Here is a 114,656-nt window from a genome sequence, read left to right on the forward strand (position 1 = left end):
TCCCTCGATGTTAGGACAGGGCCATTAACTCGATAAACCGCCCTTCCCGTTACACCAAAATTCTAGAACAATTCATTTTTGAACCGTAGTTCAGGCCAACTTCGCTTGCTGTGAATGCGTGGACCGTTTCAGGGTTTTGAACCTATTTTGCTGTCAACACTTGGGCGCATATCGAGACGCTGTGCTGACCCATACGCGAAGGCCTCAAACTATTTCCTAACGTTTCACTAACGATGCCGAAAGCAGGATGATTCGTGCATTTGGAAGGTGAATGGGACCACGATTTGATAACCGAATACTTTAATCCCAAAGATATTTTAGTAGCAAGTAAGCGCTCGTCGCATATGAGTGCCATTTCTTCAGATGGAACTTTGACTGCGACGTCTGAAAGAGCCGATTTAACCAGTAGCCTTCCAAATGCACCGAATTCAGCGCATGCTGCCAAGATGGCAGGAACTAGTCAGATTGTTGCCAAACTGTTTTTGATCGGGCGGCTGGAGCTTACCGATACCAATGGTAGTGTGTACACACCACGAGGGAAAAAAGCCTGTGCACTGCTCGCACTTCTTGCCCTCGCACCACGCCGCCAGAGAACAAAAGTGTGGCTTCGCGACAAACTTTGGAGCGAAAGCAGCGAACGCAAATCATCAAACAATCTGCGTCAGCTCATCTTTGAACTTCGGCGCGACCTGGGTGGATTCTTTGATGCAATACTGGATGTAGATCGTGACGCCATTTCACTCAAGCGCGGGGCGCTTTGGGTTGATTATTGCGAGGTGGAAGCAAACCCATCGCTGCTGAAAACTTTGCGCATATCGCCCGGAACTGACCTGCTTGAAGGATTGGATGTTCGGGACGAAGAATTCGAATATTGGCTGTTGCTGGAACGGCAAAACTGGCAAGAAAAGTGTGACGCCCTTCTTGAACGCGCGTCAGAGGCACAGGAAACACTACCGGTCCAGACGGGCACAGTCACTCCATCCAACGTCATCGTGCCGACCCCGGAAATACGAATTTCATTTGGGTTGCTGCCAAACATCCAACAGGGATGCAACGAAACCACAGCACATGTCTCAGACTACCTTCTTGAAGGTATTGTGAAGAATTTAAGAGAGCTGCATCCAATAGACGTGTTTGACCTACGTGATACCCTCGGTCACTCCGATGGCATCACTGGCGCGAGCAATTCGGACTATTTCATCCGAATACGCGCGCTTCAAATCCGTAACTCGCTGACACTGACATTTTTCTTGTATTGCGCGTCCAACATGACGCTTGAGTGGAGCCAATCCATTCAGACAACTGAGGACGAGGTTTTGAACTGGGACAGCTACGTTCTGTCTGGCTTCATCACGCAAAATTTGGACCGCATCTCGCGCAGCATAGAAAAAATGCCCTTGCGCAAGGGCGCACCCAATCGCGAGCCCGCTATGGCGGGTTACACTGCGCTCAACATGATGTTTCGCCTCGATGACATGGCATTGGACAACGCAGAGCAGCTCCTGACGCAGGACAGCAGAGGTCCAGGCGAAACGCTGTTTTCTGCTCTACGCGCTTATGCCGCCAGTTTCAAAGTAGGCGAAAACCTTGGCTCCATTACCAGCGACGCGTTTGTTGAGACCGACAAACTCGTACGCGAGGCGCTTGACAACAATCCATTCAATTCAGTCTCGCTTGCCTGTTTGGGACACGCGATCGGATATGTGTTCCACGAGCACAACCTGGCAGGCGACCTTCTGGAGCGCGCTTTGAAATTGAACCAAAATCAAGCTTTCGTCTGGGATCACTACGCATTGAACAAGCTATATTCAGGCGAGTACGAAGCGGCCCACAAGGCGGCGCTGAGGGCAGTCTACCTGGGCAGCTACAGCCCCATCAGCTACAGTTATGACACCACACTCGCCATGACTGCGACCATGCTCGGCAATCATCAACAAGCTATTGTCGCCAGTCAGAACGCCTTGAAAAAACAGCCGAAATTCACCGCTGCCATGCGGTATCTGATGGTTAACCTTGCGAAAACAGGGCAGGAAGACGAAGCCAATGATGTCTATCAGCGCCTGCTCGTGCGAGATCCCGAGTTTTCTGATGCCGAGGTGCAGAAGGCGCGCTTCAGGATTTCTCAAAAAAGCATACAGACCGACCTGATCAATTCGATCAAGCGCTTCACGGACTAGGAGGGCAATTTGGAAATTCACGAAATTCTCGCTCAGAATCGGTTTACCGTCACGCAAACCGGTCTCCGGTTAAATGACACGGATGTCCAAGTGGTCGACAATCCGAATGTGGGTGTATCCGGCGGCAACGCGCTCTCGTTGCTCGCATTGAACCGCAACAGAAACCGCAATCGGAACCGAAATAGAAATCGTAATCGCAACCGAAACAGAAACCGCAACCGCAATCTTGATCCTGTGGCGGGTGGCGGCATGCTGGAGCCCTGGAAAGAAAGGGCAAAGCTTCACGAGCTTTCTGAGCACTGGGTGGATCTCCCGATCCCACTGCCGCCAACAATAGAGCGTTTACGCGTTGAAGCGGTAGACCTTCTGATCAAGCAAGTGTTGCGTCGCACACCTCAAGAAATTCACCGTGAAGAGGAAATTTTTCGCGAAGCAAATATCGAGCTTTCCGGGTATCTGCGTCCTCTCGGCATTGAGGATCACGGCGGGTATGAAGCGACAGGATCCCTGTTTTATCTTATCCTGGCGCTGACGGATGAAATCGGTCTGCGCTACAAGGATCGTTACAGCGTCCTTAGGCCAAATCAGGTTGAGCCGCGCCTTCGCCCCCTGCTGCCAAACCCGCCGCACCAGTCCTATCCGTCAAACCATTCGTTCCAATCCTTTTCAATCGCGTTCATCTTTGCGCGCCTCTTGCCCGAGCACCCCGCGAGCTCGGAGATGTTCAACAGCGCCCGGAGAATCGCAGAAAACCGCGAGTGGGCTGGTTTGCACTACGCGTCGGACACTGATGCTGGTTACCAGTTGGCCCGCATGGTGGCCCCGGTTCTTGAAGAAGTCTGTGAAGAACAGATGCTTGCTGCTCAGGCAGAGTGGTATTGAAGGAAATATAAGAAATGAAAGTCACTGGTCGCGAAGATTACCCACAATATGATGCGCTCTGGCACCTTCAAACCTTGGGCGTGCTCGATAAAAACAACGCACCTCTGGATTGGTCCGCCGAACCGCCTGCAAAACCTACGCGCGTTGCTGTCATAGACACTTCGGTCGCCATCGCGCATCCAAACCTGGCGGGCGTGATCAACAAGGAACTTTCGCTGGACTTTTTCTCAGCACGCCTTGGCTCCTTCCCGTTTCTTCCCAAAGATCAGGAGAAAATCGGCGAGCTCGATCTGAAATGGGACACCGAAATAGCCGAAGGGCTCCCTCTGACCGAAAAACTCTTAGCGGAACTCGTAGACCGGCTGTCGAAGAGCTCCAAGCCGCATTCCAAAGGCATACAACCCTGCACATCTCCAGCGTTTTCGGCACATGGCACCAATGTCGCCGGACTGGTAGGCGCACGGCCCTGCATTGCAGAACAAGTTTTGCCGACAGGAGAGAAGGCACCCCTTGCCTTGCCTTATTCCGGTGTTGATCCGATGTGCGAGATTGTTCAGATCTCAAACAATTTCGATCCCGAGCCAGAGGGGCTGATCATGGCGTTTCTCTACGCCGACCTCATTGACGCCGACGTCGTCCTGTTGCCCCGCAACATTGCCGATCCGCACCGCATCGTACCGGAACTGGGTGACATCAAACTTGGAGACCAGAGCCTTACCGATCTGATCCGCCAAGTCGGGACGCAGGACCATCATACCGAGTTGTGGAGTGAGCTTTCCGCGCTGATCGTAAATGTCTCTCAATCACGTCCGGTGGTGTGCGCCGCAGGAAATGCCAATGAAGAAACTGGAATTTACCCTGCAAATTTGGCATCCGATCACAATGGTATTGTTTCCGTTGGGGCCGTTAACGCCAAAGGCTTTTGCAGCAGTTATTCCGTCAGCCGCAATATTACGGTTATGGCGCCCAGCAATGACGCCGAGATATTCGACGCGGCGGAAGTACGCCTCGACGAAAAGAACGCATACTATGACCCGACTGGCGTGCCCGACAGCAACTCAAACTGCAAGTATTCCAGCTTCGACGTCATCAGCACCGACGTGCCAGGGCTTTCAGGTTACTCCGGCAGCGTCTTTTTAAACGAAACCGTCGATGGGGCGCTGCTGGACTATGGGTCCTACTTCAGTCGCTTTGGCGGCACATCTGCTGCATCCGCCTTGGTAGCGGGCTTTTTATCTTTAGGTCGCTCAACCGGTGCCTACGAGGCCAATTCGGGTTTGGTCGCCAAGTCATGGCTCTTGGGGAAATGCCATGTGCAAAAAGGCGATGACGAAGAGTTTTGCATGCCTTGTTGGTCAGGGACACCGATTTTCCCTGACGCTTAACCAAGGATATCAGATACGTGTTCGCTCTATGCTGAGCTGTATGAAGACATCTGTGCTATTGGTGATCTTTAGGAACCCATGAGCGTTCAACAGACCGAACTACCAACATCTTGAAGTCGGTCTTCGAGTGGAAGCTCTGAAACGGGGATCGACTCTAAGGTCAAACTTGGTGCGGTCGAGAGGACTCGAACCTCCACGGGTGTTACCCCACAGCGACCTCAACGCTGCGCGTCTACCAATTCCGCCACGACCGCACATCGTGATTGGTGCGCGACGCTATAACAACGCCGCTGCACCTTGTGAAGGGCCTTTGCGCCAGAAAATGGCGCAAGGGCAGATTTGCGTTAGTCGGAGATACTGAATGTCGGCAGGGTTGAGACAGATTGCACGTTATCATCCCCTTCGCCGGTCAGGTTCTGGGTCTTTTCGTCCACGCCATTGGCTTGGTAAACCGCTTTGCGAATAAGCCCCGTGCGACCCGCATCGCCGGGTACGAAAATTGGCTTACCACTGACCTCAACCGCCGAGATGCCGGTCTCATACCAGCTTACGGCCAGATCGGGGCGTTTGGCGGTGCCAAAGCCTTCGTTCAGGTGATGGCCCAGAAGCTCAGCGTAGCCACGGTCTCCCAGCGCTGTCAGAAGCAACGCTGACCCTGCGGCCACGTCCATCGCGTCGGTACGATAGCCCACCGAAAGACAGATGCGCGCTGTGCCCGAGAGCTGCGCGGGGTCCATGCCAGTGTCCAGAATGAACTTGCTCACATCCGACAGAACTGCCTCCTGCGGTTGCAGCGACAGCGCGGTGAGCTGTTTCTTCATCGCAGGACCAAAGGCTGCGCATTGCTGTTCCAAAGATGCCTGATTGAGGCCTTCAACCCGTGTCGCCAATTCCTCGCCATCGGCAATTGCATAGGTCCGCGCGAGACAAAACTGTTCGCTGAGCGCAAAGCTGGCGTCGGTCATGCTTGCTTGCGTAACGTAGCCACCGTTGGAATTGGTCACGAGGCTGACCCGGCTGCAATGTGAGGCCAGTGACGGGCCAGAGGCCGCTTCACCAAAAAGATTTGGCAGGGATGAGCCACTGTCTTCTGTCGCAGCCAGGCTGGTTTCGGGTTCGGGGGTGATGGTGCCACTGTTATCGGTGGCCGCCACCGTGCCGTTGACAGATCCACCCAGAGCTTCATCCCGATAAGCATAAAGCAGACCGCGTGTACCTTGGCCGCGCTGCGCGATCAGTTGCGTCGTGGCCGCACCTCCCGATTGCGCCCGGTAGTAGGATCCCACCAGGAAATCGCGCTCATACAGTGCCAGCCGCCCGGTGATGGGATAGCTCATATGCGCCTGATACTGTGAAATGGCGTTTCGGGTATTGCGCCCGCGCACCCCATCGGGCGTGCCGGCCGGAAATCCAAAGTAGTTCAGCGCCACCTGCTCTTCGCGCGTGGCCACACGGGCCGCGCTGTTGTAGCTGGACGGCGCGCGTTTGGTCACCACGTTGCGCTGCTGCTGACGCTGGCGTTCGCGGTTTTTGATCCCCTCATTGACGATCACACCGCCAACAACGCCGCCGACAACACCGCCCACAAGCCCATCTGCAAAATCGGCTGCGGATTGCGTGGCGGGTGTGACCCCCACCGCTCCAGCGATACAAATGATAGCAACACGCTTTGAAAACATCCCCGGTCTCCTTTAATAGACAACTCTAAATTGCTGTAAGCCTAGCACAGTTCCTGCCGCTGAAACGAAAGAATCCCGCATTGCTCCTGCCCGATCCGCCGCAATCCGCTCAAAAAACCGTGCAATGGCACGTCTCAGAGGGGCATATCGGGTATCGTGAGGCCGAAGCGGCCATGGAGGCACGTGCGGCGCGAGATCGCCGAAGGGACCGCGCCTGAGGCTATTTGGCTGCTGGAGCACCCGCCGCTCTACACCGCCGGAACATCGGCCAAAGCACCTGATCTGACCGATCCCGACAGGTTTGAGGTTTTTGAGACCAAACGCGGCGGGCAATACACCTATCACGGCCCTGGTCAGCGCGTGGTCTACGTGATGCTGGATGTAGGCAAGCGCGGCCGGGATGTACGTGCTTTTGTGCAGCAACTGGAACATTGGGTGATCGCAACGCTCGATCAATTCAACGTCACGGGCGAAATTCGCGAGGGCCGTGTTGGTGTGTGGGTGATGAGGGATGACAAGCCGCTCACCTCACTCGGGACAAAGCCGGAAGACAAGATCGCCGCCATAGGCATCCGCTTGCGCAAATGGGTGAGTTTTCATGGCATTTCAATCAATGTCGAACCGGATTTGAGCCATTTTGACGGCATCGTGCCTTGCGGGATTTCAGAGCATGGGGTCACGAGCCTCGTTGACCTGGGATTGCCTGTGACACTGGCGGATGTAGATGTCGCTTTGCGCGCAACATTCCCGAGGGCATTTCCAGACCCGACGCTGGACTAGGGGTATTTGAGACAAGAAAGAAGCGTCAAACCCCCAAATGCTTCTTTCTTGTCAAAAATACCCATGGCGTCCGAGTAGCATTTAGAGTGTGTCGCGACAAACCTGACTCACAGATGATCGCGAACCGCAGCGCGACACCCAATCGTTGCACGCGTTTCGCCTTTCGCGGATGTCTCAGGTTGAAGGCGAAGCGCTTTAGAAATCAGAATGGGATATCATCTGCGCCTGAAACAAACCGCGCCACAACGTTTTTCACACCGGCCTTTTCAAAAGCGATTTCAAGTTTGTCGCCCTCGATTCCAGTGATCGTGCCGTATCCGAATTTCTGGTGAAAGACGCGCTCCCCCATGGTGTGGGCGCTGATGGCTTGCGCGTCGATGACGACGTTGCGGCTTTCTATTGGCTGGCTGAGCGGACGTTCCGCCGCCCGCGCCTGAAGCCGTTTCCAACCTGGAGAATTGTAGACATTGGCCTCCGCAGCGCGGTCTTCGATGTTTGAGCCAAAATCAGCACCCCCCATGCCTGCCGCGCCATAGCCTCCGCCGTAAAGACCGGGCGGTGTGAGGACATCGACATGCGTCTCAGGCAGTTCATCAATGAAGCGAGAGGGCATCTGGCTTTGCCATTGACCATAGACCATTCGATTGCCCGCGAAGGAAATCGTGCAAACCTCCTCCGCCCGCGTGATGCCCACATAAGCCAGGCGGCGCTCTTCTTCGAGGCCCTTCAGACCGCTTTCATCCATGCTGCGCTGCGAGGGGAAAAGCCCATCTTCCCAACCCGGCAGGAACACGGCGGGAAACTCCAGACCCTTGGCGGCGTGCAGGGTCATAATGCTGACCTTTTCGCCCTGTTCTTCGGAGTCGTTGTCCATGATCAGGCTGACATGTTCGAGGAACCCTTGCAGGTTCTCGAAAGATTCCAAGGCCTTGACCAATTCCTTGAGATTCTCCAACCGGCCGGGTGCTTCAGGCGTTTTGTCGTTCTGCCACATCTCGGTATAGCCGGAGTCATCGAGGATCATTTCTGCCAATTCGATATGGCTTAGGTTCCGATCGCCCACCAAACGGCCCCACCGGCGCAGACCTTCAATCAGCTTGGTCAGTTCGGTCGCGCCCTTGCCGCCGATCCCCTTCTCATCGAGCAGGATCGCCGCGCCTTCGAGCAGTGAAACACCATTCTGTCGCGCGCAAACCTGAATTTTCTGCTGCGCCTTGTCGCCCAAGCCCCGTTTGGGCGTGTTCACAATCCGCTCGAAGGCCAGATCATCCGCAGGCGACACCACAAGCCGGAAATATGCCATCGCATCGCGGATCTCCATCCGCTCATAGAACCGCGGCCCACCGATGACGCGATAGGGCAAGCCGATGGTGAGGAACCGGTCCTCGAAGGCGCGCATCTGGTGGCTGGCGCGCACGAGGATGGCCATATCATCGAGGCTGCGCGGTTCCATCCCCCGCGTGCCGCGCTGCATCGCTTCAATCTCGTCTCCGATCCAGCGCGCTTCTTCCTCGCCATCCCAATGGCCGATGAGACGGACTTTCTCGCCTTCCTCGGACTCAGTCCAAAGCTCTTTTCCCAATCGGTCCTTGTTGCCTGCAATCACACCGGACGCCGCAGCAAGGATATGCGGGGTTGAACGATAATTCTGCTCCAGCCGCACCACATGTGCGCCCGGAAAATCCTTTTCAAACCGCAGGATATTGCCCACCTCTGCCCCGCGCCAGCCATAGATCGACTGGTCATCATCGCCCACGCAGCAGATGTTTTTGTGCCCCCCGCCAAAAGCCGCAGCCACAGATACTGCGCCACGTTGGTGTCCTGATATTCGTCCACGAGGATATAGCGGAACCAGCGGCGGTATTGCGCGAGAACATCGTCATGGGTCTGGAAAATCGTGACCATATGCAACAGCAGGTCGCCGAAATCCACCGCGTTCAGTTCAAGCAAGCGCCTTTGGTATTGGGCGTAGAGCGCCACGCCTTTGCCATCATAAGCGCTGGCCTCAGAGGCGGGCACATTATCCGGAGTCCACGCCCGGTTTTTCCACTGGTCAATGATCCCGGCCAGCTGCCGCGCGGGCCAGCGTTTGTCGTCGATGTTTGCTGCCGCAACCAGTTGTTTGAGAAGCCGCAGCTGGTCATCCGTATCCAGAATGGTGAAGTTCGATTTCAAATGCAGCTCATAACCTGAAGAGTGCGGGGGGACTTCATCAACTTGGGGGCTAGGCACAGGCCCTAAATCATAAGGACCTTGGTCACTCTGGTCGTTTGAGACATAGAGGTTCTGGCCTTCAGAAACGGGTTGCGCGGATTCTCTTTCACCCCAACCAATAAGTTCTGCATGCCGCCGCAAGAGCTTGACGCAGATTGCATGGAAAGTGCCCATCCATCTGATCGGTTCTTTCAATTCAAAAGGTGTTCTCGAGAGACGCCTTTGCATCTCTTTTGCTGCTTTATTTGTGAATGTTACCGCGAGAATTTCGTCCGATCTAGCTCGCCCACATGTGATGAGATGAGCAACTCTTGCCATAAGCGCCTTGGTCTTGCCTGTACCCGCGCCTGCCAACATCAGCACCGGCCCTTCGAGTGTTTCTACGGCCTCACGTTGCGCAGGGTTCAGATCAGCCAAATAGTCATGCCTAGGCTTCGCCATCGCTCGCGCCGAAAGAGGCATCGCCTTAGCTGCCTCGGATTCGTCAAAACTGCTCATGGCGCGACGATAACGCGGGTGAAGAAAAAGTTAAAGTGAATGTTCGCCTTGTGTTCCGTTGAAATATCTCACCCTTTCTCCCGCACCACCGTGCGGCAACACCCCTCCTTCCCCGGTGCCCAGAGTTCCAGGTCAAAGTCGAACCCGGCGGTCTCCAAAGCGGCCTCATCATAGGCCGAGGCACAGTGCAAAAGCGTGCAAATCTCGTCCTCACTGCACCCCGCCTCGACCCAGGATTGTTTGAGCGGACAGGCCATCATCTTGACCTCAAATCCGGTATCGTCCAATCGCCGCAGGTCCGCCGCATAGGCCAGTTTGCAATCCGGCGCGCAGGCCCAGCACGCCGCCATCCTCTTGAAATCACGCGGCGCCAGATGCGACAGGTTTTGTCCCACTTTGCGCCCCACCGCCCCACTCGCGGCACGCATCACTTCAATGGCAGTGGCCTGATCAAAGCGGTCTGACAACTCGCGAAAGACCTCGAGATATATTGTACCGCGATCTTTGATGGCCTGCACCAACAGCGCTTTGGCCTGTTCGTTATTCATGTGATTGCCCTTTCCTTGCTACGCTCTTGGATCCTGAAATCGATCCTCCGGGATGACGGCGACGGGGATCACTTCCACTAGGAACTCCGGGTCGACCAGCCCGGCGCACTGAATCAGAATGCTGACCGGCCCATACGCGGCCTCAAGCCGTTCCGCGCGCACCTTTTGGATGGTCGGGATATCAGCAGGGTCCACGTAGAAGACTGTCAGCGAAACGATGTCGTCCATTCGTCCGCCAACGGCCGAAAGAACGGCCTCGACATTGTCAAAACACTGGTGCGCCTGCGCTTCACAATCCCCCGCACCCACTATGTTTTCGGCACTGTCCCAAGCAGCTTGACCTGTGATGTAGAGTGTGCGGCCCGCAGGCTGCACGACCCCGTGGTGATAGGGCCGTCCGCGCGTGGGCCAGTTTGCAGGCGTGTTAAATCTGATGGTCATATTTGACTCCTTCTTGTCGTTCTTTGCGCCACTAACGGCACAAGGGCTTTTCACCGCAAACGACAAGATCTGCGTGACAGACTTAGAAAATCTAAGCCTTCGACAGGATGCGCCTGTGTTAAACCTGCACAGAATTCAAAGCCGGAGGATCCTGAACATGACCTATCGCTTTCCCTCTTTGAACGGCCTCAAAGCGTTTGAAGCCGCCGCCCGGCATCTGAGTTTCAAGGCTGCCGCTGGGGAGCTTGGCGTCACACCGGGTGCCGTCAGCCAACAGGTCAAACGGCTCGAAGCATCCCTCGGAATTTCGCTCTTTCGGCGTTTGCCTCAGGGGTTGCTTTTGACCCGCGAGGGTGCAGCCTATCTGCCGAGCATCTCAGAGGCGTTTGACACTCTCACAGACGCCACGGAAAAGATCGCACCTGCCCTGAACGGCCGGAAACTGAGCGTTGGCATCTCAAAGACCCTGATCCCGCACATTCCTGCCAACTGGCATCGCCAATCCGACGCGTTGTCGGCTTATGTGCGAGACACATGCGTGTCAGACGATGTAGAGTTGATCTGGTCAAATGCGCTGGACGCTTTGCTGCTCGACTTTCCTACGCAGCATGGGGGGCTGTCTGAACAAACCGTCATGTGCGGCGCACGGTATGGTGGGCAGACGATCTACTTCGTGACACGTCCCGGTCTGGCCAAGTGCCGCCAATCCCGCGCGATGCTCGAAGAGTTGACAGCCTGAACGCCGCAAATGCGTCAGGATGTGTTGCCGATGCCTGTTGCAGGTGCAACGCGGCGTTAACTCATGCTCGTTGAATGCCGGGCACCGACGCAATACCGACGTGATACCGATGCAATACCGACGTGGGAAAGCCTTCAAAATAAGCCCGTTAACCTTAGAATCAGCAAAACGGGCTGTTTTCGCTTTTCGCGCCCGCGTTCCCTTGCTATCGCTCAGCCCATGTCACTCGACGCCCGATACCCCGCCCTCGCAGACCTGCGTGCAAAAGCACGTTGGCGTGTTCCCTATTTTGTCTGGGAATACCTCGACAGCGGCACGGGTGTTGAGGCCACGACCCGGCGCAATCGCTCCAAGCTGGATGAGGTCATGCTGATGCCTTCGATCCTGCATGGTGAGCCAGAGGTATCGACGGGTATGGAGTTTCTCGGCCAAAGCTTTGATTTACCGGTGGGAATTGCGCCTGTTGGCATGTCCGGCCTGATCTGGCCAGGGGCGGAGCAAAAGCTGGCACGTGCCGCGGCCAAGGCCAATATCCCGTACACTTTATCTACTGTGGCCAGCCAGACCCCCGAAGATGTCTCACCGGCATTGGGTGAGCATGCCTGGTTTCAGATGTATCCGCCCCGCGATCCCGAGATCCGCGCCGACATGCTCAAACGCGCCAAATCCGCCGGGTTTTCGACGCTTGTCCTGACCGTAGACGTGCCCGTAGGCAGTCGCCGCGAACGGCAGGTGCGCTCCGGCCTTACGCAGCCCCCCAAGATCACACCGCGCATCCTGTCACAGATCGCGCTCTGTCCGGCCTGGGCCATGGGCATGGCAAGCCGAGGCATGCCGCGGATGCGGTTGATTGACGATTATACGCCTGCAACCAAAGGCTTACCCTCCAACAAACACGCCGGTTACCTACTGCGCACCTCCCCCAACTGGGACTATCTGCGCTGGCTGCGCGAGAACTGGGAAGGGCCACTTTTGGTCAAAGGCGTGCTGGATCCAGCCGAAGTGCCCAAACTTGAGGCCGAAGGGATTGATGCTATCTGGATCTCAAACCATGCCGGGCGTCAATTTGATGCAGCACCAGCAACGGTCGAGATGCTGCCCGCGATTAGAATGGCCACGAAACTGCCCATTGTTCTAGATGGCGGTGTAGAAGGCGGGCTGGATATCCTGCGGGCCCTCGCGCTTGGCGCGGATATGGTGATGATGGGTCGGGCCTGGCACTATGCCCTGGCGGCATTGGATGAAATAGGCCCCGAACACCTCGTCCATATTCTCAAATCCGACCTTGAGGCGAATATGGGTCAACTCGGTATTTCATCACCGCTTGAGGCCCATACACGGCTTCATACATCCGGGTAGTCCCGCTACCCGGCAAGGTGGAAAATACGCTCAGTACGGGCCATACCCAGAAAGCCGGATTGCGCAAACCTTTCACAAATCTTACAAGCTGCGCAAAAGCGCTGCATTGCAGCGTGCTCTGCGTCAAGGCGCAGGCTGCCACAACGTAAAAGACCGAGGGACTGGCCATGGCCGAATTCAACAAAATCCTGATTGCCAACCGGGGCGAGATCGCCATCCGGATCATGCGGGCTGCCAACGAGATGGGCAAGCGCACGGTGGCCGTCTTTGCCGAAGAGGACAAGCTGGGTTTGCACCGGTTCAAAGCGGATGAGGCGTACCGGATTGGCGAGGGCTTAGGGCCTGTGGCGGCGTATCTCTCGATTGATGAGATCATCCGTGTGGCCAAGAAATCCGGGGCCGATGCGATCCACCCGGGCTATGGCCTTTTGTCGGAAAACCCTGAACTGGTGGATGCCTGCGAGGCCAATGGCATCACCTTCATTGGTCCGCGCGCCGCAACGATGCGCGCCCTTGGAGACAAGGCGAGCGCCCGCAAAGTGGCGATTGAAGCCGGTGTGCCGGTGATCCCCGCGACTGAGGTTCTGGGCGATGACATGGACCTTATCCGCAAGCAAGCTGACGAGATTGGCTACCCGATGATGCTCAAGGCCAGCTGGGGTGGCGGCGGACGCGGTATGCGCCCGATCAACAGCCCCGATGAGCTTGAAGAAAAGGTGCGCGAAGGTCGGCGCGAGGCCGAGGCCGCCTTTGGTAATGGCGAGGGGTATCTGGAAAAGATGATCATCCGCGCGCGCCATGTTGAGGTGCAAATCCTCGGCGACACGCATGGCAATATGTATCACCTGTTTGAGCGCGACTGTTCTGTACAGCGGCGCAACCAGAAGGTCGTGGAACGCGCCCCTGCCCCGTATCTCAGCGACGCGCAGCGTGCCGAGATCTGTGAGCTGGGCTACAAAATCTGCAAACACGTCAATTACGAATGCGCGGGCACGGTCGAATTCTTGATGGATATGGACACAGGCCAGTTTTACTTCATCGAAGTGAACCCGCGTGTGCAGGTGGAACATACCGTCACCGAGGAAGTGACCGGCATCGACATCGTCCAGGCGCAGATCAAGATTTCAGAGGGCAAGACACTGGCCGAGGCCACGCGAAAGCAAAGCCAGGACGAGATCAGCCTGAATGGTCATGCGATCCAGACAAGGATTACCACCGAGGATCCGCAGAACAACTTCATCCCCGACTATGGCCGCATCACGGCATTTCGCGAGGCCACGGGCATGGGCATCCGTCTGGATGGCGGCACGGCCTATTCGGGCAGCGTGATCACGCGATACTACGACTCACTCCTGGTGAAAATCACGGCCCATGCGCAAACACCCGAGGGTGCCATTGCAAGGATGGACCGAGCGCTGCGCGAGTTCCGTATTCGCGGGGTGTCGACGAACATTGCCTTTGTGGAAAACCTATTGAAACACCCGACTTTCCTGTCGAATGAGTACACCACCAAGTTCATCGACACGACTCCTGGGCTGTTTGAGTTCGAAGCACGGCGTGACCGGGGCACCAAGGTTCTCACCTACATTGCCGATATCACAGTTAACGGGCACCCCGAAGTCGAAGGCCGCCCACTGCCGCGCCCTGATCTCGCTCTGCCGCGTGCGCCGAAACCAGCCAATCCCGAGATTGCAGACGGCGCCAAGCAAATCCTGGAACGCGATGGCGCACAGGCCGTGGCCGACTGGATGGCGGCGCAAAAGCAGCTTTTGATCACCGATACGACCATGCGCGACAGCCACCAGTCGCTTTTGGCTACGCGCATGCGCTCGATTGATATGATCGAGGCCGCCCCCAACTATGCCCATGATTTGCCACAGCTTTTCTCGATGGAATGCTGGGGCGGCGCGACCTTTGACGTCGCCTACCGCTTTCTCGGTGAATGTCCGTGGCAACGGCTGCGCGATCTGCGCAAGGCCATGCCCAACCTGCTCACGCAGATGCTTTTGCGTGGCTCCAATGGCGTAGGCTACACCAACTACCCGGACAATGTCGTCAAAGCTTTTGTCGAGCGCGCTGCCGATGTCGGCGTCGACATCTTCCGCGTTTTTGATCCGCTCAACTGGTCGGAAAACATGCGCGTATCGATGGATGCCGTGCTAGACTCAGGGAAAATCCTTGAAGCGGCTATTTGTTATACCGGGGATATTCTTGATCCGAACCGGTCGAAATATGACCTGAAATACTACCTCGACATGGCCAAAGAGCTGAAGGCGGCAGGCACGCATATTTTGTGTCTCAAAGACATGGGCGGTTTGATGAAACCGGCCACGGCGTCGATCCTTTTCAAGGCGTTGAAGGAAGAGGTGGGCCTGCCCATCCACTTCCACACACACGACACCGCGGGCACCGCGATTGCCACCATCATGGCCGCCTCTGAGGCCGGTGTTGATGCCGTGGATTGCGCAATGGACACGCTTTCGGGCAACACCTCTCAGGCTACGCTTGGATCGGTGGTCGAGGCCCTGCGCCATACCGACCGGGACACCGGGCTTGATGTGGGCGCGATCCGGCAAATTTCGAACTACTGGGAGTCGGTGCGCGACCACTACGCGGCGTTCGAGTCCGGCATGCAGTCGCCCGCCTCTGAGGTTTACCTGCACGAGATGCCGGGCGGTCAGTTTACCAATCTGAAAGCACAAGCGCGTTCCATGGGTCTTGAGGATCGCTGGCACGACATTGCGCGCACCTATGCCGAGGTGAACCATATGTTCGGCGATGTGATCAAAGTCACCCCGATTGCCAAAACGGTGGGTGATTTGGCGCTGATGATGGTGACACAAGGCCTCACTTGCGAGGACGTGCTGAACCCCGAGACCGAGGTCAGTTTCCCCGATAGTGTGATCACCTTGATGAAGGGTTATGTGGGGCAGGCACATGGTGGCTTCCCCGAGGCTATCGTCAAAAAGGTGCTCAAGGGTGAGGAGCCCATCACAGTGCGCCCCGGAACCTTGCTTGAGCCTGCGGATCTCAAAGCCGAGAAAGCCGGGGTTGAGGAAAAACTGGGCGTGAGCATCGATGAGGAAGACCTGATGGGATATATGATGTATCCCAAAGTCTTCACCGATTACATGGAGCGCCATGTCGAATATGGCCCCGTGCGGACCTTGCCTACAAAAACCTTCTTCTATGGCATGGAAACCAACGAAGAGATCACCGCCGAGATTGATCCGGGCAAAACGCTGGAAATCCGGCTTGTGGCGGTGGGCGAGACCCGGGAAGACGGCCAGGCACGTGTCTTCTTTGAGTTGAATGGCCAGCCGCGCACCATCCGCGTGCCGGATCGTCGGGTGAAAGCCACTGTTGAGGCACGGCCAAAGGCCGAAGTGGGCAATGCCAATCATCTTGGCGCTCCGATGCCGGGGGTTGTGGCGACAGTGGGGATCAATCCGGGCCAATCGGTCAGCACAGGCGACCTGCTTCTGACCATCGAGGCAATGAAAATGGAAACAGGCTTGCATGCCGAACGCGATGCCGTGGTCAAGGCCGTGCACGTGCAGGCAGGCAGTCAGATTGATGCCAAGGATTTGCTGATCGAATTTGAATGACGCGTCATAATCCGGCCCAAATGGCTTGGTATCCGCCCGGTCCAAATTATTGAGTACAATAAGAAAGGGTCATGATGACACGTTTTCTCGCCAGCATCGCATGCGCGGTGTTTCTTCCGCTTACGGCTTTGGCCGGAGATGATGTTATTCAATTCGGCCAGCAAGACCCCGAGATGCAGTCCGCCATCGCCGAAGCGCGCACATCCTTGCCGCAGTTTCTGGCAAATACCCAAGGCGCGGACGGGCAATCCATAGAGGGCGCTGGCCTGAAGGTGGAATTCAACGCCGAGAGCGAGCAATCCGAAGTGATCTGGATCGTGCCCTTCGCGCCGCGCGGGGACGGGTTCGTTGGGATTCTGGCAAATGAGCCCACAAGCATGCCCGGTCAGCATGCTGGCGACATGGTGGAATTCTCTGAGGCGCAGATCGCGGATTGGACGTATAGCGCAGATGGCAAACTCTTTGGCAACTATACCACCCGTGTGATGCTGCCGCATCTGGATGACGCCACCAAAACACAGCTCTCGCAAATCCTGTCGGAAAATCCGGTACCTGAAGGCTGGTAAGCCTTCAAAACCATCTTCCAAAGCCGCGCGAATCCTTCCAAGGTTCGCGTGGTTTTTCTTTGCTGGGTGCGTCCATGAAAAAGCTCTTGGTTTTTACCGATATTCACATCGTGCCGCAGGGTGAAACGATTATCGGACTCGATCCTCTGGAACGCTTTGCGCAAGGGCTGCAGCATGCGCTTAGCAACCACCCGGATGCGGAGCGTATCGTGATCACCGGAGATTTAACGCATCATGGCACTCAGGAAGAATACATGCGATTGCATAATGCTCTTTCCGACTGCCCTCTCCCGGTCAGCCTGACATTGGGCAACCATGACAGGCGCAGTGCTTTTCTTGATGTTTTTCAGGATGTTCCCATAACGGACACAGGGTTTGTGCAAGAGAGTTTTGATCTCGATGAGACACGACTGATCCTTCTGGATACCTTGGACGAGGACGCCGCCAATCTGCATGGCGGGCTGCTTTGCAAACAAAGGCTTGACTGGATGGATCAAGCGATTGCCAGTGCCGACGGTCGTCGTGTGATCCTGGGGCTGCACCATCCTCCCGTTCTGACGGGATTTCCCGGCATGGACAGTATCGGGCTGGCCAACCGGTCTGAGCTGGCCGCGCGCCTGGCACAGCATGACGCCGTTGTGCAAATCCTGGCCGGGCATATTCACCGCACGATCCAGGGAAACCTCGCCGTCAATGAGACCCGCAACATCCCGGTTTTTATGTTCAAAAGCACCTGTCACCAAATGCCAATGCACCTTACGACTGACGATCATCATATCTCGGTAGATGAACCAGGGGCCTACGGTATTGTGCTCAACTCTGAGGACGGGATCTTGGTGCACACCGAGGATTTCACTCTTTAGGTCTGGCCGAACGTCAAACAGCAGGCTTGCCATACGGTTAAATCCTCGGAATGATGGGTTCACCATCGCAATGGGTCATATGGGAGGATGACACATGTGCCGTATGTTCGCCGGGCAAGACCCGGAACGATATGAGCTCGAAACCCGTAGTATGCGCCTGAATGGGCAAAGCACCAGCATCCGGTTGGAAAAATCATTCTGGCGTATTCTGGATGAAATCGCTGCAAATGAAGACGTAACCACGCCCGCTTTCGTGTCGAAACTGCATGGCGAAGTGCTTGAATTACATGGGGAACCCAAGAATTTCACATCCCTGCTGCGCTGCACGTGCCTGGTGTGGCAAGACGCACAAAACGCGCCTAAAACGGATCAGATTGCAGCCGAGTAGGGTGCGACCTAGTCTTTGCGCCGTGTAGTAACGGTTTACTACCTCGCCACACGCGCAGCTTGCTAGGCTACTTCGAACAGCACACAGTTCGGAGGAGCCCATGGCCAAAGCCATTCACAGCATGATCCGTGTTCTCGACGAGGCGCGGTCACTGGAATTCTACAAAAAAGCATTCAATCTGGACGTGGCCGACCGGCTGGATTTCACAAACTTCACGCTGGTTTACCTCAGCAATTCTGAATCCGAATTCGAATTGGAACTCACCGTCAACAAGGATCAAACCGAGCCTTATGAGCTTGGCACAGGCTACGGTCACTTCGCGGTTTCCGTGGACAATGTTGAAAAAGAACACGCCCGTTTTGTCAAAGCCGGGCTCGAGCCACGCAAAGTGGTGGAGTTTGCCCCAGACGGAGAACTGGTGGGCAAGTTTTTCTTCGTAGCAGACCCTGACGGCTACGAGATCGAGGTTCTCGAACGCGCGGGGCGTTTCAAATAACCCAATCGCAAATGGTCCGGCGCGGCGTGACCCGGGCTTTTTGCCACCAATCAAAAAACACGCAGACTTAGGGAGGACATTACGTTGAGTACCCAAACAAAATCGCTCAGAACGCTGACCCGGCGCGAGCTTCTGAAAGGCACCACCGCCTTGGGAGCATTCGTGTTGGGCGCAAGCTATATCGCGGGGGCCGATGGGGCCTGGGCCGCGGAGCTTGAAGCACTCAAGCCTGAAAGCTTTGCGACCTTGGTGCAAATGGCGCGCGACATCTACCCGCATGACCGCGTGGCCGATGAATTCTACGTGGCGGCCGTCAAAGGTTATGACACGGCCGACAACGCCGAAGGGATTAAGGCCGGGATTGCCGCGCTGAACGCATCCGCCAACGAAATGAAAGGCGCGGATTACGCCGCCGTGGGCTGGGAACGCGACCGCGTGGATGTGCTGCGCTCGATGGAGGATGACCCCTTCTTCCAGCGCATCAGAGGCGGGCTCGTGACCGGGCTTTACAATCAAAAAGCGGTTTGGCCGATCTTTGGGTATGAGGGCGAAAGCTTCTCCAAGGGCGGCTACATCAACCGTGGTTTTGATGACATTTCGTGGATCGGCTGAGGGAGGACTAACCAATGAGTGCACCATTTGAACTCAGCGACGACAGCGTTGTCGTCATCATCGGCACCGGCGCAGGCGGCGGTGTTCTGGCCAATGAACTGGCGCAAAAGGGCGTTTCGGTTGTGGCCTTGGAAGCCGGCGGACGGCATTTGCCCGAGGATTTCATCAATGATGAATGGGACAGCTTTGGCCAACTGGCCTGGCTTGACCCGCGCACCACATCGGGCGACTGGCGCGTGGCCAAGGACTTTTCGGGCCTTCCGGCCTGGATCGTGAAATCTGTAGGTGGCACCACCCAGCACTGGGCGGGCGCATCCCTGCGCTTTCAGGAGCATGAGTGGAAAGCCAAAACCACCTACGGTGATGTTGAGGGCGCAAGCCTTCTGGATTGGCCGATTGATGCGGCTGAGATGGACCCTTGGTACACCAAGGCCGAAGATAAGCTGCATGTCACCCGCACAGGTGATCGCCCCGGTCTTCCTGGCAACAACAACTTCAAAGTCTTTGAAGCAGGAGCCAAGGCGCTTGGATACAAGGATGTGCATACCGGCCGGATGGCCATTTCATCGGCTGAAAACACAGATCGGCAGATGTGCCAGCAAACCGGCTTTTGCTTTCAGGGCTGCAAGTGGGGAGCTAAATGGTCCGCGGGCTACCATGACATCGAGCAGGGCGAGGCGACTGGCAACCTCGAAGTGCGCCCGCAATCCCATGTGGCACGGATTTTGCACGATGACAGCGGCAAGGTCACCGGCGTGGAGTATTTCGACGCGGACGGCAATCTGCAGATGCAAAAGGCGCGGATTGTCTGTGTCGCGGGCAACTCTTTTGAAAGCCCACGTCTGTTGCTGAATTCCGCGTCCAACATGTTCCCCAATGGTTTGGCCAACAGCTCTGATCAGGTGGGCCGCAACTACATGCGCCACATGACGGGATCGGTCTATGCGGTCTTTGACAAGCCGGTGAAGTTCTGGCGTGGCACGACCATGGCCGGGATCATCACGGACGAGTCGCGTCATGACCCAAGCCGTGGGTTCGTAGGTGGATATGAGCTTGAAACGCTCGCGCTTGGCCTGCCCTTCATGGCCGCATTCCTGGATCCGGGGGCATGGGGACGTGAGTTCACCTCAGCGCTCGATGAGTATGAGAACATGGCCGGGATGTGGATTGTGGGCGAAGATATGCCGCAGGCGAGCAACCGTGTCACGCTCAACGATGAGGTGAAAGATCAGTACGGCCTGCCCGCGCCGAATGTGCATTTCGATGATCACCCCAATGACATCGCCATGCGCAATCACGCTTATAAACAAGGCGCTGCGGTCTATGACGCGGTGGGGGCCACACGGACGTTCCCAACGCCGCCCTACCCCAGCACGCACAACCTCGGAACCAACCGCATGTCGGAAAATCCTGAGGATGGCGTGTGCAACAAATGGGGTCAAACCCATGATATTGCGAACCTTTTCATCTCCGACGGGTCGCAATTCACCACCGGTGCGGCGGAAAATCCGACCCTCACCATCGTGGCGCTCGCTATCCGGCAGGCAGATCGCATTGCCTCAGAGATGTCTGCTGGCAACCTCTGATTGAAAAACACCCTCGGCGCGGATTTCCGCCGCCGGGGGAATTTCGCTCGGTTTTTGTTGCGAGACCCCCTGAAACGCCATACGATTCGGGTATTAGCTGCCGAGAATGCACTGATACAGGAGACGTGACGTGACAGGTTATACCGAGCACGACCACGAAGACCGCACACCACCGAGTTTCAAGCGTCGCATGATGTTTGTGGGTGTTCTTTTGCTGAGTTCCACTCTGATCTACGCAGAATTGGTTCTGCGCTTTAGCCAGTAATCGCGCGTCGCGGTCGAGCAGACCCGAAACATCCGGCAAAAAAGTGCCACAGCACTGCGGTTTTCCCTTGCAGCGCGGGATGAGACTTTATATCTCCCACCTCACCCACGGACGCGGGCGTAGCTCAGGGGTAGAGCATTACCTTGCCAAGGTAAGGGTCGTGAGTTCGAATCTCATCGCCCGCTCCAATAAAACCAATCGAAATTTATGTTTTATTGGAGCGTCCAGGTGCTGAGCATTACGGTGTTTCGGCACCTTGCAGCAACACCACATCCCTGAAATTGCTGCTTTTTGCCCTCTTGGCGACACTCTTTGCCGCGCCTATAAGCACCCGGTATTCATAGTGGAATGTGCCCATGCGACAGGCCAAGATCACCCGTAAGACGGCGGAAACCGATATCTCGGTCGAGATCAATCTCGACGGGACCGGGGCGTATGACAACGCCACGGGCGTTGGGTTTTTTGACCATATGCTGGATCAACTGGCCCGCCATTCGCTTGTCGATATGACGGTGCGGTGTGACGGCGATTTGCACATTGATGATCATCACACGGTCGAGGATGTGGGCATTGCGCTTGGCCAGGCTCTCACTGAGGCCGTGGGCGACAAAAAAGGCATCCGGCGCTATGGGTCCTGTCTTTTGCCGATGGATGACGCGCTTGTGCGTGCAGCGTTGGATCTGTCCGGGCGGCCCTATCTGGTTTGGAACGTGGAGCTTCCCACACCCAAAATCGGCACGTTTGACTGCGAGTTGGTGCGGGAGTTTTTCCAAGCATTCAGCACCCATGGCGGCCTGACGCTGCATGTGGACCGGTTACACGGCATCAACAGCCACCACATCGCCGAAGCCGCGTTCAAGGCCGTCGCGCGCAGCCTGCGTGATGCTCTGGAGGTCGATCCACGCAAGGCCGATGCGATACCGTCGACCAAGGGCATGTTGTAGGGGCCATGACCACCGTTATCGTCGACTACGAGTCCGGCAACCTGCACTCGGCAGAAAAGGCGTTTCAACGCATGGCATCCGATGTTGGTGCGGGAGATGTTTTCGTCACCTCCGACCCGGATGTCGTGCGTCGGGCTAGCCGTGTGGTCCTGCCCGGAGACGGGGCCTTTCCGGCCTGCCGGAAGGCGCTCTTTGACCATCGTGGCGTGTTTGAGGCCATTGAAGAGGCGGTGATCACCAAGGGCCGCCCCTTCATGGGGATTTGCATTGGCATGCAAATGCTCGCAACCCGCGGGTTGGAATACTCTGAGACCCCCGGTTTTGACTGGATCCGCGGGACAGTTGGTGCGCTCGCCCCGTCTGACCCAAGTATGAAGGTTCCGCATATGGGGTGGAACGATCTTGTGATCAATGCGCCTCACCCGGTGCTCAAGGGCATCTCAACCGGGGATCACGCTTACTTTGTGCATTCCTACCAGTTCCGGGTCGATGACCCGACTATGCGGCTTGCGTATGTGAGCTATGGCGAGGATGTCACGGCCGTCGTGGGCCGCGACAACATCGTCGGCACCCAGTTTCACCCGGAAAAAAGCCAGGCCACTGGCCTGGCGATCATTTCAAACTTCTTGCGATGGGCACCCTGAGAAGCGTGCTTAAAGCCGTCTTACTTGACTTTGCTCCACGTGCCGCCATCCCGGCAGATGCCCAGAACGCATCCAGAGACTTTCAGAGACTTACCTGACAGAGAAAGTCGTGAGTTGTAGGTTTTGCCGCGATCCGGGCTGTAAATCTTACCTTTGTAAGAGCCGCCGCCCTTGCTCACCGTCTCGGAAATGATGTTTCGGCCAATATTGTCGGACGCCATTTCTTTGCCGTTGGCGTCATAGGCTTTGACCAACTTGCCACAGAGTTTCGCGCCACAAGGTGTGACATGGATAAGGCCTGACTCGCCATTGTCGTCCTTTGCTGTGCGCCAGAACCCTTCCAGCGGATCAGCCGCGAAAGCCACACCTGCACTCATCAAAGTGGCCACAGCGGCCAATGTTATCGTTTTCATGGGTCTCTCCTCCCGAATTGATGCGCGCAACCTGAGTGTATTGGGCATTTCGATCAAGTCTGACGCCACGTCGCGTTGCAAATCGGCAGAACACGTGGCACATCGCGGCGAACCTGTTTGAATGGACCAAAGCGAATGATCCTCTACCCCGCGATTGACCTCAAAGACGGCCAGGCCGTGCGCCTTGTCAAAGGCGAGATGGATCAGGCGACAGTGTTCAATGACGACCCCGCAGCCCAAGCCATGGCCTTTGTCGAGGCAGGGTGCGAATGGTTGCATCTGGTTGATCTCAATGGCGCTTTTGCCGGAGAACCGGTTAATGCCGCGCCAGTGGAGGCGATCCTGAAGGCCACGAAGGTGCCTGCGCAGCTGGGCGGCGGTATCCGTGACATGGCCACTATCGAGCGTTGGCTCGACAAGGGGTTGGCGCGGGTGATCCTGGGCACCGTGGCGGTGGAGAACCCCGATCTGGTGCGTGAAGCCGCCAAAACCTTTCCCGGCCATGTGGCCGTAGGCATCGACGCCCGCAATGGTAGGGTCGCCACCAAAGGCTGGGCCGAAGAGACTGATGTGATGGTTGCAGATCTCGCCAAATCCTTTGAGGACGCAGGCGTCGCGGCGATCATCTACACCGACATCAACCGCGATGGTGCGATGCAGGGGCCGAATGTTGAAGCCACCGCCGATTTGGCCCGCGCGGTGTCGGTCCCTGTGATTGCCTCGGGCGGTGTGAGTTCGCTGGACGATCTGATCGCCCTGCGCGACTGCGGCGCAGCGCTGAACGGCGCCATCTCAGGCCGCGCGCTCTATGATGGCGCGATCGACCTGAAAGAGGCGCTGGCTGCTCTCAATAGTTGATTTGCCCCAAGCTTGACCTGAGACATCAGGAGCAAAGACATATGGCCCCGGACCCAATCCGGGGCGCTTGGTTCTTAGTTACCTGCCGCCTTGCCAGTTAGCTTGCCCAAAGCGCCGGTCATTTTCGCGATGTACTCGCCCTCACCTGAAATGCCCTCTAGAGCGCCTAGCATTTTGCCGGGATCTTCGTAGGCGAGCCATGTCTGGCCATCACCATCCTGATACACAAGCACCTTAAGCGGAAGGTAAAGCCCTGCGAGCGCATCATCCTGCATCGCCGGCGTGCCCAGCTTGGGATTGCCAAAGATCAAAAGCTGCGAGTCCGACAGCTCCAAGTCAACCTTGGCCGCTCCGCCTGCGTGATCCACACGAGCAAAGACTGTAGCCCCGGCCCCTTCCACGGCCGCTTGCAACGCATCCATTGTCGCGGCCACATCGCCACTGGCCTGAACTTTTACTATCTCGCTGTCGCCTGCCATCGCCCCTTGCGCCATAAGCGTTATCCCCGCTGCCATTAGAAGTCGTTTCATGTCTTCCCTCTCTTGATCGATACAAGTTGCGCCAACTCTCTGGCAAACCGACGCAAATGCCCATAAACAAGCGCGTGAACCTTGTTACATAAGCGGTGCGATGCTCAAAACCCGGATCATACCTTGTCTCGACGTGGCCGATGGCCGCGTGGTGAAGGGCGTGAATTTTGTCAACCTGCGGGATGCGGGCGACCCGGTGGATGCCGCGCGCGCCTATGATGCGGCTGGTGCGGATGAGTTGTGTTTTCTCGACATCCACGCAACGCATGAAAACCGCGGCGTGATGATGGACGTGGTCACGCGCACAGCAGAACAATGCTATATCCCGCTCACCGTGGGCGGCGGCGTGCGCACCGCTGCGGATGTGCGCAACCTGCTTTTGGCCGGAGCCGACAAGGTGTCTTTCAACTCCGCCGCCGTGGCCAATCCAGATGTTGTGGCCGAGGCCGCAGATCAATTCGGATCGCAATGCATCGTCGTGGCCATCGACGCGAAAACTGTATCCCCCGGAAAATGGGAGATTTTCACCCATGGCGGGCGCAAACCCACGGGCATAGACGCGGTGGCGTTTGCCGAACTGGTGCAAGAAAAGGGCGCGGGAGAGATATTGCTCACGTCAATGGACCGCGACGGCACGCGCGCGGGGTTTAACCTGCCGCTGACAAAGGCCATTTCCGATGCGGTAACCATACCCGTGATTGCATCTGGCGGTGTCGGCACGCTGGATCACCTTGTCGAAGGCGTCACCAAAGGCGGCGCGTCCGCGGTACTGGCCGCCTCGATCTTTCACTTTGGCGATTTCACCATCGCCGAAGCCAAGGCACATATGGCCGCGGCGGGCATCCCGATGAGGTTGGGCGCATGACGCTGGAAGACCTGGAACAGATCATTGCGAAACGCGCCGCCGCCTCACCTGAGGACAGTTGGACCGCCAAACTTCTGGCAAAAGGCCCGGAAAAGGTGGCTGAAAAGTTTGGTGAAGAGGCCATCGAGGCCATTGTCGAGGCTGTGAAAGGTGATCAGGCGCGGCTCACGTCTGAGGCGGCGGATGTTTTGTTTCATCTTCTTGTCATGCTCAAAAGCCGCGATGTTGCGCTTGCCGACGTGATGGCGGAGCTTGCACAGCGCCAATCCCAATCGGGCCTTGCGGAAAAGGCCTCACGATCAAAATGATCCGCCACATCGTGTTTTTCACCGCCAAGAATAAAACCGACCTGCCGCGTATTCGCGAAGGGCTGGAAATCCTGGGTCAGATCGAACATTGCGCGCATTTTGAGGTTGGCACCAATCATCGCATCGACAGTCTCAGCGAGATGGAGGTGGATCTGGTGGTCTATGCGGAGTTTGCCGACAAGGCAGCTCTGGACGCTTACAAAGCCCACCCGCTCTACCAAAAATCCATCGCATTGGTACGTCCCCTGCGCGACATGCGTGTTGCAGCAGACTTCACCTCGGCATGAACATCCACGGGATTCGCTGTTCCCAAAATACTCAGGCGCGATCTGCTGCCATCCCGCTCAAAGCTTGGAAGAAATCACCCCGGTGTTGAACCCGCCCATGCGCAACTCGCCAAAGAGGCGTTGATATTCGATCTTGGGGCAGCGGTTCATTATAACGTCCACGCCGCGCGCCCGGGCTTTTTCCGCTACCTCCTCATGCCAGACACCGATCTGCATCCAGATGGTTTGCAAGGTGGGAAACAGCTCTAACGCCTCATCAACAATCGGCGGCACATGCTCGGACCGGCGAAAGATGTCGACCATGTCCACGTCGCCCTCAATATCCCCCAAGCTGGCCACAACAGTCTGACCAAAGGCTTGCTTGCCGGCATGGCCGGGATTGACCGGGATCACCTCAAACCCTTTGAGCTTGAGATATCGTGCTACGTAAAAACTGGGACGCACCTCATTCATGGACACCCCAACCACTGCGATGCGTTTGGTGCGAGTCAGAATGTCTTTGAGATACCGGTCGGAATACTGTTCGTTCATGAGCGGACCCTAGCGTGTGCCGCCGACAAAAAAAAGCGCCCGGAGAAAACCGGGCGCCAGTCGCGGAACGAGGGACAGTGAAGTGAAGCATCGAAGTTCCATACCGATGCTTCTGAGTACCATGTAGGTATCCGCCTCAGAATAAAAAGAGGTTGTAAAATACGTGTGAACAAAAGGTTAACTGACGGCAAAATTCTGCCCAGCTCAGTCAAAGATATCTTCGACGACGTCCCAAAGCTCTTCGAGCATCCGCTTTGCAATCGGTTTGCGCCGCCGTTTTGGGCGTTTGCGGGCAGGCCAGTCGCGCCATTCACGCCGCTTGTGCTCTGGCACAGGCCTACGACGTGACGTTTGCCTGTCGGGCTTTGCATCGCGCCGCCTTTTTTCCACTTTATCAGAGGGTTGCGGCATAAATTTCATTTCGTGCAAAGGTGCTCCACAAGCCCGACATGTGAGTTCATGCAGCCCTTCGTCGAACACCAATGCGGCACGTGTACCGCAATAGCTGCAGGTTGCAATCTTTGGGGCCATCAAATGTCCTTTGGCGAAACAGGTTGAGATGCATATAGGGCAACAGCCGCAGCATTTGAGACATTGAGAGAGCCAAAAGCGCCCGGAAACGCGATGCGCACCAATTTGTCGCAGCTTTCACGGGTTTTCTGCCGAAGACCCGGCCCTTCAGCCCCAAGGACCAGCGCAACGGGCCTGTCAAAAAGTCCTGAAAGCGCGTTTTCGATTGTCTGATCTGCTTCTCCGGCCAAACCAAGGACGATATAGCCCATGGACTGCAACTGACCGATGGTATCTGCCAGATTACGCACGCGAACATAAGGCTGACGTTCCAGAGCACCACTGGCGGTCTTGGCGAGCGCGCCAGTTTCGGGGGCCGAATGATGACGCGGCGCGATCACCGCACAAGCCCCAAACACCTCTGCAGACCGAAGGATGGCCCCGACGTTGTGCGGATCAGTCACCCGGTCGAGCATCACCACGCGCGGTGGATGTACCCCATCCCCAAGACAGAGCGTTTCAACAGGCCCCCAATCCAACGATTTGACCTCAAGAGCGGCGCCCTGATGCACCGATTGCGGATCAAGTGGAGCTGAGAACTTGCGCGGATCGGCCATTTCTGGCTCCAACGCTGCCTGGGCAATGGCATCCGCCAACTTGTCTGCCGCATTTTTCGTCACGACAAGTCGAATTTTCTCACGTCTTGGATTGCACAGCGCGTCCCGCACCGCGTGCAGTCCAAAGAGCCACACAGTTTGCTCCGCAGCAGCCTTCTTGGCCTGCTCTTTTTCGACCACCCAACGAGGTTTCTTTGACGCCATCCATGCGCTCCTTTCACGCTGGCGGACAATGGGCTGGCGCGGGCAGTGCTGCAAGCTTTTTCGGGTTGACGGGCCAAGGCCCCGCTTCTAAATACGCCTGCACGCCTGAGGCTTTGGCCCCGGGTCAGTGGGCGACAGGCCGCAAGGTGTGGCAGGGGACTGTAACTCCCTCGCGGAGACGCACGCTAGGTTCGATTCCTAGGTCGCCCACCACTCCCAAATTCGATACCCTCGTTTCTCTGCCGCAAAACCGATGCGCGGGTTCAAACCAATCGATCCCCCGGATCGATTTTGCACACAGGCCCATTGGCAGGGGCCACCTGCGGTTCCCTCGCGGAGACGCACGCTAGGTTCGATTCCTAGGTCGCCCACCACTCAGTCTTTCCAAAACTGCAGAAGCCTAGCGCGCTTGCAATAGTGTTTATCTTTCCGTTAGTTGCGAGGCTTCAGAGCGCCAGAGACCTCTCATTTGGCCTCCGATCTGGCGCAATTCAGGCTGGATTCTAGAAAAGTCTCAGTGCGGTAAGTACGTGTGAAGTCTTGAGGTGCTTTGTGCAGCTTCAAAGATGTGGGAAACCGAGTATCTCGCGTTGTTTTTCCCAATCCAGCGGCATGTCAGGAAGATTCCGTAACGTTTTTGCGCTGAGATCTGATGGCTGGCAACCCTCTAGAATGGCCATCGAGATGTCCGGCGCCAGCCAGGCGAGCGGCAGGATTCGGCTGACAGATCCGCTGCACAATCCTTCTCGCTCCGTGATTTGCTGAATGGAGGTTGCTTTCCCATCGAGGAGTTCGCGAGCCCAACGTTTGGCATCTGCGACAAGTGCTATGAGTTCCGGATCCAGTTGCGCAGCATCATTGGGTGTGATGACAATCGGCTTTGCCCGACCGTTCTGGCGTTGTTTTGGAACGGGACTTCGCATTCAGCAAGTATCGGAACACAGGGCTCATCCGGCGCTAACGACGCATGCAGATTGAACCGAATGCACAGACAGTCCTTGTGCGCATCAATCCGGTCGATCAAACCGAAAAGGCTCTGGGATTTGGTATCGCTGTCGTCTTCGGCAAGCTCTGTGATCCACGCCTCCGCGCCTGCAGGATGTCGGAGATCGAGGCATCTCTTCCCTCGGCCCGTCTTGCCTGATTTGGCAGCCAGGTCTTGTCGTGCAGACAGTTTTCGAGGCTGCTGAATACGAGCCGCTCGATCTCCTTAGCAGGCAATCGCTCGACGCCATTGCGATCCTCAGTGCCTGATTTCCTGGAGGTGTAACACCAATAGCGTTTTGTAAGGGTCAGCCCCCCGCCTGAGCCGCGGTCGCTCCATCGAGCCACCAGAAAACCCACTATCATCGTAGCGCTCCGAAAGCTCCGACCAGCCCTCGTGTTTCCTCCTTGCGCCCATAGTAACGATCAGAGCATCGGATGCGAGCGTTTTCACCGAACGGACATCTATAGTTGTGCCAAGAGCCATCCATTTACCATTGCAACCAGCGCAGGCTTACGCGGCCTACGCGGGGCGACAAGGTAGTAGCCATCCGTCATAGGCATCGAGTATTCAAAGGGCTGGCAAAGTCGATGCGCGGCAAGGTCTTCAATGACAAAATCCCGAGCGGTGAGTGCAACACCCTGACCAACAATCGCCGCATCAATGGCCATCGAAGTCTGACTGAACGCCATTGACTTGGTCTCAAACTCTAGACTGTCTTTGGTCAACGCCTCCAAAAACAAGGGCCAGTGTCCGTGTGTATCCTCTAACAGCATGTGATGAGCCAGGTCAGAAGGTACTTTGATTGGGTGTGAGCCAGCCGCCAAATCGGGGTGACACACGGCGATGAGATCGCCCGAAAACAGTTTTTCCGCCACCAGGCCAGGACCGAAAGGCAGCGTACCTTGCCGGATTGCGATATCTACACCGTCTGTTTGGAAGTTGGCCAGCGCGTTCGATGCGTCAAGACGCACCCGCAGTTCCGGGTGATCTTGGGCCAATCTGCCCAGCTTTGGCACCAGCCAGCGTGTAGCAAACGATGGCGTCGTACTGATCGTTACAACAGCGTCTTGCGGCGACAATTGTTCTGTAGCCTCGCCGATCATGTCAAAGGCGCGCCGGATCGCTGGGAGATAGCCGCGTCCTTCATCGGTAAGGGACAGGCCGCGCGGTTGCCTATCGAACAGTTTGATTTTCAACAGTTCTTCTAAACCACGCACCTGTTGTGCGACAGCGCCTTGCGTCACGCCCAATTCATCGGCAGCCAACCGGAAGTTCAGATGACGACCGGAGGCTTCAAAGGCTTTCAAAGAGTTTAGCGGAGGAAGTTTGCGCATGCTTTAGAGTCAGTAGATTTTCTACAGCGTTATAGCAGAATTACTGGTTAGTCAAAACTCGTCAGCGCTATCATGTTGCAGTCAGATAAGCAGGGAGACGGACTATGGCTCAAAACAAAGTAGCAATCATTATGGGTGGCGGCAGTGGCATGGGGGCTGACAGTGCTCGGCGCCTTGCGGCTGACGGCTTCAACATCGCCATCCTGTCCTCGTCCGGCAAGGGCGAAGCTTTGGCTCAGGAACTGGGCGGTATTGGCCTGACCGGCACCAACAAATCCAGCAAAGACCTGCAGGCGCTGGTTGATGCCGCCATGGAAAAATGGGGCCGTATCGATGTGCTGGTAAATTCGGCGGGTCATGGTCCGCGCGCACCGATTTTGGAGATCAGCGATGAAGATTGGCACGAAGGCATGGAGGTCTATTTCCTCAACGCTGTCCGCGCCACTCGGATAGTTGCTCCAATTATGATTGCGCAGAAATCCGGCACGATCATCAATATCTCGACCTTCGCTGCTTTCGAACCCGATCCGGTTTTCCCGACCTCGGGCGTCATGCGCGCTGGTCTGGCCGCTTACAGCAAACTGTTTGCTGATAAATACGCTGCTGAAAATGTGCGCATGAACAATGTGTTACCCGGATTCATCGACAGTTTGCCTGAAAACGCGGATTTCATGGCCAAGATTCCTATGGGCCGCTATGGCCGTTCGTATGACGAAATCGCCGCGACAGTGGCCTTCCTTGCGTCCGAAGGCGGCGCTTACATCACGGGTCAGAACATCCGTGTTGATGGTGGTATCACCCGCTCAGTCTGATCCGAGCCTTAGTCAAAAGAGAATCCAAATCATGAAACCGAATTCCAAAGATTCCTCGTGGGAGATGAACCTTCCAGCGTTTTCCACAAAGCCGAAACACGGGCGGTATGATGTCGTGATCATCGGTGGAGCAACCATGGGAGCCTGTACGGCTTGGTTCCTGGCGTCCAATCAGGATTTCAAGGGCAAGGTGTTGGTTGTTGAGCCTGATCCGACATTCTCCAAGGCGCAGACTGGTGCATCCAACAACTGTATGCGTCAGCAGTTTGCAAATCCAATCAACGTCAAGATCGGGCAATACGCGGCAGATTTTGTGCGCAACTTTCGCGAAAATCTGGGCGGCGACCCTAAGGTGCCCGAGCTGAGCATTCGCAACTTCGGCTATCTTTACTTGTCCGACAATGCGGACCTGACAAAGGTTCTGCAACGTGACCAGAGCGTGCAGGAAGAATGCGGAGCTGGCACCAAAATGGTCACAGCTGATCAGATCGCTGCAAGCTATCCATTTTACAAGCTGGACGACATCGAAGCAGGCAGCCTGAACACCGAGAACGAAGGCTACTACAACGCGCCCCTGATGGTTGAATGGCTGATCAAGAAGTCGATTGAGAAGGGTGTTGACTACGTCCAGAACGCGGTGACGGCGATTGGACGTGAAGGCAACAAAGTGACAAACGTGACCCTTGCCTCGGGTGAGACCATTGAGGCCGGTGCGATCGTCAATGCCTCAGGCACCCGCGCTGGCATTGTGGCGGATATGGCGGGGCTCAAGCTCGATATCCAATCCAAGCGGCGCTATACGTTCATCTTCCGTGCCAAGGAACCGCTGGACCGTGATCTGCCGTTGACCATCGACCCGACAGGTGTGCATTTCCGCCAGTTTGGGGATGACTATCTTGTCGGCTGCCCTCCGCTGGGCGAGGATGCCACGGTAGATGTGGATGACTTCTCGGCCGAGGAAACCATCTGGGAAGACAAGGTGCATCCGATCATCTCGAACCGCATCCCGCAGTTCAAGGATGTCGAGATCATCGACTTCTGGATCGGGCATTACGACTTTAACACGTTCGACTATAATGTTGTTATCGGACCGCATGATGAAGTGTCGAATTTTCACTTCACCAACGGGTCTTCGGGCCATGGGTCACAACAGGGACCAGCTGTAGGCCGCGGTGTGGCCGAACAGATCATCTACGGCGAGTTTCGTTCCATGGATCTGTCACCCTTCCTGTACGAGCGTTTCGCCAAAGGCGAACGGGTTGTCGAACGCGCGGTGATTTGAAAGATATGAAAGCCCCGACTTTGTCTGCGGCTAGGACCAAGGATTATTCAAATGAGCTACAATGTAAAACTCTCTGGCGTCATGCCAGCGCTCGTGACGCCTTTTGATGAGACGGGCAAGATCGACTTTAACGCTTTCGAAAAATTGATGTCCCATTTCCGCGAGGCTGGGGTAAGCGGTTGGGTTCCCAACGGCTCAACCGGTGAATACTTCTCACAATCGACTGAGGAGCGACGTGCAGTTCTGCAATTTATCAAAGAATACGCAAATGATGATGAAATCCTTGTAGCGGGAACCAACGCGCCTGCGACCCGCGAGGTGATCGAGCAAACCGCATTGGCCAAGGAAATCGGTTATGACAACGTCCTGTTGGCTCCGCCTTTCTATACACGCCCGACGCAGGAAGAGCTGATCAAACACTATGAGACAGTTTTAGATGAGGTAGACGTAAACCTAGTGCTTTATTCTTATCCACTAAAGGATGGAGCGGATATCAGCTTTGAATTGCTGGATCACTTTGCGGACAATCCAAGGGTCATTGGCATCAAGGAAAGCTCGGGGGTTTTGCAACGCGCCATCGACATTTCATCGCGCTACGAAGGTAGAATACAGCTGATTTCCGGATCGGATGACATTGCTCTCGATTTCATGTTCTGGGGTGCGGACAGTTGGATTTGTGGCCCGTCGAATTGTATGGCAAATGCTTGTTGTGAACTGGATCGTGCGTTCAAGGCTGGTGAATTGGCCAAAGCGAAAGGGATCATGAAGACGCTTTATCGCGCTATGAACATCCTTGAATCCGGCAAGTTTGTGCAAAAAATCAAGTATGGCTGCGAACTTCAGGGCTTGCCCGTTGGCGAGTGCCGCGCACCGCTGGGACCGCTTACTGAAACAGAGAAAGCCGAGCTGCGCACCGCGATGGAACCACTCCTGAACGGGTAATCCTATTAAGGGTGGTGCACACGGTCCCTGCGGTGTCATGAGGATCGCTTCAAGCTAAACCAAATGGCAAGAACCTTTAATGGATTCAAGCAAACCTCAAAAAACGATCGTGGTAGGCGCCGGTGTGATCGGAACAGCTATTGCGTACGAGTTGCAAAAACGCGGCCATAGCGTGACGCTTGTGGATCGGGACGCGCCGGGTAACGGAGCTTCTTATGGAAACATGGGCTCGGTCGCCGTGACCGAGTTTATGCCTGTTGCGCGTGCCTCTACCTGGAAACAAATCCCCGGCTGGCTGGTTAATCCAAAGGGTCCGATCCGTGTCAGCCCAACTTACATGCCCCGTTTAATCCCATGGTTCGTGCGCTTTCTCGCCGCCAGTCGTCCGTCGGTCGTGCAGCGTTTGGAGGCCGCAGGTGCAGCCCTTTGCGAACGGTCATTGGAGGACACCAGAGCTCTGTTGGCCGAACTCGACATGACAGAGCATATTTCGACAGCCGGGTGCCTTTCTCTTTATGCCAATGACCAAGAATACGAAGCTGACCGGGAACGCATAGAAATGCTGGATCGGTTTGGTTTTGACTATGAGGTTCTGGATGCAAATGCGCTTCGTGCAATGGAGCCTGAAGTTACTCACAACATCTCCAAGGCAATACTTCTACCCGACAACCGAACTGTGGCTGATCCACACAAGCTTGTCCTCGGTTTGTTTCAGGGGTTTCGCGGGTTGGGCGGCACATTCCGCACGGCAGAAGTGACTGGATTTGAACGCAGCGACCGGATCAATGGCGTATTACTTGGCGATGGCGAAATCGTTTACGCCGATCAGGTGATCCTGTCTGCTGGAGCCTTTACTGCCCGCCTATCCAAATTGTTAAACGAACCTATGCCGCTGGAAACAGAGCGTGGGTATCATACGCAGATCATGGCGCCAGGAATCGAACTGACCCATTCGATTATTTGGCCAGCAAAGGCTTTTATGGTCAGTCCGACTGCAGGCGGCATTCGTGTTGGCGGTACGGTCGAAATGGCCGGTCTTGACGCGCCACCCGACTATCGACGTTCAAAGGTCACCGTGCATCGTGCACGCGAAGCACTACCAAAACTTGAAGTTCAAGAATTTGCTGAGTGGATGGGACATCGGCCCGCCTTTCCCGATACAATTCCAGTAATGTCAGCCTCTGTGAAAACAGCGGGTGTGTTCTATGCCACAGGTCATGGTCATCTGGGTTTGACCCATGCTGCGACTTGCGCCCGTCTGATGAGCGATCTGGTCACCGGCGTGAAACCCGCAATCGACCTGGAACCATATAGAGTTGATCGGTTTTGACCGGGCCTAACGGAGAAAATCATGCACTGGAAACGCACCCTTCAAACTGTGGATGTTCACTGCGCTGGTGAGGTCGGACGGGTCATTACCGGCGGCGTTCTCGACATCCCCGGTGACACCATGTCTGCCAAACTGGCACATATTAACGATGTTGATGACAGCCTGCGCCGGTGGCTTTGCTCGGAACCACGCGGCGCTGCGAACCATTCTTTTGTTCTGATCACCCCAGCATGCCATCCAGATGCAAATTTTGGCATGATCATCCTACAGACCGATCAGGCCCATGCCATGTCCGGATCAAATTCCATGTGTGCCGTCACGGCTATTTTAGAAACAGGGATGATGGAGATAATCGAGCCAGAAACCCTGGTCACACTCGATACAGCATCCGGCCTCGTGTGCGCGACAGCAACCTGCAAGGATGGTAAAGTGGTCGGCGTTAGTCTCGACATGCCTGCATCATTCGTAGCGCTACCGGATGGAACCGTTGAAACGCCGCTTTGGGGTACAGTGACCTATGATCTTTGCTTTGGCGGCGTGTTTTATGCGCTCGTCGATGTCGATCAGATCGGGCTGTCGATCGCCCCTAAGAACGCGCGGCTATTGGCGGAAAAAGGCGTTGAGTTGCGGGATATCATCGCGGCAAAGACCAAGATTTTTCACCCTGAATTTCCAGCAATTCACGGGCTGGCTTACGTCATGTTTCGATCCATTGAAGAAGACGGGGCGATACGCACTTGCACCACTTTGAAACCCGCGCGAGCCGATCGGTCGCCTTGTGGGACGGGAACCAATTCAACAGTGGCGTTATTGCATTCAAAGGGAGAAATGCGCTCCGGCGATACACTCACAACTCGTTCAATTATTGACGGCGAGTTTCAGGCCGAATTGCTGGGCGCGACACAAGTCGGACAATTTCCTGGTAGCCGGGTCCGGATAGAAGGGCAATGTTGGATCTATGGTATTTCTCAAATTGGGCTTGATCCCAGTGACCCTTTTCCAACTGGTTTCATTCTTTCTGATACGTGGGGCGGATAGAAAATGAGGTTTGGCTTTATCGGCACAGGCGTTATCACCGAGGCAATCATTTTGGGAATGCTCAAGGCCGACTACCCCGTTGATGAGATTGTTGTGTCAGCGAGGACTAAGAGTGTTTCGAAGCGGTTGGCAAAGGCTTCGGACAAAATTCGCATTTGTGAAAACAACGCAGATATTGTCAACGCTGCCGACTTGTTGTTCTTAGCGGTGCTTCCGCAAGACGCTGAACATGTACTTGTGCCGCTCGAGTTTTCCCCTGAACAAAAGATTGTCAGCTTGATCGCCACGATCCCTATTGCGCAGCTGCAAGAGTGGACGCGTCACGATGCAATCATTTGTCGAGCCATCCCTTTGCCGTCAGTCGCAGACTTGACCGGCGTCACGGCTGTATTCCCTCCACTCGACGCCGCAATGGGTCTTTTCCAAGAACTGGGAACTGCCATTCCGGCAAACACAATCGAAGAGTTTGACTCCTTCGCTGTCGCAAGCGGCATGATGGGGCTCTACTTTGGTTTTGCAGAGTGCGCAGCCCAGTGGCTTTGCACTCAGGGCACAGACTATAGAGGAGCTCGGGCTTATCTCAGCACTATGCTTCTTGGCCTTGCAAATACGGCATTCCAATCACCGGATGAAAGCTATGAAGAATTCCGCCTGCGCCATACGACTCCTGGTGGTCTGAACGATCAGATGTTTCGGCGTTTTGTCGACGAGGGCGGGGAAAATGCTTTGTCACATGCATGCCAAAGCGTTGCGGAACGAATTCGCAAAAACCACTATTCCCAGGATTAGCCTACGGCCTTGTCGGCGGTGCCGTCTGAAACCGGGAGGTTATCCGCTACACCCGCTGCGAACTCCACGTTCTCGTGCCCCTGGCAGCGGTCTTTTCCGGCCTTCAGCATGTCCTCACTGAGATCAACGCCAATGTTCTTGCCTGTGGCTGCCAACGGCCACGCTGTTACGGTACTATGTGCTGATCTCCCAGACTGCAAACTTGAAGAAAATACTGGTTTGACAGAGCTGAGCACGCCAGAGTTTCGGTGATCGGACGCTGTCCCTGTTACTTCAATAATCTTCCCTGTAGTTGATTGCACAATCCCTGTTCGAACGGCTGATATTCCCTGTTACTTGAATAACAGGGAATTGGCCTGCAACTTGCTGAAACCGTGTGGGTAATCAGGGCTAGATCTACCCAAAATGGCTGAATTCAGGTCGAATCCGCAGATATTCCCTGTGAATTCCCTGCTTCCGGAGAAATTTGGCAGAGACCAGTTCGACAATGACTGCGACCTCCATCATCTTCACTCCCAGCATATGGATAAATAGTATTTGGTGCAGCTCCAAAGCAATGAGTCTTGAGACCATTCACAAATCTTGCGTGATTGCCGGAAGTTCGCTACACTATGTAGCTAATAATAAACAAAAACGGCACCGAGCAGGTCCATGCAATATATCTTTCATCTGGGTGTGCACCAGACGGCGACGCCGTATGTGCAAGACACACTGACCCACAATCTTGAAGCGCTACGCGCACAAGGCGTGTTTTACGTCAATGCTGAAATGCCAAAGGCGGTCCTGCGCCATCGACGTGTCGTTTACCGGCTGTCTCATCCGGAAAAGCCGACACCCGAGATCGAAGCTTTGGTCGACACAAATCATTCCGTGGCCGATGCGGCACGCGCGGCTGGGGCCAAGAAAGTCCTGTTTTCAAACGATTATGGCCTTGGCCCAGCAATGCACGAAGCCTTGGCCATGGGTCTCGACGATCCGGCGTTCTACCCCCGCGCGCATACTTGCTTTCGGCACATCGTGCGCGGCTTTCCCCTGCGCAAAAGCCGCATTTTGGTTTATTCGCGAAACCCCGAAACATACCTCACCAGCCTTTACTCAGAGGCCATTCGGCTGGGGCTAACCAATCTCGACATTGACGGGTTTTGCTGTTCTGTTGCCTTTGACTCGGTTGATTTTGATGGGCTACGCGAGCGTTTATCGTCCCTGCACTCAGACTTGCGCATCACAATACGGGCGTATGAACGGATCCGTCTGGGTGCGGAGACATACATGCGGACCTTGCTGAGGGATCTCGGTGTTCAAGCTCACAGTTTTGTCTTTTCCCCTGCCCCACCAGAGGACACATTGGATGCCGCGCAAATTGAAGCGCTGCGCCATATCGCGATGGGTTCAGAAACCAAGCGCCCTGCATTGGTCAAACAATTGCGAGAGCAGGTGACGAGCCATCTTCCAAACCCTTCAAATCGTTTGGCATTGCCCGATTGGGTGAGGGACCGCTTGCGTGCGCGTGAGCAAAATGAGATCGCGCATTTCGTAACCATGGCGGCAAATTCGCTTTAAAGAGCTTCGCGATAAACCTGGCTCGCAGATGATCGCGCAACGTTTTAGCGTTTGTGTTTCGGCTTCCAGGTGTCGAGCCAGCGGCGCATGCGGCCGCGGCCATCGTTTACGGCGTCACCCGCCGCGTCAAAACCGGACTCGATGCTGTCAACCACGGGATCAATCCGCTTTGCGCGAAACCGACGCCAAAGCCGCCAGGCGCCGAGCACCACCAGCCCAAACAGCACCAGAATGATGATGTTCACCCAAGGCACGCCCTTGGGCGCATCGGGGCCTGAGACCGGGCTGACACCAACCGCATTGGGAAAAATCGAGAGAAACTCATTGCGCCAGCCATAGTGCTTGATCGCGACCCATTTGGGGGCATCTGCGGTCGATTTCTGATCTGCGGCCTCTGCTTGCAGGTTTGAGGTGTCAAACTTGAAATAGGGCGGCCAGCTCCAGCCGGTGTCCTCATTGCGATAGACCATGGTCGACCCATTGGCGCGGACGGTCTGAATGAAGAACACGTCTCGGTTGGCCAGCGTGCCGTCATTGCCCACGTCCGGGCTTGCCCAGAAGATCGAATTCTCCCCGAAATCGATGCGTTTTTCATAAGTGTCGGTGACGCGCGCAATATCCGTTTGCGGCAGCGTGTAGTGAAAAAACGCGGCCCAGAAGAGCCAGAAAACCACCCAGAAAACCCATTTCACATAGACCATACCGTCACCCTCTTAATGGAAATTGGTGAAATAAATGATTGCCGCGACGATACTGAACGGCACAACATACACACCCCAGATGAGCTTGCGCCGCAAAGAACCGTCATATTCCTCCAGCCCCTTTTCGATATAGGCATCCAGATCGCCGGGCCGTCCTTCTTCTTCCCACCATTCCTTGAGCTTGCCGCGCCGCACCGCCCGAGAATAGAACGAAAGGCAAATGTAAATGATGGTGCAGACGACAAAGCCGATCACCAAAAGCCGTGCAAGTGCTGCCATATCGCGTTACCTCCTATCCTGGTCCCGAATTCCGGATTGTGTGTTGCGCGTCCGGCGTGCCGGGCGGCGGCGCACCGCGCCCCAGGGGCCCACACGATCCACAACGTCCACAGGTTTTGCCAGCTCAGGCTCTTCCATCGGCGCCTCATGCCCAAAGAGCGCCTCGCGCGTGCCGAGCTTGTCCACCTGATATTCATTCACCAAAAGATCGACCACATAGTCCCTCTTGGCATCCGGCCAGCTGGCGTAGTGCCGGTAAAAGAGTATCTTGTGGCAGATGAAAAGCTGTCGGATGTCTTTGGGGGCCAGCTCGCTCAAAAGCATGTTCACCAGATCGGCGTCTTTATGTTCTGCCGCGCGCAGGGTGTAGAAAAAGGCCGGGTCATCTGAGCTTATGACAGGCCACGGCCCGCCATTTTCGGCCCAGTTGAGCAACGCGTTCAGTGTATGGAATTCGCGCGGCAGGTGGCTGGCGTAACGGCGCGCCAGCCGACGCATCTCTGACGGGGAGCGCCCGGCAAGGTCAATCCCCTCACCTGCAAGCGCGTCAACCAGAATGAAATCCATCTTCTGGCGCAAGATCGCACCGGCGTCGATACCGCGCGCCTTGACGATAGGTTCCACCAGCCCGTTGAGTTCCAGAAACCCGGCAATGCGATTTCTGTTCGTCAGGTCAAAGACATACTCAATCGGGCTGTCCGCAAACTGAGCGCGATCCGTGGCGCAGATCACCGCGGGCAGATCAAGATCCTGAAAGAGATACACCCCGCCAAAATGGTCGGTCCAATAGTTGCGCTGCTCAAAGCTCATCTGCTTGAGATCAATAGGATTGCGCAGCACGTTGCCTGTCTGGTCCGCCAATTCGATCATATCGGCAATCAGCACGTCGTCGAACCACGCATCCTCCTCAGATATGAACCGGTCCACCTTCTCGGCCAGCTCATCCGCCTGCCCCAGCGCGCCGTTGGTGGTGTCGGCCTCGACCGTGATCTTGCGGATATCAAAAAGCCGCGCGGGCGAGGACATGTCATAGACCGAATTCACCAGCTCCCCGGCGACCGCATCGCGGGCGGTGAGGGCAAAAAGCGCGGACTCGTTCTCCTCGATGAACTGCCGCAGGATGCCCCGCGCAGTGGAAAATTTGGCGTTGAGCAAAGGCGCGCTCTTCTGGTCCGTCGTCAGCAGGATGAACTGCCGGTTGACGCCTGCATGGTTGAGATAAAGGTCATCACCAAGCTCGTGCCCGATCTCGGGGGAGTAGCCGGAGATGTCGATGTAGAAGTCTGTCAATTCGGTGGTCTTACCCGTCAGCGATTTGAGCGCGCGGTTGTAGCGCTCAACAAGCGCGGGGCTGGCCACGTGGACCAAATTGCCAAACATCAGGCCGGATTGGATCAGGCGGTGCAAGTCAGGCTTCCTTTCGGGCAAAAAACAACGTCGGTATCACATCGGTATTGCGTCGGTATCACGTCGGGGCAGATCATGTCGCTTCCTGTGCGCGGCGCAGACGTACACCTTTGATCACGGCCATCAGCGCAACCAAGGCCAAAGCCACGCCCAGCGCTTTGATCGTCATCGTCTCGCCCTTGATTGCTGAGCCGCCAAAGAACAGCACGAAAGTGCCCAGATGCAAAATCCCGCGTTGGATGCGCACCCATCTGGCCTCAAGACCTTTGAAGGCCAGTGCAATTTCCACCCCCACCATGGGATCAAAAGCATACCGGGCCAAAAGGCACTCACGCGCGAGGAACTGGTCATCCAGGCAAAATCACCGCCAAAAAAGAGAAAGGCGGAGACATAGAGATGCACCAGATAGGCCAGGTAAGAGACCGTCCAGAAGGCCAGCCAGCCACGATTTGCGCCTTGCGAGAGGTAATAGGCATAGGCCGGGATCAAAAGGATCAGCGCGGCCCAGGCCGTGAACGCGGATTGGTAAAGGGCGAGGATGGTGGTCTCATCCGTGTCTGGTTGTGGGTTTGGGTTGGCCTCGGTTGCGGGGGTGTGGTGCTTAGCAGGCCAGAGCCTTCGAAGACAGTTGCCGCCCAGAAGGCCAATGCGATCAAAAGTGCCCCGGACATCACGGCGACAGGCCAAGGTCTGTCGATGATCATACGCTCACCCCTTCCCCTCCAGATACCGCCGCTTAGCCTCTTCCATACGGCCCATCTCGCGCACCGCATTGTCAATCGCCACCTCGTCCGATTTGTCGGCATAGCGGAATTCGCTGTCCGCGTAGCGGTTGATTTCCTGGATGACCATTTCGATGGTGATGGGCTGGCGCAGCTCTTCGATCATGTCTCTCTTGGTGTCGTAATCCTTGAAGAGAAACAGATCGGGCTTTTCCATCCATTCATCGGGCAGCTCAAAGTCCATGGCCCGCACCTTGACCGCGTCGGTGATGTTCTTGATCGCCCGTCCGGTAAAGCGCTCATCGGCCTCCTGAATGCCCTTCAAATACGTGCCGAGTTTGGCAATCGTATCCAGCGCGCCGATGTCTTTTGAGACCCGGTCATAGACCTTCAAAAGCCCCTCCTCATGAGGGCGGCTGTGGCTTTCGAAACTCGCCGCGACGGCCTTTTTGATTTCCTGCGCGGCATAGACCTCATGCTCGCCCAGCGGGATGTCGTGGTTTTTGCCCATCAGAAGGTAAAGAATGTCGATGTAATCCTCGCGTGTTTGCGGGCCGTCCACGAGAAACCGTGCCCCGGCGCGTTGGCGCAGGGCGTCATCCACATTCTCGGGGTAGTTCGAGAACATTCCAAAGGTGCAGTTGCCGCGCACTACGGTATTGGCCCCCGCAAAGCTCTCCATCAGCACGGCGGTGATCTCCAGCTGGCCTGCGCTTGACTGCCGGTCGCCGCGCTTGCCTGCCAACTGGTCGATATCGTCAATCGTGCCAAAGCCGATCACGCCGGGATCCAGCACGTTGTTGATAAACGCTTTGGCATTTTGCGCTGACTTGCCCTGATAACTGTCGATGCTGTCTGTGCTGAGGTTCTGATAGCGAAAGGCGTATCCTGCGTTCTGGCAATACTCATTGATGAGCCCCGCCATCATCTGAATGAGTGTGGTTTTCCCGGTGCCGGGTTTGCCATCGCCCATGAAAGTAAAGATGAAGCCCCCCAGCTCGGCAAAGGGGTTCAGCCGCCTGTCGAAATCATAGGCCATCAGCATCTTCGAGAGCTTCAGCGCCTGATACTTGGCGATATGGTTGCCCACCACCTCATGCGGTTTCTTGAACGTCATGGTGAGCGTGGTGGATTTGCCCTTGGCCGCGGCCTCAAAGCCGCGGATGGTGAAGTCATCTTCCTCCACACGCCAGCTTGCCCCGGTGAAGGCCTCCAGCCGCCCGGCATTTTGGGCGCGCAGGGTGATTTTCTCCATCAGCTGCTCGGCAAAGGCCGCCACCGTGGCCACCAGACGCGCGTCATCACTGGCATGCGCTGCGATGTCCTGATCCAGCTCCCAAAGCGCCCCATGCAGGGCCAGCAGGGAATTGTCGGTCAGAACCTCCTCGACCTCACCCACTTCGACGCTCACCTCCGAGCCATGAGGGCCCATGAGAAACGCGGTCGCATTGGCAAAGACATGGCCAACGGCCAGCGCCTCTGCCCCCAAAAGCTCGGTAAACTCCGTCTTGCGCGCCTCGGCCAAAGACCCCGCCAGATTGGCACGGCGCAAATCGGCCAGCCCGGTGGCCTCGGCAAACTGCTCTCCCACGGCCAAAGCAATGGCCAGTGCCCGGCGCAGCCCGTGCAAAACCGTAGCCTGAAGCGGGCTGACCAACGGGTCGCCCTCATCCGCGCCCTCGATGCGCGCCACAAGCTGAACACCCTCGGGCCGCGCGGTGGAGCGCGTGACCAGACCCGGCGTGGTGCTGCGAAAGCGTCGGCGCGTGCCAAGGCCGGATGATGTCTCCTGCGCCTCGGCCTCAACCGGTTTGGCGATCCGGGGGGTGTGATCGAACCCCGCCAGCATCGCGGAGGCCGCCTCGTAGTGCTTGGCGATATCCTCTTCCCGCAACTCCATCGTGTCGGCCGTCAAACTCATCTAAGAAACCCTCTTTCTTTTTGCCTCAAATATCCCCGCCGGAGGCATTAATACCTCAGCACCCGGCCCGTCGGGCTCACCACATATTTCGTCACCGCGCCAAACCCCGGCGGGTTCTTTTCGGCCAGCACCTGATAGGGGCGCTCGGGCAGGATAATGCTGCGCTCCATGCGTGTGGCCCCGGTTTCCGCGCCTTTACCTGAAAAGGGATCAAGCGCAAAAACCTCGCGCTCCACGGCCCCGAACCATCCTGCGCGTTCCTCAATGACCCGCTCGCTTTCCAACACCTCATCGGTCCAGGCCAGGGCCCAGTCCTGCCCCTTGGGCGCTTGTGCCTCTGCCAGCACCTCGCGCATCGGGCCGGTCTGGCGCGTGAAGGTGTGGCTATACATCGGACCGACATGCAGGCGGCGCAGTTTCTTGGGGTGCAGATCGTCGAAGCTTTCGTCAAAGCCTTTGGCAATGGTCAGAAGCTTCAATCCCCCAAGGCTTTGCGCCATCAGATGCGCCTGCACCTCGGGCCAGCGGCGCTCATCCTTGCCCAAACTGCGACGGCCGGTGTCCTCCAGTTCCATGAGGTAAATGGTCGGCAGGTTGACCTGACTGTCATAGCTGGCCCAGTGCAGCAGGTAACGACGGCGGTCTTTCAGCCCCTCAAGCCAGATGATTTGCGGGTCGTTCTGCGCCCAGAAGAGATGCCCTTTGATCATCTCTTCGTAGTAAAGCCGCTGCGACAAGGCGAATTGCAGGCGTGTGGGAATTTCGCGCTCAGAGATGATCTGCTCGACCATCTGGCGCTTCAGCGTCTCGGCATCAGGTTGGCCTTCCAGATGCTGGCGCGCTTGGGCGGCGTCGTTGGCCATCACCATCAGTTCGGAGAACATCGGAAAGCCACTTTCCTCGACATCCATCTGCAGAGAGCCAAAAAACTGTCCGGTGTCGCGCCCCACCAGAAGGTATTTCATCGAAAGCGCTTTGAACGTGTAGGCGATGGCCTGCACATAGGCGGTCAGAACCTCAACTTCTCGCTTGCTGAGCGCGCCTTCGGCTTGCATTACCGCCGCGACGCGGCCCAGATGCGCGGTGATCTTTTCAAACTTGGCGAAGTAGCGGCGCGAGGCGAAGAGATCGGTAAGCGCGGCGCGATCGTGGTCCGGCGATGATTTTAACTCGGTCATCGCGACTGGTCTTTCCGGTTCACGCGCTATCCCCGCCGCCCTTCCGGCCTTTGCCGATCATCACCAGACCGGCAATCCCAAAGAGGATGCCCAACAGATTGACCCAGGCAGGCACGGTGAAAATGAACGACACCACAAGGCAAACGACGCAAAGCGCGATGAGGGCTACTCCCAATCCCATGGCTTAGCCTCCATATGCGTTGGCGTCGTGTTTCTCGATGATCTTCGAGAACCGTCGGGCAAAGCGTTCGTCTGCCTTGGCCTTGGCTTCCAGAACCTCGCGGGCAAAGACCATGTGGTCCTCATGCGCCTCTAGCATGTCGGCCATCCGCTTGTTGGTGGCAGCACCTATGCCGGCCATGGCCGATTGCGCCTCCTGGTCGGTCTGCACGCCGATTTCGTTGATGCGGTGGGCGACATCCTGTTGCTGCGCGGTTTTGAGCGATTTGGTCAGCGCATCATACAGCACCACACGTTGCTTGGTGTCGGTCTGCAGCTTGTTGATCAGCACCATTTGCGTGGCTGCCTGGTTCTGCAAACTGTCGACCCAGGTTTTGCCCTTCTCGATATAGCGCTCCAGCGTCTGCGACTTGGCAAGCTTCACCTGCTCCTGCTGAACCATTTCGTTATACTTGGCATTCATCTCGGCCAGCTCGGTTTCAAGCTTGGTGCGCGCGGCGGCGTCGGTCTCATTCGCGATCTTGTTTTCCAGCTCGATGATCTTGGGATCCATGCCCTGAATATCGGTGCGCAGCGCCTCCAGCTCACCCACGGTCAATTCACGCTCGTCCAGCGTTTCGGTGAGGTTGCCCTCCACCTTGACCTTATGCTCTTCCAGCGTGCGCAGTTGCCCTTCCAAAAGCTGAACGATCACGTCAGATTTCGAGATCAGATCCTGCAGTTTGTCATCAATGCTGGCGGTACGCACGCGATCTTGGCGCATGGAGTCCGATTTGGCCTTGGAGAATATGCCAACAAAGCTTTCCCAGCCGGTTTTCGAGCGCATCTCGTCGAAATCCTTGGAAAAGGCCGCGGTGATGTCATCGAGCCCCATGATCAGCTCTGCAATGTTGGCGTTCATGGTTTCGGTATGCGCATGCACCTCATCCAGCGAGGCATTCTCAATATCAAGTGTTGCATCTTCGCCGCCCTTGATCTTGGACCGGGCCGATTCAATACGGCTTGTCAGCTCTTGTATCTTCGCCTGCGCCTCTTCGACCTGGGCCTGACTCTCACGGACTTGCGCATCCAAATTCGCCATTAAAATCCCTCTCTTTTGACGTATCCCATTGATATATATGGGGTCTAATTCCAGTTTTTTAAGTTTTTAGGTTCTTCGCCGCTTGGAAACGCTGCGTTGAAACCCCTTGTTTTCAGGCAAATCATGCCGCCCCCGGCGCGTGCAGACAATCCCGTTTTTTGGCAGAAGCCACTTTGATGCGAATTTCCCGTGTTCCACCTCTCGCGCAAATCACAATCGCGCCCTATAGTGCGACGAAAGACCAACAGGCAAACCGGGGCGAATATGGCCCGCAAAACGCGGACAGAGCAGCCATTCAACATCCTCATCGTGGGACAGGCAGGACGGCTTCAGTTTGAGGCTGTGCTCTTTGCGGCCAGTCTGCGCGCCAGCAGCCCGAATTTTGCCGGACAGCTCTATGTCGCTGAGCCGCAACCGGGACCGCTTTGGAAGAACGATCCAAGGATGCGCGGCGATGTGCGCGGTCTTCTGGAGGACCTCGGTGCCAGGATTGTGCCGTTTGAAAGCCGGCATTTCGGTCAGAGCTATCCTTATGGCAATAAGATTGAGGCGCTGTTTGCCATGCCGAAGGGGGAACCCTTTGTGTTCTTCGACACCGATACGCTGGTCACCGGCGATCTGATGACAGTGCCGTTTGATTTTGCCCGACCATCCGCATCCCTGCGCCGTGAGGGCACGTGGCCGGAAATCCAACTCTATGGCCCCAGCTATCACCAGACATGGGGCGCGCTTTACGACCAGTTCGGGCTTGATTTTGAAAGCTCGCTCGACCCCGCCTACCCGGATGAATACTGGCGGCGCTACCTTTACTTCAACGCCGGGTATTTTTTTTATGAATGCCCACATGTCTTTGGACAAAGGTTTCTGGACTATGCTCTGGCCATCCGCGACGACACTCCAAAAGAGCTTGTATGTCAGTCGCTTGATCCATGGTTGGATCAAATCGCCCTGCCGCTTGTGATCCACGGGCTGGGCGGGGGAGAGATACGCTGCCCGATGGGTTTTTGGATGGCGACATCACCTGTCACTACCGGCTCTTTCCGCTGCTCTATGCGCGCGAGTCCGAAAAAGTGGTAGAGGTTTTGGAAGAAGTGGCCGCTCCCAACCCGATCAAGAAAGTGCTAAAAACCTATGATCCAATCAAGTTCATGGTCTATCACGGGCGCGGTCACAAAGTGCGTGAGCTTTTTGACCGCGACAACCTGCCCCGGCGCGAACAAGCCATTCGCAACACGATCAAGCGCAACGGATTTTGGATGCGTTAAAGCGCACCAAAGGTGAAAGACTGGAACAGCAGTTTCCACACTGACTTCTTTCTTGGAATAAATACCCAAATCCCTCTTGTTGACCCAGGCGCGGCCTGAAATCCGGTTGTCCTGACACGGCCTTTCGCCTAACCCTTTTGGCAACACTTTTGGGAGGCTGGCTTATGTCCGACGACGATCGCATTCATTCATTTGGCTTTGATACATTGCAAATCCACGCAGGCGCGCGGCCTGATCCGGCGACCGGTGCGCGGCAGACGCCGATTTATCAGACAACAGCCTATGTGTTTCGCGATGCCGAGCACGCGGCGGCTCTCTTCAACCTTCAGGAAGTGGGGTTCATCTACTCCCGTCTGACCAATCCGACGGTTGCAGTTCTTCAGGAACGCATTGCCACGTTGGAAGGCGGGGTTGGGGCCGTGTGCTGCTCTTCTGGGCATGCAGCGCAAATTATGGCGCTTTTCCCGCTCATGGGGCCTGGTAAGAATGTTGTTGTGTCCACCCGGCTCTATGGCGGGTCTGTCACGCAGTTCAGCCAAACGATCAAGCGGTTTGGCTGGTCGGCCAAGTTTGTGGACATTGACGATACGAAAGCCATCGCTGCGGCAATTGATGACGATACACGCGCGATCTTTTGCGAATCCATCGCCAATCCCGGTGGACATATCGCGGATATTCGCGCCGTGGCGGATGTGGCGGACAAGGCGGGGTTGCCTTTAATTGTCGATAACACCACGGCCTCGCCTTACCTGTGTCGTCCCATTGAACATGGGGCCACTCTGGTGGTGCATTCGATGACGAAGTACCTCACAGGGTCCGGTACGGTGACAGGCGGTGTTGTGGTGGATTCGGGCACGTTTGACTGGTCGGCTTCGGACAAATTCCCATCTCTCAGCCAACCCGAGCCCGCCTATCACGGCATGAAATTCCACGAAACATTTGGGCCTCTGGCGTTTACCTTCCACGGCATCGCCATCGGTTTGCGCGATTTGGGGATGACGCTCAACGCGCAGGCGGCGCATTATACGCTTATTGGGATCGAAACGCTCAGCTTGCGGATGCAAAAGCATGTGGAAAACGCGCAGATTGTGGCGGACTGGCTGGAAAAGGATGATCGGGTCGAGGCCGTGACATATGCCGGTCTGAAGTCTTCGCCCTACTACAAGCGCGTGGCCAAAGTCTGCCCTAAAGGCGCGGGCGCCTTGTTCACCGTAGCGCTGAAATCCGGCTATGAAGGATGTGTGAAACTCGTTGATAGTCTTGAGCTTTTCAGCCACGTGGCCAATTTGGGTGATACCCGGTCTCTGATCATTCACTCAGCGTCTACCACGCATCGTCAGCTGACCCCGGAGCAACAGGAAGCCGCAGGGGCCGCACCCAACGTGGTGCGCATCTCAATCGGGATTGAAGACCCCGACGACATCATCGCCGATCTCGATCAGGCCCTGTCGAAAGCAAGCGCCTAAGATCAAAAAAACGTGGCGCGGGGACTAAACCCCTCGCGTTAACCTTTTCCTCGGCGGGAAGCTGCTATAAAATAGATTTGTGTCCCGGCGGCGTTTGCCCGCCTTTGTACTGGTGCTAGAGCGCTGTCCATGAAACCAAATTTCGCCCTGACCCTCTCATATGATGGCATAGGTCTTTTGCACCGCGCCTTCCCAGGATGGCATTCAGTGGGCGAGGTCAACCTCGATTCTGCCAATCTTGCTGGGGACTTGGCCGCACTTCTCGACAAGGCGCACCTGTTTGACACGAATGGCGTGCACACGAAACTTGTCCTTCCCAATGACCAGATACGGTATCTGCAACTGGACGCCGAGGGGCTTGCACCAGATGAGATCGCCGACGCGGTGGCACGGGCGCTGGATGGGGCGACGCCCTACGCATTGGAAGACCTCGCCTATGACTGGTCGATCAGCGCAGGCCAGGTTTATGTGGCGGCTGTCGCACGAGATACGCTGAACGAGGCTGAGGCCTTTGCCGCAGATCACGGGTTCAAACCGCTGTGTTTCGTGGCCATCCCAGAGAGCATGGATTTCGTAGGCGAGCCTTGGTTTGGAGAGGCCAAAGCCACTGCGCATCTTTTGCCCTCGGGTGGGTTTGTAGAGCGCGACACCGCCGCCATTCGCGTGATCGGCCCTGCGCGGTTGCCAGAACCTCCACCTGCTGCTGAACCTGAGCCAGAGTCAGAGCCGCTTGACGCATCGACACTTGAGCCTGAGGTCAAGGCAGACACTCCCGATGCCACGGATGATGGCGAAAAAGAAGCAGTTGCGGCGGTTGGCTCAAAGGCTAAGGTCACGGACGCCGACCCAACGGAAATCGATGCTCCCTGGCCTGTGAGCGTGTTAGAAGACCCGATTATTCCGGATGAAGATCAGCCCGAGGATGTGGCCGACGAAACGCCAGAGGCGGATAGTGCTTCTGTAATTGAGGCGACGTCCGAGGCAGAGCCACCCGCGGTTCCGAACGACGAACAAAACGTTGCGGAGACCGACGATCCGGATGTGGAAAGCCCTGACGAGTCGGACGAGCCCAAAGAAGCCACGGTTGCCTTTACCTCAATCCGTGCATCACGGCGTGATGATCTAAGCGCTGCCCCCAAACTCACCGGGGCCTCGCGCAAGATTGAGACCCTTGAGCCTGCGAAAGCGGCAGAGCCGGACGTGCCCGAACGCAGCGAACCACCGCTGACCGTGGCGCCGCCCAAAACTGAACCCGAACCAGCACCGGACCTCCCTAAAGCGCCGGAAATCGCTATTTCGCATGAGACAGCCACGCGTATTGGCGCCTCGCTCAGCCCTTCAGGTGAAGAGCGCCTTATGGCATCAGTGCCCGCCGCGCCTGATCCGGTGGCTGAGCCATCTTTTGCCTCTAAACGTGATGCGCTCATCGCCCGTGCGGCAGCGCGGTATTCCAACCAAACACCAGAGCCATCCGTTGGCGAAGAGAATGACGACGAACGTCAGCGCATGACGATTTTCGGCGCGCGCGATCCGGTGCATGTTGGCGGCAAGCCAAAGTTCCTTGGTGTGATGCTGACGGCTGCCTTGCTCATATTCCTTGTGGGTGTTGCGGCCTGGGCGTCGATTTTCCTCGATGACGGATTGTCGCGTTTTCTGCGCAGCGAACCTGACACGACCAAAGTGGCCTCCGTGCCCGGAGCCGACGCGAACGCGGTTGAAGACCTCATCGAGGAAGAGCCGGAATTCACTCTGGAGACCGAGGATTTTGGCACGACGGTCGCCGCACTTCCCGGTGGAACTCTGGATCTGGACGAAACACCGCGTGATGCACAGCCCGAGGCCCGTCCGGCGCAGCTGAGCCCAGATGAGGCGCGGGCGCGGTACGCGGTCACCGGCGTTTGGCAACGCGCACCTGATGCGCCTGTGGCACCGGAAAGCATTCCGCTGGAGGATTTTTACCTCACATCAATTGATCCCAAAGTGACAGAACAGGATGCCGTGGCCCTGCCAGAGGTCGGCGCGTTGCAAGGCGATGAGCGTCCCGGCACACTGCTTGATCCACCTGCCGCGGATACAAAGTTCGTGCTTGATGGACGCGGCAATGTGCGGGCCGCTCCAGGGGGTGCCATTACACCCAATGGTGTACGGATCTTCGCCGGACAGCCGCGCCTGGTTCCTGGCACACGGCCTGATCCGCCCGCACAACTAGTGACTGATGGTGAGGCAGTTGTTCCGCTTGATCCAGAAATCGCGCGTTTGGCAGAAATCAGGCCGAAGCCAAGACCCGGAGACCTCTCTGAGCAAAACGAGCGCGAAAATCTAGGGGGTCTCACTCGGTCGGAACTTGCATCCCTGCGCCCCAAGCTTCGCCCGCAAAGTGCACAGGAGCTGGCGGAACAGGCTGCTGCTGCGTCTACAGCCGGCGTTGTTGAAATTACGCCTGACAACGCCTCGGTTGAAGCTGCGATTGCTGCCGCCGTGCAGCAGCCTGATCCCTTTGCCGGAGCCACTGCGCAAGCTGTGGCCACGTCGCGCAAACCCAAGACACGTCCACGCAACATCGCGCAAATCGTGCAACGCAGTCAGCAACAAGCGCAGCAAGCTGTGCAAACTGCCGCCGTTGTGCCCTCAAACCAGCGTGTGGCGCCCAGCGCGCCAACCGCGACCACGGTGGCCCGCGCCGCGACGGAGCAAAACGTTTTGAAACTGCGCCGTGTGAACCTCATTGGCGTATATGGGTCGCAATCCAACCGTCGGGCGCTCGTGCGGTTGCCCAGTGGCCGATACAAGAAAGTACAGGTTGGCGACCGGCTTGATGGTGGCCGCGTGTCCGCGATTGGAGACAGCGAAATCCGCTACGTTAAGAGCGGTCGCAACGTGGTTCTGAAAATGCCGCGCGGTTAAATCCGAACGGCGCCCGATTCCTTCTGAAAAACTTCTGACTTTGTCTTTCGGGCAATCCATGGCACACTTCCCTCGCCGGTCAGACGGCACCTGATCCGCGGGAAGGGCCAAGCCCATCTGTCCAAAAAACCCAAACTTCTTTCGAACCTCTTTTCAGGTCCGAGGGCGCGGATACCGGATGTTTTGAAAGGAGGCCGATCATGACGATCACCCCACTTCCCGCCCGTGCCAATCTTGAGCAACTCAAAAAGCGCGCCAAGACTTTGTTGAAATCCGTCCGCACCAAAGACCCTGCCGCGCTTGATCAGGTCGGTCCCTATTTTGGTGATCCTAGCTCTATTTCTCTTCAACAGGCGCAGCTTGTCATTGCGCGCAGCCATGGGTTTTCCAGTTGGGCGCGCCTGAAGGCGCATGTGGAGGGCGTGCAGGATCATTCGGGTGATCCTCTGGCGAACCGATTTCTCGATCTGGTGACGGTGGCCTATGGCAACGTTCCAGATTTTGGGCCCAAGCGGTTCGAAGATGCGTCAGCATTGCTGGCAGATCATCCCGAAATTGCCGATGCCAATGTATATACCGCCGCCGCTTTAGGTGACGCAGATAAAGTGACCCGCTGGCTTGATGAAAATCCCGAACTGGTCAACACACCTGGAGGTTACTTTAACTGGCCTGCTATAATGTATGCGGCCTATGCGCGCCTTCCCGGACAGTCGAGCTTTCCCGCCGCTCAAGTGCTGCTGGCGCGCGGGGCGAACCCAAATGCGCATTACATGTGGGGCGGTCAGTACAAGTTTACCGCTCTGACAGGTGTTTTTGGCGAGGGTGAAGGCGGCCCGGTCAATCAACCAGAGCATCCCGACATGGTGCCATTCGCGCGCGCCCTTCTGGACCACGGGGCCAACCCCAATGACAGCCAGGCCGCCTATAACCGGTGCTTCACGCCGGACGACACCTGTCTGGAATTGCTGTTGGAATATGGGCTTTCGGCAAGCGACAAGAATAACTGGTTGCTGCATGAAAATGACCGTTTTGTCTCCAACCCGTCTGAGACGGTGCATTTTCAACTGATCAATGCGATCAGAAGTGGCTTTGTTGATCGTGTGAAACTGTTGATTGCGCATGGCGCTGACCTGAACAAACCTGCAGACATCTATGACAATCGCACCAGGGGAAAGACACCTTATCAGACGGCCATGTTGATGGGACAAACCGAGATTGCCCAGCTTTTGGCCAACGCAGGAGCGAACAGGCAAGCCATCTCAGATGCAGATGTATTTCAAGTGGCCTGCATGGCAGGCAAGTTTGAGACGGCCCACGACATGCTCACCGAAAACCCTGACCTCATTGCGCAGGTTCGTGGGCGTGAGATGCTGTGTGATGCGGTCCAGCTGGGCCAGCGCAAGGCGCTGGACACGATGATCAGGCTTGGGTTTGACCTCAATGCCCGTCCCGGACGCACGCCTTTGCATGAAGCTGCGCTTGGCGGGGATCTTGAGATGGTGGAAGTTCTGCTAGAGGCCGGAGCCGATCCCACAATTCGCGAAGAAATGTATTTCCAGCCGCCGATAGGATGGGCCATTCATGCCGGGCAACAAGGGGTGATCGACCGTCTGGATCAGGTGGAGATGGATATCTTCACAGCCGCGGCGCGGGGTAATCTGGGGCAGCTGGAACAGCGCTTATCAGAGGATCCGACGCGCCTTGACATGCGCTTTTTCGACATCCGTCCTGGTGACAATCCGGCGGAAACAGATTGGCTTACTCCATTGGCCGTGTCCGTGGGCAACAACCATATAGAGGCCGCGCGCCTTCTCTTGGATCGTGGGGCAGATTCTACGGTCACAAATGGCAAGGACGTCACCTTGCTATCCTTGGCAGAAGCGCATGAAGATCAGAGTTTGCTGATACTTCTCAAAGACACCTAAAAGAGGCACACGCATACTGCCTTTTCAGTATCCAAGACTTTACTCGGAGCCGCTCAAATACAAATTCACGCGATCAGCGCATGGACATTGACGGACGGCTCCGATTACCTGTTACCTGTATTGTAAATCGCTGCAAGCGATCCCAATCGCCTCGCTCCAAAGGCGTCGTTGCCGCAATAAAGGATTTAAATGGAAGGTTTTTTCTTTCAGGCCACCATCTTTCTTGCCGCGGCGGTCATCGCAGTGCCCATTGCGGCGCGGATGGGGTTGGGATCTGTACTTGGATATCTCGCAGCAGGCATCCTTATCGGTCAAATCCCCGGTTTCCTTGGCGGGCATGCCGCCGAGGAGCTTCAACATTTCGCCGAGTTTGGCGTGGTCATGATGCTCTTCCTGATCGGTCTGGAGCTGGAGCCGCGCGCCTTATGGGAAATGCGGGACAAACTGCTGGGTTTGGGTGGTTTGCAAGTTACATTGACGACTTTTGCTGTCATGGCAGCCTGCATGCTTTTGGGCGTTGGTTGGAGCGTCGCACTTGCGATTGGTCTGGTGTTTTCTCTGTCATCAACCGCGATTGTGCTCCAAACCCTTTCAGAAAAAGGTCTCATGCAAACTGGCGGCGGGCGATCTACCTTCTCCACGCTTTTGACACAGGACGTGGCTGTCATTCCGATGCTGGCGCTTTTGCCACTGCTCGCACTGCCCAAAACGCCCGATATGATCCTCGGTGAGACGCTACAGCGCCTCTCTGAGGCGGGAGATGCGGCACATGGCGGAGACCATAGTGGCGTACAGATTGAAGCGGCGCAGTCCTACATTCAAAGCCTGCCGGGCTGGGGCGTGGCCCTTGTCACATTGGCGGCCGTTGCTGGGATCATTCTGAGCGGGGTTTACCTGACCCGGCCTGTGTTTCGATACATCCACAATTCGCGCCTGCGCGAGATGTACACGGCACTGGCGCTTTTGATTGTCGTGGGCATCGCGTTTGTTATGACACTTGTCGGCCTCTCCCCGGCTCTTGGCGCATTTCTGGCGGGGCTTGTGCTGGCCTCATCGGAGTTCCGACACGAATTGGAAAGCGACATCGCACCTTTCAAAGGCTTGCTATTGGGTCTCTTTTTCATTGCGGTTGGCGCAGGCATCAATTTCTCTCTGCTCTTCGCCTCATTCTTTACAATCCTTGCCCTCACCTTCTCACTGATTGTGATCAAAGGTGGCATCCTTTTTACCTTGGGCCGGTTTTTTGGCCTGCGCGGGCGTGACCTTTGGCTCTTTACGCTGTCTCTCGCTCAAGCTGGTGAATTTGGTTTTGTGCTGATCAATTTCTCTGGTCAGAACAACGTTATTCCTACGGAATTACGAGAAACGCTTTTGCTGGTCATTGCCATTTCGATGCTGATCACCCCGTTGCTTTTCATACTCTATGATTGGATGTCGCAGCGTATGACGGAGAATTCGGATGCGCCCGCAGCGGATGAAATCGATAGCGAAGGCCCTGTGATCATTGCTGGAATTGGGCGTTTTGGTCAGGTGGTAAACCGGATGGTGCGCTCCAGCGGCTTTGACACGATCGTTCTGGATCATGACCTCGAAGCCATTCAGCGCATGCGTCGGTTTGGGATCAAAGGGTTCCTCGGTGATCCGGGGCGACCGGAGCTGTTGCACGCTGCCGGACTGAAAACTGCGTCGGTTCTCGTTGCCGCACTAGACGACCCTGAAGCCACGACACGGCTTGTGGCCTTCGCCCGCAGAGAACGACCAGATTTGCACATCGTGGCCCGTGCGCGGGACCGCACACATGTGTTCCGGCTCTATCAGGCAGGAGCGGATGACATCGTGCGTGAGGTGTTCGACAGTGCCTTGCGCGCGGGGCGCTATGTGCTTGAGAACATGGGGCTGAGTGAATTTGAAGCGTCTGAGCTGCACAAGACCTTCTATCACTACGACAGGAGGTCCGTGCGAGAGCTGGCCGCGCTGTGGGATCCGAATATTCCCACGGTCGAGAACTCAGCCTATATCGCCCGCGCGAAGGAGCTCGAAAACGAGTTGCAGACCATGCTGCTGTCGCGCGGGGAAGAAGACAGCCTTGAAGGGGTCGAAGACACGGACCGCTCCGAGGCGTGATTAAAGCGTTTCGCGACAAACCTGATTCACAGATGATCGCGAAACGCAGCGCGACGCTAAATCGTTGCACGCGTTTCACCTTTCGCTGATGTCTCAGGTTAAAGGCGAAACGCTCTAGCCGTCGCTGATCCCTGCCTCGGCAAAGGTCGCCATGCCTGAGTGACAGGCCAAGGCCGCCTTGAGGATGCTGATGGCCAAGGCGCCGCCAGACGCTTCGCCAAGGCGCATTCCAAGCGAAAGAATGGGATCTTTGCCGATTTTGCGTAAAAGCTCTGCATGCGCGGACTCTGCACTGACGTGACCCGGAATCGTATGGTCCAACGCACCGGGGTGATCCACATGCAGAGTAGCCGCGGCGGCGGTGCAAATGAAGCCGTCCAGTATCACCGGGATGCGCAAGAGGCGTGCCTGCAAAATGGCCCCGGTCATGGCGGCGATTTCGCGTCCGCCAAGACAGCGCAGGGCGTCTAACCCCTTGCCCTGACAGTTTTTGTTCGCTTCAACACCCTGCGAGACCACGTCGGCCTTGTGGCGAAGAGCGTCGCCGCTCAGCCCGGTGCCAGCGCCGGTCCAATCCTGAGCCGCGCCACCAAAAAGTGCCAATGCCATGGCCGCAGCGCAGGTCGTGTTGCCAATGCCCATCTCGCCCACCACCAACACATCCGCTTGTGCGTCAACGGCCTCAACTCCGGCATTTAGTGCATCAAGACACTCGGCTTCACTCATCGCCGGGCCTTGGGTGAAGTCTCGGGTCGGCGTGTCGAGCTGAAGCGGTTTGACGGTCAGGCTGGCGCCAACGCAATCTGAAAGCTGATTGACCGCCGCGCCACCCGCCTCAAAATTGGCCACCATTTGCGCCGTGACATCGGAGGGAAAAGCCGAAACGCCCTGCGACGTGACGCCATGATTTCCTGCAAAAACAATAATTTGGGGTGACTCAACACGGGCCAGCGGGTCACCACGCCAACTGCAATACCACATTGCCAAATCTTCGAGTCGTCCCAAGGCTCCAGGTGGTTTGGTCAGCTCCGCATTACGCTGGTGTGCCAGTTCTAATGCATTTGCATCTGGTTGCGGCAGGCCGGAGAGCGCATCCCGAACCTCTGCGAGTGACGCAAATCTGGCTGTCATGACCTGCTCCATTTGCAAGAACCCTGCCCTTTCGTGTATCGCAGGCATGGGTCGGGGCACAGATGGAAAAGGCCGCGAAAGCGATGAAAAACGACCGAGAACTGATGCGCGTGCAGGATTTGGCCCTGGCTATGTCCCTTTTGACGCGTATTCCAGTGCGTGTGGGCGACACCTCACGCAATGCACGCGCCGCGTGGACCTATCCCATTGTGGGACTGATGCCCGCAGGGCTCGCGGCCTTGGGCGGTATGCTGGCGGGATGGCTTGGTTGGGGCCCAGCGATCAGTGCTCTGATTTCGTTGAGCATTCTGGTTGTTACCACCGGCGCCATGCATGAAGATGGCCTGTCGGATACAGTCGACGGGCTTTGGGGGGGATGGACCAAGGAACGACGCCTTGAGATCATGAAGGACAGTCGGATTGGCGCGTATGGCGTGATTGCCCTCGTCCTGTCTCTGGCGGCAAGATGGGCCGCATTGACGGCACTGTTTGAAGCCGGAGCACAATTTGCTGTCCCTGCCCTTTTGGCCTCTGCCCTTCTATCCCGCGCCGCGATGCCCGTTCTGATGGCCCTGCTGCCACATGCGCGATCAACTGGATTGTCTCATGACGTTGGACGCGTGCCAGACAACGCCGCAGCGATGGCCGTTCTGATCGCGGTGGTACTGGGGATTTTCCTGTTGGGAGGTCTGATCCTGATCGCCGGTCTTTGCGCGGCACTGATCACATGGGGTTTGGGATATCTGGCGCATAAACGGATCGGCGGTCAAACCGGGGACATCCTGGGCGCAACACAGCAGATGGTCGAAATCGCTGTACTGCTTTGCCTCCTGCCATAAAGAAAGCCGCACTTCTCAGCGCGGCTTTTCTATTTTTTCAAATGCTTAGGCTGCCGCGCGCGACACCAGCACATCGTCAACCTGCTTGGCGGCCTGCACTTCGTCACCGCCACCCACAGCAGCCACTTCACGCGTCAAGCGCTCAAGTGCCGCTTCATAAAGCTGACGCTCAGAATAGCTTTGCTCACGCTGGTCATCAGTGCGGTGAAGATCGCGGACCACCTCGGCAATCGCAATAAGATCACCAGAGTTGATCTTTTGCTCATATTCCTGCGCCCGGCGAGACCACATGGCACGCTTGACCTTGGCCTTGCCCTTGAGTGTCGTCATCGCTTTGGACACCACATCGGGGCTCGACAAGCTACGCATACCGATCTCAGTCGCTTTGTGCGTCGGCACGCGAAGCGTCATCTTGTCTTTCTCAAAAGAAATCACAAAGAGTTCCAATTCGATCCCGGCAATCTCTTGCTTTTCGATGGAAAGAATCTGACCCACACCATGCGCCGGGTAAACGACGTAGTCATCAGGCCGGAACTCGGACTTTTCGATTTGCTCATTCAGGTTTTCCTTATCGCGTTATCGGGGTGCGTCAGACGTGGCCAACGGCTTATCTTCGGGGCCCAGGCGCAAAAAATCCATCCCCATGCGGCAGCTTGGGCGAAATGGATATTGAGCAGTGGACTACATTTGTAACGAGAATGTATCACAAAAAACGGCTTCGCGAAAGTCTGACCGCAGCGTCACATAAATTTGGTGATAAAATTCAAACACATGGCCAAAAAACGCGGTGTCTTTGGGCTGGATCACAGACCTGAAAACCAAACGAATCGGTTTAGCCGCCTTCGCCTGGGTTCTCCGAGAAGTACTTTTCAAGCTTGCCTTCTTCGCCGTCGCGCTCATCGGCATTTGGCATCTGGTCTTTCTTAGTGATGATGACCGGCCACATCTCGGAATACTTGCGGTTAAACTCGACCCATTTTTCCATATCCGGCTCAGTATCTGGGCGAATGGCGTCCGCGGGGCATTCTGGTTCACAGACCCCGCAGTCAATGCACTCGTCCGGATGGATGACCAACATATTCTCACCCTCATAGAAACAATCCACGGGGCACACTTCGACACAGTCGGTGTATTTGCACTCGATGCAGTTGTCGTTGACGATATAGGTCATCTTCGGCTCTCGTTCATCCGTCTCTCGCCTCACCTAATTCAAGGTTTCGCGTCATTCAAGCTTATCTGGACGGTTAAGGTCGAGTTTGCGACGATCTCGCTTGGTGGGACGCCCTTTTCCCTCAAACTGCGGGGATTGCGGAAGGATCTCCTTGGGGCGCGCCTGCGGTGGATCCAAATCTTCGTAAAGTGCCCGTGCCTCCGGGGCCGGGCCGCGCCGGTCCGTAACCGCGACAATGCGGATGACACGAATGTCTCGGGCCTGAGGAAAGGTCAGCACATCGCCAGAGCCCACCGCATGCGATGGTTTTGAAACCTTCACACGATTGACGCGAACATGACCACCCGACACAAGTTTCGCTGACAGGCCGCGGGTTTTGAAAAACCGGGCGTGCCAGAGCCATTTGTCCAGACGGATTTTGCTCTCAGGCGTGTCGCTCACGCGTTACCCTTTGTCCTTCAACCCCATCAATGCGGCTGCAAAGGGATTGTCGGGGTCGATTTTGTCTTTCTTGGAAGGCTTTGACGAAAAGGTCTTTGGCCCTGCATCACGTCTGGGCTTGCCCTTGCCCGGCTTGCCGCCTTTGGGTTTGGGCTTGCCGCCGGTGCGGCGTTGATCCGTGCGAGCGCGAGCCGCTCGACCCGCCCATGTGAAGGTGAAGAACACTTCTTGTTCGGGGCCTTCATTGGGGTTTTCTGTTTTTTCTTCAAGAACTTCAGCAGTTTCAGATTTGGGTGCAGTAGCATCTTCCTCAGATGCCATCGCCTCAGCATCTGTCACTTCGGGCTTCGTTTCTTCCGGCTTGGCCTCGGCCGTTTCGGTCGTCACTGGGGGCGCATCTTCGGCAGGGGTCGGTTTGACCTTTTCGCGCTCCCCGCGCTCAGCTTTGTACCCCAACCCCTGCATCAGGTCGGCAAATTGCTCCAGCGTCATGCCCGTGATCGAGAGCATGTCCGGATTGGCCTCAAAGCCGCCGCGGCTGTCCTCACCGCGCAGCATATCGGCCAGTCGTTCCAGCATATCGATGCGCACGGCGCGTTCACCCGCCGCGCGATACCCGGACATCGTGTGATACCCGCGCGGATGCGCCGTACCGGATGGCACAGTCACCAGACCTGGCGGTGGCGATTCAGGGAATTCATCGAGACCCTGGGCCAAAGACCAAAGCACAAGCCGCAGTCTTGTTGGCGCAGGTTTCAGAAGCAATGGCATGAAGATCGTAAATTGACCAAAACGGACGCCATGCTTGCGAAGCTGTCCGCGCGCGTCCTGATCCAGTGACTTGACCTCATCAGCCACTTCACCGCGTGGGATAATTCCAAACGCTTCCACAAGCTGGAACCCAAAGCCGCGGGCCAGCCCGGTAAGCGTCTCATCCCGTTGAATATTCAACAGCGGCTCAAACAATGTGGCCACCTTGCGATCGATGAAGTGCTGCAGGCGGCGTTGCACTTTCTGCGCCACATCGGCTCCGGCGGCTTCGTCCACAAATGCGCTGACCTGAGGTTTCAGGGGATCGGCGCCGGCGACAAGCTTGCCCACCGCGTACTCGCCCCACATCAAACCGCCCTGTTCGGTAAAGTCGATTTCGGTATCAGGCGCGTTGTAAAACTTGTCCGCGCGCAAATGGAAATGCGGCGTCAGCGCTTGCAGGCTTGCCTGACTGACGGCCTTGGCCTCTTGGCCACCGGCGGTTTTGTCCTGAATAAACCGGAACCCATCCAGACGGCCGACGAATTCGCCCTCAACCGTCACTTCACCTTTGTCGTTCACTTCGGCCACCATGGCCTCCTTCTGTTTGAGTCGGCGCAACAATACAGACGTGCGCCGATCCACAAATCTTTGGGTCAGCGCCTCATGGAGTGCGTCTGACACGCGGTCTTCTACAGCGCGCGTGGCCTCGCGCCAATGGCTTTCATCTGCAATCCAGCCATTTCGTTGCGCCACGTAGGTCCATGTGCGGATATATGCCAAGCGCTTGGAAAGCGTATCGATATCCCCGTCGGTCCGGTCGATCCGACGCACCTGCGCGGCAAACCAGTCTTCGGATACGCGACCATCCTGGTGCAGATCGCTGAAAATACGCTCCAAAAGGCTCGCATGCTCGGCGTGGCTAATCCCGCGAAAATCCGGCACGCGGCAGACGTCCCACAACAGCTTAACCGATTGCGCATCACCGGCGCGCGCGCGTATCTCGGTTTGCGCGGCCAGTGTTTTCAAGGCGATAAGGTCATCCGCCTCTCTGGCTCGCACGAGCAACTCGTCCCCTGGTTTCTCTTCTAGCGACGCAATCAGAGCCTCAACCGTGCCAAACCTTAAATTGGCATTGCGCCACTCCAGCTTGCGCAAGGGCGCAAAACGGTGATCCATGATGGCCTGTGCCATGTCATCGGGCAGATCGGGGGCCTCACCCGTGACGCCGAAGGTTCCATCACTCATCCCGCGACCAGCGCGCCCGGCGATCTGCGCCAGTTCATTGGGGGCCAGCACGCGCATCCGCCGCCCGTCAAATTTGCTCAGTGAGGAAAATGCGACGTGATTGATATCGAGGTTGAGGCCCATGCCGATGGCATCTGTGGCCACAAGGTAGTCGACATCCCCATTTTGATAGAGGTCGACCTGTGCGTTTCGTGTCCGGGGGCTCAAAGCGCCCATAACCACCGCTGCACCACCCTTTTGACGGCGCAAAAGCTCGGCTATGGCATATACATTCTCAACTGAAAATCCAACTATTGCACTGCGGGCTGGCATCTTGCTTATCTTTTTCGAACCTGCGTAGGTCAGATTGGACATTCTGGTTCGACCGATGAATTCCGCCTTGGGAACCAGCTGGGAAATGACACCGCGCATGGTGTGTGCACCCAGAAACTGGGTCTCTCGCAATCCACGCATGCGCAAAAGCCTGTCGGTAAACACATGGCCACGCTCCGGATCAGCACATAGCTGAATTTCGTCCACAACCACGAAATCGGCGCCCACGCCTTCGGGCATCGCCTCGACGGTGCACACCCAGTATTGCGTGCGCGGCGGCACGATCCGCTCTTCACCTGTGACCAAAGCCACAACAGAGGGTCCGCGCGCCGCTACGATCTTGTCATAGACCTCACGCGCCAAGAGACGCAAAGGAAGCCCAATGATTCCAGTGCGATACCCCAGCATCCGCTCGATCGCGTAATGCGTTTTGCCGGTATTGGTCGGGCCGAGGACCGCGAGGACCCTGGACTGCTCGGCCATAGGCCGCTCCCTCATTGATTAGAGTTCCGAGCCGCCGATCTCGCGCTCGATATGTTCCAGCGCTTCGGATACGTCTTCGTGATGGGGATGTATAGCCAGAACCAACTCAAACGCCTCTTTGGCCATATCCAGCCGGTCGATCTGCGCCAGAACGCCACCGAGGCTTGCAATCGCATTATAGTGACGCGGTTCCAGTGCCAGGGCACGTTCGATATCGGCCATGGCGGGACCAAAGAGTTCCGCCTCTGAATAGGCCACGGCGCGCATGTGCCAGCCTTCGGCAAAATCCGGCGCATGATCGGTGAGCGCCGTCAAATGTTCTATTGCTTTCGTCACATCCCCAGCGTCAAGCGCATCTGTGCCGCGTTTGAGCAGTAAATCTGCCGAAGCAGACCCGGACCTGGTGAGTTCCAGCTCGATTTCTTTGGCCACACGGCGTGCCTCGTCCTTTTCCTCTGCCTCAGACAACTGTTCAAACAAGCCGTCAAGGCGGGTTTCTTCCGCAGCAAGAGGTAAGGAAAACATGACTGTCGCCAAAAGTGCCGCGACGATAGAATTGTGAAAGATATGTTTAATGCTCATAGTGCGCTAGAATTTAGCGCACCGGGTCAGGATTCATAGTCCTGACAAGTCACAATTTGGAGGACAAGACATGAGCGACGTAGTGGCAGCCGCAGTAGAGGCTTTGAGCAGCAAGATGAGCGGCGGCCTGGATGGCAGTGCGAAATTCGTCATCGAAGGCGAAGGGGCCATTGTGATCGATGATGATGGTGTACGTGCAGGCGATGATGACACCGATGTCACGCTGACCGCGGATGTTGACACCTTCCAATCCATTCTGGCGGGTGATCTTGATCCCACCGCTGCCTTCATGTCCGGCAAGCTGGCTGTAGATGGTGACATGGGCATGGCCATGAAACTTGGCAGTGTTCTGAGCTGATATGATGCAAAGCGCGCCGTTTTTCTCTGATATGGCCGAGGGCCCCGATGGGGGTGCTGCCTATTGGATCACGGCAAAGGATGGCGTGCGTTTGCGGCTTGGGGTATGGCCGGGGCAATCCGAGGGCATCACAGGAACGGTGTACCTGTTTCCGGGCCGCACTGAATATGTTGAAAAATATGGGAAAACCTCCCTTGACCTAAGCCGTGCGGGGCTGCACGTCGCCGTCATTGACTGGCGTGGCCAAGGGCTGGCCGATCGCGTGGCATCCGACCCGATACTGGGCCATGTTCATGATTTCGCTGACTATCAGCTAGACGTTTCCGCAATGATTGAGGCGGCTGAGGCGCTTGACCTTCCCAAGCCGTGGTTTCTTTTGGGGCATTCAATGGGAGGCTGCATCGGCCTTCGATCCTTGATGGATGGCATGCCGGTGGAAGCAGCCGCATTTTCTGCGCCCATGTGGGGCATTCACATGTCGCCCCATATACGCCCTTTTGCCTGGGCCCTGTCCTGGGCCAGCCGGTATCTAGGCTTTGACCAACGCTATGCGCCCGGCACTTTGCCAGAGGCGTATGTGTTGAGTGAACCTTTTGAAACCAATCGCCTGACCACTGACACGCAGATGTATGATTACATGATCCGTCATGTCGTAGAGCAGCCTGAGCTTCGGGTCGGCGGACCAAGCCTGCGCTGGTTGTACGAAGGCCTCGCAGAGACGCGTGCCTTGTCCAACATGGCCTCTCCAAACGTACCCTGCCTGGTCTTGCTCGGCACGGATGAAGACATTGTCGACCCCGCCCGCATCCATGACCGTGTGGCAAGGTGGCCCAGTGCGATACTGGATTTGGCCGAGGGCGCGCGGCACGAGGTTTTGATGGAAGAAACCGGCACACGCACCCGAGCAGACGCCTGCGTCACCAAGTTTTTCGCAAATTATCAGAGCATTACGGCATGCGAGCCACAGGCAACCTCTGCTGCCCCAGATGCTCAATCGCAAGCTCCATCACATCGCCTTCGGACAGGAAACGCTTAGGGGTTTGCCCCATACCGACGCCCGGCGGTGTCCCTGTCGCGATCACGTCCCCGGGATGCAACGTCATCAATTCGCTCAGATGAGAGATGATATGGGCGACCGAAAAGATCATCTTTGAGGTCGAGCCGGTTTGCATGCGTTCGCCATTCAAATCCAATGAAAGCGACAGATTTTGCACGTCGCCCACCTCATCCGGCGTAACCAGCCAGGGACCGATGGGCGCAAACGTGTCACAGCTTTTGCCCTTGGTCCATTGGCCCGAAAGCTCCATCTGAAAACGCCGTTCGGAAACATCGTTGACGATAGTATAGCCAGCGACATGATCGAGTGCCGCGTCTTCACTCACGTAAGACGCTGGTTTTCCGATCACGATACCAAGTTCAATCTCCCAATCGCCATGGGTCGAACCGCGCGGCAGTCTGACAGTGTCATTGGGACCGATGATCGCAGACGTGGCTTTCATAAAGACCACGGGGTGATCGGGAAATGGCATCCCAAGCTCTTCGGCGTGGTCGGTATAGTTAAGCCCGATGCACACAAGTTTGCCCAGATGGCCAACCGGCGGCCCAATCCGTGGATCGCCGGAGACAAGAGGCAAGCGCTCGGGATCAATGGAGGACAGGTTAGCCAGGTAAGCCCCTGAAAGATCGGACATAACAGCGCTCAAATCCCTGATCTTGCCGTCTTTATCCAAAACGCCGGGCTTTTCCTCGCCCAGTGCCCCATAGCGTAGAAATCGCATGCCATTCTCCCTTACTTCTGCCCTCACGATACCGGCGTGTGACCCCGCCGCAAGCGCGGATATGGTCATGGCGTGAGACCACGCTAAACTTGGCTTATGGTTTTAGAATTCAAACCCCATGGCATCTATTGCCCTGCCGGTGACTTTTTCATCGACCCATGGAAGCCGGTAGATCGGGCTCTGATCACCCATGGTCATGCGGACCATGCACGACCGGGGCATCAACGGTACTTGTCCACCGTATCCGCCGCACCGGTGATGCGGCATCGGTTGGGTGAGATCACACTTGAAACTGTGCGCTATGGTGAGGCGAAGCAGATAGGGGACGCGACCGTTTCTTTTCATCCCGCAGGCCATGTCCCCGGATCGGCGCAAATACGGGTTGAGGTGAAAGGCGAGGTTTGGGTTGTCTCGGGCGACTATAAAACCGAGCCGGATCGCTTGTCTGAGCCGTTTGAACCGGTGCGCTGTCACAGTTTCATCTCGGAATGCACCTTCGGCCTGCCTGTGTTCACCTGGGCGCAGGAAGACATCGTTGCAAAGGAAATCAACGAGTGGTGGGCGGGAAACGCGGCCAAAGGTATGTTCAGCCTTTTGGAGGCCTACTCGCTGGGTAAGGCACAGCGCGTTTTGTCGCTTTTGGATCCGTCCATCGGACCGATTCTGACCCATGGCGCAGTGGAAAACACCAATGCGGTATTGCGCGCGCAGGGGTTGGCCTTACCCAACACATGCCATGTAACACCTGATCTTGATCCCAAATCTCATCCCGGCGCGATGGTTCTTGCGCCACCGGGCGCGCTTGGAAGCACTTGGGCACGACGGTTCAGGCCCAATTCAACTGGTTTCGCAAGTGGCTGGATGCGTCTGCGTGGGGTGCGACGGCGACGTGCTGTGGATCGTGGGTTTGTGATGTCCGATCATGCCGATTGGCCGGGGTTGAATACGGCGATCAGAGAAACGAATGCGGAAAATATATATGTTACACATGGTTATACGGATATATTTGCGCGATGGCTGAAGGAAAGCGGGTTAAATACTGAAATCGTTCCAACAGAGTTCACCGGTGAGACGTTAGATGCTGCGACAGATGACGGTGACGCCGCATGAAACGGTTCACCGCACTCTATGCCACGCTGGATCAAACGACGAAGACCTCTGCCAAAACGTCTGAAATGGCAAGATATTTTGCGGATGCGCCTGTTGAGGATCGGCTATGGACTGTCGCGCTGTTTTCCGGGCGCAGACCACGCCGCGCGATCACCACAACAAAGCTTCGGGAATGGGCGGCAGAAGGCGCCGATATCCCATTGTGGCTTTTCGAGGAAAGCTACCCGATTGTAGGCGATCTGGCGGAAACCATCGCCCTTGTCCTGCCCCCGGCCACACGGGATCAGGATGAGAGCCTGAGCACATGGATCGGCAGGCTCCGTGCCCTGAACACGCAGAAGGAAGAGGCGCGCAAAGCGGCTGTGTTGGAGGCCTGGGACCAGATGGGCGCGCAGGAACGCATGGTGTTCAACAAGCTTCTGACAGGCGGGTTTCGTATCGGGGTGAGCCGCAAGCTCATGACCCGCGCTTTGGCGCAGGCCACGGGCCGCGATGAGGCCGAACTGGCGCATCGCTTGATGGGGGATTGGACGCCAGACACAACAACATGGGAGGCCTTGATCGAGGCGCCCGATTCAGGTGCGGATCTCTCGCGCCCCTACCCTTTTGCCTTGCGTATGGGCTGGACGATGATGGGCCCGAGGCATTGGGAGATCCCAAAGACTGGCTCGCGGAATGGAAGTGGGATGGCATTCGCGGTCAGCTCATTCTGCGCGGCGGCGAGCATTTCGTCTGGTCACGTGGCGAGGAATTGATGACAGACCGGTTTCCCGAACTGGCGCGTGCGCGGGACTTTCTGCCGGATGGCACCGTGATTGACGGAGAGATTGTGGCTTGGGACGGTACTGCGCCCCTGCCCTTCAATGCGCTGCAAAAGCGGATCGGTCGTAAGACCGTACCGAAGAAGTTGCTGAAAGACGCGCCTGTGATCGTGCTGGCCTATGATCTTCTGGAGGAGAACGGAAAGGACCTGCGCGAAGTGCCGTTCGCAGAGAGGCGCGCTAGGCTTGATGCCATATTGGGCACCCTGCCAGAGGATGCACCGTTGCGCTCGTCTTCTGTGCTTCCGTTCAAATCTTGGAAAACACTCGCCGATTTACGCAGCACAGCCCGCGAAGAACGCGCCGAAGGGCTGATGATCAAGCGCGCGTCCAGCCCCTATCATACGGGCCGCAAGAAAGGGGACTGGTGGAAATGGAAGCTCGATCCGCTGACGATTGATGCGGTGATGATCTATGCCCAACAAGGTCACGGACGGCGCGCCAACCTGTTTACCGATTTCACCTTTGCGGTTCGGGACGGAAATGAGCTTGTGCCATTCACCAAGGCCTATTCCGGCCTCACGGACGCGGAATTCCGCAAGATCACGGACTGGGTGCGCAAAAACACGTTGCAGCGCTTTGGTCCGGTGAGGCAGGTGCGCGCCGAGCATGTATTTGAAATCGCCTTTGAAGGCATTGCGGAAAGTACCCGTCATAAATCCGGCCTGTCCCTTCGTTTTCCGCGCATGAAACGCTGGCGACATGACAAACCGGTGGATGAGGCCAATACAATCGAGGACCTGCGTGAGATGCTGAAGCAATACGGCTGAAGAGCAAAAGCCCTCAAAAGGCTTAGCCCATGTCTTTTCAGAAAAGACTTGGGGTTGAGGCCCCGCCCTACCCCGCCTATGTCAGACAAAACGTTACTCCGGAGTGTCCCATGATCCATCTTCCCTTTCCTGTCCGCGATGCCAATGCTGCCTCGGGCGCTGACAATCTTGGCGATTTGCCGGAATGGAACCTGGATGATCTCTACACCGGCGAGGATGCGCCAGAACTCACACGCGACCTGGACTGGTTAGAAGGCGCGTGCGCCAGTTTTGCGACCGATTACGAGGGTAAGCTTGGCGATCTCGGTGCGGACGGTCTGCTCAAATGTATTGAACGTAATGAAAAAATTTCCAACATCGCCGGGCGCATCATGTCCTATGCCGGGCTACGGTACTATCAGGTTACAACGGATGGCGAGCGTGCCAAGTTCATGTCCGACTGCCAGGAGAAAATCACCAATTTCACCACGCCTTTGGTGTTCTTCACGCTTGAGCTGAACCGCTTGGATGCAGATGCATTGAAGGCGATGTATGCGGAGAATGCTGATCTGGCTCGCTACGCACCTGTGATCCGACGTATTCAGGCTATGAAGCCGCATCAACTCTCTGATGAACTTGAGAAATTCCTGCATGATCTGGGTGTTGTAGGGGACGCATGGGAACGCCTTTTTGACGAAACCATTGCCGGTCTGACTTTTGATGTGGACGGCGATGAGATGGGCATCGAGGCGACGCTCAACCTTCTGACCGAGCAGGATCGTAACAAACGCGAGGCGGCTAGCCGCGAATTGGCGCGTGTGTTTCAAGACAACATCAAAGTCTTTGCCCGTGTACACAACACATCGGCCAAGGAAAAAGAAGTCCTTGACCGCTGGCGCAACATGCCCACGGCGCAAACCGGGCGGCACTTGTCCAACGATGTGGAGGCCGAGGTGGTCGAGGCGCTGCGCAACGCAGTGGTCGCGGCCTATCCCAAGCTGAGCCATCGCTATTATGAGCTTAAGCGTAAGTGGCTGGGCCTCGACACAATGCAGGTCTGGGACCGCAATGCGCCCCTGCCGATGGAAGAAACGCGCGTCATTGACTGGCCGCAGGCGCAGAAAATGGTGATGGAGGCCTATAGCGCATTTGATCCACGCATGGGCGATCTTGCTGATCCGTTCTTCAACAAAGGCTGGATTGATGCGGCCGTGAAACCTGGCAAGGCGCCCGGAGCGTTTGCACATCCTACGGTGACCAATGTGCATCCGTATGTGATGCTGAACTATCTCGGTAAACCGCGTGATGTGATGACGCTGGCGCATGAGTTGGGCCATGGTGTGCATCAGGTGCTGGCGGCTGAGCAAGGCGAGCTATTGTCCTCAACACCGCTCACTCTGGCCGAAACGGCGTCGGTCTTCGGCGAGATGCTAACCTTTCGCAAGATGCTCGACGGGGCCAAGGATCAGGCCGAGCGCAAGGTGCTTCTTGCGGGCAAAGTTGAGGACATGATCAACACGGTCGTGCGACAGATCGCGTTCTATGATTTCGAATGCAAACTGCACGCCGCGCGCCGCGAGGGGGAGTTAACACCTGAAGATATCGGCGCGCTCTGGATGTCGGTGCAAGGCGAAAGCCTTGGGCCTGCCTTTGAGTTCATGGACGGGTACGAGACATTCTGGGCTTATATCCCGCATTTCGTGCATTCACCCTTCTACGTCTACGCCTATGCCTTTGGCGACGGGTTGGTGAACGCGCTTTATGCGGTTTACGAGGAAAATCCGGACGGGTTTCAGGACAAGTATTTCGACATGCTCAAAGCAGGCGGGTCGATGCACCACAAAGAGCTTTTGGCTCCCTTCGGCTTGGACGCCTCTGATCCGGCCTTCTGGGACAAGGGTTTGTCGATGATCTCTGGCTTTATTGATGAGCTTGAGGCGATGGAGGGCTGAACCCCTGCCACGCGGCACCGGCCACTATACCCCTCGCGGACGGATAAAACGCGCGCTCGTGACGGTCAGGGTGAACGTGCCGCCGGGTCTGCGGCTAACCCTTGGCATCCTATTGATTGTAGGCGGTACCTTTGGGTTCCTACCCATTCTCGGTTTCTGGATGATCCCTCTTGGGATTGGAGTCGCAGCGCTTGATGTTATGCCGCTCTATCGCAGGCTGCGTGGCAGAGCGGCGGCGCGGAAGCCCAAAACATTTACCCTCGCACCGCTGCTGCGTGAAGAGGTTGCCAAGGTAAAGCACCTTGGCTTGCCCGATACGCAGGCTGATTTTGTTGGTACGATTTCCGAGATGACAAATGAACCGGATCTGCTGCAAGATTTTCATTACGCCCGCTACGGCAATGACGTCGTGGGTTTTTTCAAGATCGACCGAGACTTTTCACGCACGGTAGCGCGCCTGCCGAAAGGCACGCATGGGTTTCGCGGCCTTTTGATCGGAGCGCAGTTTCAGGGGCAGGGATTTGGTCACGCGCTTCTGTCAGAGCTACCTGGCTACGTGGCGCGCCACTATCTGGTTTCTGGTCTGTGGCTTGCGGTAGATGCGGATAACTCCCATGCGATCCGGCTCTACAAACGTCATGGTTGGGTGCTGGACGGACCACAGCGCAAGGGCCGGATTGCCATGGAAGACGTGATGCGTTTGCCTATTTCAGCTGACTGTCCTTCGAGCCACGTCGATTGATACCGCCGCGTGCCTTATAGGTGCTGTCCCGGTCTTGCTGACAATCTATGCAGAGCTTTACGCCGGGAATAGCGGTGCGGCGTGCCTCTGGAATAGGTTCTTCGCATTCGGCACAATGCGTGAAGCTATCTCCAACGGGTTGCGATTTGGTCTTCAGACGCTGTAGCTCGTCCTCGATTGAGGCCTCGATCTGTTCATTCACCGCGCCATCGCGCGCCCAGCCTCCGGCCATGGCAGTCTCCTTCCTCCATACAGACTAAGCCGTTTGAGGACAGGTCGCAAATCGCTGGTGAGAGATCAGGTTATTCAGCTGGCAGCCCCTGTTGGGCATCAACCTTGCCTACTGGCTTATCGTCAGATTGCGCATTCGGCGCTTTGTAAATGAGGAAGGGCAACGCCCGAGCAAGCCTGCGAAACACACTGCGTTCGTTCATGGCCAGCGCATATTCGACGTAGGCCGGGTCTTCTGAGAGGTGCTTTTCCTCCATCCGTGCACGACCATAGTAGACCGCGTTGATAACGAAGAGAGATAGGGTGGCCGTCACCGCCTGCCACGTGGTGAAGGCGGTCAGGAATGGCGCGGCGGTCAACCAGAAGAAAAGGCTCTTCGCGACATAATCGGGATGTTTGGTAAAGGCATATGGCCCGTTGGTGATGATGCCGCGATGGGTCAGGTTGGACCAGCGCAGACCAAAGATGGCCGTCGCCCAGACCCATAGCCCGAACGCGAAAAGAATAAGCGCCATCCACGGCCACATGAGTAGCGGATACTCTCCGGCAACCGCCGACCAATCGCGATCCGTGCGGTAAGGGTAAATCGTTCCCGACGCTAGGGCTCGGAACGGTTCATAGCAAATGAGCGTGACCACCCACGCCCCCAAGAGCCCGTTGGGGGATCGGATATGAGCATCAAAAAGTCGAACCGTCATGGCGTAACCCACCACGACAATGGTCAATTCGACCACCACCAGCGCCGTCGTGAGGTAAAGAACGGCGGCCACCGGCCCTTGCGCCAGCTGCACGGTGTTCTCGTGAAGACCCGGCATATTGAGCGTCAGATAGGCGAACATGATAGGCAGGAAAAACCCCTTAATGGCCCAGCCCAAGACAAAGTCCTTGAGAATAGAATAGTCGGGGTTTGGATTTCTCCGCAAAAGCCAAAGACCGAATTCATGATAGCCGTCATGCGGATCGCGCATGCGGCGGTCAATGATGACGAAATACGCAATGATGATCGGCAGACAAAGAGGCAGCAGTATCTGCATCGCTGCGAGAGGCAGGATCAGTCTCTCTACCGCGTAGATGCGGAACACAGCGTGAATAGCAATGACTGCCATGATTACTGCGCCAAACCCGACGAGTTTAACCATGACTCGCTTTGGGTTCGCGGCACGGATCTGTTCCCAGTTGAGGCCGGTTGAGGGACTGCGGTGGATCTTGCGAACAACAAGCTCATAGAGCGCCACGGGTACAAGATAGCAAAACACCAGAAAAAGCGCGCCAGACACGGCGTTGTCGGCGGGAACAACAGCGCGATAGGCAATGCCCAAACCTAGACAGACGCATCCGATAAGCGCCGTCCAATTGCTTGCGACAGTGTCGAGCTTTTTCACCTGCTTGCCCTTTGTCAAAGCCTGTTGTGCAAAGCTATGTACGCTTCAGGCCATATTTCCTTGATCCTTTAAGACCATAAGAAAGGGGCGAATATTTGGCTCAGGCTTGGCGAAATGGCGTCTTAGGGGCCGATGGGTGGCGATGTCGTCAGGACCATGTAACGTTGAAAAGCGGACGCACCCGCGCCTGCCTGGGACATCATACCTCGAAGCACTGCAATTGCCGAAGGTGAGGTTGTGGCGACTGCGTGATCAAGCCCTTCTCCGTTGGCGAGTGCAGTAAAATCGATCACCCGAACAGGTAAGTCCGCCACAGCTTCGGGGCTGTTGATCACGCCAAGGCGCGGCTTGCGACCTGTGATGAAACTGGCAAGGCCCAGCGCACGGTCTTGTTGTGATACGAAGATCAGGAAGGGATCCGGCATGTCTCCGATGGCCTCGGCTTGCCTGCGAAAGACATCAGGATCAATATCAGGCGACATCAGAACCACCGCATTGATCCGATTGAGCAATGTGCGATCTCCACGAAGCGCCGCCTGACGCATCACCTCCATGACGAGCTGTGATCCCATGGAATGGGCAATCAGAACAACGCGGTCATTGGGCCCCCGCGTGAGCTGCTTGAGCAAGTCTTCAAGGTCGTCGCGCGCGTAGAGCACACTGTCGCGGTCATAGATGTAACCACGCGGGTCGCCCGCCGAGGCCCATGAAAAGAGCACCGTAGGCACCCCGCGCCCAAAATCAGCATGCATTTGCGCGGTGCGGTACATGCCATCGGACAGGGTCGCGTTGAAGCCATGCACGAAAACTTGCGTTTCAGAACCCGAGCGTTCTGATTTCACGTCCCGTAGGAATTGATTGGGCGTCTCATAAACTTTGGTTTCCGTCACGACGAAATCGGTCGCGGCATCTGGCGGGCCATCTGGCCATTCGATGCGACCCGGTTCATGGGTTGGCGGAACTGAGACAGCCGCACGAAAGTAGTTCATCTCGCCTGTTCGCCGCTCGCCAAAGGTCTGCCCGTTATTGTCCAAAGCCTTTTGCGTGGCCACATAGACCTGTTCGATCTGGGCCTCAGGCACGGGTGCTGCGTATTGTGCGGCTTCGCGGGGTGCGCAAGCCGTTAAACCAACAAAACAGGCAAAAAGGAAAAGGCGCACCTGGGGTCATCCAAATCATGATTGAATTTTTCACTGCGCAAAGTAATGGCCCCTGTCCATCTCCGGAAGGGGCCATCGAACAATCGGTAAAAGAAAGGGTCAGACTGAGGCCAACATGCCCTTCTCCTGTGCCAGGGACCGCATGCGCTTTTGTAGCTTCTCAAACGCGCGCACTTCAATCTGGCGGATGCGTTCGCGGCTGACGTCGTATTGCGCACTCAGGTCCTCAAGCGTGATGGTCTTGTCGCTCAGGCGCCGCTGCGTCAGGATATCTTTTTCACGGTCATTGAGCACCGACATCGCCTCAGCCAAAAGCTCACGACGCGCGTCCAACTCGTCCTTGGCCTCGTAGTCACCCGCTTGATCGGCATCCTCGTCTTCGAGCCAATCCTGCCATTGCATGGTGCCCTCGCCTTCGGAGCCCACTGTGGCATTCAATGACGCATCGCCACCCGACATGCGGCGGTTCATGCTGATCACTTCGTCTTCGGTGACGCCCAAATCATGCGCAATGCGCGCCACATTGTCGGGGTGCATATCCCCTTCTTCCAACGCGCCAATGCGCGCCTTGGCCTTGCGCAGGTTGAAGAAAAGCTTTTTCTGCGCGCTTGTCGTGCCCAGTTTGACCATCGACCAACTGCGCAGGATGTATTCCTGAATGCTGGCGCGGATCCACCACATGGCATAGGTGGCCAGACGGAAACCCTTTTCTGGGTCAAAGCGTTTCACCGCCTGCATCAGGCCTACATTCGCCTCCGAGATGACCTCGGCCTGCGGCAGGCCATAGCCGCGGTAGCCCATGGCAATTTTGGCCGCCAGGCGCAGGTGGCTTGTGACCATCTGATGGGCGGCGTCGGTATCTTCTTTCTCGACCCAGGCCTTGGCCAGCATGTATTCCTGTTCCGGTTCCAACAGCGGGAATTTGCGGATTTCCTGCAAATAGCGGTTCAGACCGGCCTCTGGTGACGGTGCGGGAAGATTTGCGTAGTTACTCATGTCCTCGTCCCTCCAATGTTTAAAGGTTTAACATTGATGTAAGCACAACTGGGCTGTTTTCAAGATCAGATGAACTGAATTGTTTAACAGAATATGAATGCTCAGCCGGATGCCCGCCAGTGGTGTGACAGGGTATTCACGTGAAGGTGCAAAACCGCGCGGAATTGTTTCAAATCATGTGGAACTGCGCAGTTTTCCCAATAGTTCTGCAAAATCAGATGGTAAAGGCGCTTCAAACCGCAGGGCTTCACCCGAAACCGGGTGCTCAAAGCCCAAAACCGCTGCGTGAAGCGCCTGACGGGAAAAGGCCTCTACGGCTGAAAAACCCGCTTCATTGAGCGCTCGGGCGTTCATTTTCCGCCGACCGCCATAGACCGGATCGCCAACCAAACCATGCCCGGCATGGGCCATGTGCACCCGGATCTGGTGTGTGCGCCCGGTTTCGAGCCAGCACTCAACCAGTGACACTTGCGGTGGACTTCCAAAGGTCTCAATGCGTCGCGCGCGCGTCACGGCATGGCGGCCACTTTGAAACACAACAGCCTGCTTCTGCCGGTCGGTTTTATGGCGTGTCAGTTGCGTGGTGAGTTTAAGGATATTGCCAGCCTCAAAGCTGGCCCCTTTGATGCCACGAAGGCGGGGATCGGCGGCATCTGGCATCCCATGCACGAGGGCAAGGTATTTTCGTTCAACGCTATGGGCTTCAAACTGCGCCGCCAACCCGTGATGCGCCTTGTCCGATTTGGCCACAACCAGAAGACCCGAGGTGTCCTTGTCGATGCGGTGCACAATGCCGGGGCGACGTTCACCTCCGATACCAGAAAGGCTGTCGCCACAATGATGCAAAAGTGCGTTCACCAGCGTGCCATCCGGGCTGCCTGGTGCGGGATGCACAACAAGGCCAGCGGGTTTGTTCACCACGATGAGGTCTGCGTCTTCATGCACCACGTCGAGAGGAATATCCTGCGCAACTGTATCAAGCTCTTCGGCCTGAGGTACGGTAATCTCAACAATGTCTCCCTCGGACACCTTACGTTTGGGGTCCATGACCGGCGCGCCCCCTATCTGCACGCACCCTTCTGCAATCAGCCGCGTCAGGCGCGTGCGGGACAAGGCCGCCGCCTCTGGCACATCGCGCGCAAGCGCCTTATCAAGGCGAGGCGGCGGATCCGCCGCAATGCGCACGGAAATCGTCTTAGAAGGGGCTTCGCCCATGAATGACACTCCAGATCCAAACCCCATCGACCCCGGGCTGGTGAAATACCTGCGCCTTCTGGTCACCGTGCTGACCGCCGTGATGGTTGTGGGGTTCATAGTGATCGTGGTGCTCTTTGTCACCAAGTTCTCCGACGCGTTCGGCCCGGAAATGCCAGATAAGATTACCCTGCCCGACGGCACGGTCCCTACGGCCTATACGCGCGGCGATGGCTGGTATGCGGTGGTGACGGAAGACAACCAGATCCTGATCTTTAACGCCGAAACGGGCGAGTTGCGGCAGGAAATTGCGATTGAGGTCGGGAAATAAGGAGTGGTACCACCTCCCCGGCTCGAACGGGGGACCTCCTGATCCACAATCAGGCGCTCTAACCAACTGAGCTAAGGCGGCACGCGGTGTCGATTTAACTTTTGCGCGGTGCGATTGCAAGACTCTTTGAGCGGACCAAGCGACTTGCGCGCCTTGCGTCTTGGCGCTAAGCCCGGGTTGCACTTTGGGAGACCACCATGGGCATCAACGACGAACGCGATATCGAAGCCAACTTGCAAATCGGCCCCACTGATCAAGGCATGGTGCGGTTGTTCATCGAGGCGGGCCAGGCGGAAATTCCGATGGATTTCGACCCTGATGAGGCGCGCGAGATTGCCGAGGAGTTGCTGGCTGCGGCAAAGGTGGCCGAGGGGCGTACAAGATAAGTCACGTGGAATTTTCCAAAATTCCAGACCAGAAAATTCGAATTTTCTGTCGCGTTTTCTTGCAAGAAAACGCCTGCTTTAAAGGTTCGGATCACGAGCGGACTGCAGTCTAAGCGCCGCTTGGCGCGCAAACCTGCGCGTAAGTGCTGTGCGCCGCGCCGCTGCAAGCTTGATCTCGGGCGCCATACGAATGATCTGCGCATCATAGGCATCGGCAATCATCAATCCCGTGCCCTCGGGCAAAAGATCGGTAGGGAAATCCTCATCCACAGCCCAGAAGTACCTGTCGCACCATTCAAGATACCCATCCCATTTGGCATCAGAGGTAAAATCGGCCCGGCTTGATTTGCACTCTACCACCCAAATCTCACCTTTGGGACCCAGCGCCATGACATCCACCCGTTTGCCCCGTTCCGGTGTGAATTCTTCGACGCAGACGAAATCATAGCCCAGCAAATGCCTGCACACGCCCCGCGCCAAAAGCTGGCCGGGTTTCTGGGTGTTCAAGGCTGTGACTACATCCTGCATGACACCAAACATACGAACATACCGGGAACATTGGCAAGACTTTCCCCTATTTTTTGTGCAGTCCCAGCTGATCACGAGAGCCTGACTTGATGTTTCATCTCGTGTTTCCATACTCGAACGGCTGGGTCGGCATCACAGGAGTGGGTCTATGTCTGACAATTCAAAAGACGGCGCACGCGCGCGCCAAGTGCGGTACGCGCAAGAGCTGGAAGGCCATATTGACTGGCTCAACACGTTCTCCGGGACGGCGCTTGGTGTGCTGGCGGTGGCGTCGGGCATCTATACGTATCTCGGGGTTTCCTCCCTTCTCGATGACACCGGAGCGCTGTCGACCTTTGCCGCGTTGGCCTATTCGGTGGCAGTCTCTGTCGGCATCTTTGTCTTCTGGTCCTATCTTCTACGACTTTACCCTGCGGTGACCACAGCGCGCGCCCGCGTGGCGCTTCTGGGGGCTATGGGACTGGGATCGCTCGCGATTGTGGCCATGTCGAGCTGGCTCAATGCTGCGGCGCTTGCAGGGTCTGCGGCGGTGGAACAGCATCTGGCCAAGACGGTGCAGGATTATCAACAAAGTCTGGAGCGCGCGCATGAAATCGCTCTGACCGGCCAGGCGCTTGAACGTGACGTCGCGCGCGTGCGTCAATCCTTTGAGGATCTAAGTGAGCAGGAAGCCACTGGCAATCTCTCTGGCCTTGCGGGGCGTGGGGCGGTCTTTCGCGTGTTACGTCAGAAATCAGCAGAGCTCAGCGCACTTGAAGCCCAGATTGGCCAGCAGTCACCCCTAGTTGAGACAGCTTTCGCCGAGGGCAATGCCATTCTGAGCCGCATGCGCGCACTGACCGTTGAGCCCGGCCCGGTTGAAGCACGCTCTGTCGAGTTTTCCGAGGCTGCTGTACGCCTGCAGGGGCTTATCACGCAGATGCGGCAGCTCACCGTGGCCCCGCTGGTGAAGCGCGCCGCGCAAGATCTGGCCGCCTCGGTTGTATTGCCCGAACTCGACAGCCGCACAGCAGAGGGACGGAGCGATCAAGCGGCAACGATCACATCCGTGTTGGAGGTTTTGGGTCAGCGCGCCATGACGCTGGAGACCGCAGCCCAGGATGTCGCTGCTTTGGAGCCTGCCCCCGAGGTCGTCTACACCCCGATTTCCTCAGCCGATGCCGTAATCCTCTATGCCCGCAATTTCGTCCCCTCCTGGGCGGGCGCGATTGCCATTGACCTTCTGCCTGCCGTGCTGGTGCTGATCCTCGCCATCACCCAAAGCGTGATCCGGCATCTGCGCGATGGCAGTGCGGTGGAAGACACGTTGACCGTAGCCGAGCTGCGCGCCGCCATTGCCATCTCGCGCGAGATTGAAGAAGCCCCGCGTGACACACGCCGCCCCCCGGCTGAGAACCCCAAAGACGGCAAGATCAGTCCGATCACCGGGACCAAACCAACGGGCACCAAACCATGAGCAAGGACCCAAAACCCAAAGGCCCGCTGGTTGCGCGTGTTCTCACTGCTGTTTTGGTTTTTCAGCTGGCCATCGGCGCCTTTCTGGTTCTGGGCGATGTGCAACAGGCGCGCCTTGCCCTGCCCGGCTTTGGCCCGGATGCCCCGAGCCTCTCTGAACCGGTGCGCCCCGGTGATCAGCGCCGCATCTTCAACCCGGGCCGCGATCGCCCCGCCACGCGCCCGGCTCGGGACCCCGGTCAATTGCCTGACCGCCTGGTGCTCACCAAGGTTGAGAATGCAACCTACCGGCTCGAAGGGGATGTTAGCGAGGGCGACGCGGACCGCGTCATCAAGCTTTTGCAGGATGCCCGACCCGCCCCGGAATGGCTTATCCTGCAATCCCCTGGCGGCGTGGTCAGCGACGCGCTAGAACTGGGCCGCTACATCCGCCAATCCGGTATCAACACGCGCATGCTGTCTGGCGAGTACTGTTACTCGGCCTGCCCCTATATCCTCATGGGCGGGGTTGAACGCGACGTGCATGGCAACGCGCAAGTGGGCGTGCATCAACACTACTTTGGTGAAAGCACCCTCCTGCCTGCCTCTTTCGCGGTAGAGGATATTCAGGCCGGTCAAGGCGAGGTGATGCTCTATCTCGATGAGATGGGGATTGACCCGCTGATCATGGTTCCTGCGCTGACCACACCGCCAGATGAAATTTACGTACTGCTGCCCGAGGAGTTGCGGAAATTTGGAGTCGTGGATAGTGTAGATGCGCAATGATTTAAGAGGCTCTGCCAAGCGAACTTAATGGCCACGCTCTGGCCTTTATGCGTCACCTGTCGCAAGCTTGTGACCGGATGAGAGATGTCTGTGTCACCGCTGAGCCTGTTAAAGAACAGAGCAGCACGGTTCCACGCTCTGGGAGAAGTGTGTTATGACGTCCAAGACCATAAAACCTACACCACCGAAAAATCTGACGCCGGAGCAGCGAGCCATGCTCAATGTAAACAAGGTAACGGCAGGTGATATCAGCGCTTCGCTGAGGGCCGGGTTGACCGACTTTCTGGCCCGCCCCCTCATGAGCGGTTTCTTCGGTCTGTTCTATGCGGTTTTCGGCATTCTCTTTGTTTGGTGCCTGGTCTGGCTTGGCAAGATCTGGATGATCATCCCTGCTATGGTCGGTTTTCCGTTGATCGCGCCTTTCGCTGCTGCCGGTCTTTATGAGATGTCCCGACGTTTGCAGAAAGGTGAAAGTTTCGGCTGGTCTGAAATCCTGACCGTTATGGCCAATCAACGTAAGCGCGAAATGGGCTGGATGGCCTTTGTCACCCTGTTCATTTTCTGGGTGTGGATGTATCAGGTTCGGCTTTGGTTGGCGATCATTCTGCAGGATGCCTCCTTCTCGGATTTTGACGGGTTCTTGAACACCGTGTTCTTCACACCGGAAGGCTGGACCTTCCTTGCCATTGGCACCTGCGCAGGTGCAGTTTTGTCGGCCGTTCTGTTTTCGGTGACCGTCGTCGCCATGCCCATGTTGCTCGACCGCGACATCGACTTTGTGTCCGCCATGCTCACGTCCATTCGCGTCGTCACGGAAAACCCAGGTATCATGCTCATCTGGGCAGCAATCATTTCGGTCACTATGCTGGTGTCCATGCTGCCGGCGTTTCTAGGCCTCATCTTGACACTGCCGATCCTTGGCCACACCACATGGCACCTCTACCAGCGGGCCGTGACATCCGCGGACGCATGATCGCTTTGGAGCGTGTCTCGGGGCGCGTTAAGACAAGTCGTGCCCGTGAACAAAGCGTTCGAGTCCAAGCTTAAGCACTGTATTAAAGCGTTTCGCGATCATCTGCGTCTCAGGTTAATCGCGAAACGCTTCAGGTCGAAGAGCTTACGCTTTTACCACGCCAGCCCCTTGCCCCACCATCCCACACGGCTTACCTACAAAGCGTGACGGGTTCTGCCCTTCTCGTGACAGGTTGCATTCCGGTGGCCTTAAGCAATTCCGAGGGAGCTGGCTCTGTCCGGGCCGTGGTCCGGTTACCTGGCGCCCACCTGTATATACAGGTCCTCGGGAATGAGAGAACCAAACGGTTGTGCGTGGTCCCGTCACACCACATCCCTCTCAGGATGCAAACAATCTCGTATCAAAACCTTGGAATTATTTCTTCTGCCAGAACGGCGCGCGGCCTTCATTGGCACGTACTGGGATCGTCTTGAGCTCACGCCGCATATTGACGTGCTGACCCAGACCACCACGCGGCTCATCGTCATCATCATCCTTCTGGCGCATCACGGCGATACCGAACTGCACGCCAGCAAAGATGATGCCGTTTGAGAACCACAGAAGGAACACGGCCAAGAGCCCCTTGTCCGAATGCGTCACAAGATGCCACAGATTCGCGACATTGAACCAAAGCAACATGGCCACGAACACTGCCGCGAGGCAGAAGCCGATGATAACATTGACGATGTATAGTCGAATAAGTTCAGGCATGACGCGCCTTTCGGATCACTCGGCAAAAGATAGCACAAAGAGACGTCACCACAAGGGTGACGCTGTGTGAATGGCCGAATATGCGGCGCATTTAACTCAGCTTTCCGTCCGGGAAATGGTACATATCCCTCTGGCCATCCTCCCAAGCCTGCGGTATCTGGCAGGCCTGCAATGCGCAGGGGGATGACATGTCGGAAATCCAAGCCTACGAAACGCCAGGGCCGATTGAGGCCGAACTGCGTGCGGCCATCTCTTCAACCGAAGAGATCATTGCCGAGGCGCGGGCAGGACGGATGTTTATTCTTGTGGATCATGAGGATCGCGAGAATGAAGGCGATCTGGTGATCCCGGCAGAGTTTGCCACGCCAGAGGTCATCAATTTCATGGCCACACATGGACGCGGGCTTATTTGTTTGCCGATGACGTCTGAGCGGATCGACCGGCTAGGTCTGCCGATGATGGCGGTGAACAACTCCTCGCGCCACGAGACGGCGTTTACCGTAAGCATTGAGGCGCGCGAAGGCGTCAGCACCGGCATTTCCGCCGCGGACCGCGCCCTGACGGTCGCCACCGCCATCAATGAACAAAACACCCAGGCGCATATTGCAACGCCGGGGCATATTTTTCCGTTGCGGGCAAAGAATGGCGGCGTGCTGGTCCGAGCCGGGCACACAGAAGCGGCAGTTGATATCGCACGGCTCGCCCAGCTCAACCCTTCGGGGGTCATCTGCGAGATCATGAAGGAAGACGGCACCATGGCGCGCCTCCCAGATCTGGTGGAATTTGCCAAGGCGCACAGCATGAAGATCGGCACCATCTCTGATCTGATCGCTTACCGGCATAAGCATGACAACCTGGTACGGGAAGTACGGCATGAAACTGTGCATTCTTCTCATGGAGGAGACTGGGATATGCGCATCTTTGCCGATCAGATCACAGGTACTGAACATGTTGTCCTATCCAAAGGCGACATCACAGATGGCAGCCCTGTTTTGGCCCGCACCCATGCTCTGAATGCGCTTGAGGATGTGTTGGGCATTGGCCTTGCAGCCGATACTGGCCGTCCCACTGGCAAATTGCCGCGTGCGATGGAAATCATCGCCGCCGAAGGACGTGGTGCGGTGTTCCTGTTCCGCCAACCGCGCCCCCGTCTGGCCTCCGAGATGGAAGAAGACGACGGACCGCGCACCATCAAACAAACCGGGCTTGGGGCGCAGATCATGTCGACCATGGGCATCCAGGATCTGATCCTCGTGACCGACAGCCCGCAAACACGGTATCTTGGTCTTGATGCCTATGGGATTACCATTGTGGGCACGCGTCCATTGAGTGAAGGATAAGCGGCATGGCCGAAAAAGAATATACGCTGCCGCGTGCGACTTTTGACAAACCGGTGAAGCTGTTGATTGTCGTCGCGCCATTCTATCGCGATATCGCCGATATGCTGATCAGTGGTGCCCTCGCCGAGATCGAAGCCTCCGGTGGCACGCACGAGTTGATTGAGGTGCCCGGCGCTTTGGAAGTCCCGACCGCCATCGGCATCGCCGAACGGATGAGCAATTTCGATGGCTATGTTGCCTTGGGATGCGTCATCCGCGGCGCCACGACGCACTATGAGACCGTGTGCAATGACAGCAGCCGGGGCATCACCCTGTTGGGTCTGCAAGGTTTGTGTGTGGGCAATGGCATTCTGACGGTGGAAAACCGCGATCAGGCCCTGGAACGCGCCGACCCCGCTCAGATGAACAAAGGTGCGGGGGCCGCGGCAGCCGCGATGCACCTGATCGCGCTGGAACGCAAATGGGGAGGCGCGCGCAAAGGCGTGGGCTTTGTTCCATCTGCCGAAGAATACAAACTGGCCGGTGGCCTTAAGGACAATCCCACGGCATGACCGAGCTTTCCGGCAACCAGAAACGCAAGATGCGCTCCGCCGCGCGGCTTTATGCGGTGCAGGCACTGTTTCAAATGGAACATTCAGGGCAAAGCGTGGATGCGGTGCGCCAGGAATTTCTCAACTTCCGGTTTGGCGCCGAAGTGGAGGACGGGATCGAGATGGCCGAGGGCGACATCGACCTGTTTGAGCTTTTGCTGGAACAGGCCGTCAACTGGCAAGCCAAGATCGACCAGATGACGGATCGTGCTCTGGTCGCCAAATGGCCAATTGATCGCATTGATCCGACCGTTCGTGCTCTCTTCCGCGCTGCGGGCGCCGAGATGCTAGAGGGCGAGGCCCCTCCCAAGGTGGTGATCTCGGAGTTTGTCGACATCGCCAAAAGCTTTTTCCCCGAAGGCAAGGAGGCCAGCTTTGTGAATGCTGTGCTGGATCACATAGCACGAGAGGCCAAACCCGAGGCGTTTTGATAAAGGTGTGCGATTGCGGCTTTGAGCCCTGAGGTTTGATGCTGAGCCTCGCATGAACGTCTGTCACAACGCGTTGTGCGGAAATCAGGAATGCAACGAAATCGAACCTTAGTGAATGCGAAAACGCGCTGCGGGCCATTTACTGAGAACGCATGCGTCGGCTTGATCATGAACCGACAGAAGACGCCTGATCCTGGCTGCCAGATGCCGTATCTGAAAAACGATTTGGAAGCCTGTTACGATGCGCATAAGGCGCGCCATTTCTGAATTTTGGAAACCGGTCTTTAGTAAGCCATTAGAGATGACAATGCAGTTGCATTCACGACTTTTCAACTAATGCTCGTTGCTTATGTTTGCACGTCGCAAGTTTGGTATCCGTGCTCTAGAGTGAAAGATTAGGTCAACGCCCAGCGCGGGAGAGATTGGATGTCAGCGTTTTTAGCATCGCCCGAACAGATTTTGTTGTTCGGATTGGCCAGCGTGTTTGTCTACGCGCTCCTCTCCAATGCGATTGCCAAAACCATTGTAACGCTGCCGATGATTTTTACGGCTATTGGATATATCTGCTCAGAACCGCTCGACGCCTTGATCTCCCCCGAAATCCTGAATGACGGAACCCGGCTTTTGGCGGAGATTACCTTGGTGCTGGTCCTGTTTTCAGATGCGAGCCGTGTGCGCTTTCAGGCTTTCAAAAAGACGTATTCGCTTGCGTTGCGTATGTTATCGATTGGATTGCCTCTGACTGTGTTGTTCGGCACCGTTGTGGTGTACGCCCTACATCCCTTCGGTGGACTGGGTGTCGCCTTGTTGACGGCTGCAGTGTTAACACCAACGGATGCCGCGTTGGGTCAAACTGTTGTCACGGGCAAAACCGTACCAGAGGAATTGCGAAACACGATCAATGTAGAGAGCGGGCTGAACGACGGGTTGGCTCTACCATTCATTCTTATGGGCGCAATTCTGGCATCATCAGGGATAGGTGGGTCGCATGTCGACGATCTGGGCAAAGTAATCCTTTTGCAGATAACGCTCGGCCCTTTGATAGGTCTGCTCTTGGGCTGGGGGTTTGCCAAAATCATGAGTGCCGCGCAGGAGCGCCAACTCATGGCTGAAGCAGCTGGTGGAGTAGCATTTCTAACAGTTGCGTTTGCCGCATATTTTTTGTCCGAAGCGGCTGGCGGAAACGGTTTCATCGCAGCCTTCACAGCAGGCATGGTTTTCGGAAATACATACAAATCCCAAATACACTTTATAAGTGAATTCATGGAAGGCATGGGACAGCTATTGACCATTCTGTCCTTCTTTGTTTTTGGCGCTGTTCTTTTGCCAGACGGTCTCGCGCATGTGAATTGGATTCCCGTCACTATTGCCATCTTCTGTCTTACCGTCGTGCGTATGGTGCCCATTTGGGTTTCGCTCCTGGGCACGGGCTTGGAAATTAGGGACAAATTGTTTTTGGGATGGTTCGGACCGCGTGGATTGGCCTCTATCCTGTTTACCCTCATTATAATTGATGAATATGATTTTGTTGGGGAAACGTCCTTGCTCGCGTGTGTGTCGATGACCGTCTTTTTGTCGATCATCGCACATGGCGTAACGGCCGCTCCCATGTCAAAGCGGATTGGGGCAGCGCGTTAAAGGTCGGGTTTTGCAGAGTGACTGCAATCAGAATGCCCAGGCGCCCGTGACCTATCGACAACATCTTCGAAACAATCCGTTTCCCTCAAGGTAAGGGGTTTTCAGGCGAAACGAGTTGTGACATGTGTTCATGCGTGAACACACTTTGAGTCGTTTCGTAATGCTATTGTCACCTGACGCCAAACCGAGCCTGGAGGAAGAAGACCAGCTCTTCCGCCTGCTGCGTCAGCTTGATGTCGCGCCTGAGGCATCACAGCGCGCAACGGCGTCAGCGCTCGGCATCTCACTGGGCCGGCTCAATGCACTACTGCGGCGGGCTGTCGAGGCTGGTCTTGTTAAGATCAGTGAGCGTGACGGCCCGGACAAACGCCAACGCTTCGCTTATGCGATCACAACCCGTGGAGCAGCCGAAAAGAACCGCCTCACGGATCAGTTTCTCACCCGTAAACTCACCGAGTATGACGCTCTCCATGCCGAACTGACTGGCACGTCGAGCGGCCTAGTACCCCTCAAACACAGGACAACGATTGTGCAAAGTAACCTCGCCCCCATCCCCGAACTTTATGTCTCTTACGAAAGCGCGCAGAAGCTCAAGGTTGAAGCCGCCGACCTGACCAGCTGGGACATGACCCCACGCCAGATATGTGATCTGGAGCTTTTGATGAACGGCGGCTTCAACCCGCTCAAAGGCTTCCTGTCTGAGGCTGACTATGACAGCGTCATCGAGAACATGCGCCTTGCCGATGGCAGCCTCTGGCCCATGCCAGTCACCCTCGATGTCAGCGAAGACTTCGCCGACAAGATTGAGTTAGGTCAGGATATCGCCCTGCGCGATCAGGAAGGTGTGATCCTTGGCACAATGACGGTCACCGATCGCTGGACACCAAACAAAGCCCGCGAAGCCGAAAAAGTGTTCGGTGCTGATGATGACGCGCATCCCGCCGTCAACTATCTGCACAATACCGCAGGCGCAGTTTACCTTGGCGGCCCGGTCACTGGTATCCAACAGCCTGTGCACTATGATTTCCGCGCCCGCCGTGACACACCCAATGAGTTGCGCGCCTATTTCCGCAAGCTGGGGTGGCGCAAGGTTGTGGCCTTCCAAACCCGCAACCCGCTACACCGTGCGCATCAGGAACTGACTTTCCGCGCCGCGAAAGAAGCGCAGGCCAACCTGCTCATTCACCCTGTGGTCGGAATGACCAAACCGGGCGATGTGGATCATTTCACCCGCGTGCGGTGCTATGAGGCGGTCCTTGACAAGTATCCCGCCTCCACCACCACCATGAGCCTGCTCAACCTTGCCATGCGCATGGCCGGCCCGCGCGAGGCCGTCTGGCACGGGCTCATTCGCAAAAACCACGGCTGCACGCATTTCATCGTCGGTCGAGACCATGCCGGACCCGGCAAAAACTCAGCCGGTGAGGATTTCTATGGCCCCTACGATGCGCAAGACCTGTTCCGCGAACATCAGGCGGAGATCGGCATCGAAATGGTGGATTTCAAACACATGGTCTATGTGCAGGAACGCGCTCAATATGAGCCGATGGATGAAATTGCCGACAAGGACAACGTCACAATCCTGAACATTTCTGGCACTGAATTGCGCCGACGTCTGGCCGAAGGGCTTGAGATCCCGGAATGGTTTTCCTTCCCCGAAGTGGTCACAGAACTGCGCAAAACGCGGCCGCCACGCAGTCAGCAGGGGTTTACCGTGTTTTTCACTGGCTTCTCCGGGTCTGGCAAATCGACCATCGCGAACGCGCTTATGGTCAAGCTGATGGAGATGGGCGGGCGTCCGGTGACATTGCTGGACGGGGATATCGTGCGGAAAAACCTTAGCTCTGAGCTGGGCTTCTCCAAGGAACACCGCGACCTGAACATTCGCCGTATCGGTTACGTGGCCTCTGAGATCACCAAAAACGGCGGCATTGCCATCTGTGCGCCGATTGCACCCTATGCCACGACACGCCGGGCGGTACGCGAAGACATCGAAGCCTTTGGCGCGTTTGTTGAAGTGCATGTCGCGACCAGTATCGAAGAATGCGAACGGCGTGACCGCAAAGGCCTTTACAAGCTTGCCCGCGAGGGGAAAATCGAGGAATTCACAGGGATATCTGACCCCTACGATGTGCCTGAGACCCCTGAACTGAGCGTCGAGACCGAGAATGTCGAAGTTGATAACTGCGCCCATCAGGTCATTCTAAAGCTCGAACAAATGGGCCTGATTGCGGGCTGATATGCGCTACGCGGTATCGCTCACATCGATCCCGCCACGTTTTGACCGGCTTGGTCCGGTGCTGACATCTCTTCTGGCGCAGACCCCTGCGCCAGAAACTGTCTTTTTGACCCTACCGCGCCAATACTGGCGATTTACCGGCCTGGTTCAGGCTCCGCTCCCTCCAAAAGGTGTGGAGCCTCTTTGGTCTGAGGTAGATCACGGCCCCGCAACCAAGGCCCTTGTCGCAGCGCAAGCTCTCGCAGATCAGGACCTGAGACTGATCTATTGCGACGATGATTGGCTTTATGGTCCAGACTGGGCTGCTGCATTGCTGGAGGGTGATCCGGATGCGGCTGCGACTGGCCAAGCCTGGGATATCAAACGCATCGGGCGCCAAGGCACTGGCCGCGACATCGCTCAGGGATTCAGTGGGGTGTCCATACGGCCCGAATGGCTGAGCGGCGCTGACGTTTCACCACCCAAAGTGGCCTGGAGCGTCGATGACATCTGGCTTTCGGGCCACCTGGCGCGCCAAGGCATTGCTCTTATGGTGTCCTCTGAGGCGCGCGCGGCTATTCGCCCCGCCTATGACGATGCACACGCTTTGCAAGACCATGCGGCGGGCGGCAAGTCCCGGGACGCCGCCAACCGCGCGACCGCCGCAGTCATGCATCAACGCTATGGCATCTGGCCGGAAGTGGACGCGTGTAGCACCGCCTGAGCGGCGCGCTCATACACATCCGCATAAGACGCCGCCGCCTTTTGCGCTTTCAAGAGGCCCGGCAGCCTTGCCGCATACCCGTCTTCCGACATCGCCAAAACAGCCGCGCGCACATCTTTCTCTGTTTCGCAAATCACAATGCCCGAAACGTCCATAAAGTCCGCCAGATTGGGACATCCCCAGTAGATCGGCACAGACTGGCACAGCACCGCATCAATCAGTTTTTCGGTGAAATAATTCCGTTCACGCACATTCTCGATCACGATGGAATAGCGGAATGGCGACAGCCCGTCAGACTTTTTATCGAAAGGTTGATAGCCCAGCCCCATCACATCAACGTCCAGGCCTTCTTCCCGCACCCAATCCACCGTGTTGTGACGCAAGGCATGGCCGCTCAAATCCCGTTTGCCCGAGGCTATGAGCGAGCACATCTTGGTCTTTTCATGTGGTCGATCCTGCCAATCCTCGGCCCAGACCCCCCCAAAGGGAAGAAAATGCCGTTGGGAATGGCGTTGAGCAATCCTTCATTACAGCTCAGAACCTTGTGAAACCGGCGATAGGACCGCCGCAACCGCCGCATGTGTTTGGCATGAATGGCCTCAGGTTCCAGAACCATGACCGACAGTTGCGCACATGTTGCGCGCCAAGGCTGTGCCATCAGCCCAGTCGACACAAAGGCAATCAGGTGGTCCGCCGGTGCAAGATCACGCAGGGTTTGACCAGGTCGCTTTAACCGGTCCGGTCGCCCAAGCGGCCAGAACAGCTCGTCCAAAGCGACCTGGCGTGGGATAAATCCTGGTTTGATGTGATAGGGCAGGATTGCAATGGCGGGCGTGTCTGGAGCCATGGGGCACTCGTCTCTTGTCGAGGCGGTGATACGGGCTTGGGGCCCAAAGCGCAATCTGTCACAAGGCACGCGTGCAGATCGTTTTGACCCTGCCCCGGCAATGCACTATTTCCAGTGGCAAGTTGACACCGAAACGCAGCGTGGCGTGAGAATGCCTCATCCGCCCCTGCGTTATGACCGGAGCCATTAGATGAATAACCCGCGAGACGCCTTTATCACCGCTATGCGCCAGGTGGCCTCGACCGTGACCGTGGTCACAACAGATGGTCCTGCGGGCAAGGCCGGGGCAACGGTCAGCGCCTTCACGTCGCTCTCAGCCGATCCGCCCTCTGTTCTGGTCTGCCTCAAGGCCGATAGCAACATTGCACAGACCGTGGCGGCCAATGGCACGTTTTGCGTCAACATCCTCGCCGAGGACGCAGTGGAAGTGGCCAAGCGCTTTGCAGGCATGTTCGATGCCGATCAACCCAACCGGTTCGAAGGGCTGGATGTGGCCGACACCGAGTTCGGCCCCCTCCTGCCCCGCGCTACGGCGTTTTCCTGCAGCCTGACCCACCGCCACGTACATGGCAGCCATGCCATTTGTATCGGCGATGTCACCGGTATCTCCAACGCAGGAGAACGGCCGCTGACCTATATGAGCGGGTCTTTTCACATCGTGCGGCCTTCTGAGGCAAGCTGAAGCGTTTCGCCTTTAAATCGTGTTGCGACCACCTGTTGACTCAGCACTTACACAGCAGACAGCCCTGTTACTCCAGCTTTTGCCGAATGCGTCGCACCATCCACCAGACAAAGAGCAGCATCGGCAGCGCCACGATTGCGGTCAGCATGTCTTTGCTGAGCCCCGTCGGCTCTGCCAGCGGATAGAGCACATAACCGGCCAGTGACACCGCGTAATAGCTGATCGCAACAACGCTCAGCCCCTCGACCGTGCGCTGCAGCCGCAGTTGTAGATCGGCGCGGCGGTTCATGCTTTCCAGCACATCCTGGTTCTGGGCGCTGCGTTCCACGTCCACCCGTGTGCGCAAAAGCTCACCGGCGCGCATGGCGCGGTCAGCCATGGCGTCAAGGCGTTTCTTGGTCGAACGCACGGTGCGCATCGCCGGATCGTAGCGGCGCATCATGAACTCGCCAAAGGTCTGACGGCCTTCGAAGCGCTCTTCGCGCAGCACTTCGATACGTTGTTTGACGATCTGCTCATAGGCAGCGGATGCGCCGAACCGATAGGAAGACCGCGCCACCATGCCTTCCAGCTCTGCCGAGATCGCCAAAAGGTTGTCAAGCGTATCCTCAGCCCGCACGGACCCGCCCGGCATGTTGCCGATAAGCTGGGTCAACCCTTGATCGAGCGCCCCAAGATTTGGGTTCAACTCGCGCACGCGGGCGAGGCCCAACATGGACATTGTCTTATATGTTTCGATTTCGCATAGGCGTTGCACGATGCGCCCGATCCGGCGTGGACCTGTCTGCGATGCGGCGTTTACGAGGAACCGCAGGTGTCCGGCGGTGTCGATGCGAAAATCGCCTGCGACTTTGGCCGTGTCATCCAGCACCCGTGCGACCGCCACGCTTTCTGAAACAAAATGCTCGGATACCGCTTCGCGAAACACCGCGTCATCGCGCTCTGTGTCGATGCGGATAAGCGCCGATGTAACGCGATTGCCGGGCGCATTTTCGAGCCAATCCGTTGGAAACACGTCGAAATCTGACGGATCAAATGGTCGGTCGCTCACGCCTTCCCGGAAGGCCGTGTAGGTGACGAACTCGGTGTGGCTTTCCCATTTCAGGTGATACCGACCGAGGTCACCGGAATAATGCGAGGCATCGGGTTGCGGGTGTGGTGCGCCGTAGCGGTCAAGCAAAGCGATCAGGTGTTCAAGATCAGCCCCCCGGTCTCTGGCCGCGGCGCTGTCGAGGTGTTTGAGCGCCAAAAATGCAGCAGTTGCAGGGGCTTGGACGGTTGGGAAGGGGCGGGCGTGGAGCTCGTTTGCGAGCAGGTATCGCAGGGGGTGATCTTGGATCGGGGGCATGGCAAATACACTTCTGAGTCGCGCGCAACCTAGCGCCCTACCCCACCTATGGAAACAGATTTATTTGTCGCATCAAGCAGTTAGAGGAATGCCATTGTATACCTGCCTGTATTTCAGGCACAGGGCCTCTGTCGGTACACCGCTCGTTTCCGCACCCTCTCATCGTCGCAAATCAAGCCAGATCGCAATGTCGGTATCACGTCGGTATTGCGTCGGTGCCGTGTGGCAAATGCACCTCGCACAAATAGGCGCCGCGCGCATGCCCTTGCATCCGCGCCGTCAAAAACCTAGGTCACGCTCACGTATCGCATAACGCGAACGACGGAGAGTTTATGTCTACGATTGCGGTCAGCCGCTAGGCCCAACCGACCGGGCCCATTCCATTTCAAAGACACCCGCGCGAGATGCCGGGTGCCTTTTGGGCTGACCTAAATCCACGAGACAAAACAATGAATATCTCAAAACACGAACAGCGCGTGCTGCATGTGCTCGCGCAGGGTGGTGCAATCCATTTCGAACGCATGGGCAATGGCAAGGTCCGGCATGTCACCTGCTTTACGCGGGACGGCCATGCCTTGGCCAATTGCCCCCTTCCTCTCTTTGACAGATTGCGAAAGCGCAAATTCATTCATTCCCGCAACAGCCTGCCCTATCGCATCACGCAACTGGGGCTGCGATCCGTCAATGCACAACTGGACAACAGATAAGGACATCTCTCATGACAGATATTATTGTGAAACCAACAACGGCGGCCGACATTCCTGCGTTGCGACTGGTGCTGGATGGCACCGAACTTTTCCCAAGCGATGTGCTGGTGGAGATGATGACGCCTTACCTGGAGGGGCAGAGTGAAGCCTTCTGGCTAAGTTGCCACGTGCAGAATGTGGCCGTGGGTCTGGCCTATACCGCCCCGGAAGCGCTCACCAACGGGACCTGGAACATGTTAGCTCTAGCCGTGCTTCCCGAAGTGCACGGGCAAGGATGCGGTGCGGCTCTTGTTTCCGGCGTTGAAGAACGGCTGCGACTGATGGGTCAGCGCATGATCATCGTGGAAACATCCGGCACCGAGGCGTTTTCAACGGCACGACATTTCTATGTGGCGGCCGGGTACGAAGAAGAGGCACGCATCCGAGATTTCTGGGACAAAGGCGATGATAAGGTTGTGTTTCGAAAGGCGCTCTAGGCGGGACGCTTGGGGCTCGTTCGCCCGCAGGGGTCTTGCCAGCGGTGGACCGTCTCATCTGGACTGTGGTTCGGTCGAGTTACTTCGGCTTTGCGGGACTTTGCTGCCGTTCCGGAATCTCCGCGATGAGCCGCGCGATCGCCAGACCGCGGGGTGGCGACCTGCCATTGGTTCAGATCACTTTATGGCAGCCAAGCCTGCAAATTCGTTGATCTCAGCGCCCACGTGGACCAATCGCCAGCCCGGGGGACGGTCTGGCGATCGCGCGGCGGCGCTGCGCGCCTTGATTCCGCGCGAGGGGAGTCATTGTGGGCTCACAGCAGACCTCCAGCACAAGCCGTGGCAGCGTCGGACCGGGGGACGGCGCATCCGACGTATGACCGATGCGCTTTATCCCCGGCCCGTCCGTCAGCCGGATTTTCAGAGCGCCTATGCCAGACAAAGCGCCGGCCCATAGGGCCGGTCCGGCGCTGGCACGGCGGGACTACGCCCCTCGATTCCGTGCCATGGGTGCGATATCAGATGTCCCGAACAGGCTGACAGCCGGCACCTGACAGGTTCAGCCGCATACGTTAACCTGTTTTGAAGCACTTAAAGCGCTTCGCCTTTATCCTGAGACATCAGCGAAAGGCGAAACGCGTGCAACGATTGAGTGCCTTGCTGCGTTTCGCGCTCATCTGTGAGCCAGATTTATCGCGAAACGCTTTTGGTGCACGTCGCGGGACGGAATAGTCTCTGAGCACACTCACGCGGTACCAAGGCACGAAGCGCCGCCGCGCCATCATGATCAATGAAAAAAGCCCGCCAAATTAGCGGGCCTCTTCCTGTTTTCAAAGCGTTTTGCCTAACCCACTTTCGGCAAGAGCGTGCTCACACTGTCCTTGGCGTCGCCATAGAACATGCGGGTGTTCTCTTTGTAGAAAAGCGGGTTTTCGATGCCGGAATATCCTGTGCCCTGCCCCCGTTTAGAGACAAACACCTGCTTGGCTTTCCACACTTCCAGCACCGGCATGCCGGCGATGGGTGAGTTGGGATCATCCTGAGCCGCGGGGTTCACGATGTCATTGGAGCCGATCACGATGACCACATCCGTTTCGGGGAAGTCATCATTGATCTCGTCCATTTCCAGCACGATGTCATAGGGCACCTTGGCTTCGGCCAGAAGCACGTTCATGTGGCCTGGCAGACGTCCGGCGACCGGGTGGATGGCAAAGCGGACTTCCTTGCCCGCCGCGCGCATCTTGTTGGTCAGTTCACTGACCGCCTGCTGTGCCTGTGCCACCGCCATACCATAGCCCGGCACGATGATGACGCTGGAGGCCTCGTTGAGGGCGGCTGCAACACCATCAGCATCAATCGCCACCTGTTCACCTTCCACAGCCATCTGCTCACCAGCTGCGCCGCCGAAGCCGCCGAGGATCACGCTGACAAAGGACCGGTTCATCGCCTTGCACATGATGTAACTCAGGATCGCACCGGACGAGCCCACAAGCGCACCCACAACGATGAGAAGGTCGTTGCCAAGGCTGAAGCCAATGGCTGCCGCCGCCCAGCCCGAGTAGCTGTTGAGCATGGAGACCACGACGGGCATATCCGCGCCGCCGATGCCCATGATCAGGTGATAGCCGATGAAGAGCGCCAGAAGCGTCAGAAGGACCAATGTCCAGCTGCCCGAGCCACCCAGGTACATGATGGCCAGCAGGAGCGAGCCACCTGCGGCGGCTGCGTTCAGCATATGTCCACCGGGCAGCTGTTTGGCCGCTGTGTCCACTTTGCCGGCAAGCTTGCCATAGGCAATGACAGAGCCGGTAAAGGTCACAGCCCCGATCCAGATGCCAAGCACAAGCTCGACCCGCAGGATGGTGATCTCGACAGAGGTTTTCTTGGCGATGAGCTGACCGAAGGAGGACAGTTCGTTGTAGATCGCCGTGGGCAGGCCAATGGCCTGATACCCGCCGTCCTTGGCCGCGCCGAGCACAAGATCGTTCTCGGCAAAGAGGCTGCTCATGGTGTTGATCATGATGTCGGCGTTAAAGCCCACAAAGACCGCTGCGAGGCCCACAAGCGAGTGCATGATGGCCACAAGCTCGGGCATCTGCGTCATTTGCACCCGCGTGGCGAGTTGATAGCCCACGACGGCGCCAAGCGCGATCAGGATAAGCGAAACAAGCCAAAGCCCCTGACCGGGTCCGATGAGCGTTGCCAGAACAGCAATCCCCATGCCGACAATGCCATACCAAACCGCGCGTTTTGCGCTTTCCTGACCGGAAAGCCCGCCCAGCGAGAAGATGAACAAAACCGCAGCAACAACGTAAGCGGCAGTGGTAAATCCGAATTCCATAACCCTGTCCCCTTACGATTTCTGGAACATGGCGAGCATGCGCCGTGTGACCAGGAAGCCGCCAAATATGTTGATTGCGGCCATGAAGACCGCGAGCATTGCCATCAGTGTGATCAAGAACGAGCTTGATCCGATTTGAATCAGCGCGCCCAGGATGATGATCGACGAGATTGCGTTGGTCACAGCCATGAGCGGCGTGTGCAGTGAGTGCGACACGTTCCAGATCACCTGGAAGCCAACAAAGACCGACAGTACGAAAACGATGAAATGCTGCATGAAGCTGGCCGGGGCGACGAGACCCACGAGCAGGATCAGCGCACCGCCGACACCCAGAAGCGAGACCTGCTGCACCGTTTGCTTTTTGAACGCCGCCAGTTCTTCGGCACGCTTTTCCTCGGGTGTCAGCTCGCGCGGCGCTTCTTTCTTGGGTTGCGCTGCGATGGCCTGAATTTTGGGTGGTGGTGGTGGGAAGGTGATTTCGCCCGCATGGGTCACAGTAGCCCCACGGATCACGTCATCCTCCATGTCATGCACGACCTTGCCATCTTTTTCCGGCGTGAGGTCGGTCATCATGTGGCGGATGTTGGTGGAGTAGAGCGTCGAGGATTGCGAGGCCATGCGCGACGGGAAGTCGGTGTAACCCACAATGGTCACGCCATTGTCGGTGACGATTTTCTCGTCCTTTTGGGTCAGCTCACAGTTACCGCCGCGTTCAGCCGCGAGGTCCACGATCACCGAGCCGGGCTTCATCATCTCGACCATGTCCTTGGTCCAGAGGATGGGCGCATCCCGGTTGGGAATGAGGGCCGTGGTGATGACAATGTCGATATCTGGCGCCATCTCGCGGAACTTCTCAAGCTGCTTGGCCTGGAACTCCGGGCTGGAGGGGGCGGCATAGCCCCCTGTCTCTGCGCCGTCTTGTTGAGTGTCCTCAAAGTCGAGGAACACGAATTCCGCGCCCATGGATTCGATTTGTTCGGCCACTTCGGGGCGCACATCGAAGGCGTAGGTGATGGCCCCCAGAGACGTCGAGGTGCCGATCGCGGCAAGGCCGGCAACACCGGCGCCGACAACGAGCACCTTAGCCGGGGGCACCTTGCCCGCGGCAGTGACTTGACCGGTGAAGAAACGGCCAAAGTTGTTACCGGCCTCAATGACAGCGCGGTAACCGGCGATATTGGCCATCGAACTCAGCGCGTCCATCTTTTGCGCGCGGGAGATGCGGGGCACCATTTCCATGGCGACAACCGTCGCGCCCTTGTCGGCGGCGGCCTTCATCTGCTTCTCATTTCCACCGGGATTGAAGAAGGAAATCAGCGTCTTACCCTTTGTAAGGCGTTTGACCTCGGTGTCGGTGGGCACGCGCACCTTGGCGACTATGTCGCTGGCCTTCCACAGGGCCGAGGCGGATTTGATCACCTCAACACCCGCTTCCTTGTAATCAGCGTCGGAAAACCCCGCCGCCAGGCCTGCACCGGCCTCAATCGCACACTCGTGTCCGAGCTTTTGCAGTTGCAGGGCGGAGTCCGGCGTCATCGCGACCCGGTTTTCGCCCTCGGCAACCTCTTTAGGTGTTCCGATCTTCAATGTCTTAGTCTCCCCGTGTCTTGGCTACGGATACGTCACCGCATGGTTGGCGTGTGTCTCAACGGATTCTAGGTCAGGCGCGTTATATTTCACATTCTTTCTGAAGTTGGAATGCTGCGATTGTCGCAGGGGTCAAAGCCAACGTCGGGTATTTTGGCAATACCGCGCGAAATCGGCGCGAAATTTGCGGCGCAGGCGGTCTTCTTCGGGAATGATAAAGCGGCGTTCGATGATCCAGACGAAGACGGGAATCAGAGGCAGTGACAGAACCGCGTCCCAACGCAAGATAAGACCCGTCAGAATGAGGGCGTCCCCGAGGTAGATGGGGTTGCGCGAGCGTTTGAAGATGCCCGTGGTGACCAGCCGGTCGGCCTCCATATGCGGAATGGGCGTGGTTTTGAAGCGGCGCATTTCGTAGAGCGCGAAAGCCATGAACAGGAGGCCCGCCCCGACAAACAGACCACCGGCAAAGTCAGCCCAAGCCCCACCGAAGCTTAGACCGGCGGAAAAATGCGTCGCCTGCATCCAAGTCACCACAAGGGCGAGCAACAGCCATATGGGTGGAATGTCGGTCCATTTGAGCATGGGTCTTCCTTTCGCAGAGCTGGAATTTTGCAAAATTCCAGGATAGAAAATTGCAATTTTCCACACCTTTGTCACACCCCGAAATGCGAGGCTTGGCAAGACCTATGGTTCGGGCGAGTGTGGGGAAAGGAGGATTTGACATGCTGAGCGGAAAACACGCGGTGGTCACAGGAGGCGGCACGGGCATCGGGCTTGCCATTGCACAAGCACTGGCGGAGGCTGGCGCGGATGTTACCATCACCGGGCGCCGCGAAGAGGTTTTGCAGGACGCGGCTGGGGGTGTCCTTCATCCACTGGTCATGGATGTGAGCGATGAGGCCAGTGTCGTCGATGGGTTTTCGCAGGCGGTTAACACCAGGGGACCGATTTCGATTGTCGTACCCAACGCAGGCATTGCCGAAGGGCGCGCCCTGCACAAGACAGACACGGAGTTTTGGCGGCGGATCATGGCCACCAATCTGGATGGTGCCTTTTGGACCATTCGCGAGGCGCTCAAATCCATGCATGAAGCAGGTTGGGGCCGGGTCATTGCGGTGTCTTCCATTGCCGGGCTGAAAGGGCTCAGAGGGGCTTCGGCCTACACGGCGAGCAAACATGGGCTTATGGGACTTATCCGTGCCCTCAGCGAAGACTACCTGGGGTCAGAGATCACGTTCAACGCGCTGTGCCCCGGCTATGTTGATACAGATATTGTGACGCGCAATGTTCAAGCCATCAGCGCCCGTGCTGGTATTGATGAGGATGCCGCCCGCGCCATGATGGTGGAGGCCAACAAACACAAACGTCTGATCGCACCCGAAGAAGTGGCCGCTGCCGCACTCTGGCTCTGTGGACCGGGATCAAACAGCGTGAATGGGCAAGCGATTGAGATTGCCGGTGGTCAGTTTTGATGCTGAGCAGAGATGATTTCAATACGTTTTGCGCCCGGCTGAAGGCCACCAGCCATGTGGTGCAATGGGGCAATGCGGATGTGTGGAAAGTTGGCGGCAAAGTCTTTGCCATTGCCGGATGGAATGAGGGCCGTGATGCCTATACCTTTAAGGTCAGCGAGATTGCCTATGAGGTCTTGCGGGACAGCCCCGGTATCCGCCCTGCGCCCTACCTTGCCTCGCGCGGGATGAAGTGGCTTCAGGTTTACGAAGACCCGGGGTTATCTGACGCCGAGCTATATGAACATATTGTGATGTCCTACGACATGGTTGTCGCCGGATTGACCAAGAAAAAGCGTTCTGAATTAGGGCTTTAGTACACTTCAGCCTTACGGCTCCTGCCTATAGCCCACGCCTGAATTTTCAGTTTCGGCCAAAAAAGACCTCGTTTCAGCCTCATTCCCTGCAAAGACCTGCCTTTGGTGGGTGTTAAGCAGGCAGCAAGAGTATTGTGCTAGCCATAAATACAAACGAGCAGTGAGATGGTGGTTTTGAAGTGTAATGAATGGCGCGTGGTATGCGCCAGGTCGGCCGGAATGGTCACCAGCCGGGGGGCTGATATATGACAGTGTTTGCCAACAATGGCGCGTGGCATGCGTCTGAGGATCCAAGGTTAGATTCTGGTTATCGACCTTCGCAAACGGATTGCGTGTTGGAAGTTATTGCGCCAGACCACATCCGAACACGCGTTGAGACACCCCTGCCCAATCTACGCGGCTCAACGTCTCGCATGCGCCATTCTTCATCCGGTTTGGATGTGCGCGCGCCTGATACCACGCTGCAGCAGGTCAAGACATCTGTCGCCAAAGCTTTGCCCACGGCACCACCAAGCGCAGACGTTATGGCACACACCGCGCTTGACCAGGTGGTTTGCTTCACGCCCGGTGCGCGCATCCTGACCGGACAAGGCGAACGCGCGCTCGAAACGCTTCAGGTCGGTGATATGGTTGTCACCCGCGATCAGGGCCTGCGCCCGATCCGCTGGATCGGTCAGCGCACCGTGCAAGCCGACGGTCTTCTTGCACCAATTGAACTTTGTAATAGCGGACGTGGTGATACGCCTTATGGCCTGCTTGTGTCACCGCATCACCGGATACTGTACACCGGGCACCGGGCCAACATGCTGTTTGGCGCATCTGAAGTCTTGGTCGCAGCCAAAGATCTGGTGAACGGGCGCGATATCAGACGCCGCCCCGTGGCGAAAATCAATTACATCCATTTGATGTTTGACCATCATGAAGTGATCTATGCCGATGGAATCGCGACTGAGAGCTTCCAAGCTACGGATCCTGTCCTCACAGCGTTGGATGAAACGGCACGCGAAGCGGTGTTTTCTGTCTTTCCAGAACTGCGCACGGCAACAGGTCGTCATCTTGTACCCGCGCGCGCATGCGTGTCTGAGGAAGACGCAAGAATACTTTCTAACCAAGGTTCAGATGCGGCGTCTTACTCCTAGGCTATATCCCTTGTCTTCTTGCATGTGTATGCATTCAAACCGCGCCCGCCGGGATGCTATGGTCACGCAGACTTCAAAACAGGGCTTCCACGGCCAGATTGCCAGGAACGCGCGGCTTCCCCAAAAGCGCTGAAGAGCGGGCGGCTGACAGGATCGTTGGCGGCGTTCCATTCCGGGTGCCACTGCACAGATAGCGCAAATCCAGGTGCGTCCTGCACATAGATCGCCTCGGGCGTGCCATCCGGGGCAAGACCATCAATCACAACACCGTCGCCGGGGTCGATGATGCCCTGACCATGCAGCGTGTTGGTCATCACCTCTTGTGCCCCCATCAGTCGGTGAAAGACACCGCCTTCTGTAAACGTCACCGGATGGCGCAGGGCAAATTGCTCTTCCAACGTGCCATCGGGGGGCATGCGGTGATTGTCACGGCCCGGCAAGTCGCGGATTTCGGGATGCAGCGTACCGCCCAGCGCAACGTTCATCTCCTGAAAGCCGCGGCACACGCCGAGGATCGGCTGCCCACGCTCAAGGCAGGCCCGCACCAAAGGCAAGGCAACTGCGTCACGTGCGCGATCAAAAGCTCCATGCGCCTCTGTTGGCTCATGCCCGTATTCTTCGGGATGCACATTGGGGCGCCCGCCGGTCAGCAAAAACCCATCACAGGCGTCCAAAAGCTCCGGCACGCTGACAAATGCCGGATCGGAGGGCACAAGCATCGGCATACATTCAGACACTTCCGCGACCGCGGCGGAATTCATCGTGCCCCCGGCATGCACCGGATAGCGCTCGTCAATCTCGTATCTGTTGCCAATGATCCCAATAATCGGGCGTGTCATGCCAAAATCCGTAACCGTTTTTCCCACTATCGTGCAGGCAAGTAGATAAGAAAACCTCAATCAATGCACAAGCACACCTGCAAAACTGCAATTTGATCCATCGCCCGGTACGAACCGTATGGTAAGGCTTTTGTCGTACATCCACGAGGCAGGCGGCGGCACGCATTTGTCTATGCACCATTTGCATCCCGGTGCATGGCAAGCTGTCGCCTGCACACGGGGCCTTGCGGCGGGGTCGTGATGCGCTACACCTTGGGGCAATCATCAGAAAGATATGCCCAATGAAAGATGCCGCGCCTCAAACGATCTACCTGAAGGACTATCAGCCTTTTGGCTTTGAAATCGACAAGGTTCACCTGACCTTTCGGCTGAACCCAGAGAAAACCCGCGTCATCAGCCGGATTGTGTTTCGCCCCAACCCTGAGGCGGAAGAGCGCGATTTTTTCCTTCACGGAGAAGAGCTTGACCTGATCTGGGCCAAGATTGACGGCGCTGAGGTTACACCCATCCTGGAAGACGGCGGGTTGCGTTGTGCGGTGCCTGAGAGGGCATTCACCTGGGAAGCCGAGGTCGAGATCAACCCAGAGGCCAATACCGCGCTAGAAGGGCTATACATGTCAAACGGTATGTATTGCACGCAGTGCGAGGCCGAGGGGTTTCGCAAGATCACGTATTACCCGGACCGGCCAGATGTCATGGCGCCTTTTGAGGTGCGCATTGAGGGGGATGAAAAGGTCAAGCTGTCCAATGGCAATCCTGGTGCATCTGGTGACGGGTTTGCCGAGTGGCACGATCCCTGGCCGAAACCGGCCTATCTTTTTGCGTTGGTGGCCGGTGACCTGGTCAACCACCCAGACCGTTTTGAGACAATGTCGGGCCGCGATGTCGAGCTGAATATTTGGGTGCGCCCCGGCGACGAGGGCAAATGTGCCTTTGGGATGGAGGCGCTCAAGGCGTCTATGCGGTGGGATGAGGACGTCTATGGGCGCGAGTATGATCTCGATATTTTCAACATCGTCGCGGTGGATGACTTCAACATGGGGGCGATGGAAAACAAAGGGTTGAACATCTTCAACTCCTCTTGCGTTCTGGCCAGCCCCGAGACCAGCACCGATGGCAATTTCGAACGCGTCGAGGCGATCATTGCGCATGAGTACTTTCACAACTGGACCGGCAACCGCATCACCTGCCGTGACTGGTTTCAGCTGTGCCTGAAAGAGGGCCTGACGGTGTTTCGCGATGCGCAGTTCACATCGGATATGCGCTCAGAGCCGGTCAAACGTATCTCGGATGTGATTGCCCTGCGCGCACGTCAATTCTGTGAAGACAATGGCCCGCTGGCGCATCCGGTACGGCCTGAGAGCTTTGTTGAGATCAACAACTTTTATACCGCCACGGTCTACGAAAAGGGCGCCGAGGTGATTGGCATGCTCAAAACTCTGGTGGGGGATGAGGCTTATGCCAAGGCGCTTGATCTTTATTTCGAGCGTCACGATGGGGACGCGGCCACGATTGAGGATTGGCTCAGGGTGTTTGAAGACACTACGGGGCGTGATCTGAGCCAGTTCAAGCGCTGGTATGAACAGGCGGGTACGCCGCGCGTGAAAGTGCGCGATACCTATAAGGATGGCACGTTCACTCTGCATCTTGAGCAATCCACGCCGCCTACCCCCGGTCAGGACGTCAAAGACGCCCGCGTCATCCCCATTGCTATCGGGCTTCTGGCGCCAAATGGAAATGAAGTGGTGCCCACGCAAGTGCTTGAGATGACGCAAGCCAACCAGAGCTTTGTCTTTGAAGGTCTGGCCAGCCGCCCGGTGCCGTCCATTCTGCGCGGATTTTCCGCACCTGTGATCCTGGAGCGTGAGAGCGACAACGCCGAACGCGCCTTTTTGCTCGCGCATGACACCGATCCGTTCAACAAATGGGAAGCGGGACGCGCGCTGGCGCGGGATGGCTTGCTGGCGATGATCCGCAATGGCGCGGGGCCGGATGATGCTTATCTGGACGCGATTGAGGCCGTCGCACGTGACGACAACCTTGACCCAGCGTTCCGTGCCCTGGCGCTTGGTCTGCCCAGCCAGGAAGATTTGGCGCAAAGCCTATATGAGGCAGGCGATACACCCGATCCACAGGCAATCTGGGACGCGCTTGAGACGCTAAAACAGGCGCAAGCGCAAAAGATGCAGGACCTCGCGACGCGTCTTTATGCACAATATCAGGTGGACGAACCTTATGCCCCGAATGCCGAGCAATCCGGGGCGCGCGCGCTGGCCAATGCGGCCCTTGGCATGATCAGCCGTGTGGATGGCGGGGCTTTGGCGCAAAAACAGTATGACAACGCTGACAATATGACCCAACAACTGGCCGCCTTGTCTTGTCTTCTCAAGGCAGGCAAAGGCGCGGCAGCAGTGACCGCGTTTTACGATCAGTGGAAACATGACCGCCTTGTGATCGACAAGTGGTTCAGCTTGCAGATCTTGCAGGCGGATCCGGATGATGCGGCCGAAGTGACGCAAATCCTGACAAATCATCCTGATTTTACAATGAAAAACCCAAATCGCTTTCGTGCCACGCTTGGTGCCTTAACGATGAATACTGCCGGGTTCCACCATGTCTCAGGCGTAGGGTATGGCGTGCTCGCCGACTGGCTGATCAAGCTGGACCCGATCAATCCGCAGACCACGGCGCGCATGTGTACCGCCTTTGAGACCTGGAAGCGCTATGATGAGACGCGTCAGGAAATGGCAGCGCGGGCGCTCGACCGCATCCTGGCCCAGCCCGAGCTGAGCCGTGACACAACCGAGATGGTGACACGCATTCGCGGTGCGTGAAAGCATAGTTCACATTTCCTGGAAGCCACAGTTCCGCTAAAGCTTTGCGTTTGATCGATTTTTTGTTTGCTACGCTCTCCACGTGACGTTTATGTGGGTTCGGGGCGCTAATGAGGATTGTTTTATGCATATTCTTGTAGGCCTGCTTGGCGTTGCTGCGGCCGTCTATTTCTTTTTCATCCGAGCCAGACATGCCGCTGATGTGGCACATGACGTTGTCGAAATGGCCGGTGATGTGCGCAGTGCGGCGCGTCGTTTTGGTTTTAAGCGCAAAACCAATGTGCATCCGGTTGAAACCATTGAAGATCCCAATCTGGCCATTGCAGCAATTGCCACGGCGTTTGTTGAGATGGATGACCTGCCTACCAAGGAGCAACGTGATGCGCTTGATCGGGCGTTGCGCTCTCAACTGGGGATGGATGCAAGCACGTCGCAAGAGGCAACTATTCTGGGGCATTGGTTTGTCTCAGAGTGCCACGGCACTGAAACAGCTGTTCCGCGTGTGTCCCGTAAGCTTTTCAAACTCAATGGAAAAGAGAGTTTTGAGCCACTTCTGAACGTCATCAACACAGCGGTGGGCGCCGGGTCAGGTGAGCTTAATCAAAAGCAACGTGACGCGCTGGATGACATTCGTCGCGCGTTTCGTGTGAGTTAGTGCCCAGGGTTTAGTCGTCAGACGGCAGTACAAGCGCAACGGTGTCGGGCCGCAAACGCGGTCGGACAGAATTGAGCGGCTTGCAATAGGGCTGCCGCTTCGTCCAGGCCATCATGTCCCTGCGCTTTTTGCTGCTGTGCAAAGGTCCCCAATCTGCTGCGACACCACGCATGCCGCGTGAGACCACCCCATCGCGCGGGACGGTTTTGGCCATGATGCGAATAGCACAGCTGAGGTTGGCAACGGGGTTTTTCAAGGCAGAGCCAGAGCGCGCGGTGCACCCATAAAGCCGCGCCGTTGATGGAGAAATCTGCGTCAGGCCGAACCAGCGACCGCCACCGCCAACAGCCCTTGGGCGATACGTGCTTTCATGTTTGACCAAGGTCGACACAAACCCCACCCAAAAGGCGCGCCGCGCCTTGGGGCTGGAAGTGGGGTAAGCCGGGCACCAATCGGCGATATCACTTGGCACCGTCGCAGCCAGAGGTTCTCCGTGATTTTTGAGGGCTGCAAGGGATGTGCGGGTCCATAAGGCCGTACCAGAAATGGTTTCCCATCTGGTACGAGGCAAATTCGCTTCGCGCGCGGGCGGAGACAGCTTGGTATCGGCCACAGGTGTCTCGGCGGAGGCAGACAAGGTGGTGGACGCCACCACGATACAACAGGCAAAGAGGCGCAACATCGGGGCATCGTGACGTGATTCTTGTGTTAAATCAACATTCTCGCCAGAGCGCTTTTCCCCTTATTTTCCGCGCCCTTGCCGCTTTTTGGCCGGATTGGTATGGCACATAAGCGCGAAACAGCCGAGAGCAGACGACTCTATGCCAGACAGCCCGCGCCACAGAGCCGGCCCCTTAAAGGGTATTTCCCGCTTGTTCGGACAGCGAAATTCGCCGTCGACAACGGCCGGTCCTGCTATGGCTGACAAACGAGCCGAGGATGAGATCGACGCCTTGGCCCGGCGGATCATTCTGCCGTCGCAGATTGTGACCGACGAAGAGATGGTGCGCTCTATGCATCAGGATCGCGGGCAGAAACTGGCACGACAGGATCTTTGGGATGAGCTGTCCCAAAAGATCAAGTTTGCGGATGCCACGCGTCTGCCAACGCCCGGTGGCGAGTCCGCGGCTATGCTTATGGCGTTCGGAGCACGAAGTGACCTCGTGGCCGCGGCGGAAGATGCTCTTTACGATGGATTTGCCCCGGATGCCGAGGGCCTTGCCGCGCTGGAAGATGTTCTGAACGACCATCCTGGCGATTATCCCACGTCGCTTGTGGTGGCGTTGGCGCATGTCGATATTGCCTGGTCCTGGCGGAACGTGGCGGGCCGAAGCGACCCGGTGCGCGCGGCGGAGCAGTCTTCGGAACATATCGAACGCGCGGCCACAATTCTGGCCCCATTTGACGGGACAGCCCTTAATGCCCCGTCCTTGATCGCCGCGCGCTGCGCGCTCTTTGCTGCCTGCGAAAAGCGCGGGGTGCGGGTGAGTGAGGAATACGAAAAGTTAATCGACCTTGATCCTGCCACACCCCGGCATATGCGCGCTTTGGGGCGGCATATCCTACCGGACTATGCCGGTGGCCTGCAAAAACTTGAGATCAGTGCACGACGTATCGCGGCCATGACGCAGGACACTTGGGGCGCTGGAGCTTACACTTGGGTCTATCTGGATGCGCTGGCGCTCAAACGACGTGCGCTTGAGCTTTTGGATGCGGAGTTCTTTATCGAAGGGCTGCAAGACATCGCATCGCGCAAACAAGACCAACACATCGTTAACCATTTGACAGCATTCAGCGCAATCACAATGGCACCGCAAGGCGAAGAAGCACTTTTGACGAAACAGGCGCGACAAAACCGCGAAGATATCCACGCCTGTCTGGATTGGCTTCTCAAGAACCACCTGCGTGAACTGCACCCGCTGATCTGGTCGCAAACGCTGCTTTCTCCGGGTCTTGGTCCGATGCTGCCGTCGCGGCGCGCTCTGGTGGCCAAGGGCCGACAGACGGCACTACGCATCATTGCGGCACAACTGTCATCGATGCTCAAAGATGGTTGCACAATCACCTTTTCGCCGCGCGGTATTGAGCGACAGCGTTTGATTTAAACAAGTTACACAACCGTGTGGTCATCAGGAATGTTGGGTTGGTCATAGTCAGTCGACGTCCCTCGACGCTCAAAGACTGAGCTGTGTACTTTGGACCCAAGGGGCACGTACCGCCGTTCAAAGAAAGGCAAATACAGCCACAAAAACGCGGGCCGCTTTGACAGGCAATACTTGGTTTTGATCCGTGGGATGAACTCCAGAATGGCCCAGGCCCAATTCATCGACCTGTTCCGAGGGGCCTTACCGTCTGGGGCGACATAGCGTCCTTTCTTGTCTTCCCCCAGAACAAGGCTCCGAATTGTGTCGTCCTTGTAGAGAAGCCCCAGCGCACGCGTCTCATCAATCAGCCATTTGAGTGGGAGTTTGGCAAGCTGGCTTTTGCGTTCGGCATAACCGCCCCCCACATCTCCGTGCACCCCGGAAAACCAAACTTCCTCCACATCCTGCACCTTGATTTTCGCATCTTGCCTTGGCCGGAATGCGCCACCCCAAAATTCACCCCCTCGGGCCAGAGCGTCGGCAAAAACATTGTGCGTCGCTCATCCAGACACACCGCATGCCGCACTGCGGCCACCGAAGGGTTGGCCGAAGTATGGGCGTGCGTGCGAATGCGCGGAACCAGTTCGGTCCATTCGATTACGGACCCAACCGTGTCAAAGAGGCCCAGACAGGCGATGGCGGGACGGCGCGGACGCAGCATACGCTCAAAAAGGCGCACTTCGGCAAACGGGTTCTTCTCGGGTTCGCGGGCATCCGTTTCATCGCGGCCCGTGCTTTTCCCGATGTTCTTGTACGCCCGGTAGGCATAGTCGAGCAGGTTCAGATTTCGAGCATCCATAAGGCCAATATTGTGAATGAGACCGGCTAACATGCGTGCGGTGTAGGCACCCCGGCTGAACCCGATGATGAAGATGCGGTCAGGGTCCTGATCGTCGCCATTTTCGCGTTTGCCATCGTCATAATTCTCAACCAGAAACTGGTACGCTTCCTTGACATTCCGGTCGATGCCCCAGCCCGTGGCGAGGCCCCAAATCTCAACCGCCTTGCGGACAAAATAAGCCCAGCTGTTTTCCGCCCCGAATGTGCCGACTCCGGGATCGTAGAAGACAAGTTGATCGGCATCTTTCTTAAGGCAGCCATAAAGACGCAGGATGTTTGTGCGGTTGCGGGCGATTTCATTGGATGTGCCATCGCAGAGCAGAACAATGTTTTTGGGCATAACGATACCTTGTCGAAAAACAGAAGTTTCAAATTCAAATAGGTCTTAATAAAACAGCAATTTGTTAACCCATCGCGCTTTGTCCCGCAAATTCGATGCGCGTAACCTTGCTAATCTGAGTGGCCGAAACTTTCGCCCCAATCACGGAACGCCTGGATCAAGGGACCCAGCGCTTTGCCGGCATCTGTCAGTACATATTCTGAACGAGGTGGATTGGTGGAATAGGCGCGCCGCGACAAAACCCCGGCCTGTTCCAGGGTTTTCAGTCGGCCTGACAGAGTGTTTGGCGAAACGTTCAATTCGTCTTGCAGGTCCTGAAACCGACGCGGGCCTTCAAGAAAAAATTCCCGCAAAATCAGAATAGACCACCGGTCTCCAACGACATTGGCGGTGCGCATCACAGGGCAATTGTTGCGATCATAGCTTTTCATTTGTCCAATTTAGCATGGAAATTCAAAAATTGAATTGACTATCATATTTGAAGTTACCTATATCAAATATAGTAACTACTAATTTCGTATCTACTGGAGGTTTTTCTATGTTGGACATGTTCTTTTTGGCGTTCGTTGATGTGTTCACGATCCTGTTGCCGATTTTCGCAGTACTGCTTTGCAACGCGGCGGCGATCAATGCGGGTCTGACCCAGCATCACCGCATTTGGGTCGTTGGGGGATTTGCCACCGCACTTGCGCTCTGGGCGGTTGTTTCGATGGAAATGTCGCGCAACAACCTGTTCAATGTGCCGGTTACCCTAGGCGACCCGCCAACAGTTCTGATCGTCTTGTTTGGCGGGGCGCTGACCCTTTGGGCGCTGTCACAGCTCACCTTTACCGGACGCAGGTTGACCCATGCGCTGAGCAATGCTGACCTGGTCGCCTTTCAAATCCCCCGCATGATGGGTGCCTTGTTCCTGCTGGGCTGGGCCGGAGGGGTTATCCCCTGGCAGTTTGCCTTGCCAGCTGGGCTTGGCGACGTCTGGGCGGGGCTTTTTGCCTGGCAGGCGTGGAAAGCCGCCCGTGTGGCCGCACCAAATGCACGCCAGTTGATCTTGCGTGCCAACATCATCGGCATGGTTGACTTTGCATTTGCGGTTTTCTTTGGCATCATCACGTCAGAAGGATTTGCGCATCTTCTGGCGCATGACACGCCCAACATCATCAACCTGCATCCGCTAGCCATGTTCCCGGGTTATTTTGTGCCGCTGTTCCTGGGCGCCCACCTGATATCCTTGTCTCGTTTGCGTCAGCGCGACCCAGGGCTCTCTGTGGCAGCGTGAGCTGCTCTTTGGGCAAGGCATATCGTCTTGCCCGCATCGCTGCCGTGGCCTAAAACCGCGGCGAGGACGTCAAGCGGAGCATGACCGATGTTGGATCTGACCTATGAGACCCCGAAACCCAAGGTGATTGCCGGGGCCAAGCAGGATTGGGAACTGGTCATTGGTATGGAGGTGCACGCACAGGTGGCGTCACAGGCCAAGCTCTTCTCTGGGGCCTCAACCACCTTTGGGGCCGAACCAAACTCAAATGTCGCGTTCGTGGACGCCGCCATGCCGGGCATGTTGCCGGTGATCAATGAATTTTGCGTCGAACAAGCGGTGCGCACCGGGCTGGGGCTGAAGGCTGAGATCAACCTGAAGTCGGCGTTTGACCGAAAGAACTATTTCTATCCTGACTTACCGCAGGGCTACCAGATTTCTCAACTTTATCATCCTATCGTTGGTGAAGGCGAAATTCTGGTGGATATGGAGCCAGGTGTCGCGCGGCTTGTGCGGGTCGAACGCATTCACATGGAGCAAGACGCAGGCAAATCCATTCATGACATGGACCCAGCGATGTCCTTTGTGGATCTGAACCGCACGGGCGTTTGTCTCATGGAGATTGTCAGCCGCCCTGACATTCGCGGGCCCGAAGAAGCCGCGGCCTATGTCGGTAAGCTGCGCCAGATCCTGCGCTACCTGGGCACCTGTGATGGCAACATGCAAAACGGCAACCTGCGTGCCGATGTGAACGTCTCCATCTGCCAGCCTGGTGCATATGAGAAATATATGGAAACACAGGATTTCTCCCATCTTGGCACGCGCTGCGAGATCAAGAACATGAACTCCATGCGGTTCATTCAGCAAGCCATCATGGTCGAGGCCGAGCGGCAGATCAAAATTGTTGAGGCCGGCGGTGAGGTCGAGCAGGAAACCCGGCTTTATGACCCGGACAAGAACGAGACCCGCTCTATGCGCTCCAAGGAAGAGGCGCATGATTACCGGTATTTCCCCGATCCTGATCTGCTGCCTTTGGAGATCGAACAAGACTGGGTTGATGCGATTGCATCTTCTTTGCCGGAACTGCCAGATGAGAAGAAGGCGCGGTTTGTAGGCGATTTTGGTCTGTCAGAATATGACGCCAGCGTTCTGACCGCCGATGTTCAGGATGCCGCCTATTTTGAAGAGGCCGCGCAGGGGCGCGATGGTAAGCTCGTGGCCAACTGGGTCATCAACGAACTTTTCGGACGCCTTAAGAAAGACGATGCCGAGATCGCCGAAAGCCCTGTGAATCCTGCGCAACTGGGTGGTATTGTAGATCTCATCGCCTCAGACGCCATCTCCGGCAAAATCGCCAAGGATCTTTTCGAGATCGTTTATACCGAAGGTGGTGATCCCGCGAAGATCGTCGAAGAGCGTGGCATGAAACAGGTCACGGACACCGGCGCGATTGAGGCCGCGGTGGACCAGATCATCGCCGACAATCCCGCGCAGGTCGAAAAAGCCAAGGAGAACCCCAAGCTAGCCGGCTGGTTCGTGGGTCAGGTGATGAAAGCCACAGGCGGCAAGGCCAACCCCAAGGCGGTGAACGAGATTGTGAGCAAGAAGCTGGGGGGTGAGCGATTTGCGGCTTTTTCGGGTTCTAGTTGCCCTGACAGCGCTGTGCCTATCTCCATGGGCTTCTGCGCAGGAGGGGTATCCCAACAGTTGTGATCCTTCGAAATACGATGAATGCCTACACCTTGCTTGGAATTATGAAAATGGTCACTGGCCATTTCCAGAGGACAAAAAACGGGCTGAGGCTCTGCTACAGAAAGGAATAGAAGGAACGATTGAAGCCTGCAAAACCGGACGGCATCTTTCGTGTGAGGAACTTCTATCCATTCCACGCGACTTCGAACAGATAACACAGCAGGAAAAGACCAAACTTGGATTGCTAGCCCAGGCAGAGCTTGAACTGCAATGCGAAGACGGGAATGCATTTTCTTGTGACATGCGGTCAATCAAATCATGGCATCTACGTGATGTTGGTGCTCTGCCAGAGACAACAGAAGAAGTCTTGGACGCCGAACGCAAGTCTTGGAGCAACAAATCAGAGGCCGCGGCCCGCGGCGTGCTTTCTGATTTGGAAGCACAATGTACGGCTGGCGGTGGAGATGTCTGCGTGACGATGGCGATGACCCAATTTCTTTTGGGTAATAAGTCCGCCGTTTCGCAACCACTCGACACTTTACGACAAGAATGCATACGACCAGATACAACGGTTTGCGAAATGGTTGTTTCCACGCTGGAAGACCTCTTGGGTCCGATGGATCGAAGTGCATTTATCCCATTGGATATTTTGACAACCGCTTGCGAAAATGGATCGGGTCGCCTGTGCGGTTTGGCTGGACAAACTTATTTCGTAAACGACGTCAGAGCACTCAACAACGAAGCGCTGTCTTTGGATGCACAATCAGCATCTTTCTGGTCCAAAGGATGTGAACTGGATCACGCAAAAAGTTGTGAATCGTTAGCAAATTTAGCATTGCATATCTGGGATCTAGGTGAAGACAAGGATGCGGCTATGCTAAACAAAGCCACAAGCTGGTTTGCCCGCGCCTGCGATTTCAAAAGCGCCCTTGCCTGTCACACGCTGGAACATATCGGCAAAGGATAGATGCTTTTCGCCCGAAACAAAGGTGCGCCGCCGGGCAGCGCCCAACCGCTCCGATGGGTGAGGGCTCTTGCAACATTGCATAAGAAAACACCGGTTTGATGTGAACCTGCAATAAAGCAGCATAAAATATTGTTGCGGCGCCCGCCCGTAGTCGGGCACTCCCCGGCTTTCCCTACCCCGGCTCCGGTTCCAGCACTGCTTCAAACAACTTCTTCGTATAGTCGTCCTGCGGGTTGCCGTAGATGGCCTTGGCCGTGCCCTGTTCACAGACCCTGCCCTGTTTGAGCACGACGATATGATCGGCCAGTTCCTGTACCACGGCAAGGTCATGGCTGACAAAGACGTACGTGGTTTTCTTCTCGCGTTTGAGGTCCTGCAGAAGCTCCATCACCGAGGCTTGCACAGACACATCCAGCGCTGATGTCACCTCATCACACAGCACAATCTCCGGCTCGGCGGCAAAGGCGCGGGCAATGGCGAGGCGCTGTTTTTCGCCGCCTGACATTTGGCCGGGAAACCGATCCAGATAGTCCGCACTGAGCCGCATGCGGTCCAGAAGCTCTACTGCCCGGTCGCGCAGGTCATTGCCCTTCATGCCAAAGTAGAGCTGCAGAGGTTGTGTGAGGATTTGCAGCGCTGTGTGGCGTGGGTTGAGGGCCTGGTCGGCATTCTGGAAAATCAGCTGGATGCGGCGCAGCTCGGTTGGGCTGCGCTGATCAATCCGCTCGGGCAAGGCAGCACCTTCGGCCAGGGTAATCGACCCGTTTTGAGGCGGCAGCATCCCAGCAATGGCCTTGAGAATGGTGGATTTCCCGCTGCCGGATTCACCGACAAGACCCAGGGTTTCCCCTTGCTTCAGCGATACGTTAACGCCATCCACAGTCAGCGGCAGATCGGTTTTGCCAAAGCTGCGTTCCCAAAAGCCAGGCTGACGATAGCTCAGCGCAAGATCTTGCAGGCGTAACACCTCTTTTTCGCCGTCACAGACAGGCGCAGGCATCTTCGCCACCGGCTTGATCCGCGGTGTGGCATCCAGCAGTTTTCTTGAATACGGGTGTTCTGGCTGGCACAAAACCTGTTGCGCGGGCGCGCTCTGCACCACTTCGCCGGACAGCATGACTGTCACTTTCTGGCAGCATCGCCCGATCACCCCGAGATCATGACTCACCATGACCATCGCCATATTGCGCTCTGCCGCCAAATCTCGCAGCAGGTCCAGAATGTGAATCTGTGTGGTCACATCAAGACCTGTGGTCGGCTCATCTAGCACCAACGCCTCGGGTTCGCCGGCCAGAGCCATGGCAATCGCTACGCGCTGCTGTTGCCCACCCGACAGCTCATGAGGAAAGCGGCCCATGATGGATTTGACATCGCGCAGACGGACCTGGCTCAAGAGGTCTTCGGCGCGTGGCGCACAGGCATGTTTTTCGATGTTGCAATGCAGAGCGAGCGACTCGCAAAGCTGCGCGCCGATGCGCATGGTTGGCGTGAGGGCCTGACCGGAGTTTTGCGGGATAAGACCAAGCTCGCCACCGCGAATGTCTTCAAGCCTTGATGAGGACATGGCAAACATGTCTTCACCAGCAAACCGCGCATCTCCTCCGGTTTTGCGAAGGCCGGGTTTCAGGAAGCCCATCGTGGCCAGCGCAAGGGTGCTTTTGCCTGAGCCGCTTTCACCAACGATGCCCATGGTTTCGCCTCGGCACACAGTCAGATCGACATTCTTCAGGACATTGAACGTCTCCCCCGCGCGCGTCGTGAACCCCACCGAGAGGTTTTTCACCTCGATAATCCCGTCGTCGGCCATCTACACCACCGCCCGTTGTGAACGATCGAGGCCCAGTGTTTTGGCCAGTGCATCTGCTGTCAGATTCACACCGATGATGAGAGAGCTGAGCGCGAACATCGGGCCCAGAACGCCCCAGGGGGCCAAAGACATGTAGACCCGCGCCTCAGAGACTTCCTGGCCCCAGTCGGGTGTGGGCGGAGCCACACCGTAGCCCAAAAAGGAAAGTGCGGAAAAGCTCAGCAGCATCCAGCTCAGTCGCATGGCCCCTTCGACCATGACCACATCGAACACGTTGGGAAGAAGCTCTCGCCACATGATGTTACCGCGTTTGTGGCCGCGGGCGCGGGCGGCAACAATAAAATCACGGGCGACAACGCCATGTGTTGCGGCGCGCACCACGCGGATGACGGGGATGCCGAAAAGGAAGCCGAGCGTCAGGATCAGCACGAGGTTTCCCCCATCGAACATCACCACCACGACCATGAGCGGCAGTATACCCGGCAATGACAGGACCGCATCAACCAGCCGCATTGCGACCTCATCGATCCAACCGCCCCGCAGACCGAGGTAAATCCCCAGAAGCCCACCCCAAAGCATCGCCAGCGGTGTGGCAATACCACAGACAATCAGCGCCTGCCGCCCGCCTTGCAAAACGCGGCTGAACACATCTCTGCCCAACGCATCGGTGCCCAGCCAATGATTGGAGGTGGGCGGGGCGAGTATTTCATCTGACCCCATTGTGATGGCGTCATGCGGCACAATCCAAGGGCTAAGGATAGCCACCACGACATGCAAAGTGACCAGAAAGATACCGATCGCGCCGGACGGTCTGCTGCCTGCTTCGCGCAAGATGTTGATCCAGCGTCGCAAAAGCGAGGGTCGGTCTTGTCTTATCTGTTCCACCTGCGCCATCACATCCGCCCCAATTGCGACCTTTGCCGCGGGTTGAGCAAGATTGTCAGCAGATCAGCCACCAGGTTGATCACCACATAGGTCGCTGCAACGAGCAATGTGATCGCCTGGATCACCGGCAGATTTCGGTCGGAAATAGCGTCGATCATCATGCGGCCAAGGCCCGGATAGTTGAAGACGACCTCAACCACGACCACCCCACCCAAGAGCCATGCCACGGTGAGAGCAACCACGTTGATCGCAGGCAAGAGGGCCGAGGGCAGTGCGTGACGAAAGACAATGCGCCAGTATGGCACGCCTTTGAGTTGGGCCATCTGAACAAATTCACTGGCCATGACTTCGATCACCGAAGACCGCACCATGCGCATGATATGCGCCACCATGACAAAGGTGAGCACGATGGAGGCGGGAACAAATTCCGGAAAGAAATCAAGGGCCGGGGCATCTGCAGGCGTCAGAACAACCGCCGGCAACCAGCCAAGCCAGATTGCGAAGACCAGAACAAGGATCGTTGCCGTGACAAACTCCGGGATGGTCATGGCAAAGATCGCCGCAGTGGATACGAACAAGTCGGGAAAGCTGTCACGCCACAGTCCGGCGACGACACCTAGGAAAATCGCAAGAGGAACACCAACACTCAGCGCACCTGCCGCCAGCAGGATGGAGTTTTTAACACGCAGCGCCACCTCGGACGTAATGTGTGTTTCGCCATCCACTGAGACACCAAAATCGCCTTGCACGGCGGCTGCAGCCCACTCGAGGTAGCGGGTGATCGCGGGTTTATCGAGGCCCAGAGCAGCCCGGCAGTTGTCCAGAAGCTGCCCCTGTGCATCGCGCTCCAGATAGGCTGTACAGGCATCGCCCGGCAGAGTTTCGATGCCGACAAAAATGATGACAGAGACCAGCCACAACGTGACCAGACCCAAGCTCAACCTTTTCAGAATCAGACTAACCATCCGGTCCCGTCGCGCGTGCCATGTGCCAGTTCAACTTGAGTGGTGGACACATTGGCGTTCTCCCATTTTGCCGACCCTAGACCGGGCCGATGCCATGCGTCGAGACACTTGTCACATTTTTCACAAAGAATTTCGTAAGTTCAACGCATTCGGCGCAGGCTGATCGCCGCGCCAACAGCCTCCGGCTGCGGCATGTCAGACTGGGTGCGGGCCATGGCTTTCACGTTGTTCAGGATGTCTACGGGCATGGGCGCCACCTTTGGGCCTGACATATCCACATGCAAAACCATGGATTCACCTGTCGCTGCCATCCAACCATCTTCGTGGTACATTTCCTGATAACTGTGGAACCGTTTTTCATCGTGATCGACGATACGAAAGGCGATGCGTACTTTGTCCCCAAGTTTTAGCTCACGCATGTAGCGAATGTGAAATTCGGCTGTGTACGTGGTCAGCCCCCGTTCCTCGGCGTAGTCAGGACCGAAGCCCAGCACCGCATAAGCCTCATCCGCACCGCGATCAAAAAGGACGGTATTGTAGCCCATGTTGAGGTGATTATTGTAGTCTATCCAGTCGGCCTCAATGGCGTGCAGGTTGGACATGAAAAGTTTGGGATCAGGCATCGTGTGGCTCATTTTGGTCAGGTCAGTAACATCATCCCCTTTGCATCGACTGGATGCCAAGGAATTCTGCCCGGTACGAAACACTGCAAAACCAGTGCTTTACGCCGACACCATACCAATTTATACCAATTATACCAAAAGTGACGCGGTGAAAGATGAGCACGTCTGTAACATCCGACGATCCCGGCATTGTCATCCCAGGCCAGATCGGGGCCACGGTCCAGATCGTGGTGGATACGCTTTTTGCGCGGATAAAGTCTGAGGAATATCAAAGAGATACGCGCCTTCCGTCTGAGCGAACTCTGGCGGCGGAGTTGGGTGTGGCGCGCAACACAGTGCGCGAAGCGCTGGATGTGCTGGAGAGCCAGAACGTGATCCTGCGGCGGCCCGGATCTGGCAGCTTTGTCACCTACAGGTCCAGCCCCCGCGCCGCCATGACCGCCGACAGCGTGGCAGGCGAAACCAGCCCGCTCGACCACCTTGTGGTACGGGGCATTCTGGAGCCCGAGATTGTACGGCTGGCCGTGGTGAACATGACACCGCGCATGGTGTCGGACATGGCCAAAACGCTGTCTCAGATCGAAGCGGTCACAACCGATCTCGATGCCTTTATCGCCTTGGAAGAAAAGCTTTATGTGCAGATCGCGGAGGGCACGGGCAACGCCCTTTTGGCGTCGTGCTACAGGCTGGCGGTCGAAACCTACCGCCAGAGCTTTCGCACCGAGCTGCGCCGCCGAAGCCTCACGCCCAAACGCGTGCAGGACTACCAAAAACGCTACAACACGCTTTATAACGCCATCGCTTCTCGCGATGTGGCGCAAGCAGTGGAATTCATCAAACTGCACCTCGTGGAAGAGCAAAAACTACTCTTGCAGGACGGATAAAGGTTAACGCCCTTATTTTGCTGGAATTTGGGCGTCGGTATTACATCGGTATCACGTCGGTATCGCGTCGGTGCGGGATCGGTAAAGCACCCCAGTTAACAGGGCGCACGATGGGTTTCTCAATGTTCAAGGATTGGTAGTCAAAGTTTGGCGCGTGATGTGCTTGGCGAAATTCAGGGTTTACAGATTTGTTCTGAGAGCGCTTGGGGTCTTCTTTGCGGACAAAGCGGACCTAAAGTCTCGCGATGTATTGACCAATTCTCATCAGATCCGAGGCTTCAATTTGGCTGTGCAATTTTTTGGCTGCTCAGCCTCGCTTCCAAAAACCGTCTGAGAATGTTTCGTGCGTCATCAGCATTCGAAACAGTTCCGTGGGCCAGCAGA

The 114,656-nt window shown here is 56.7% G+C and carries 109 protein-coding genes, 4 tRNA genes and 5 pseudogenes (1 of these 118 cut by a window edge); 66 read left to right on the forward strand and 52 right to left on the reverse strand.

The genetic code is table 11. The annotated features are described in order from the left end of the window. The first annotated feature begins 254 nt into the window (after positions 1-254). The 3 genes from RZS32_RS02850 to RZS32_RS02860 are packed head-to-tail and all read left to right on the forward strand — an operon-like array spanning position 255 to position 4,444. The gene (locus tag RZS32_RS02850; protein WP_317055523.1) at positions 255-2,177 is read left to right on the forward strand and encodes a tetratricopeptide repeat protein; all 1,923 of its coding nucleotides are present in this window, start codon (positions 255-257) and stop codon (positions 2,175-2,177) included. A 9-nt stretch (positions 2,178-2,186) separates the two neighbouring features. After that, on the forward strand, positions 2,187-3,059 hold the full coding sequence (locus RZS32_RS02855; RefSeq protein ID WP_317055524.1) for a phosphatase PAP2 family protein: 873 nt from the start codon (positions 2,187-2,189) through the stop codon (positions 3,057-3,059). A gap of 14 nt (positions 3,060-3,073) precedes the next feature. Further along, positions 3,074-4,444 carry a S8 family serine peptidase gene (locus RZS32_RS02860; protein ID WP_317055525.1) on the forward strand — a complete coding sequence of 457 codons (1,371 nt, stop codon included), beginning with the start codon at positions 3,074-3,076 and terminating at the stop codon, positions 4,442-4,444. Between the two features lie 167 nt (positions 4,445-4,611). Here RZS32_RS02860 and RZS32_RS02865 read toward each other — a convergent pair. Then, a tRNA-Leu gene (locus RZS32_RS02865) sits at positions 4,612-4,698 on the reverse strand. A 90-nt stretch (positions 4,699-4,788) separates the two neighbouring features. Beyond that, a complete protein-coding gene (locus RZS32_RS02870; protein WP_317055526.1) occupies positions 4,789-6,123 on the reverse strand; it encodes a peptidoglycan-binding domain-containing protein in 1,335 nt (444 codons plus the stop codon). A gap of 173 nt (positions 6,124-6,296) precedes the next feature. On the opposite strand from RZS32_RS02870, the pseudogene lipB reads away from it, so the two are divergent. Continuing rightward, positions 6,297-6,903 (forward strand): annotated as a pseudogene (gene lipB, locus RZS32_RS02875) (lipoyl(octanoyl) transferase LipB). 202 nt (positions 6,904-7,105) lie between these two features. Here the strand turns inward: lipB and RZS32_RS18970 are convergent. The 3 genes and pseudogenes from RZS32_RS18970 to RZS32_RS02895 form a co-directional block, all read right to left on the reverse strand. Next, positions 7,106-9,615, reverse strand: a pseudogene (locus RZS32_RS18970) (ATP-dependent helicase). Between the two features lie 68 nt (positions 9,616-9,683). Further along, a complete protein-coding gene (locus RZS32_RS02890; protein WP_317055529.1) occupies positions 9,684-10,163 on the reverse strand; it encodes an L-2-amino-thiazoline-4-carboxylic acid hydrolase in 480 nt (159 codons plus the stop codon). A gap of 18 nt (positions 10,164-10,181) precedes the next feature. Next, the gene (locus RZS32_RS02895; protein ID WP_317055530.1) at positions 10,182-10,604 is read right to left on the reverse strand and encodes a RidA family protein; all 423 of its coding nucleotides are present in this window, start codon (positions 10,602-10,604) and stop codon (positions 10,182-10,184) included. A gap of 157 nt (positions 10,605-10,761) precedes the next feature. Between RZS32_RS02895 and RZS32_RS02900 the strand changes: the two genes are divergently transcribed. From RZS32_RS02900 to hisH, 13 genes are all read left to right on the forward strand, one after another. Beyond that, entirely contained in the window at positions 10,762-11,343 is a 582-nt protein-coding gene (locus tag RZS32_RS02900) for a LysR family transcriptional regulator (protein ID WP_317055531.1), read from the forward strand. A gap of 219 nt (positions 11,344-11,562) precedes the next feature. After that, the gene (locus tag RZS32_RS02905) at positions 11,563-12,702 is read left to right on the forward strand and encodes an alpha-hydroxy acid oxidase (protein ID WP_317055532.1); all 1,140 of its coding nucleotides are present in this window, start codon (positions 11,563-11,565) and stop codon (positions 12,700-12,702) included. A gap of 167 nt (positions 12,703-12,869) precedes the next feature. Continuing rightward, on the forward strand, positions 12,870-16,310 hold the full coding sequence (pyc, locus tag RZS32_RS02910) for a pyruvate carboxylase (protein WP_317055533.1): 3,441 nt from the start codon (positions 12,870-12,872) through the stop codon (positions 16,308-16,310). A 74-nt stretch (positions 16,311-16,384) separates the two neighbouring features. Beyond that, complete coding sequence (locus RZS32_RS02915; RefSeq protein ID WP_317055534.1) at positions 16,385-16,876, forward strand: YegJ family protein; 492 nt, start codon at positions 16,385-16,387, stop codon at positions 16,874-16,876. Positions 16,877-16,950: 74 nt separating this feature from the next. Next, complete coding sequence (locus RZS32_RS02920) at positions 16,951-17,739, forward strand: phosphodiesterase (RefSeq protein ID WP_317055535.1); 789 nt, start codon at positions 16,951-16,953, stop codon at positions 17,737-17,739. Between the two features lie 94 nt (positions 17,740-17,833). Then, entirely contained in the window at positions 17,834-18,127 is a 294-nt protein-coding gene (locus RZS32_RS02925) for a ribbon-helix-helix domain-containing protein (protein WP_317055536.1), read from the forward strand. 100 nt (positions 18,128-18,227) lie between these two features. Continuing rightward, positions 18,228-18,623 carry a VOC family protein gene (locus RZS32_RS02930; RefSeq protein ID WP_317055537.1) on the forward strand — a complete coding sequence of 132 codons (396 nt, stop codon included), beginning with the start codon at positions 18,228-18,230 and terminating at the stop codon, positions 18,621-18,623. A gap of 84 nt (positions 18,624-18,707) precedes the next feature. After that, complete coding sequence (locus RZS32_RS02935; protein WP_317055538.1) at positions 18,708-19,235, forward strand: Twin-arginine translocation pathway signal; 528 nt, start codon at positions 18,708-18,710, stop codon at positions 19,233-19,235. A 14-nt stretch (positions 19,236-19,249) separates the two neighbouring features. Continuing rightward, entirely contained in the window at positions 19,250-20,821 is a 1,572-nt protein-coding gene (locus RZS32_RS02940) for a GMC family oxidoreductase (RefSeq protein WP_317055539.1), read from the forward strand. A 130-nt stretch (positions 20,822-20,951) separates the two neighbouring features. Continuing rightward, entirely contained in the window at positions 20,952-21,086 is a 135-nt protein-coding gene (locus tag RZS32_RS02945; RefSeq protein WP_317055540.1) for a hypothetical protein, read from the forward strand. Positions 21,087-21,199: 113 nt separating this feature from the next. Next, positions 21,200-21,274 (forward strand) — tRNA-Gly (locus RZS32_RS02950). Between the two features lie 168 nt (positions 21,275-21,442). Next, the gene (hisB, locus tag RZS32_RS02955; RefSeq protein WP_317055541.1) at positions 21,443-22,030 is read left to right on the forward strand and encodes an imidazoleglycerol-phosphate dehydratase HisB; all 588 of its coding nucleotides are present in this window, start codon (positions 21,443-21,445) and stop codon (positions 22,028-22,030) included. A 5-nt stretch (positions 22,031-22,035) separates the two neighbouring features. Further along, a complete protein-coding gene (gene hisH, locus RZS32_RS02960; protein ID WP_317055542.1) occupies positions 22,036-22,674 on the forward strand; it encodes an imidazole glycerol phosphate synthase subunit HisH in 639 nt (212 codons plus the stop codon). Positions 22,675-22,694: 20 nt separating this feature from the next. Here the strand turns inward: hisH and RZS32_RS02965 are convergent, their stop codons facing one another. After that, the gene (locus RZS32_RS02965) at positions 22,695-23,087 is read right to left on the reverse strand and encodes a DUF2147 domain-containing protein (RefSeq protein ID WP_317055543.1); all 393 of its coding nucleotides are present in this window, start codon (positions 23,085-23,087) and stop codon (positions 22,695-22,697) included. A 135-nt stretch (positions 23,088-23,222) separates the two neighbouring features. On the opposite strand from RZS32_RS02965, the gene hisA reads away from it, so the two are divergent. Further along, positions 23,223-23,945: a 1-(5-phosphoribosyl)-5-[(5-phosphoribosylamino)methylideneamino]imidazole-4-carboxamide isomerase gene (gene hisA, locus RZS32_RS02970; protein ID WP_317055544.1), complete on the forward strand. Its 723-nt coding sequence runs from the start codon at positions 23,223-23,225 to the stop codon at positions 23,943-23,945. Positions 23,946-24,019: 74 nt separating this feature from the next. Here hisA and RZS32_RS02975 read toward each other — a convergent pair whose 3' ends face one another. Continuing rightward, the gene (locus tag RZS32_RS02975) at positions 24,020-24,475 is read right to left on the reverse strand and encodes a DUF302 domain-containing protein (protein WP_317055545.1); all 456 of its coding nucleotides are present in this window, start codon (positions 24,473-24,475) and stop codon (positions 24,020-24,022) included. Positions 24,476-24,575: 100 nt separating this feature from the next. On the opposite strand from RZS32_RS02975, the gene hisF reads away from it, so the two are divergent. Genes hisF through RZS32_RS02990 form a run of 3 tightly spaced genes read left to right on the forward strand, consistent with a single transcriptional unit; the run spans position 24,576 to position 25,935 of the window. Then, on the forward strand, positions 24,576-25,340 hold the full coding sequence (gene hisF / locus RZS32_RS02980) for an imidazole glycerol phosphate synthase subunit HisF (protein WP_317055546.1): 765 nt from the start codon (positions 24,576-24,578) through the stop codon (positions 25,338-25,340). Beyond that, a complete protein-coding gene (locus RZS32_RS02985) occupies positions 25,337-25,648 on the forward strand; it encodes a phosphoribosyl-ATP diphosphatase (RefSeq protein WP_317055547.1) in 312 nt (103 codons plus the stop codon). The genes hisF and RZS32_RS02985 overlap by 4 nt, the downstream gene beginning before the upstream one ends. Continuing rightward, complete coding sequence (locus tag RZS32_RS02990; RefSeq protein ID WP_317055548.1) at positions 25,645-25,935, forward strand: Dabb family protein; 291 nt, start codon at positions 25,645-25,647, stop codon at positions 25,933-25,935. Before RZS32_RS02985 ends, RZS32_RS02990 begins: the two co-directional genes overlap by 4 nt. Before the next feature lie 57 nt (positions 25,936-25,992). Here the strand turns inward: RZS32_RS02990 and RZS32_RS02995 are convergent, their stop codons facing one another. The 3 genes from RZS32_RS02995 to rlmB form a co-directional block, all read right to left on the reverse strand. Then, positions 25,993-26,466 (reverse strand): CoA-binding protein, encoded by a 474-nt coding sequence (locus RZS32_RS02995; RefSeq protein ID WP_317055549.1) that lies wholly within the window; start codon positions 26,464-26,466, stop codon positions 25,993-25,995. A 204-nt stretch (positions 26,467-26,670) separates the two neighbouring features. Then, on the reverse strand, positions 26,671-26,997 hold the full coding sequence (locus RZS32_RS03000; protein ID WP_317055550.1) for a hypothetical protein: 327 nt from the start codon (positions 26,995-26,997) through the stop codon (positions 26,671-26,673). Beyond that, on the reverse strand, positions 26,997-27,797 hold the full coding sequence (rlmB, locus tag RZS32_RS03005) for a 23S rRNA (guanosine(2251)-2'-O)-methyltransferase RlmB (protein WP_317055551.1): 801 nt from the start codon (positions 27,795-27,797) through the stop codon (positions 26,997-26,999). Before rlmB ends, RZS32_RS03000 begins: the two co-directional genes overlap by 1 nt. A gap of 129 nt (positions 27,798-27,926) precedes the next feature. Between rlmB and RZS32_RS03010 the strand changes: the two genes are divergently transcribed. Further along, positions 27,927-28,010 (forward strand) — tRNA-Tyr (locus RZS32_RS03010). Between the two features lie 347 nt (positions 28,011-28,357). On the opposite strand, the gene RZS32_RS03015 is transcribed toward RZS32_RS03010, so the two are convergent. Continuing rightward, entirely contained in the window at positions 28,358-28,720 is a 363-nt protein-coding gene (locus tag RZS32_RS03015; protein ID WP_317055552.1) for a hypothetical protein, read from the reverse strand. Positions 28,721-28,764: 44 nt separating this feature from the next. On the opposite strand from RZS32_RS03015, the gene RZS32_RS03020 reads away from it, so the two are divergent. Continuing rightward, positions 28,765-28,941 (forward strand): hypothetical protein, encoded by a 177-nt coding sequence (locus RZS32_RS03020; RefSeq protein ID WP_317055553.1) that lies wholly within the window; start codon positions 28,765-28,767, stop codon positions 28,939-28,941. A gap of 305 nt (positions 28,942-29,246) precedes the next feature. Here RZS32_RS03020 and gcvA read toward each other — a convergent pair whose 3' ends face one another. Then, positions 29,247-30,119 (reverse strand): transcriptional regulator GcvA, encoded by an 873-nt coding sequence (gcvA, locus tag RZS32_RS03025; protein WP_317055554.1) that lies wholly within the window; start codon positions 30,117-30,119, stop codon positions 29,247-29,249. Positions 30,120-30,223: 104 nt separating this feature from the next. Here gcvA and RZS32_RS03030 point away from each other — a divergent pair, with 104 nt between their 5' ends. The 6 genes from RZS32_RS03030 to RZS32_RS03055 all read left to right on the forward strand — a co-directional run bounded on the left by RZS32_RS03030 (position 30,224) and on the right by RZS32_RS03055 (position 36,312). Beyond that, positions 30,224-30,931 (forward strand): SDR family oxidoreductase, encoded by a 708-nt coding sequence (locus RZS32_RS03030; protein WP_317055555.1) that lies wholly within the window; start codon positions 30,224-30,226, stop codon positions 30,929-30,931. Positions 30,932-30,962: 31 nt separating this feature from the next. Continuing rightward, on the forward strand, positions 30,963-32,213 hold the full coding sequence (locus RZS32_RS03035) for an NAD(P)/FAD-dependent oxidoreductase (RefSeq protein WP_317055556.1): 1,251 nt from the start codon (positions 30,963-30,965) through the stop codon (positions 32,211-32,213). Positions 32,214-32,264: 51 nt separating this feature from the next. Continuing rightward, complete coding sequence (locus tag RZS32_RS03040) at positions 32,265-33,155, forward strand: dihydrodipicolinate synthase family protein (protein ID WP_317055557.1); 891 nt, start codon at positions 32,265-32,267, stop codon at positions 33,153-33,155. Between the two features lie 79 nt (positions 33,156-33,234). After that, the gene (locus RZS32_RS03045; protein ID WP_317055558.1) at positions 33,235-34,485 is read left to right on the forward strand and encodes an FAD-dependent oxidoreductase; all 1,251 of its coding nucleotides are present in this window, start codon (positions 33,235-33,237) and stop codon (positions 34,483-34,485) included. 21 nt (positions 34,486-34,506) lie between these two features. Continuing rightward, on the forward strand, positions 34,507-35,523 hold the full coding sequence (locus tag RZS32_RS03050) for a proline racemase family protein (protein WP_317055559.1): 1,017 nt from the start codon (positions 34,507-34,509) through the stop codon (positions 35,521-35,523). Between the two features lie 3 nt (positions 35,524-35,526). Beyond that, positions 35,527-36,312 (forward strand): pyrroline-5-carboxylate reductase, encoded by a 786-nt coding sequence (locus RZS32_RS03055; protein WP_317055560.1) that lies wholly within the window; start codon positions 35,527-35,529, stop codon positions 36,310-36,312. Here RZS32_RS03055 and RZS32_RS03060 read toward each other — a convergent pair. Further along, on the reverse strand, positions 36,309-36,467 hold the full coding sequence (locus tag RZS32_RS03060; protein ID WP_317055561.1) for a methyltransferase domain-containing protein: 159 nt from the start codon (positions 36,465-36,467) through the stop codon (positions 36,309-36,311). The two genes, RZS32_RS03055 and RZS32_RS03060, sit on opposite strands and share 4 nt — an antisense overlap. Before the next feature lie 496 nt (positions 36,468-36,963). Between RZS32_RS03060 and RZS32_RS03065 the strand changes: the two genes are divergently transcribed. Continuing rightward, positions 36,964-37,872, forward strand: a complete 909-nt coding sequence (locus tag RZS32_RS03065) for a hypothetical protein (protein ID WP_317055562.1) — start codon at positions 36,964-36,966, stop codon at positions 37,870-37,872. Between the two features lie 44 nt (positions 37,873-37,916). Here the strand turns inward: RZS32_RS03065 and RZS32_RS03070 are convergent, their stop codons facing one another. The 8 genes from RZS32_RS03070 to RZS32_RS03105 all read right to left on the reverse strand — a co-directional run bounded on the left by RZS32_RS03070 (position 37,917) and on the right by RZS32_RS03105 (position 45,341). Beyond that, positions 37,917-38,573 carry a DUF1523 family protein gene (locus tag RZS32_RS03070; protein WP_317055563.1) on the reverse strand — a complete coding sequence of 219 codons (657 nt, stop codon included), beginning with the start codon at positions 38,571-38,573 and terminating at the stop codon, positions 37,917-37,919. Positions 38,574-38,585: 12 nt separating this feature from the next. After that, positions 38,586-38,852, reverse strand: a complete 267-nt coding sequence (locus RZS32_RS03075; protein WP_317055564.1) for a hypothetical protein — start codon at positions 38,850-38,852, stop codon at positions 38,586-38,588. A gap of 6 nt (positions 38,853-38,858) precedes the next feature. Beyond that, positions 38,859-40,259 (reverse strand): DUF6638 family protein, encoded by a 1,401-nt coding sequence (locus RZS32_RS03080; RefSeq protein ID WP_317055565.1) that lies wholly within the window; start codon positions 40,257-40,259, stop codon positions 38,859-38,861. Between the two features lie 165 nt (positions 40,260-40,424). After that, the gene (locus tag RZS32_RS03085) at positions 40,425-40,946 is read right to left on the reverse strand and encodes a hypothetical protein (protein ID WP_339106803.1); all 522 of its coding nucleotides are present in this window, start codon (positions 40,944-40,946) and stop codon (positions 40,425-40,427) included. 21 nt (positions 40,947-40,967) lie between these two features. After that, entirely contained in the window at positions 40,968-42,902 is a 1,935-nt protein-coding gene (locus tag RZS32_RS03090; RefSeq protein ID WP_317055567.1) for an AAA family ATPase, read from the reverse strand. Between the two features lie 47 nt (positions 42,903-42,949). Then, positions 42,950-44,080 carry a hypothetical protein gene (locus RZS32_RS03095; protein WP_317055568.1) on the reverse strand — a complete coding sequence of 377 codons (1,131 nt, stop codon included), beginning with the start codon at positions 44,078-44,080 and terminating at the stop codon, positions 42,950-42,952. A gap of 19 nt (positions 44,081-44,099) precedes the next feature. Continuing rightward, complete coding sequence (locus RZS32_RS03100) at positions 44,100-44,261, reverse strand: hypothetical protein (protein ID WP_317055569.1); 162 nt, start codon at positions 44,259-44,261, stop codon at positions 44,100-44,102. 3 nt (positions 44,262-44,264) lie between these two features. After that, complete coding sequence (locus RZS32_RS03105; protein WP_317055570.1) at positions 44,265-45,341, reverse strand: hypothetical protein; 1,077 nt, start codon at positions 45,339-45,341, stop codon at positions 44,265-44,267. A gap of 264 nt (positions 45,342-45,605) precedes the next feature. On the opposite strand from RZS32_RS03105, the pseudogene RZS32_RS03110 reads away from it, so the two are divergent. From RZS32_RS03110 to RZS32_RS03130, 5 genes and pseudogenes are all read left to right on the forward strand, one after another. Beyond that, a pseudogene (locus RZS32_RS03110) lies at positions 45,606-46,606 on the forward strand (hypothetical protein). A 164-nt stretch (positions 46,607-46,770) separates the two neighbouring features. Next, positions 46,771-48,072: an O-acetylhomoserine aminocarboxypropyltransferase/cysteine synthase family protein gene (locus RZS32_RS03115; protein WP_317055572.1), complete on the forward strand. Its 1,302-nt coding sequence runs from the start codon at positions 46,771-46,773 to the stop codon at positions 48,070-48,072. 129 nt (positions 48,073-48,201) lie between these two features. Beyond that, positions 48,202-50,976, forward strand: coding sequence for a hypothetical protein (locus RZS32_RS03120; protein WP_317055573.1), 2,775 nt, complete (start codon positions 48,202-48,204; stop codon positions 50,974-50,976). Positions 50,977-51,176: 200 nt separating this feature from the next. Further along, complete coding sequence (locus tag RZS32_RS03125; protein WP_317055574.1) at positions 51,177-52,901, forward strand: ankyrin repeat domain-containing protein; 1,725 nt, start codon at positions 51,177-51,179, stop codon at positions 52,899-52,901. A gap of 189 nt (positions 52,902-53,090) precedes the next feature. Beyond that, a complete protein-coding gene (locus tag RZS32_RS03130) occupies positions 53,091-55,025 on the forward strand; it encodes a cation:proton antiporter (protein ID WP_317055575.1) in 1,935 nt (644 codons plus the stop codon). 114 nt (positions 55,026-55,139) lie between these two features. On the opposite strand, the gene cobT is transcribed toward RZS32_RS03130, so the two are convergent. Further along, complete coding sequence (gene cobT / locus RZS32_RS03135; protein WP_317055576.1) at positions 55,140-56,156, reverse strand: nicotinate-nucleotide--dimethylbenzimidazole phosphoribosyltransferase; 1,017 nt, start codon at positions 56,154-56,156, stop codon at positions 55,140-55,142. Positions 56,157-56,239: 83 nt separating this feature from the next. On the opposite strand from cobT, the gene cobS reads away from it, so the two are divergent. After that, positions 56,240-56,995, forward strand: a complete 756-nt coding sequence (cobS, locus tag RZS32_RS03140) for an adenosylcobinamide-GDP ribazoletransferase (protein ID WP_317055577.1) — start codon at positions 56,240-56,242, stop codon at positions 56,993-56,995. Positions 56,996-57,040: 45 nt separating this feature from the next. Here cobS and RZS32_RS03145 read toward each other — a convergent pair whose 3' ends face one another. The 5 genes from RZS32_RS03145 to RZS32_RS03165 all read right to left on the reverse strand — a co-directional run bounded on the left by RZS32_RS03145 (position 57,041) and on the right by RZS32_RS03165 (position 61,982). Beyond that, positions 57,041-57,544, reverse strand: coding sequence for a CarD family transcriptional regulator (locus RZS32_RS03145; protein ID WP_422395952.1), 504 nt, complete (start codon positions 57,542-57,544; stop codon positions 57,041-57,043). A 283-nt stretch (positions 57,545-57,827) separates the two neighbouring features. Further along, positions 57,828-58,166, reverse strand: coding sequence for a ferredoxin FdxA (gene fdxA, locus RZS32_RS03150; protein ID WP_317055579.1), 339 nt, complete (start codon positions 58,164-58,166; stop codon positions 57,828-57,830). 51 nt (positions 58,167-58,217) lie between these two features. Continuing rightward, positions 58,218-58,607 (reverse strand): RNA-binding S4 domain-containing protein, encoded by a 390-nt coding sequence (locus RZS32_RS03155; protein ID WP_317055580.1) that lies wholly within the window; start codon positions 58,605-58,607, stop codon positions 58,218-58,220. Between the two features lie 3 nt (positions 58,608-58,610). Further along, on the reverse strand, positions 58,611-61,400 hold the full coding sequence (locus RZS32_RS03160) for a helicase-related protein (RefSeq protein ID WP_317055581.1): 2,790 nt from the start codon (positions 61,398-61,400) through the stop codon (positions 58,611-58,613). Between the two features lie 18 nt (positions 61,401-61,418). Continuing rightward, positions 61,419-61,982, reverse strand: a complete 564-nt coding sequence (locus tag RZS32_RS03165; RefSeq protein WP_317055582.1) for a tetratricopeptide repeat protein — start codon at positions 61,980-61,982, stop codon at positions 61,419-61,421. Between the two features lie 70 nt (positions 61,983-62,052). Here RZS32_RS03165 and RZS32_RS03170 point away from each other — a divergent pair, with 70 nt between their 5' ends. Both RZS32_RS03170 and RZS32_RS03175 read left to right on the forward strand, forming a co-directional pair. Further along, the gene (locus tag RZS32_RS03170; protein ID WP_317055583.1) at positions 62,053-62,340 is read left to right on the forward strand and encodes an SCP2 sterol-binding domain-containing protein; all 288 of its coding nucleotides are present in this window, start codon (positions 62,053-62,055) and stop codon (positions 62,338-62,340) included. Position 62,341: 1 nt separating this feature from the next. Further along, a complete protein-coding gene (locus RZS32_RS03175) occupies positions 62,342-63,376 on the forward strand; it encodes an alpha/beta hydrolase (protein ID WP_317055584.1) in 1,035 nt (344 codons plus the stop codon). Here the strand turns inward: RZS32_RS03175 and RZS32_RS03180 are convergent. Beyond that, entirely contained in the window at positions 63,288-64,118 is an 831-nt protein-coding gene (locus RZS32_RS03180; protein ID WP_317055585.1) for a fumarylacetoacetate hydrolase family protein, read from the reverse strand. The two genes, RZS32_RS03175 and RZS32_RS03180, sit on opposite strands and share 89 nt — an antisense overlap. 96 nt (positions 64,119-64,214) lie before the next feature. Between RZS32_RS03180 and RZS32_RS03185 the strand changes: the two genes are divergently transcribed. The 4 genes and pseudogenes from RZS32_RS03185 to RZS32_RS03200 all read left to right on the forward strand — a co-directional run bounded on the left by RZS32_RS03185 (position 64,215) and on the right by RZS32_RS03200 (position 69,492). Continuing rightward, complete coding sequence (locus tag RZS32_RS03185; RefSeq protein ID WP_317055586.1) at positions 64,215-65,228, forward strand: ligase-associated DNA damage response exonuclease; 1,014 nt, start codon at positions 64,215-64,217, stop codon at positions 65,226-65,228. After that, positions 65,225-66,819 (forward strand): annotated as a pseudogene (locus RZS32_RS03190) (ATP-dependent DNA ligase). The gene RZS32_RS03185 and the pseudogene RZS32_RS03190 overlap by 4 nt, the downstream one beginning before the upstream one ends. 110 nt (positions 66,820-66,929) lie before the next feature. After that, positions 66,930-68,750 carry a M3 family oligoendopeptidase gene (locus RZS32_RS03195; protein ID WP_317055588.1) on the forward strand — a complete coding sequence of 607 codons (1,821 nt, stop codon included), beginning with the start codon at positions 66,930-66,932 and terminating at the stop codon, positions 68,748-68,750. Positions 68,751-68,808: 58 nt separating this feature from the next. Further along, positions 68,809-69,492 (forward strand): GNAT family N-acetyltransferase, encoded by a 684-nt coding sequence (locus tag RZS32_RS03200; protein ID WP_317055589.1) that lies wholly within the window; start codon positions 68,809-68,811, stop codon positions 69,490-69,492. Here the strand turns inward: RZS32_RS03200 and RZS32_RS03205 are convergent. The 5 genes from RZS32_RS03205 to RZS32_RS03225 all read right to left on the reverse strand — a co-directional run bounded on the left by RZS32_RS03205 (position 69,455) and on the right by RZS32_RS03225 (position 74,476). Then, complete coding sequence (locus RZS32_RS03205; RefSeq protein ID WP_317055590.1) at positions 69,455-69,724, reverse strand: DksA/TraR family C4-type zinc finger protein; 270 nt, start codon at positions 69,722-69,724, stop codon at positions 69,455-69,457. The genes RZS32_RS03200 and RZS32_RS03205 overlap by 38 nt on opposite strands. Before the next feature lie 70 nt (positions 69,725-69,794). After that, complete coding sequence (locus RZS32_RS03210; protein WP_317055591.1) at positions 69,795-71,105, reverse strand: methyltransferase family protein; 1,311 nt, start codon at positions 71,103-71,105, stop codon at positions 69,795-69,797. Between the two features lie 122 nt (positions 71,106-71,227). Further along, positions 71,228-72,265, reverse strand: a complete 1,038-nt coding sequence (locus RZS32_RS03215; protein ID WP_339106804.1) for an alpha/beta hydrolase — start codon at positions 72,263-72,265, stop codon at positions 71,228-71,230. 99 nt (positions 72,266-72,364) lie between these two features. Next, entirely contained in the window at positions 72,365-73,261 is an 897-nt protein-coding gene (gene rpoH / locus RZS32_RS03220; protein ID WP_317055593.1) for an RNA polymerase sigma factor RpoH, read from the reverse strand. 174 nt (positions 73,262-73,435) lie between these two features. Beyond that, on the reverse strand, positions 73,436-74,476 hold the full coding sequence (locus RZS32_RS03225) for an RluA family pseudouridine synthase (RefSeq protein WP_317055594.1): 1,041 nt from the start codon (positions 74,474-74,476) through the stop codon (positions 73,436-73,438). Between RZS32_RS03225 and RZS32_RS03230 the strand changes: the two genes are divergently transcribed. Then, on the forward strand, positions 74,475-74,786 hold the full coding sequence (locus tag RZS32_RS03230) for a DUF6476 family protein (protein ID WP_317055595.1): 312 nt from the start codon (positions 74,475-74,477) through the stop codon (positions 74,784-74,786). The genes RZS32_RS03225 and RZS32_RS03230 overlap by 2 nt on opposite strands. Before the next feature lie 4 nt (positions 74,787-74,790). On the opposite strand, the gene RZS32_RS03235 is transcribed toward RZS32_RS03230, so the two are convergent. After that, positions 74,791-74,867, reverse strand: a tRNA-His gene (locus RZS32_RS03235). 116 nt (positions 74,868-74,983) lie between these two features. Between RZS32_RS03235 and RZS32_RS03240 the strand changes: the two genes are divergently transcribed. After that, the gene (locus tag RZS32_RS03240; protein ID WP_317055596.1) at positions 74,984-75,172 is read left to right on the forward strand and encodes a DUF6324 family protein; all 189 of its coding nucleotides are present in this window, start codon (positions 74,984-74,986) and stop codon (positions 75,170-75,172) included. 78 nt (positions 75,173-75,250) lie between these two features. Here RZS32_RS03240 and RZS32_RS03245 read toward each other — a convergent pair whose 3' ends face one another. Beyond that, positions 75,251-75,700 (reverse strand): MmcB family DNA repair protein, encoded by a 450-nt coding sequence (locus RZS32_RS03245; protein ID WP_317055597.1) that lies wholly within the window; start codon positions 75,698-75,700, stop codon positions 75,251-75,253. A 148-nt stretch (positions 75,701-75,848) separates the two neighbouring features. Here RZS32_RS03245 and RZS32_RS03250 point away from each other — a divergent pair, with 148 nt between their 5' ends. The 3 genes from RZS32_RS03250 (at position 75,849) to RZS32_RS03260 (ending at position 78,893) form a co-directional block, all read left to right on the forward strand. Then, positions 75,849-77,156, forward strand: a complete 1,308-nt coding sequence (locus tag RZS32_RS03250) for a hypothetical protein (protein WP_317055598.1) — start codon at positions 75,849-75,851, stop codon at positions 77,154-77,156. Next, complete coding sequence (locus RZS32_RS03255) at positions 77,153-77,920, forward strand: hypothetical protein (protein WP_317055599.1); 768 nt, start codon at positions 77,153-77,155, stop codon at positions 77,918-77,920. The genes RZS32_RS03250 and RZS32_RS03255 overlap by 4 nt, the downstream gene beginning before the upstream one ends. Before the next feature lie 154 nt (positions 77,921-78,074). Further along, on the forward strand, positions 78,075-78,893 hold the full coding sequence (locus tag RZS32_RS03260) for a DUF2189 domain-containing protein (protein ID WP_317055600.1): 819 nt from the start codon (positions 78,075-78,077) through the stop codon (positions 78,891-78,893). Between the two features lie 414 nt (positions 78,894-79,307). Here the strand turns inward: RZS32_RS03260 and RZS32_RS03265 are convergent, their stop codons facing one another. Next, the gene (locus tag RZS32_RS03265; protein WP_317055601.1) at positions 79,308-79,643 is read right to left on the reverse strand and encodes a hypothetical protein; all 336 of its coding nucleotides are present in this window, start codon (positions 79,641-79,643) and stop codon (positions 79,308-79,310) included. A gap of 188 nt (positions 79,644-79,831) precedes the next feature. On the opposite strand from RZS32_RS03265, the gene ribB reads away from it, so the two are divergent. From ribB to RZS32_RS03295, 6 genes are all read left to right on the forward strand, one after another. Then, positions 79,832-80,983, forward strand: coding sequence for a 3,4-dihydroxy-2-butanone-4-phosphate synthase (gene ribB / locus RZS32_RS03270; protein WP_317055602.1), 1,152 nt, complete (start codon positions 79,832-79,834; stop codon positions 80,981-80,983). A 5-nt stretch (positions 80,984-80,988) separates the two neighbouring features. Continuing rightward, a complete protein-coding gene (locus RZS32_RS03275) occupies positions 80,989-81,534 on the forward strand; it encodes a 6,7-dimethyl-8-ribityllumazine synthase (RefSeq protein ID WP_317055603.1) in 546 nt (181 codons plus the stop codon). After that, positions 81,531-82,004, forward strand: a complete 474-nt coding sequence (gene nusB / locus RZS32_RS03280; protein ID WP_317055604.1) for a transcription antitermination factor NusB — start codon at positions 81,531-81,533, stop codon at positions 82,002-82,004. The genes RZS32_RS03275 and nusB overlap by 4 nt, the downstream gene beginning before the upstream one ends. Before the next feature lie 426 nt (positions 82,005-82,430). Next, on the forward strand, positions 82,431-83,642 hold the full coding sequence (locus tag RZS32_RS03285) for a cation:proton antiporter (protein WP_317055605.1): 1,212 nt from the start codon (positions 82,431-82,433) through the stop codon (positions 83,640-83,642). 160 nt (positions 83,643-83,802) lie between these two features. Continuing rightward, positions 83,803-85,881 (forward strand): bifunctional sulfate adenylyltransferase/adenylylsulfate kinase, encoded by a 2,079-nt coding sequence (locus RZS32_RS03290; protein ID WP_317055606.1) that lies wholly within the window; start codon positions 83,803-83,805, stop codon positions 85,879-85,881. Between the two features lies 1 nt (position 85,882). Next, positions 85,883-86,584, forward strand: coding sequence for a hypothetical protein (locus tag RZS32_RS03295; RefSeq protein ID WP_317055607.1), 702 nt, complete (start codon positions 85,883-85,885; stop codon positions 86,582-86,584). On the opposite strand, the gene RZS32_RS03300 is transcribed toward RZS32_RS03295, so the two are convergent. Further along, a complete protein-coding gene (locus RZS32_RS03300; protein ID WP_317055608.1) occupies positions 86,542-87,015 on the reverse strand; it encodes a glycosyltransferase family 10 domain-containing protein in 474 nt (157 codons plus the stop codon). The genes RZS32_RS03295 and RZS32_RS03300 overlap by 43 nt on opposite strands. Then, positions 87,000-87,431 (reverse strand): hypothetical protein, encoded by a 432-nt coding sequence (locus RZS32_RS03305; RefSeq protein ID WP_317055609.1) that lies wholly within the window; start codon positions 87,429-87,431, stop codon positions 87,000-87,002. Before RZS32_RS03305 ends, RZS32_RS03300 begins: the two co-directional genes overlap by 16 nt. 190 nt (positions 87,432-87,621) lie before the next feature. Between RZS32_RS03305 and RZS32_RS03310 the strand changes: the two genes are divergently transcribed. Beyond that, positions 87,622-88,113: a flavin reductase family protein gene (locus tag RZS32_RS03310; RefSeq protein WP_317055610.1), complete on the forward strand. Its 492-nt coding sequence runs from the start codon at positions 87,622-87,624 to the stop codon at positions 88,111-88,113. A gap of 67 nt (positions 88,114-88,180) precedes the next feature. Here RZS32_RS03310 and RZS32_RS03315 read toward each other — a convergent pair whose 3' ends face one another. Further along, entirely contained in the window at positions 88,181-89,461 is a 1,281-nt protein-coding gene (locus RZS32_RS03315) for a DUF3422 family protein (RefSeq protein ID WP_317055611.1), read from the reverse strand. A gap of 449 nt (positions 89,462-89,910) precedes the next feature. Here RZS32_RS03315 and RZS32_RS03320 point away from each other — a divergent pair, with 449 nt between their 5' ends. Both RZS32_RS03320 and RZS32_RS03325 read left to right on the forward strand, forming a co-directional pair. After that, on the forward strand, positions 89,911-90,168 hold the full coding sequence (locus RZS32_RS03320; protein ID WP_317055612.1) for a YjhX family toxin: 258 nt from the start codon (positions 89,911-89,913) through the stop codon (positions 90,166-90,168). An 11-nt stretch (positions 90,169-90,179) separates the two neighbouring features. Then, positions 90,180-90,644 (forward strand): GNAT family N-acetyltransferase, encoded by a 465-nt coding sequence (locus tag RZS32_RS03325; protein WP_317055613.1) that lies wholly within the window; start codon positions 90,180-90,182, stop codon positions 90,642-90,644. A gap of 844 nt (positions 90,645-91,488) precedes the next feature. Here RZS32_RS03325 and RZS32_RS03330 read toward each other — a convergent pair. The 3 genes from RZS32_RS03330 to RZS32_RS03340 all read right to left on the reverse strand — a co-directional run bounded on the left by RZS32_RS03330 (position 91,489) and on the right by RZS32_RS03340 (position 95,157). After that, positions 91,489-92,985, reverse strand: a complete 1,497-nt coding sequence (locus RZS32_RS03330; RefSeq protein WP_317055614.1) for an NAD(P)(+) transhydrogenase (Re/Si-specific) subunit beta — start codon at positions 92,983-92,985, stop codon at positions 91,489-91,491. A 12-nt stretch (positions 92,986-92,997) separates the two neighbouring features. Next, positions 92,998-94,572 carry a Re/Si-specific NAD(P)(+) transhydrogenase subunit alpha gene (locus RZS32_RS03335; protein ID WP_317055615.1) on the reverse strand — a complete coding sequence of 525 codons (1,575 nt, stop codon included), beginning with the start codon at positions 94,570-94,572 and terminating at the stop codon, positions 92,998-93,000. 132 nt (positions 94,573-94,704) lie between these two features. Next, entirely contained in the window at positions 94,705-95,157 is a 453-nt protein-coding gene (locus tag RZS32_RS03340; protein ID WP_317055616.1) for a methyltransferase family protein, read from the reverse strand. A gap of 140 nt (positions 95,158-95,297) precedes the next feature. On the opposite strand from RZS32_RS03340, the gene RZS32_RS03345 reads away from it, so the two are divergent. The 3 genes from RZS32_RS03345 (at position 95,298) to RZS32_RS03355 (ending at position 97,542) form a co-directional block, all read left to right on the forward strand. Next, complete coding sequence (locus RZS32_RS03345) at positions 95,298-96,047, forward strand: SDR family NAD(P)-dependent oxidoreductase (protein ID WP_317055617.1); 750 nt, start codon at positions 95,298-95,300, stop codon at positions 96,045-96,047. A gap of 2 nt (positions 96,048-96,049) precedes the next feature. Then, complete coding sequence (locus RZS32_RS03350) at positions 96,050-96,403, forward strand: MmcQ/YjbR family DNA-binding protein (RefSeq protein ID WP_317057838.1); 354 nt, start codon at positions 96,050-96,052, stop codon at positions 96,401-96,403. Between the two features lie 245 nt (positions 96,404-96,648). Beyond that, positions 96,649-97,542 (forward strand): Hint domain-containing protein, encoded by an 894-nt coding sequence (locus tag RZS32_RS03355; protein ID WP_317055618.1) that lies wholly within the window; start codon positions 96,649-96,651, stop codon positions 97,540-97,542. 62 nt (positions 97,543-97,604) lie between these two features. Here RZS32_RS03355 and RZS32_RS03360 read toward each other — a convergent pair whose 3' ends face one another. Continuing rightward, a complete protein-coding gene (locus RZS32_RS03360; protein WP_317055619.1) occupies positions 97,605-98,381 on the reverse strand; it encodes a gamma-glutamyl-gamma-aminobutyrate hydrolase family protein in 777 nt (258 codons plus the stop codon). A gap of 281 nt (positions 98,382-98,662) precedes the next feature. On the opposite strand from RZS32_RS03360, the gene pepN reads away from it, so the two are divergent. Both pepN and RZS32_RS03370 read left to right on the forward strand, forming a co-directional pair. Continuing rightward, positions 98,663-101,215 carry an aminopeptidase N gene (pepN, locus tag RZS32_RS03365; RefSeq protein ID WP_317055620.1) on the forward strand — a complete coding sequence of 851 codons (2,553 nt, stop codon included), beginning with the start codon at positions 98,663-98,665 and terminating at the stop codon, positions 101,213-101,215. Positions 101,216-101,339: 124 nt separating this feature from the next. Continuing rightward, on the forward strand, positions 101,340-101,870 hold the full coding sequence (locus RZS32_RS03370) for a hypothetical protein (protein WP_317055621.1): 531 nt from the start codon (positions 101,340-101,342) through the stop codon (positions 101,868-101,870). 10 nt (positions 101,871-101,880) lie between these two features. Here the strand turns inward: RZS32_RS03370 and RZS32_RS03375 are convergent, their stop codons facing one another. Then, positions 101,881-102,552 (reverse strand): transglycosylase SLT domain-containing protein, encoded by a 672-nt coding sequence (locus tag RZS32_RS03375; RefSeq protein WP_317055622.1) that lies wholly within the window; start codon positions 102,550-102,552, stop codon positions 101,881-101,883. A gap of 235 nt (positions 102,553-102,787) precedes the next feature. Here RZS32_RS03375 and RZS32_RS03380 point away from each other — a divergent pair, with 235 nt between their 5' ends. Beyond that, positions 102,788-103,975, forward strand: coding sequence for a hypothetical protein (locus tag RZS32_RS03380; RefSeq protein ID WP_317055623.1), 1,188 nt, complete (start codon positions 102,788-102,790; stop codon positions 103,973-103,975). Between the two features lie 5 nt (positions 103,976-103,980). Here the strand turns inward: RZS32_RS03380 and RZS32_RS03385 are convergent, their stop codons facing one another. The 3 genes from RZS32_RS03385 to RZS32_RS03395 all read right to left on the reverse strand — a co-directional run bounded on the left by RZS32_RS03385 (position 103,981) and on the right by RZS32_RS03395 (position 105,625). Next, positions 103,981-104,379, reverse strand: a complete 399-nt coding sequence (locus RZS32_RS03385; RefSeq protein WP_317055624.1) for a hypothetical protein — start codon at positions 104,377-104,379, stop codon at positions 103,981-103,983. Continuing rightward, positions 104,319-105,194: a T6SS phospholipase effector Tle1-like catalytic domain-containing protein gene (locus tag RZS32_RS03390; RefSeq protein WP_317055625.1), complete on the reverse strand. Its 876-nt coding sequence runs from the start codon at positions 105,192-105,194 to the stop codon at positions 104,319-104,321. The genes RZS32_RS03385 and RZS32_RS03390 overlap by 61 nt, the downstream gene beginning before the upstream one ends. A gap of 110 nt (positions 105,195-105,304) precedes the next feature. Further along, positions 105,305-105,625: a winged helix-turn-helix transcriptional regulator gene (locus RZS32_RS03395; RefSeq protein WP_317055626.1), complete on the reverse strand. Its 321-nt coding sequence runs from the start codon at positions 105,623-105,625 to the stop codon at positions 105,305-105,307. 107 nt (positions 105,626-105,732) lie between these two features. On the opposite strand from RZS32_RS03395, the gene RZS32_RS03400 reads away from it, so the two are divergent. From RZS32_RS03400 to RZS32_RS03410, 3 genes and pseudogenes are all read left to right on the forward strand, one after another. Further along, positions 105,733-106,470: a hypothetical protein gene (locus RZS32_RS03400; protein WP_317055627.1), complete on the forward strand. Its 738-nt coding sequence runs from the start codon at positions 105,733-105,735 to the stop codon at positions 106,468-106,470. An 87-nt stretch (positions 106,471-106,557) separates the two neighbouring features. Then, positions 106,558-108,063 (forward strand): annotated as a pseudogene (gene gatB, locus RZS32_RS03405) (Asp-tRNA(Asn)/Glu-tRNA(Gln) amidotransferase subunit GatB); the annotation flags it as partial. A 1-nt stretch (position 108,064) separates the two neighbouring features. Then, positions 108,065-109,108, forward strand: a complete 1,044-nt coding sequence (locus RZS32_RS03410; protein WP_317055628.1) for a hypothetical protein — start codon at positions 108,065-108,067, stop codon at positions 109,106-109,108. Positions 109,109-109,280: 172 nt separating this feature from the next. Here RZS32_RS03410 and nikE read toward each other — a convergent pair whose 3' ends face one another. From nikE to RZS32_RS03430, 4 genes are all read right to left on the reverse strand, one after another. Continuing rightward, a complete protein-coding gene (nikE, locus tag RZS32_RS03415; RefSeq protein ID WP_317055629.1) occupies positions 109,281-110,915 on the reverse strand; it encodes an ABC transporter ATP-binding protein in 1,635 nt (544 codons plus the stop codon). Continuing rightward, positions 110,916-111,809 (reverse strand): ABC transporter permease, encoded by an 894-nt coding sequence (locus RZS32_RS03420; RefSeq protein WP_317055630.1) that lies wholly within the window; start codon positions 111,807-111,809, stop codon positions 110,916-110,918. Next, the gene (locus tag RZS32_RS03425) at positions 111,809-112,765 is read right to left on the reverse strand and encodes an ABC transporter permease (RefSeq protein ID WP_317055631.1); all 957 of its coding nucleotides are present in this window, start codon (positions 112,763-112,765) and stop codon (positions 111,809-111,811) included. The genes RZS32_RS03420 and RZS32_RS03425 overlap by 1 nt, the downstream gene beginning before the upstream one ends. A 140-nt stretch (positions 112,766-112,905) precedes the next feature. After that, on the reverse strand, positions 112,906-113,388 hold the full coding sequence (locus RZS32_RS03430) for a thioesterase family protein (protein WP_317055632.1): 483 nt from the start codon (positions 113,386-113,388) through the stop codon (positions 112,906-112,908). 155 nt (positions 113,389-113,543) lie between these two features. Between RZS32_RS03430 and RZS32_RS03435 the strand changes: the two genes are divergently transcribed. Then, a complete protein-coding gene (locus RZS32_RS03435; RefSeq protein ID WP_317055633.1) occupies positions 113,544-114,272 on the forward strand; it encodes a FadR/GntR family transcriptional regulator in 729 nt (242 codons plus the stop codon). A 278-nt stretch (positions 114,273-114,550) separates the two neighbouring features. On the opposite strand, the gene betI is transcribed toward RZS32_RS03435, so the two are convergent. Further along, a protein-coding gene (gene betI, locus RZS32_RS03440; RefSeq protein WP_317055634.1) for a transcriptional regulator BetI crosses the window boundary here: on the reverse strand, positions 114,551-114,656 show its final stretch. The gene runs 494 nt beyond the window's last position; only the last 106 of its 600 coding nucleotides appear in the window; its start codon lies beyond the right edge, outside the window; its stop codon occupies positions 114,551-114,553.

Origin of the sequence: Roseovarius sp. W115 (genome assembly GCF_032842945.2) — a bacterium.
GTDB lineage: Bacteria > Pseudomonadota > Alphaproteobacteria > Rhodobacterales > Rhodobacteraceae > Roseovarius > Roseovarius rhodophyticola.

Coding starts and splice junctions, on each gene's coding strand:
- RZS32_RS02860 (WP_317055525.1), top strand. CDS start 3,074: ATGAAAGTCACTGGTCGCGAAGATTACCCACAATATGATGCGCTCTGG.
- RZS32_RS02870 (WP_317055526.1), bottom strand. CDS start 6,123: ATGTTTTCAAAGCGTGTTGCTATCATTTGTATCGCTGGAGCGGTGGGG.
- RZS32_RS02890 (WP_317055529.1), bottom strand. CDS start 10,163: ATGAATAACGAACAGGCCAAAGCGCTGTTGGTGCAGGCCATCAAAGAT.
- RZS32_RS02895 (WP_317055530.1), bottom strand. CDS start 10,604: ATGACCATCAGATTTAACACGCCTGCAAACTGGCCCACGCGCGGACGG.
- RZS32_RS02900 (WP_317055531.1), top strand. CDS start 10,762: ATGACCTATCGCTTTCCCTCTTTGAACGGCCTCAAAGCGTTTGAAGCC.
- RZS32_RS02905 (WP_317055532.1), top strand. CDS start 11,563: ATGTCACTCGACGCCCGATACCCCGCCCTCGCAGACCTGCGTGCAAAA.
- pyc (WP_317055533.1), top strand. CDS start 12,870: ATGGCCGAATTCAACAAAATCCTGATTGCCAACCGGGGCGAGATCGCC.
- RZS32_RS02915 (WP_317055534.1), top strand. CDS start 16,385: ATGACACGTTTTCTCGCCAGCATCGCATGCGCGGTGTTTCTTCCGCTT.
- RZS32_RS02920 (WP_317055535.1), top strand. CDS start 16,951: ATGAAAAAGCTCTTGGTTTTTACCGATATTCACATCGTGCCGCAGGGT.
- RZS32_RS02925 (WP_317055536.1), top strand. CDS start 17,834: ATGTGCCGTATGTTCGCCGGGCAAGACCCGGAACGATATGAGCTCGAA.
- RZS32_RS02930 (WP_317055537.1), top strand. CDS start 18,228: ATGGCCAAAGCCATTCACAGCATGATCCGTGTTCTCGACGAGGCGCGG.
- RZS32_RS02940 (WP_317055539.1), top strand. CDS start 19,250: ATGAGTGCACCATTTGAACTCAGCGACGACAGCGTTGTCGTCATCATC.
- hisB (WP_317055541.1), top strand. CDS start 21,443: ATGCGACAGGCCAAGATCACCCGTAAGACGGCGGAAACCGATATCTCG.
- hisH (WP_317055542.1), top strand. CDS start 22,036: ATGACCACCGTTATCGTCGACTACGAGTCCGGCAACCTGCACTCGGCA.
- RZS32_RS02965 (WP_317055543.1), bottom strand. CDS start 23,087: ATGAAAACGATAACATTGGCCGCTGTGGCCACTTTGATGAGTGCAGGT.
- hisA (WP_317055544.1), top strand. CDS start 23,223: ATGATCCTCTACCCCGCGATTGACCTCAAAGACGGCCAGGCCGTGCGC.
- RZS32_RS02975 (WP_317055545.1), bottom strand. CDS start 24,475: ATGAAACGACTTCTAATGGCAGCGGGGATAACGCTTATGGCGCAAGGG.
- hisF (WP_317055546.1), top strand. CDS start 24,576: ATGCTCAAAACCCGGATCATACCTTGTCTCGACGTGGCCGATGGCCGC.
- RZS32_RS02985 (WP_317055547.1), top strand. CDS start 25,337: ATGACGCTGGAAGACCTGGAACAGATCATTGCGAAACGCGCCGCCGCC.
- RZS32_RS02990 (WP_317055548.1), top strand. CDS start 25,645: ATGATCCGCCACATCGTGTTTTTCACCGCCAAGAATAAAACCGACCTG.
- RZS32_RS02995 (WP_317055549.1), bottom strand. CDS start 26,466: ATGAACGAACAGTATTCCGACCGGTATCTCAAAGACATTCTGACTCGC.
- RZS32_RS03000 (WP_317055550.1), bottom strand. CDS start 26,997: ATGGCCCCAAAGATTGCAACCTGCAGCTATTGCGGTACACGTGCCGCA.
- rlmB (WP_317055551.1), bottom strand. CDS start 27,797: ATGGCGTCAAAGAAACCTCGTTGGGTGGTCGAAAAAGAGCAGGCCAAG.
- RZS32_RS03015 (WP_317055552.1), bottom strand. CDS start 28,720: ATGCGAAGTCCCGTTCCAAAACAACGCCAGAACGGTCGGGCAAAGCCG.
- RZS32_RS03020 (WP_317055553.1), top strand. CDS start 28,765: ATGCAGATTGAACCGAATGCACAGACAGTCCTTGTGCGCATCAATCCG.
- gcvA (WP_317055554.1), bottom strand. CDS start 30,119: ATGCGCAAACTTCCTCCGCTAAACTCTTTGAAAGCCTTTGAAGCCTCC.
- RZS32_RS03030 (WP_317055555.1), top strand. CDS start 30,224: ATGGCTCAAAACAAAGTAGCAATCATTATGGGTGGCGGCAGTGGCATG.
- RZS32_RS03035 (WP_317055556.1), top strand. CDS start 30,963: ATGAAACCGAATTCCAAAGATTCCTCGTGGGAGATGAACCTTCCAGCG.
- RZS32_RS03040 (WP_317055557.1), top strand. CDS start 32,265: ATGAGCTACAATGTAAAACTCTCTGGCGTCATGCCAGCGCTCGTGACG.
- RZS32_RS03045 (WP_317055558.1), top strand. CDS start 33,235: ATGGATTCAAGCAAACCTCAAAAAACGATCGTGGTAGGCGCCGGTGTG.
- RZS32_RS03050 (WP_317055559.1), top strand. CDS start 34,507: ATGCACTGGAAACGCACCCTTCAAACTGTGGATGTTCACTGCGCTGGT.
- RZS32_RS03055 (WP_317055560.1), top strand. CDS start 35,527: ATGAGGTTTGGCTTTATCGGCACAGGCGTTATCACCGAGGCAATCATT.
- RZS32_RS03065 (WP_317055562.1), top strand. CDS start 36,964: ATGCAATATATCTTTCATCTGGGTGTGCACCAGACGGCGACGCCGTAT.
- RZS32_RS03070 (WP_317055563.1), bottom strand. CDS start 38,573: ATGGTCTATGTGAAATGGGTTTTCTGGGTGGTTTTCTGGCTCTTCTGG.
- RZS32_RS03075 (WP_317055564.1), bottom strand. CDS start 38,852: ATGGCAGCACTTGCACGGCTTTTGGTGATCGGCTTTGTCGTCTGCACC.
- RZS32_RS03090 (WP_317055567.1), bottom strand. CDS start 42,902: ATGAGTTTGACGGCCGACACGATGGAGTTGCGGGAAGAGGATATCGCC.
- RZS32_RS03095 (WP_317055568.1), bottom strand. CDS start 44,080: ATGACCGAGTTAAAATCATCGCCGGACCACGATCGCGCCGCGCTTACC.
- RZS32_RS03100 (WP_317055569.1), bottom strand. CDS start 44,261: ATGGGATTGGGAGTAGCCCTCATCGCGCTTTGCGTCGTTTGCCTTGTG.
- RZS32_RS03105 (WP_317055570.1), bottom strand. CDS start 45,341: ATGGCGAATTTGGATGCGCAAGTCCGTGAGAGTCAGGCCCAGGTCGAA.
- RZS32_RS03115 (WP_317055572.1), top strand. CDS start 46,771: ATGTCCGACGACGATCGCATTCATTCATTTGGCTTTGATACATTGCAA.
- RZS32_RS03120 (WP_317055573.1), top strand. CDS start 48,202: ATGAAACCAAATTTCGCCCTGACCCTCTCATATGATGGCATAGGTCTT.
- RZS32_RS03125 (WP_317055574.1), top strand. CDS start 51,177: ATGACGATCACCCCACTTCCCGCCCGTGCCAATCTTGAGCAACTCAAA.
- RZS32_RS03130 (WP_317055575.1), top strand. CDS start 53,091: ATGGAAGGTTTTTTCTTTCAGGCCACCATCTTTCTTGCCGCGGCGGTC.
- cobT (WP_317055576.1), bottom strand. CDS start 56,156: ATGACAGCCAGATTTGCGTCACTCGCAGAGGTTCGGGATGCGCTCTCC.
- cobS (WP_317055577.1), top strand. CDS start 56,240: ATGAAAAACGACCGAGAACTGATGCGCGTGCAGGATTTGGCCCTGGCT.
- fdxA (WP_317055579.1), bottom strand. CDS start 58,166: ATGACCTATATCGTCAACGACAACTGCATCGAGTGCAAATACACCGAC.
- RZS32_RS03160 (WP_317055581.1), bottom strand. CDS start 61,400: ATGGCCGAGCAGTCCAGGGTCCTCGCGGTCCTCGGCCCGACCAATACC.
- RZS32_RS03165 (WP_317055582.1), bottom strand. CDS start 61,982: ATGAGCATTAAACATATCTTTCACAATTCTATCGTCGCGGCACTTTTG.
- RZS32_RS03170 (WP_317055583.1), top strand. CDS start 62,053: ATGAGCGACGTAGTGGCAGCCGCAGTAGAGGCTTTGAGCAGCAAGATG.
- RZS32_RS03175 (WP_317055584.1), top strand. CDS start 62,342: ATGATGCAAAGCGCGCCGTTTTTCTCTGATATGGCCGAGGGCCCCGAT.
- RZS32_RS03180 (WP_317055585.1), bottom strand. CDS start 64,118: ATGCGATTTCTACGCTATGGGGCACTGGGCGAGGAAAAGCCCGGCGTT.
- RZS32_RS03185 (WP_317055586.1), top strand. CDS start 64,215: ATGGTTTTAGAATTCAAACCCCATGGCATCTATTGCCCTGCCGGTGAC.
- RZS32_RS03195 (WP_317055588.1), top strand. CDS start 66,930: ATGATCCATCTTCCCTTTCCTGTCCGCGATGCCAATGCTGCCTCGGGC.
- RZS32_RS03205 (WP_317055590.1), bottom strand. CDS start 69,724: ATGGCCGGAGGCTGGGCGCGCGATGGCGCGGTGAATGAACAGATCGAG.
- rpoH (WP_317055593.1), bottom strand. CDS start 73,261: ATGAGTAACTACGCAAATCTTCCCGCACCGTCACCAGAGGCCGGTCTG.
- RZS32_RS03230 (WP_317055595.1), top strand. CDS start 74,475: ATGAATGACACTCCAGATCCAAACCCCATCGACCCCGGGCTGGTGAAA.
- RZS32_RS03225 (WP_317055594.1), bottom strand. CDS start 74,476: ATGGGCGAAGCCCCTTCTAAGACGATTTCCGTGCGCATTGCGGCGGAT.
- RZS32_RS03240 (WP_317055596.1), top strand. CDS start 74,984: ATGGGCATCAACGACGAACGCGATATCGAAGCCAACTTGCAAATCGGC.
- RZS32_RS03245 (WP_317055597.1), bottom strand. CDS start 75,700: ATGCAGGATGTAGTCACAGCCTTGAACACCCAGAAACCCGGCCAGCTT.
- RZS32_RS03250 (WP_317055598.1), top strand. CDS start 75,849: ATGTCTGACAATTCAAAAGACGGCGCACGCGCGCGCCAAGTGCGGTAC.
- RZS32_RS03255 (WP_317055599.1), top strand. CDS start 77,153: ATGAGCAAGGACCCAAAACCCAAAGGCCCGCTGGTTGCGCGTGTTCTC.
- RZS32_RS03260 (WP_317055600.1), top strand. CDS start 78,075: ATGACGTCCAAGACCATAAAACCTACACCACCGAAAAATCTGACGCCG.
- RZS32_RS03265 (WP_317055601.1), bottom strand. CDS start 79,643: ATGCCTGAACTTATTCGACTATACATCGTCAATGTTATCATCGGCTTC.
- ribB (WP_317055602.1), top strand. CDS start 79,832: ATGTCGGAAATCCAAGCCTACGAAACGCCAGGGCCGATTGAGGCCGAA.
- RZS32_RS03275 (WP_317055603.1), top strand. CDS start 80,989: ATGGCCGAAAAAGAATATACGCTGCCGCGTGCGACTTTTGACAAACCG.
- nusB (WP_317055604.1), top strand. CDS start 81,531: ATGACCGAGCTTTCCGGCAACCAGAAACGCAAGATGCGCTCCGCCGCG.
- RZS32_RS03285 (WP_317055605.1), top strand. CDS start 82,431: ATGTCAGCGTTTTTAGCATCGCCCGAACAGATTTTGTTGTTCGGATTG.
- RZS32_RS03290 (WP_317055606.1), top strand. CDS start 83,803: ATGCTATTGTCACCTGACGCCAAACCGAGCCTGGAGGAAGAAGACCAG.
- RZS32_RS03295 (WP_317055607.1), top strand. CDS start 85,883: ATGCGCTACGCGGTATCGCTCACATCGATCCCGCCACGTTTTGACCGG.
- RZS32_RS03300 (WP_317055608.1), bottom strand. CDS start 87,015: ATGTGCTCGCTCATAGCCTCGGGCAAACGGGATTTGAGCGGCCATGCC.
- RZS32_RS03305 (WP_317055609.1), bottom strand. CDS start 87,431: ATGGCTCCAGACACGCCCGCCATTGCAATCCTGCCCTATCACATCAAA.
- RZS32_RS03310 (WP_317055610.1), top strand. CDS start 87,622: ATGAATAACCCGCGAGACGCCTTTATCACCGCTATGCGCCAGGTGGCC.
- RZS32_RS03315 (WP_317055611.1), bottom strand. CDS start 89,461: ATGCCCCCGATCCAAGATCACCCCCTGCGATACCTGCTCGCAAACGAG.
- RZS32_RS03320 (WP_317055612.1), top strand. CDS start 89,911: ATGAATATCTCAAAACACGAACAGCGCGTGCTGCATGTGCTCGCGCAG.
- RZS32_RS03325 (WP_317055613.1), top strand. CDS start 90,180: ATGACAGATATTATTGTGAAACCAACAACGGCGGCCGACATTCCTGCG.
- RZS32_RS03330 (WP_317055614.1), bottom strand. CDS start 92,985: ATGGAATTCGGATTTACCACTGCCGCTTACGTTGTTGCTGCGGTTTTG.
- RZS32_RS03340 (WP_317055616.1), bottom strand. CDS start 95,157: ATGCTCAAATGGACCGACATTCCACCCATATGGCTGTTGCTCGCCCTT.
- RZS32_RS03345 (WP_317055617.1), top strand. CDS start 95,298: ATGCTGAGCGGAAAACACGCGGTGGTCACAGGAGGCGGCACGGGCATC.
- RZS32_RS03355 (WP_317055618.1), top strand. CDS start 96,649: ATGACAGTGTTTGCCAACAATGGCGCGTGGCATGCGTCTGAGGATCCA.
- RZS32_RS03360 (WP_317055619.1), bottom strand. CDS start 98,381: ATGACACGCCCGATTATTGGGATCATTGGCAACAGATACGAGATTGAC.
- pepN (WP_317055620.1), top strand. CDS start 98,663: ATGAAAGATGCCGCGCCTCAAACGATCTACCTGAAGGACTATCAGCCT.
- RZS32_RS03370 (WP_317055621.1), top strand. CDS start 101,340: ATGCATATTCTTGTAGGCCTGCTTGGCGTTGCTGCGGCCGTCTATTTC.
- RZS32_RS03375 (WP_317055622.1), bottom strand. CDS start 102,552: ATGTTGCGCCTCTTTGCCTGTTGTATCGTGGTGGCGTCCACCACCTTG.
- RZS32_RS03380 (WP_317055623.1), top strand. CDS start 102,788: ATGGCTGACAAACGAGCCGAGGATGAGATCGACGCCTTGGCCCGGCGG.
- RZS32_RS03390 (WP_317055625.1), bottom strand. CDS start 105,194: ATGCCCAAAAACATTGTTCTGCTCTGCGATGGCACATCCAATGAAATC.
- RZS32_RS03395 (WP_317055626.1), bottom strand. CDS start 105,625: ATGAAAAGCTATGATCGCAACAATTGCCCTGTGATGCGCACCGCCAAT.
- RZS32_RS03400 (WP_317055627.1), top strand. CDS start 105,733: ATGTTGGACATGTTCTTTTTGGCGTTCGTTGATGTGTTCACGATCCTG.
- nikE (WP_317055629.1), bottom strand. CDS start 110,915: ATGGCCGACGACGGGATTATCGAGGTGAAAAACCTCTCGGTGGGGTTC.
- RZS32_RS03420 (WP_317055630.1), bottom strand. CDS start 111,809: ATGGCGCAGGTGGAACAGATAAGACAAGACCGACCCTCGCTTTTGCGA.
- RZS32_RS03425 (WP_317055631.1), bottom strand. CDS start 112,765: ATGGTTAGTCTGATTCTGAAAAGGTTGAGCTTGGGTCTGGTCACGTTG.
- RZS32_RS03430 (WP_317055632.1), bottom strand. CDS start 113,388: ATGCCTGATCCCAAACTTTTCATGTCCAACCTGCACGCCATTGAGGCC.
- RZS32_RS03435 (WP_317055633.1), top strand. CDS start 113,544: ATGAGCACGTCTGTAACATCCGACGATCCCGGCATTGTCATCCCAGGC.